Annotated in this window: 97 protein-coding genes and 3 tRNA genes (1 of these 100 running past the window's edge); 47 read left to right on the top strand and 53 right to left on the bottom strand. The window is 36.6% G+C overall.

Annotation, left to right across the window (positions count from 1 at the left end):
- Positions 1-535, bottom strand: partial view of a TlpA family protein disulfide reductase gene (locus tag QM481_RS19110; RefSeq protein ID WP_283382931.1) — the 5' end (the start) only. The gene continues 1,055 nt to the left of window position 1, outside the view; only the first 535 of its 1,590 coding nucleotides appear in the window; the start codon lies at positions 533-535; the stop codon falls past the left edge of the window.
- 132 nt (positions 536-667) lie between these two features.
- Entirely contained in the window at positions 668-2,128 is a 1,461-nt protein-coding gene (locus tag QM481_RS19105; RefSeq protein ID WP_283382930.1) for a TlpA family protein disulfide reductase, read from the bottom strand.
- 279 nt (positions 2,129-2,407) lie between these two features.
- Between QM481_RS19105 and QM481_RS19100 the strand changes: the two genes are divergently transcribed.
- A complete protein-coding gene (locus QM481_RS19100) occupies positions 2,408-4,216 on the top strand; it encodes an acyl-CoA dehydrogenase (RefSeq protein ID WP_283382929.1) in 1,809 nt (602 codons plus the stop codon).
- Positions 4,217-4,308: 92 nt separating this feature from the next.
- Here QM481_RS19100 and QM481_RS19095 read toward each other — a convergent pair whose 3' ends face one another.
- Complete coding sequence (locus QM481_RS19095) at positions 4,309-4,914, bottom strand: DUF1684 domain-containing protein (RefSeq protein WP_283382928.1); 606 nt, start codon at positions 4,912-4,914, stop codon at positions 4,309-4,311.
- A 181-nt stretch (positions 4,915-5,095) separates the two neighbouring features.
- On the opposite strand from QM481_RS19095, the gene QM481_RS19090 reads away from it, so the two are divergent.
- Positions 5,096-5,683, top strand: coding sequence for a riboflavin synthase (locus QM481_RS19090; protein ID WP_166550494.1), 588 nt, complete (start codon positions 5,096-5,098; stop codon positions 5,681-5,683).
- Positions 5,684-5,905: 222 nt separating this feature from the next.
- Positions 5,906-7,792: a beta-N-acetylhexosaminidase gene (locus QM481_RS19085; RefSeq protein WP_283382927.1), complete on the top strand. Its 1,887-nt coding sequence runs from the start codon at positions 5,906-5,908 to the stop codon at positions 7,790-7,792.
- A 71-nt stretch (positions 7,793-7,863) separates the two neighbouring features.
- Here the strand turns inward: QM481_RS19085 and QM481_RS19080 are convergent, their stop codons facing one another.
- Together QM481_RS19080 and QM481_RS19075 are read right to left on the bottom strand one after the other, a co-directional pair.
- Entirely contained in the window at positions 7,864-9,372 is a 1,509-nt protein-coding gene (locus QM481_RS19080; RefSeq protein WP_283382926.1) for a HAMP domain-containing sensor histidine kinase, read from the bottom strand.
- Between the two features lie 18 nt (positions 9,373-9,390).
- A complete protein-coding gene (locus tag QM481_RS19075; RefSeq protein WP_283382925.1) occupies positions 9,391-10,092 on the bottom strand; it encodes a response regulator transcription factor in 702 nt (233 codons plus the stop codon).
- A gap of 235 nt (positions 10,093-10,327) precedes the next feature.
- Here QM481_RS19075 and QM481_RS19070 point away from each other — a divergent pair, with 235 nt between their 5' ends.
- From QM481_RS19070 to QM481_RS19050, 5 genes are all read left to right on the top strand, one after another.
- Entirely contained in the window at positions 10,328-11,269 is a 942-nt protein-coding gene (locus QM481_RS19070; RefSeq protein ID WP_283382924.1) for a hypothetical protein, read from the top strand.
- Between the two features lies 1 nt (position 11,270).
- The gene (locus QM481_RS19065; RefSeq protein ID WP_283382923.1) at positions 11,271-11,630 is read left to right on the top strand and encodes a c-type cytochrome; all 360 of its coding nucleotides are present in this window, start codon (positions 11,271-11,273) and stop codon (positions 11,628-11,630) included.
- Positions 11,631-11,736: 106 nt separating this feature from the next.
- Positions 11,737-12,192 (top strand): OB-fold protein, encoded by a 456-nt coding sequence (locus tag QM481_RS19060; RefSeq protein WP_283382922.1) that lies wholly within the window; start codon positions 11,737-11,739, stop codon positions 12,190-12,192.
- A gap of 5 nt (positions 12,193-12,197) precedes the next feature.
- Positions 12,198-12,770 (top strand): YceI family protein, encoded by a 573-nt coding sequence (locus tag QM481_RS19055; protein WP_283382921.1) that lies wholly within the window; start codon positions 12,198-12,200, stop codon positions 12,768-12,770.
- Positions 12,771-12,814: 44 nt separating this feature from the next.
- Positions 12,815-13,711 carry a DUF5777 family beta-barrel protein gene (locus QM481_RS19050; RefSeq protein WP_283382920.1) on the top strand — a complete coding sequence of 299 codons (897 nt, stop codon included), beginning with the start codon at positions 12,815-12,817 and terminating at the stop codon, positions 13,709-13,711.
- Positions 13,712-13,862: 151 nt separating this feature from the next.
- Here QM481_RS19050 and QM481_RS19045 read toward each other — a convergent pair whose 3' ends face one another.
- The 7 genes from QM481_RS19045 to QM481_RS19015 all read right to left on the bottom strand — a co-directional run bounded on the left by QM481_RS19045 (position 13,863) and on the right by QM481_RS19015 (position 19,520).
- Positions 13,863-14,615, bottom strand: a complete 753-nt coding sequence (locus QM481_RS19045; protein WP_283382919.1) for a haloacid dehalogenase type II — start codon at positions 14,613-14,615, stop codon at positions 13,863-13,865.
- 112 nt (positions 14,616-14,727) lie between these two features.
- A complete protein-coding gene (locus QM481_RS19040) occupies positions 14,728-15,174 on the bottom strand; it encodes a DMT family transporter (protein WP_283382918.1) in 447 nt (148 codons plus the stop codon).
- 114 nt (positions 15,175-15,288) lie between these two features.
- Positions 15,289-16,164, bottom strand: a complete 876-nt coding sequence (locus tag QM481_RS19035) for an alpha/beta fold hydrolase (RefSeq protein WP_283382917.1) — start codon at positions 16,162-16,164, stop codon at positions 15,289-15,291.
- Between the two features lie 98 nt (positions 16,165-16,262).
- Positions 16,263-16,694 carry a DoxX family membrane protein gene (locus tag QM481_RS19030; protein ID WP_283382916.1) on the bottom strand — a complete coding sequence of 144 codons (432 nt, stop codon included), beginning with the start codon at positions 16,692-16,694 and terminating at the stop codon, positions 16,263-16,265.
- 80 nt (positions 16,695-16,774) lie between these two features.
- A complete protein-coding gene (locus tag QM481_RS19025) occupies positions 16,775-17,320 on the bottom strand; it encodes a TetR/AcrR family transcriptional regulator (RefSeq protein WP_283382915.1) in 546 nt (181 codons plus the stop codon).
- A 182-nt stretch (positions 17,321-17,502) separates the two neighbouring features.
- Positions 17,503-18,471, bottom strand: a complete 969-nt coding sequence (locus QM481_RS19020) for a YpdA family putative bacillithiol disulfide reductase (protein WP_283382914.1) — start codon at positions 18,469-18,471, stop codon at positions 17,503-17,505.
- The gene (locus QM481_RS19015) at positions 18,468-19,520 is read right to left on the bottom strand and encodes a transglutaminase domain-containing protein (protein WP_283382913.1); all 1,053 of its coding nucleotides are present in this window, start codon (positions 19,518-19,520) and stop codon (positions 18,468-18,470) included. The genes QM481_RS19020 and QM481_RS19015 overlap by 4 nt, the downstream gene beginning before the upstream one ends.
- Before the next feature lie 358 nt (positions 19,521-19,878).
- Here QM481_RS19015 and QM481_RS19010 point away from each other — a divergent pair, with 358 nt between their 5' ends.
- The gene (locus QM481_RS19010; RefSeq protein WP_166550498.1) at positions 19,879-20,343 is read left to right on the top strand and encodes a VOC family protein; all 465 of its coding nucleotides are present in this window, start codon (positions 19,879-19,881) and stop codon (positions 20,341-20,343) included.
- Positions 20,344-20,885: 542 nt separating this feature from the next.
- Here the strand turns inward: QM481_RS19010 and QM481_RS19005 are convergent.
- From QM481_RS19005 to QM481_RS18985, 5 genes are all read right to left on the bottom strand, one after another.
- Positions 20,886-21,596 carry a head GIN domain-containing protein gene (locus tag QM481_RS19005; RefSeq protein WP_166550499.1) on the bottom strand — a complete coding sequence of 237 codons (711 nt, stop codon included), beginning with the start codon at positions 21,594-21,596 and terminating at the stop codon, positions 20,886-20,888.
- A gap of 132 nt (positions 21,597-21,728) precedes the next feature.
- Positions 21,729-24,158, bottom strand: a complete 2,430-nt coding sequence (locus tag QM481_RS19000; RefSeq protein ID WP_283382912.1) for a PspC domain-containing protein — start codon at positions 24,156-24,158, stop codon at positions 21,729-21,731.
- 51 nt (positions 24,159-24,209) lie between these two features.
- Positions 24,210-24,587 (bottom strand): PadR family transcriptional regulator, encoded by a 378-nt coding sequence (locus tag QM481_RS18995; RefSeq protein ID WP_095161887.1) that lies wholly within the window; start codon positions 24,585-24,587, stop codon positions 24,210-24,212.
- A 366-nt stretch (positions 24,588-24,953) separates the two neighbouring features.
- Positions 24,954-25,886 (bottom strand): GNAT family N-acetyltransferase, encoded by a 933-nt coding sequence (locus tag QM481_RS18990; RefSeq protein ID WP_283382911.1) that lies wholly within the window; start codon positions 25,884-25,886, stop codon positions 24,954-24,956.
- A gap of 114 nt (positions 25,887-26,000) precedes the next feature.
- Entirely contained in the window at positions 26,001-28,346 is a 2,346-nt protein-coding gene (locus tag QM481_RS18985; protein ID WP_283382910.1) for a PAS domain-containing sensor histidine kinase, read from the bottom strand.
- A 292-nt stretch (positions 28,347-28,638) separates the two neighbouring features.
- On the opposite strand from QM481_RS18985, the gene porU2 reads away from it, so the two are divergent.
- The 3 genes from porU2 to QM481_RS18970 all read left to right on the top strand — a co-directional run bounded on the left by porU2 (position 28,639) and on the right by QM481_RS18970 (position 35,299).
- Positions 28,639-33,186, top strand: a complete 4,548-nt coding sequence (gene porU2 / locus QM481_RS18980; RefSeq protein WP_283382909.1) for a putative type IX secretion system sortase PorU2 — start codon at positions 28,639-28,641, stop codon at positions 33,184-33,186.
- A gap of 84 nt (positions 33,187-33,270) precedes the next feature.
- Positions 33,271-34,470 carry a sensor histidine kinase gene (locus QM481_RS18975; protein ID WP_283382908.1) on the top strand — a complete coding sequence of 400 codons (1,200 nt, stop codon included), beginning with the start codon at positions 33,271-33,273 and terminating at the stop codon, positions 34,468-34,470.
- 175 nt (positions 34,471-34,645) lie between these two features.
- The gene (locus QM481_RS18970) at positions 34,646-35,299 is read left to right on the top strand and encodes a MarR family winged helix-turn-helix transcriptional regulator (protein ID WP_283382907.1); all 654 of its coding nucleotides are present in this window, start codon (positions 34,646-34,648) and stop codon (positions 35,297-35,299) included.
- A gap of 67 nt (positions 35,300-35,366) precedes the next feature.
- Here QM481_RS18970 and QM481_RS18965 read toward each other — a convergent pair whose 3' ends face one another.
- The 6 genes from QM481_RS18965 to QM481_RS18940 all read right to left on the bottom strand — a co-directional run bounded on the left by QM481_RS18965 (position 35,367) and on the right by QM481_RS18940 (position 43,439).
- Positions 35,367-36,995, bottom strand: coding sequence for a hypothetical protein (locus QM481_RS18965; RefSeq protein WP_283382906.1), 1,629 nt, complete (start codon positions 36,993-36,995; stop codon positions 35,367-35,369).
- Positions 36,996-37,034: 39 nt separating this feature from the next.
- Entirely contained in the window at positions 37,035-37,742 is a 708-nt protein-coding gene (locus QM481_RS18960; protein ID WP_283382905.1) for a hypothetical protein, read from the bottom strand.
- A gap of 320 nt (positions 37,743-38,062) precedes the next feature.
- A complete protein-coding gene (guaA, locus tag QM481_RS18955; RefSeq protein WP_095161867.1) occupies positions 38,063-39,589 on the bottom strand; it encodes a glutamine-hydrolyzing GMP synthase in 1,527 nt (508 codons plus the stop codon).
- A 252-nt stretch (positions 39,590-39,841) separates the two neighbouring features.
- On the bottom strand, positions 39,842-41,317 hold the full coding sequence (locus QM481_RS18950) for an MBOAT family O-acyltransferase (RefSeq protein WP_283382904.1): 1,476 nt from the start codon (positions 41,315-41,317) through the stop codon (positions 39,842-39,844).
- Positions 41,318-41,346: 29 nt separating this feature from the next.
- Positions 41,347-42,375 (bottom strand): Rpn family recombination-promoting nuclease/putative transposase, encoded by a 1,029-nt coding sequence (locus QM481_RS18945; RefSeq protein WP_283382903.1) that lies wholly within the window; start codon positions 42,373-42,375, stop codon positions 41,347-41,349.
- A 92-nt stretch (positions 42,376-42,467) separates the two neighbouring features.
- Positions 42,468-43,439 carry a hypothetical protein gene (locus QM481_RS18940; protein WP_283382902.1) on the bottom strand — a complete coding sequence of 324 codons (972 nt, stop codon included), beginning with the start codon at positions 43,437-43,439 and terminating at the stop codon, positions 42,468-42,470.
- Positions 43,440-43,759: 320 nt separating this feature from the next.
- Here QM481_RS18940 and QM481_RS18935 point away from each other — a divergent pair, with 320 nt between their 5' ends.
- Positions 43,760-44,983, top strand: a complete 1,224-nt coding sequence (locus tag QM481_RS18935) for an ABC transporter permease (protein WP_283382901.1) — start codon at positions 43,760-43,762, stop codon at positions 44,981-44,983.
- Positions 44,984-45,079: 96 nt separating this feature from the next.
- A complete protein-coding gene (locus QM481_RS18930) occupies positions 45,080-45,790 on the top strand; it encodes a porin family protein (RefSeq protein WP_283382900.1) in 711 nt (236 codons plus the stop codon).
- Positions 45,791-45,829: 39 nt separating this feature from the next.
- Here QM481_RS18930 and QM481_RS18925 read toward each other — a convergent pair whose 3' ends face one another.
- The 6 genes from QM481_RS18925 to QM481_RS18900 form a co-directional block, all read right to left on the bottom strand.
- Positions 45,830-46,486 carry a pirin family protein gene (locus tag QM481_RS18925; protein WP_283382899.1) on the bottom strand — a complete coding sequence of 219 codons (657 nt, stop codon included), beginning with the start codon at positions 46,484-46,486 and terminating at the stop codon, positions 45,830-45,832.
- 5 nt (positions 46,487-46,491) lie between these two features.
- Complete coding sequence (locus tag QM481_RS18920; RefSeq protein WP_166550514.1) at positions 46,492-47,004, bottom strand: hypothetical protein; 513 nt, start codon at positions 47,002-47,004, stop codon at positions 46,492-46,494.
- A 167-nt stretch (positions 47,005-47,171) separates the two neighbouring features.
- The gene (locus tag QM481_RS18915; protein WP_166550515.1) at positions 47,172-47,900 is read right to left on the bottom strand and encodes a dioxygenase family protein; all 729 of its coding nucleotides are present in this window, start codon (positions 47,898-47,900) and stop codon (positions 47,172-47,174) included.
- A 178-nt stretch (positions 47,901-48,078) separates the two neighbouring features.
- Entirely contained in the window at positions 48,079-48,789 is a 711-nt protein-coding gene (locus tag QM481_RS18910) for a LytR/AlgR family response regulator transcription factor (RefSeq protein ID WP_283382898.1), read from the bottom strand.
- Positions 48,790-48,849: 60 nt separating this feature from the next.
- Positions 48,850-49,944 carry a sensor histidine kinase gene (locus tag QM481_RS18905; protein WP_283382897.1) on the bottom strand — a complete coding sequence of 365 codons (1,095 nt, stop codon included), beginning with the start codon at positions 49,942-49,944 and terminating at the stop codon, positions 48,850-48,852.
- A 39-nt stretch (positions 49,945-49,983) separates the two neighbouring features.
- Positions 49,984-51,213: an alkaline phosphatase family protein gene (locus QM481_RS18900; RefSeq protein ID WP_283382896.1), complete on the bottom strand. Its 1,230-nt coding sequence runs from the start codon at positions 51,211-51,213 to the stop codon at positions 49,984-49,986.
- Between the two features lie 459 nt (positions 51,214-51,672).
- Here QM481_RS18900 and upp point away from each other — a divergent pair, with 459 nt between their 5' ends.
- The gene (gene upp, locus QM481_RS18895) at positions 51,673-52,317 is read left to right on the top strand and encodes a uracil phosphoribosyltransferase (protein WP_283382895.1); all 645 of its coding nucleotides are present in this window, start codon (positions 51,673-51,675) and stop codon (positions 52,315-52,317) included.
- Between the two features lie 98 nt (positions 52,318-52,415).
- Here the strand turns inward: upp and QM481_RS18890 are convergent, their stop codons facing one another.
- On the bottom strand, positions 52,416-53,015 hold the full coding sequence (locus QM481_RS18890; RefSeq protein ID WP_283382894.1) for a 3-keto-disaccharide hydrolase: 600 nt from the start codon (positions 53,013-53,015) through the stop codon (positions 52,416-52,418).
- A 200-nt stretch (positions 53,016-53,215) separates the two neighbouring features.
- Positions 53,216-54,508 (bottom strand): M20/M25/M40 family metallo-hydrolase, encoded by a 1,293-nt coding sequence (locus QM481_RS18885; RefSeq protein ID WP_283382893.1) that lies wholly within the window; start codon positions 54,506-54,508, stop codon positions 53,216-53,218.
- A gap of 256 nt (positions 54,509-54,764) precedes the next feature.
- On the opposite strand from QM481_RS18885, the gene QM481_RS18880 reads away from it, so the two are divergent.
- From QM481_RS18880 to QM481_RS18865, 4 genes are all read left to right on the top strand, one after another.
- Positions 54,765-55,445, top strand: a complete 681-nt coding sequence (locus QM481_RS18880; protein WP_166550522.1) for a response regulator — start codon at positions 54,765-54,767, stop codon at positions 55,443-55,445.
- Positions 55,446-55,469: 24 nt separating this feature from the next.
- Positions 55,470-56,867, top strand: coding sequence for a HAMP domain-containing sensor histidine kinase (locus QM481_RS18875; RefSeq protein ID WP_283382892.1), 1,398 nt, complete (start codon positions 55,470-55,472; stop codon positions 56,865-56,867).
- A 442-nt stretch (positions 56,868-57,309) separates the two neighbouring features.
- On the top strand, positions 57,310-58,251 hold the full coding sequence (locus QM481_RS18870) for a DUF8428 domain-containing protein (protein WP_166550524.1): 942 nt from the start codon (positions 57,310-57,312) through the stop codon (positions 58,249-58,251).
- 113 nt (positions 58,252-58,364) lie between these two features.
- Positions 58,365-59,549, top strand: coding sequence for an endonuclease/exonuclease/phosphatase family protein (locus QM481_RS18865; RefSeq protein ID WP_283382891.1), 1,185 nt, complete (start codon positions 58,365-58,367; stop codon positions 59,547-59,549).
- Between the two features lie 192 nt (positions 59,550-59,741).
- Here the strand turns inward: QM481_RS18865 and QM481_RS18860 are convergent, their stop codons facing one another.
- Both QM481_RS18860 and dinB read right to left on the bottom strand, forming a co-directional pair.
- Complete coding sequence (locus QM481_RS18860; RefSeq protein ID WP_283382890.1) at positions 59,742-60,092, bottom strand: LytR/AlgR family response regulator transcription factor; 351 nt, start codon at positions 60,090-60,092, stop codon at positions 59,742-59,744.
- Positions 60,093-60,673: 581 nt separating this feature from the next.
- Positions 60,674-61,744, bottom strand: a complete 1,071-nt coding sequence (gene dinB / locus QM481_RS18855; protein ID WP_283382889.1) for a DNA polymerase IV — start codon at positions 61,742-61,744, stop codon at positions 60,674-60,676.
- 136 nt (positions 61,745-61,880) lie between these two features.
- On the opposite strand from dinB, the gene arfB reads away from it, so the two are divergent.
- From arfB to QM481_RS18825, 6 genes are all read left to right on the top strand, one after another.
- Positions 61,881-62,288 (top strand): alternative ribosome rescue aminoacyl-tRNA hydrolase ArfB, encoded by a 408-nt coding sequence (gene arfB, locus QM481_RS18850; protein ID WP_283382888.1) that lies wholly within the window; start codon positions 61,881-61,883, stop codon positions 62,286-62,288.
- Positions 62,289-62,450: 162 nt separating this feature from the next.
- Positions 62,451-63,488 carry an agmatine deiminase family protein gene (locus tag QM481_RS18845; RefSeq protein ID WP_283382887.1) on the top strand — a complete coding sequence of 346 codons (1,038 nt, stop codon included), beginning with the start codon at positions 62,451-62,453 and terminating at the stop codon, positions 63,486-63,488.
- 213 nt (positions 63,489-63,701) lie between these two features.
- Complete coding sequence (locus QM481_RS18840) at positions 63,702-64,454, top strand: hypothetical protein (protein ID WP_283382886.1); 753 nt, start codon at positions 63,702-63,704, stop codon at positions 64,452-64,454.
- Between the two features lie 139 nt (positions 64,455-64,593).
- Positions 64,594-66,864 (top strand): peptidylprolyl isomerase, encoded by a 2,271-nt coding sequence (locus QM481_RS18835; RefSeq protein WP_283382885.1) that lies wholly within the window; start codon positions 64,594-64,596, stop codon positions 66,862-66,864.
- Between the two features lie 276 nt (positions 66,865-67,140).
- Positions 67,141-68,487 carry a peptidylprolyl isomerase gene (locus tag QM481_RS18830; RefSeq protein ID WP_283382884.1) on the top strand — a complete coding sequence of 449 codons (1,347 nt, stop codon included), beginning with the start codon at positions 67,141-67,143 and terminating at the stop codon, positions 68,485-68,487.
- Between the two features lie 351 nt (positions 68,488-68,838).
- Positions 68,839-69,804, top strand: a complete 966-nt coding sequence (locus QM481_RS18825; RefSeq protein ID WP_166550533.1) for an AAA family ATPase — start codon at positions 68,839-68,841, stop codon at positions 69,802-69,804.
- Positions 69,805-70,185: 381 nt separating this feature from the next.
- Here the strand turns inward: QM481_RS18825 and QM481_RS18820 are convergent, their stop codons facing one another.
- Both QM481_RS18820 and QM481_RS18815 read right to left on the bottom strand, forming a co-directional pair.
- Positions 70,186-70,932 carry an ABC transporter ATP-binding protein gene (locus QM481_RS18820; RefSeq protein ID WP_095162019.1) on the bottom strand — a complete coding sequence of 249 codons (747 nt, stop codon included), beginning with the start codon at positions 70,930-70,932 and terminating at the stop codon, positions 70,186-70,188.
- A gap of 82 nt (positions 70,933-71,014) precedes the next feature.
- Positions 71,015-72,553 carry a cryptochrome/photolyase family protein gene (locus QM481_RS18815; protein WP_283382883.1) on the bottom strand — a complete coding sequence of 513 codons (1,539 nt, stop codon included), beginning with the start codon at positions 72,551-72,553 and terminating at the stop codon, positions 71,015-71,017.
- 803 nt (positions 72,554-73,356) lie between these two features.
- Between QM481_RS18815 and QM481_RS18810 the strand changes: the two genes are divergently transcribed.
- From QM481_RS18810 to QM481_RS18795, 4 genes are read left to right on the top strand one after another with little or no spacing between them, the layout of a single operon-like run.
- Complete coding sequence (locus QM481_RS18810) at positions 73,357-73,920, top strand: TIR domain-containing protein (RefSeq protein WP_283382882.1); 564 nt, start codon at positions 73,357-73,359, stop codon at positions 73,918-73,920.
- Between the two features lie 7 nt (positions 73,921-73,927).
- Complete coding sequence (locus tag QM481_RS18805) at positions 73,928-74,437, top strand: TIR domain-containing protein (protein ID WP_283382881.1); 510 nt, start codon at positions 73,928-73,930, stop codon at positions 74,435-74,437.
- Positions 74,434-75,651 carry a TRAFs-binding domain-containing protein gene (locus QM481_RS18800; protein ID WP_283382880.1) on the top strand — a complete coding sequence of 406 codons (1,218 nt, stop codon included), beginning with the start codon at positions 74,434-74,436 and terminating at the stop codon, positions 75,649-75,651. Before QM481_RS18805 ends, QM481_RS18800 begins: the two co-directional genes overlap by 4 nt.
- 6 nt (positions 75,652-75,657) lie before the next feature.
- Positions 75,658-76,071 carry a TIR domain-containing protein gene (locus QM481_RS18795; protein WP_283382879.1) on the top strand — a complete coding sequence of 138 codons (414 nt, stop codon included), beginning with the start codon at positions 75,658-75,660 and terminating at the stop codon, positions 76,069-76,071.
- 56 nt (positions 76,072-76,127) lie between these two features.
- On the opposite strand, the gene QM481_RS18790 is transcribed toward QM481_RS18795, so the two are convergent.
- From QM481_RS18790 to QM481_RS18775, 4 genes are all read right to left on the bottom strand, one after another.
- A complete protein-coding gene (locus QM481_RS18790) occupies positions 76,128-76,883 on the bottom strand; it encodes a succinate dehydrogenase/fumarate reductase iron-sulfur subunit (RefSeq protein ID WP_283382878.1) in 756 nt (251 codons plus the stop codon).
- Between the two features lie 59 nt (positions 76,884-76,942).
- Entirely contained in the window at positions 76,943-77,302 is a 360-nt protein-coding gene (locus tag QM481_RS18785) for a four helix bundle protein (RefSeq protein WP_166550536.1), read from the bottom strand.
- A gap of 84 nt (positions 77,303-77,386) precedes the next feature.
- On the bottom strand, positions 77,387-79,375 hold the full coding sequence (locus tag QM481_RS18780) for a fumarate reductase/succinate dehydrogenase flavoprotein subunit (protein WP_283382877.1): 1,989 nt from the start codon (positions 79,373-79,375) through the stop codon (positions 77,387-77,389).
- A 71-nt stretch (positions 79,376-79,446) separates the two neighbouring features.
- On the bottom strand, positions 79,447-80,115 hold the full coding sequence (locus QM481_RS18775; RefSeq protein WP_283370793.1) for a succinate dehydrogenase cytochrome b subunit: 669 nt from the start codon (positions 80,113-80,115) through the stop codon (positions 79,447-79,449).
- Between the two features lie 545 nt (positions 80,116-80,660).
- On the opposite strand from QM481_RS18775, the gene QM481_RS18770 reads away from it, so the two are divergent.
- From QM481_RS18770 to QM481_RS18715, 12 genes are all read left to right on the top strand, one after another.
- Positions 80,661-83,423 (top strand): T9SS type B sorting domain-containing protein, encoded by a 2,763-nt coding sequence (locus QM481_RS18770; RefSeq protein ID WP_283382876.1) that lies wholly within the window; start codon positions 80,661-80,663, stop codon positions 83,421-83,423.
- 85 nt (positions 83,424-83,508) lie between these two features.
- Positions 83,509-83,931 carry a thiol-disulfide oxidoreductase DCC family protein gene (locus QM481_RS18765; RefSeq protein WP_283382875.1) on the top strand — a complete coding sequence of 141 codons (423 nt, stop codon included), beginning with the start codon at positions 83,509-83,511 and terminating at the stop codon, positions 83,929-83,931.
- A 215-nt stretch (positions 83,932-84,146) separates the two neighbouring features.
- Positions 84,147-85,025, top strand: coding sequence for an ACP S-malonyltransferase (gene fabD, locus QM481_RS18760; RefSeq protein WP_166550541.1), 879 nt, complete (start codon positions 84,147-84,149; stop codon positions 85,023-85,025).
- Positions 85,026-85,186: 161 nt separating this feature from the next.
- Positions 85,187-85,257 (top strand) — tRNA-Gln (locus tag QM481_RS18755).
- A gap of 71 nt (positions 85,258-85,328) precedes the next feature.
- Positions 85,329-85,399 (top strand) — tRNA-Gln (locus tag QM481_RS18750).
- A 73-nt stretch (positions 85,400-85,472) separates the two neighbouring features.
- Positions 85,473-85,543 (top strand) — tRNA-Gln (locus QM481_RS18745).
- 286 nt (positions 85,544-85,829) lie between these two features.
- Positions 85,830-87,224 (top strand): phosphoglucosamine mutase, encoded by a 1,395-nt coding sequence (glmM, locus tag QM481_RS18740; protein ID WP_166550542.1) that lies wholly within the window; start codon positions 85,830-85,832, stop codon positions 87,222-87,224.
- A 334-nt stretch (positions 87,225-87,558) separates the two neighbouring features.
- Positions 87,559-88,707 (top strand): cysteine desulfurase family protein, encoded by a 1,149-nt coding sequence (locus QM481_RS18735; protein WP_283382874.1) that lies wholly within the window; start codon positions 87,559-87,561, stop codon positions 88,705-88,707.
- Positions 88,708-88,851: 144 nt separating this feature from the next.
- Positions 88,852-90,174: an ethanolamine permease gene (gene eat / locus QM481_RS18730; protein WP_283382873.1), complete on the top strand. Its 1,323-nt coding sequence runs from the start codon at positions 88,852-88,854 to the stop codon at positions 90,172-90,174.
- A 236-nt stretch (positions 90,175-90,410) separates the two neighbouring features.
- The gene (locus QM481_RS18725; protein ID WP_283382872.1) at positions 90,411-91,499 is read left to right on the top strand and encodes a hypothetical protein; all 1,089 of its coding nucleotides are present in this window, start codon (positions 90,411-90,413) and stop codon (positions 91,497-91,499) included.
- A gap of 12 nt (positions 91,500-91,511) precedes the next feature.
- Positions 91,512-92,906, top strand: coding sequence for a hypothetical protein (locus QM481_RS18720; protein ID WP_283382871.1), 1,395 nt, complete (start codon positions 91,512-91,514; stop codon positions 92,904-92,906).
- 176 nt (positions 92,907-93,082) lie between these two features.
- Positions 93,083-93,457: a PH domain-containing protein gene (locus tag QM481_RS18715; protein WP_166550546.1), complete on the top strand. Its 375-nt coding sequence runs from the start codon at positions 93,083-93,085 to the stop codon at positions 93,455-93,457.
- A gap of 92 nt (positions 93,458-93,549) precedes the next feature.
- Here the strand turns inward: QM481_RS18715 and QM481_RS18710 are convergent, their stop codons facing one another.
- Together QM481_RS18710 and QM481_RS18705 are read right to left on the bottom strand one after the other, a co-directional pair.
- Entirely contained in the window at positions 93,550-93,957 is a 408-nt protein-coding gene (locus QM481_RS18710) for a hypothetical protein (RefSeq protein WP_283382870.1), read from the bottom strand.
- Complete coding sequence (locus QM481_RS18705; RefSeq protein ID WP_283382869.1) at positions 93,947-94,624, bottom strand: DUF6973 domain-containing protein; 678 nt, start codon at positions 94,622-94,624, stop codon at positions 93,947-93,949. The genes QM481_RS18710 and QM481_RS18705 overlap by 11 nt, the downstream gene beginning before the upstream one ends.
- 322 nt (positions 94,625-94,946) lie before the next feature.
- On the opposite strand from QM481_RS18705, the gene QM481_RS18700 reads away from it, so the two are divergent.
- A complete protein-coding gene (locus tag QM481_RS18700; RefSeq protein WP_283382868.1) occupies positions 94,947-95,336 on the top strand; it encodes a helix-turn-helix domain-containing protein in 390 nt (129 codons plus the stop codon).
- A gap of 40 nt (positions 95,337-95,376) precedes the next feature.
- Here QM481_RS18700 and QM481_RS18695 read toward each other — a convergent pair whose 3' ends face one another.
- The 10 genes from QM481_RS18695 to dusB all read right to left on the bottom strand — a co-directional run bounded on the left by QM481_RS18695 (position 95,377) and on the right by dusB (position 106,817).
- Positions 95,377-95,790, bottom strand: a complete 414-nt coding sequence (locus tag QM481_RS18695) for a hypothetical protein (protein ID WP_283382867.1) — start codon at positions 95,788-95,790, stop codon at positions 95,377-95,379.
- 203 nt (positions 95,791-95,993) lie between these two features.
- Positions 95,994-96,707, bottom strand: coding sequence for a GntR family transcriptional regulator (locus QM481_RS18690; protein WP_166550552.1), 714 nt, complete (start codon positions 96,705-96,707; stop codon positions 95,994-95,996).
- 309 nt (positions 96,708-97,016) lie between these two features.
- Positions 97,017-100,607 carry a M1 family aminopeptidase gene (locus QM481_RS18685; RefSeq protein WP_283382866.1) on the bottom strand — a complete coding sequence of 1,197 codons (3,591 nt, stop codon included), beginning with the start codon at positions 100,605-100,607 and terminating at the stop codon, positions 97,017-97,019.
- 12 nt (positions 100,608-100,619) lie between these two features.
- Entirely contained in the window at positions 100,620-101,492 is an 873-nt protein-coding gene (locus QM481_RS18680) for an ABC transporter ATP-binding protein (RefSeq protein ID WP_283382865.1), read from the bottom strand.
- A gap of 329 nt (positions 101,493-101,821) precedes the next feature.
- On the bottom strand, positions 101,822-102,382 hold the full coding sequence (gene frr / locus QM481_RS18675; RefSeq protein ID WP_283382864.1) for a ribosome recycling factor: 561 nt from the start codon (positions 102,380-102,382) through the stop codon (positions 101,822-101,824).
- A gap of 114 nt (positions 102,383-102,496) precedes the next feature.
- Complete coding sequence (gene pyrH, locus QM481_RS18670) at positions 102,497-103,207, bottom strand: UMP kinase (protein ID WP_095162017.1); 711 nt, start codon at positions 103,205-103,207, stop codon at positions 102,497-102,499.
- A gap of 361 nt (positions 103,208-103,568) precedes the next feature.
- Complete coding sequence (locus QM481_RS18665; protein ID WP_283382863.1) at positions 103,569-104,066, bottom strand: acyl-CoA carboxylase biotin carboxyl carrier protein subunit; 498 nt, start codon at positions 104,064-104,066, stop codon at positions 103,569-103,571.
- A 21-nt stretch (positions 104,067-104,087) separates the two neighbouring features.
- A complete protein-coding gene (locus tag QM481_RS18660) occupies positions 104,088-104,975 on the bottom strand; it encodes a DMT family transporter (protein ID WP_283382862.1) in 888 nt (295 codons plus the stop codon).
- Positions 104,976-105,161: 186 nt separating this feature from the next.
- On the bottom strand, positions 105,162-105,719 hold the full coding sequence (locus QM481_RS18655; protein WP_166550558.1) for a hypothetical protein: 558 nt from the start codon (positions 105,717-105,719) through the stop codon (positions 105,162-105,164).
- Between the two features lie 99 nt (positions 105,720-105,818).
- Positions 105,819-106,817, bottom strand: a complete 999-nt coding sequence (dusB, locus tag QM481_RS18650; protein WP_166550559.1) for a tRNA dihydrouridine synthase DusB — start codon at positions 106,815-106,817, stop codon at positions 105,819-105,821.
- A 102-nt stretch (positions 106,818-106,919) separates the two neighbouring features.
- Between dusB and QM481_RS18645 the strand changes: the two genes are divergently transcribed.
- The 4 genes from QM481_RS18645 to QM481_RS18630 all read left to right on the top strand — a co-directional run bounded on the left by QM481_RS18645 (position 106,920) and on the right by QM481_RS18630 (position 110,714).
- On the top strand, positions 106,920-107,849 hold the full coding sequence (locus QM481_RS18645; protein ID WP_283382861.1) for a CPBP family intramembrane glutamic endopeptidase: 930 nt from the start codon (positions 106,920-106,922) through the stop codon (positions 107,847-107,849).
- 28 nt (positions 107,850-107,877) lie between these two features.
- A complete protein-coding gene (locus QM481_RS18640) occupies positions 107,878-108,099 on the top strand; it encodes a DUF2007 domain-containing protein (protein WP_141234719.1) in 222 nt (73 codons plus the stop codon).
- 708 nt (positions 108,100-108,807) lie between these two features.
- Positions 108,808-109,644: a phosphatidate cytidylyltransferase gene (locus QM481_RS18635; RefSeq protein WP_166550561.1), complete on the top strand. Its 837-nt coding sequence runs from the start codon at positions 108,808-108,810 to the stop codon at positions 109,642-109,644.
- A 335-nt stretch (positions 109,645-109,979) separates the two neighbouring features.
- The gene (locus tag QM481_RS18630) at positions 109,980-110,714 is read left to right on the top strand and encodes a carboxypeptidase-like regulatory domain-containing protein (RefSeq protein ID WP_166550562.1); all 735 of its coding nucleotides are present in this window, start codon (positions 109,980-109,982) and stop codon (positions 110,712-110,714) included.
- Between the two features lie 97 nt (positions 110,715-110,811).
- Here the strand turns inward: QM481_RS18630 and QM481_RS18625 are convergent, their stop codons facing one another.
- Both QM481_RS18625 and QM481_RS18620 read right to left on the bottom strand, forming a co-directional pair.
- Positions 110,812-113,685 carry a type I restriction endonuclease subunit R gene (locus QM481_RS18625; RefSeq protein WP_283382860.1) on the bottom strand — a complete coding sequence of 958 codons (2,874 nt, stop codon included), beginning with the start codon at positions 113,683-113,685 and terminating at the stop codon, positions 110,812-110,814.
- Between the two features lie 102 nt (positions 113,686-113,787).
- Positions 113,788-114,711, bottom strand: a complete 924-nt coding sequence (locus QM481_RS18620; protein WP_283382859.1) for a tyrosine-type recombinase/integrase — start codon at positions 114,709-114,711, stop codon at positions 113,788-113,790.
- A gap of 72 nt (positions 114,712-114,783) precedes the next feature.
- Between QM481_RS18620 and QM481_RS18615 the strand changes: the two genes are divergently transcribed.
- A partial coding sequence (locus tag QM481_RS18615) for a restriction endonuclease subunit S (RefSeq protein ID WP_283382858.1) occupies positions 114,784-115,343 on the top strand: 560 nt, incomplete at its 3' end.

The raw sequence follows: 115,343 nt of genomic DNA, 5'->3' as shown, positions 1-115,343 counted from the left end.
TCATTGCTACCATTCGGATATCGTCAGACTTACCCGTTATCAAATAGGCTTCGGTTTCCTTTTGATTGAGATGTTTTTCGACAGCAAAGTCCAAAGGTGTATAATTGAAATTTGAGTATTTTACGGTGATGGGTTTTGATTGATCAAAGTCAATCAAAAGAGAGTCCCCTTTATGGGCTAAGAAATCTTGAAACTCAAATGCACTCAAATATCTACGAACCATAACCCAATCTGATGTAGTGAAAAAGCTTGCTTCTTTTTTTTGAGCTATTTCATTGAAAAATATCCCCTCAACTTCTGAATCAGCACTGAAAACTAGATATTGGAGTCTCCCTAAATCACGGGTTTTTGTTTTCAAAACACTGTTAAAAACTGGCTTGCCTGCAAATTGTACATGAATTACCCCATTAGCTGATTTTTGGGAAGAAGAATCTTCGATAGGTAGCTTCAAGAAGTGGCGGGTAATGGAAGCCGAGGCATAGTTTTGAATGAATGAAAAGCATAAAATGAGGAAGGAGAGTGTAAGATGTTTCATAAGTGAGTGAGGTTATCGATGGTGATATGACCTATTGACAGTGAGTTTATTAGACAACTTTCAGAGTAAAATTTATATTGCTTATCTTTCAAAGAAAATATTTTTCGGCGTTTATTCTTGTAATCAACTGGTTCATTTCTTCAAAAACTCATCCAAAAAACTTCGTATATGTTGATTGGTCGGTCTGGGTGAATTGTCGCTGATCATTGTGCCATCGCGTCCTACGAGCATATAACGAGGAATGGAACTTACCTTAAACTTGTCAGCAAATGCGGATTTTTTCCCGTCGGGCATCAGATAGTGAGTCGACGAATCTAAACCTAATTCAGTAATAGCTTTTTGCCAAGCACTTATATTATCATCAATTGAAACATAAACAAACTTGATTCCTTTAGTAGAATATTCTTCTTTAAGTTGCTTTGAAGTAGGCATTTCTGCTCTACAGGGAGCGCACCACGAAGCCCAGAAATCTAGATAGATAAGTTTATGCTCGTCTGTACTCAATAGCTCTCTCCATGTATGTGCCTCCAAATCTTTGTTTGAAATAAGTTCGCTATCTAAAATGTCATTATTCACCCCTAATCGTTTAGCCAGTATTTGTGGTTGAAAACTCTTGATGACGTATTCTTTTAAAAAACTATCCGAAGCATATTGTAGGTATGCTTCCAGTGTCGTGTTTGTATTTTCTTGTCCTAATACCACCGCAGCACGGATTAAGTCATACATTGCCATTTCACGGATATTTCCTTTAAATGTTTCACTTGCAATGCTTATCAAGGTAGCTGCGTCGGTTGGTTGTTTTCTCTTAAGTGCCCAATGGTATAGAAATTGTTGAACGTAACTTCTTTGCTCGCTTGAATAGAAAAGAGCTTCATCTAATTTTACAGTGGTGCTTATTTCCTGCTCAATCAGCTCATGACTCTTTTTAAATGTTCCTCTATAAACAGAATAATAGCCAGACATCAAGCTTGAGAGTTTTCTGAATAGAAAAAGTGCTTGTAATTGTGAAATGAAAGAGGGACTTAATTCATGAATTTGCTGGTACTTACTCAAAAAACGCATACGACTCTCGAATTTCTCTCTAGCAAATGTGATTTCATCAATGGGAGTGGATTGGACAGGCATTAAATCGGCTCCGAAACCTTCAAATAAGCCCAGCTCCTTTTCCATTGCGACAAAAAAGTTGAGTTCATTTGTACGCACTTTATCCTTGGTACTAAAATGAGTGATGTTTTTCTCATCTTTTTCGACTAGGATTGTTTCATTGGGCTGGACTAAGAAGTTATTTACCGTAAATCTCCCATGAAACTTACTGTAAAGTGTTTTTCGAGTGGGAGTACTATCAGTTACAATCACCAAAATAGGATAGTCGAAGTGTAGCCTTAACAGGGTATCTTTCTGTATTTCGTATAAAACAGGACGTTCACCAAATATATCGTTATAGTAGAATTTGAACGGCTTCTCTTTTGAAGCCCGAATGTCTAATAACGTGGAATCAGTGGTACGAATATTTTCAGCATATAGAATAGCACTATGACTGTTAAATAGAAAGCCTATCCAGAAAAAAGAGAGAAGGCAATAGGTTTTGTACATGATTTTATGAGGTTTAGAAACAGGAGTGAAAAATTAATTCAGAAAAACTACTAAATTCTTAGTTATAACAAATTTTAGAAAACTTACTTAGATTTCCAAATCAAAAAAAGATAAAAATCACCTTTCTGAGCTGTAGGAGCGAGTCATGATAAAAATCAGACAAATTCTTACAGCTCAGTAATCTTATCATAAATGGTATGCTTGCATAATATTTTTATTTGTATTATTTTTACTTAAAATAGAATATAACTTTTAAAGAAATAAAATCCTATTTAATATATGGCACAACAATATTCTCGTCGAAATCTCGACTTTATGCTCAAGGAGGTACTCAAAGTGGGAGAACTTACGCAGTATCCTCATTTTCAGGATTACACGCCTGATATGTTTGATATGGTATTGGATACGGCTGAGGAAATTGCCGATAAAATCATGCGTCCTGCCTACGTGGAATCTGACCGTAAACAACCTGAGCTTACCAATGGTCAGGTAAAAGTGCATCCTGCCGTAAAGGATTATATGAAAGCGATGGGGGATTCTGGCATGATTAGCGCCACTTTCCACTATGAGCATGGTGGACAGCAATTGCCTTTATTGGTCAATGCCGCCAATGAGTTTATTCGTGGAGCTGCGCATAATTCATTTGTGATGTTTACGGGCTTGACTGCTGGTTCGGCACATTTGATTTATTCTTTTGGCTCTAAAGAATTACAAGAAAAATTTGCTGACCGTATGATTACTGCCGAGTGGACAGGTACAATGTGCTTGACTGAGCCTCAGGCAGGAAGTTCCTTGTCGGATGTCGTGACTACGGCCTCACCTCAGGCAGATGGAACCTATAAAATCAAAGGACAAAAAGTATTTATTTCTGCGGGCGATCATGATATTGCCGATAATATTATTCATTTGGTTTTGGCGAGAATCGAAGGCGCTCCGCTGGGTACCAAAGGTATTTCTTTGTTTGTGGTACCGAAGTTTAGAGCCGACGACGCTGGTAATTATACGATAGACAATGACGTAGTTTCGACAGGTATTTATCATAAAATGGGTCAAAAAGCTACGCCAGCGATGCACTTGACTTTTGGTGATAAGGATAATTCTGTGGGGTATTTGGTGGGAGAGGCCAATCGTGGTTTGCAATATATGTTCCAAATGATGAACGAAGCTCGTTTGGGCGTGGGTATGGGTGGTACTTATATTGCTTCGGCTGCTTATTATGCGGCTTTGGAGTATGCCCAAGAGCGTCCGCAAGGTCGTAGATTAACCAATAAGAATCTCGTTGACTCACAAACGTTCATTATCAATCACCCTGATGTGCGTCGTATGTTGACGTTCCAAAAGGCGATTGTTGAAGGTTGTATTGGTTTGTTGTTTCAATGTTACTGGTGGCAAGATATGATTCATGGCTTGGGTAGTGACAACGAGGAGGCAAAAGCTTATCAAACAATGCTAGATTTGATGACGACGGTTGCCAAAACGTATCCAGCCGAATATGGTATCAAAGCGGTAAATGAAGGTTTGCAAGTATTTGGAGGGTATGGATATACCGAAGATTTTCCGTTGGAGCAAATGGCGCGTGATGTAAGAATTATGTCGATTTATGAAGGTACTACGGGAATCCATTCTTTGAATTTACTGGGTAGAGGAGTTACTGCTAATGGTGGTAAAGCGCCTCAACTTCTTTTTGCAGAAGTGATGAAAACCGTCATAGAAGCCAAAAATCATGAAGTTTTGTTACCGTATGCTGAAAAGCTAGAAAAGGAATTAGGTCGTTTGCAAAAAGTGACTATGCACTTGCTTGGCTTAGCCGCCCAAGGAAACAATGAGGTATTTTTGGCAGATGCTACTTTGTATATGGAGTTGTTTGGTATTATCACCGTGGCTTGGCAATGGTTGAAACAAGGCGTTGTGGCACAAAATGCGATAGAGCAACAAGCGCCGACTGGCGATGAACTGGCGTTCTATCAAGATAAAATTCACACAATGAAATTCTATTTTCATTACGAATTAATCAAGACGTTGAGCCTTGCCGCAAGATTGTTGGATACAGAAGTACTGACGGTGTTACAAGAGGAGGTAGAAGCCTAACAGCTATCTATTTCGGATTTGGGATTTGAGATTTCGGAAATGAAGGAATATGCCTTACTTCCGAAATCTTATATCCCAAATCTCCAATCCAATTAGAGTTTTTCACCTGCTGTTACTGCCATTGGAATCAAGTTTTCTGCTGGTGGTAGCGGACAAGTAAAGGTATGGTTGTAGGCACAAAAAGGATGATAGGCTAAGTTAAAATCAATCTCAATTTGTGAATCTTTTTCATTCTTAGGATCAAGATCAATATATCTTCCTGCACCATAAGTTTCTTTACCAGAGGTCAAGTCTTTGAAAGGTAAGAACAACATTCCTTCACTATTGATAAATAGTTTCAACGAAACCTTTTTGCCATCTTTTTCAAAACTAATGTTCCCGTAAGGTTCATAGGTTTCTGTTTCGCCTCCCGTCATTTGAATTTCGAATTTCTGACCACTTTTTACTTTATCTATTTTTCCTAAAACCTTCCAAGTTGGATCTATTTCAAAATACGGTAATCCTTTGAAAGTAGCTTTGTCTTCGATAGGAGAATCTTTGTCTGTCTTGAGAGACTCATCCTTTTCTTTACGAGCCTTTTGGAGTTGTTGCGTGTAGGCAGCGTTATCCTGCTTCGGTGCCGATTCGCTTCCGTTGAATATTGTATAGCCAACAATGACTAAAATCACTAAACCGATAATCCATTTTAAATTTTTCATTTGCTTCTGAAATTCGCCTTTTGTTCGTTCTTTGTTTGCAAAGATAACAATAGAGGCAATCATTTGTTGGAGCTTGTTGTTAAAGAATACAAAGGTGCCAAGTTTTGAAGTGAAAGCGATTCCAATAAATCCTTAACTTTGCGCCTGCTAATGCAAATTTTCATTTTAATCTTTTACAACTATGTTTACAGGAATTGTTGAGGCTATCGGCGAGGTGGTGGATATTCATAAAGAAGGTACAAATATTACATTTACGCTCACTTGTCCGTTTACCAATGAGTTAAAAATCGACCAAAGTTTATCTCATAATGGGGTTTGTCTTACGGTGATTGCCATAGAAGGAAATCTATACTCAGTAACGGCGATTGATGAGACTTTGAAGAAAACCAATCTTGGGAAATTGGAGGTAGGCTCAAAAGTAAACCTTGAGCGTTGTATGCCTGCTAATGGTCGTTTTGATGGGCATATTGTACAAGGGCACGTCGACCAAATTGGTCGTGTAACAGCGATTACCCCACAAGATGGTTCATGGTTATATGACTTTGAATATGAACCAGAAGGACAAAATATTACGGTAGAAAAAGGCTCTATTTGTATTAACGGAACCAGTTTGACCGTTTTTAATTCAGGTACTAATACTTTCCGTGTGGCGATTATTCCTTACACGTATGAACATACAGTTTTTCATACTTTGAAAGTAGACGATATCGTCAATTTAGAATTTGATATTGTAGGAAAGTACATTCGTAAAATGATGAATTTAGGATAGATTTTGAACACTAAATAGCCTAAGGTCAAAAGCCATTTTAAGTAGGCAAAATCATATTTAATTTCTTGACACAAGGCAAATAGTTTAAAAAACTATTTGCCTTGTGCCTCTTGCCTAATAAATATTATTCTGTATGGTTGCTAAATGTAAAATGTTGACAGTTAGAAATTTATATTCACAATTCATCATTCAACAATCGTACTATAAAACCTCTTGTTAATAATGAAATTAGTAAAGTTCCTAGCCTTGGTATTGTGGAGTAGTCCTCTTGTTTTTTCCCAACAAATTATCCCAGAACCTGTAGCCCAACAAAAAGCACTTGGCGAGTTTGTCCTTACGGCCGATACGCGTATTCATATACCCAAAGGAAATGCAGAAGTACGAAAGATTGCCGAGTTTTTGGCAATGACTTTGGCTATTCCGACAGGGGTAAAACTACCTGTATTGGAGACACCCAAAATAGGGAAACATATCAATTTTAAGCTGGAAAGTACACCTTTCAAAGTCGTTGGACAGGAGGAGGGATATTCTTTGGATATAACGCCTAAACATATTGACATCAAAGCACAAACACCTGCGGGCTTATTTTATGGCGTTCAATCTTTGATTCAGCTTTTTCCTAAACAAGTTGAAGGTAAAAAGTACCAAAGAATGGTTTGGAAAATTCCTTCGAGTAGTGTCATCGATTACCCTCGTTATGCGTGGCGCGGCATTATGTTGGATGTAAGTCGCCATTTTTTCCCGAAGGAATATATCAAAAGTTTTATCGACCAACTGGCACGTTATAAGTTCAATACCTTTCATTGGCATTTGACCGACGATCAAGGCTGGCGAATCGAAATAAAATCTTATCCAAAACTCACCAGCGTAGGAGCTTGGCGAGTGCCACGTGTGGGTAATTGGTGGGAAAGAGAATTGCCTCAAGAAGGAGAAAAACCTACTTACGGAGGATTTTATACCCAAGAAGACATTAAGGAAATTGTGGCGTATGCCCAATCAAAATATATACAAATTTTGCCAGAAATCGATGTGCCAGGGCATAGTTTGGCAATTCTGACGGCGTATCCAGAATTGTCATGTGCAGGAGGTAATAAGTTTCAGGTGAATGCAGGATGGAAGTTTTACCGAGATGTCGAAAACTCACTTTGTCCATCAAACGAAAAGGTATATGAGTTTCTAGACAAAGTCTTTGGCGAAGTAACCGAGCTTTTTCCACACCCCTATATCCACATTGGCGGCGATGAATGTTATAAAGGATACTGGGAAAAAAGTGCCGAATGTCAAGCTTTGATGAAAAGAGAGGGCTTGAAAAATACGGTTGAATTACAAAGCTATTTTGTCAAAAGAGTCGAAAAAATCCTGTCGAGCAAAGGCAAGAAACTCATAGGCTGGGACGAAATTTTGGAAGGTGGCTTAGCGCCAGAAGCTACTGTAATGTCGTGGCGAGGCGATAAAGGTGGGATAGAGGCTGCCAAACAAAATCATGCCGTAGTAATGACGCCCAATACTTTTGCCTATTTGGATTTGTACCAAGGTGAGCCAACAGCAGAACCGATGACCTATGATTTATTACGCTTGAAAAGAGTGTATAATTTTGAGCCAACACCTGCTAGCGTGAGTTCTTCCTTGATTTTGGGTGGACAAGGGAATCTTTGGACGGAGTCTATTCCTAATTCTCGCCATGTTGAATATATGATGTATCCACGAGCATGGGCTTTGTCGGAGGTATTATGGAGTAAGAAAGAAAAGCGAAATTGGGACTATTTTATTACCAAAATGGAAAACCAATTTTTGAGAATGGACGAAGCCTCTATCAGCTATTCACGTAGCGTATATGACCCTTTGGTTAGAACTATGAAGGAAGGTACAAATCTCAAAATCGAGATGCTTTCTGAAATTAAAGGCTTGGATTTGTATTATACTTTTGATGGGACAAACCCCGATGCTTTTTCTCCAAAATATCAAAGCAAATTGGATATTCCTAAAAATGCTTCTTTCTTGAAAATTCAAAGCTATAGAGGAGGCAAACCTATTGGACAGCGACTTAGTATCCCTGTAAAGTCGTTATATGACCGTGCTGGGCGTTATAATGCTGATTTTGGATTTTAATAAAGGATGGGAGTTGATATTATAAGAGAGGGTGAGAAATTCTATTCTTGCCCTCTCTTATATCAATAGATTTATAGTAATTGAGTCCCAACATATAGGTTTGTTCTTGCAAAAGGTAGTTCAAACCAAAATGTTGTTCCCTTTCCAGGGGTACTTTTTACATATATGGCAACCTGGTGTAGGTCTAAAATCTTTTTTACAATAGCCAGCCCAACTCCCATTCCCATGCCTTTGTGGCTTGTACTATTCGAGTCGTCAAGCTGTTTGTAGCGTTCAAAGATAAAAACTTGTACTTCTTCTTCTATACCAATTCCTGTATCTGCAATTTGTATTTCTATACCCGAATGTTGGTTTCTTAATATTATACTAATTTCACCTCCTTTAGGTGTAAATTTAAGTGCGTTGTCTAAGAGATTTTGTATTACTCGTTCTGTTAAAGCAATATCAGCGAATACTAATGGGAGTTGATTGGGGATATCTAGTTTAAGTAAAATCTCTTTCTCCTTGGCAAGAATTTGGTATTTGAATACCAAATCAGAAATAAGTTCGCTCAATAAAAATGGTTCTTTTTCTGGTTGAATCTGATTGGCTTCTAGTTTTGAATACTCAAAAAGTTGTTCAATCAATTTTCCTAGTTTTAGCGAACTGTCCCAAACCACTGACAAATAGTGATCACGTAATGACTCATGAATAGAATTTTTCTTGATAATCAAAGTTTCGATATATCCTTGCATAATGGCTAAGGGCGTTCGTAAATCGTGCGAAACATTGGCAATCAATTCTTGACGTAAACGGTCAGTTGCAGTGATTTTTTTGATGTTATCCACAATGACATCGGCCATTTCATTGAAGGTATTTGCCAGTAGTTCAAGGTTGCCTCCGAGTTTGCCAGTTATTCTGGCAGAGTAGTCTCCTTCTTTAAATCGTAGGACAATTCCAGCGATTTCGCATACACTATCCGTAATTAAAAAGAAGGTAATAATCCCAACAATAAAAGTGATGACTAATGTGAGTAAAAATATGGAAGTCCCTAAGTTAAAGTACAAATGATGATTAGTTTGAGAAAGAATTACCTTCTGTTTTTCACTCGTTAAAACCACATAAACATAACCCAAAGTTTTACCTTTTTCTTGAATTGGGGCTGCTGAAAAAATACTTTTTTCATCTACCTGTTTGGGGTTATCTCCTTCTAATTGAATACTTTTTCCTGATATAAAAGTTTTGATTTGTGATAAATCAACTTGTTTACGTTTTACAGTTTTTTGCGGTACCACATAATCGATAATAGCTCCAGCTGTATCAAGAAGGTATATTTCGGCACTTGGATTAACTACCATCATTGAATGTATAATATCGTGGGTGACGAGAGTATCTGGTTTGCCATTTTTGAATGGATGCGTAGATTTGGCTAAATGACTGGCTATATCAGCATAAAGTTGCTGATGAACTTCATTAATATATCGATGCGATAGATGCGATGCAATACCAATATAAACTAGCCCTAATACGATAAGTAAAAATGTATATACACCAGATATTTTCCAAAAAAGAAGATTTCCTTTAACTGTTTTGAGAGACATTTTCTGAATATTTTAAATCTATAAATCCTCATTAAATCTATATCCAATACCCCAAGTTGTAAGTATAAATCTGGGGTTGGAAATATCTCGTTCTATTTTACCTCTAAGTCTATTGATGTGGGTGTTAACGGTATGTTCATAGCCCTCAAAATTGTATCCCCAAATAAGGTTCAATAGTTGCATACGACTATAACTTTTACCAGGGTTTGAAGCTAAAAGGGAAATTAAGTCAAATTCCTTTGGGGAAAGGTCTATGCGTTGGTTTTGGAGAGTGACTTTTCGTTTATCAATATCTATTTCCAAGTCGTCAAACTGGAGTAAATATTTATTGGGCTTATCGTGGAGAATACGCTCATTTTCTTTTCGACGGAAAATTACTTTGACGCGTGCTATGAATTCTCTAACACTAAAAGGCTTCGTTAGGTAGTCATCAGCTCCTGTTTCTAGTCCCAATACTTTATCTATTTCTTCGGCCTTGGCAGAAAGTATAAGAATAGGAGTAATATAATTAAATAGACGAATTTTACGGCAAATTTCCATGCCATTCATGCCAGGAAGCATAAGGTCCAATATAATTAAGTCAAAAGTATTGTTATGTACTAAATCTAAGGCCTCTTTTCCATTGCGTATCGTGCTTACTTCACACATCAAATCAACTAAGTGTATCGATAGCAACTCAATGATATTTTTATCATCTTCTATAATTAAAACTTTTTTCATAAGCGATATCGTAAATAAAGAAAATTGTCTTGAATGAAATTATAAATGCTTGATTATGTGTAGTTTTTAGGGTGTTTTTGTGCGCAGTGGATTTGTGTTAGCTCGTTTTCTAAGGTAAAATTCCGTAAAAAAAATTAGATAAAATAGACTGTTATACTTTTGTTATAATTCTGAAACGCCTTTGAGATACTTTCAAAATAGTTTTGTTGCATCAAATAATTAAAACAACAAATCAATGAAAACTCTCAATGTAAAACTTATGGCTCTTTTTGTTGGAGCTTTGGTATTTTTAAGTGCTTGTAGTAAGAAAGACGAAGATGTTACCCCTACACCTAAAGACCCTAATACTGCTGAAGAAGTATCTGTTGATAGATTTAGTACAACCGCAGGTCACTTACAAGTAAGAACAGCAGCCAACGGACTTCCTGCGGCAAATGCCCCTGTGAATTTTGACCAAGGACCATTTATTACAAAAGGGTTCACTCCTTCTGGGCAGACAGTAGAATATTATAATTTTGATGTTCAGCCAACCGCTCCTGCACCAATTTGGGTGTTGTTTAAACAAGGTGAAAGTAATCCAGTTTCAGGGCAACTTAATATCATCAATGTGATTCCTGGAGATGCTGGCTATAATGATTTTTGGCAAGTTTATAAGGTTATTGTACCCGCTAATTATGTGGCAAATACGGTAACAAGTTATGCTGACATCGTGGCAAAAGGTTATCAAATTTCAACAACAAGCGATATTGTAAACTGTCCAGTGGTTCCGAAAGGTTCTACTGCAACTAAAAGATTTTTAAGCTCTGAAGATGCTGGATTGACCAAAGGATGGTACAAAGGGAAAGTTGTTTATTACTTTAACTTTCTTGAAAAAAATCTAAAAGCTACTTCTACTGGTGCTGTGCCTTTGTCACCAATATATGTCACTTTTAATATAAACCCTGACCAAGCAAATGGAGGTCCAGGTTCTGGTTTCAAGACCGAAGCAGGAAGTAGTCAAACTCACAACGTAGTGGCAACTATTCCTTCAGATGCTGCTTACTCACCACTTTGGACAGTAAAAGTGTATGACAATGCGGCCTTTGGAAGTGTTCGAAACTTAACTACTGCAACTACGGCCTCTATCTTGGTTCAAGATGCAGGAAAAGTAAACTGTCCAATCGTTAAAATTCAATAAGATGAAGTGGACTTATGTAGTTGAAAGCTTGATTGTTGGTTTGATTTTGTTAGGAATGGGAGCTTGTACAAATAAAAAAGATGATATTCTCAATCCGAATGATTGTAGTGGAATAGAGGTCAAGTTCTCTACTAATATCAATCCAATTATCCAGTCGAGTTGTGCATTTAATAGCGGTTGTCATGGTGTAGGAAGTGTGAATGGTCCCGGTGCATTTACAGACTATGCCAAAATAAGTGCATCCGCAAATGCTATCAAAGATGCTGTGGTAAGTAAAAGAATGCCTTTAGGAGCAACTTTGAGTGATGCAGATATTCAAAAGATAAAGTGTTGGGTTTCCTCTGGAGCTCTTAATAATTAAGGAGGGTGGTGTAATGAGGGTTAGTAGTGATTCAGTTTTAAATCCTGACCTATTAGCCCTTCATTAAAGAGAATTAACTTTGACGTATATTTTAAAACGTTAAATTATGGAAAATCAAAAAGTAGAAAATGTAAAGAGTAAAATCAAAATAGCTTCTATCGTGCTCATGATACTGGTCTTAGCTGTTTGGTATGGCTTAAAGGAATATAACAGGAAAGCAGTGAATACTCAGGCGCTTGAGCCTGACTATATTTTCCTCGCTACCGATTTGAGTCAAACGTTTGAGGCTAACTGGGCTGAAAATGATAGCATTTTTAAAGAAAAGGTAATTCAAGTAGAAGGAAAAATTAAAAGTTTGAATATAGCAAATGGCGAAGTAATTCTTTATTTAGGAAATGAAAATACAAATACTTCTATCGTTTGCACCATGTCTGACTCTAAAAAAAGTGCAGGTCTGACCCAATCTAGTGAGGTAATCATTAAGGGGGTGTATTTAGGATACAATCAAGATGAATTATTAGGAAATGACATCGTTTTAAAAAGATGTATAATCGTCAATTAATAACAATGATATATCAACATAAAGGAAAGATTTTAGCTTTCACGATACTGTTTGTGCTGGTACAAATAAGTAAGTCTATTGCTCAAAAAAATTATACAAAGGCTGGCTATGTACGATTTTATTCTACTACACCAATTGAAAACATTGAGGCTATTAACAAAAGTGTAGTAGCAGTCCTAGATGCACAAACAGGAAATATTCAAGTTTCGGTTTTGATGAAAGGGTTTGAATTTGAAAAAGCTCTAATGCAGGAACATTTTAATGAAAACTATGTAGAAAGTAACAAATTCCCGAAGGCTGTTTTTACTGGAACTATCACAGATTTTAGTAAAGTAGTATATGCTAAAGATGGTATGTATAGCGTAAAAGTAAAAGGGAAATTGTCTATTCATGGTGTAGAACATGACATAGAAACTAGTGGTTTAATCAGTATAGCAAAGGGTATTCCACAAATAATGACCGAGTTTTCTGTCAGTTTAGCGGATTATAAAATTTCAATTCCATCCATTGTAGCCGAAAAAATAGCTAAACAAGTCAAAATAACGATGAAGGGTACTTTGGATAATGTACTCAAGTAACTCGCTTGTGTAGAATTACACTTCAACAATATATAATTTCAATTATGGTAAAAAAAATCTGCTTTTGGGTTTGTTGTTTAGGTTCTTCCCAATCAATAGCCCAATCTGATAATTTGCTCAACCTTGTTCAAGATACTGATTCCATCAAAACAGAATATGTAACAAATGCTTTTAAATCTTCACGGGTGATTAATAATCAGTCTATAGAAATGATAGGTAAAGGTGTTCTTGATTTTCGAATCTTACACCGTTTTGGTTTGCTAAATTCAGGAATTTCAAACTTTTATGGGTTTGATCAAGCTAGTTTTAGATTAGGCTTTGATTATGGTATCACCCAAAACTTAAGCATTGGAGTTGGCAGAAGCACCTATCAAAAAGAGTTGGATGGTAGTATTAAGTGGCGAATATTACAACAAACCCAAGGAAGAAAAGAACAGCCTTTTTCATTGGTCTGGGTAAGTGGTGTTACCTTAAATACTACTCCTGCACCATCAGGAGAGATTTCGGCGCCAGTATCAGACAGAAGTGGTTACTATCATGAACTTTTAATTGGGAGAAAATTTAATGAAAATTTTTCATTTCAACTTAACCCTATATTGGTTCATCGTAATCGGATTCAACCAACATCCAGCAAAGATGACAATAATGTGGTAGCTATTGGCTTTGGACTTCGAATGAAACTTAGTCGACGAATTGCCTTTGTAGCAGATTATGATTACGTAATATCAGGGCTCAATAAAGAAATTTTCGAAAACCCTCTAGCTATAGGATTTGATATCGAAACTGGTGGACACGTGTTTCAATTGCATTTTTCAAACACAGTAGGAATGAATGAAAATGCTTTTTTGACCAAAACAACAAATCAATGGGGAAAAGGTGCTGTTAACTTTGGGTTTAATTTATCTCGAGTTTTTAGTATAAGAAAAAAAAAAATTAGTTAAAAGTTGTTTGAACTAAAAAAAGTAAATGGTTGAAAATGAATTGGACAGTAGGAAATAATTGGTTATTTAAGTAAGCATGTGTTTTAGCTTACACTGGTGTGGGTAACTCTGTCAGGGCTTTGTCTTGACAGAGTTTTATTTTAAATGAACTTTAGAAATTATTTATAATATTTTCTAAATCTAAAAATCTTTTACAAATAAAGTCTGGTCGTACATCCAGTTGTTCAACTGGTAAATCATTTGCATTGATCCATACCGTTGGATAACCAAATAGTTTAGCACCCGCTTCGTCCCATCCACCAAACGCTACAAATAGTATTTCATCCTTTCTTAGTCGAAATGCGTTTACGCCAAGCTGATAAGCTTTAGGAGCAGGCTTGTAGTCCTTTATAATATCTGTACTCAGTATGAATTCAAATAATCCTTCACATTCGGAACGTTTTACACTGTTTTCTAATATCTTCTGTGTCACATTCGATAAGATGGCTAATCGCAAAGACTTGCTTTTCAGAAGCTGTAAGGTCGTTTTTACCTCTGGTAAAAATTTCATACTTCTAAACTCCTCTAAAATATCGTGTTTATGTTGTTCAGATAAGGGAAGTCCCAAAAATGCTGTCGCATATACTAGGGCGTCAGCTGTTACTTTTTCAAAATTCTCATAATGCTTAGTCATGCTCCTCAACCAAGTATATTCAAATTGACGAGTACGCCATATATTCATGATATCTTTACTTTTTTGAGGGTAAATTTCTTCAAGTACACGAGTTACGCTACTTGTGTCAAATAAAGTATATGCGTCAAAGGCAATAGCTTTAATTGTAGCAGTTTTGTTGGAAAAAAAAGGATAAACTGTTGTGCCTAAACTTGCCATAAGGAGAAAATCTTTTCGATTAATTTTTTGCATTTTGCTAAAAATAAAAGCCTATCAATGAAATCGATAGGCTGATTGGTTGAGTAATAAAATAAGGTTTTTTCGTCTCTTTACTTCAGATAAACTCATTTTGGCAAAGACTTCCTTAATATTTTTTCACTAAAATTACTCCAAGAACTAGCAATAAAATACCCAATACTCGTTGCCAGCTAATACTATGAATTGGAAATCTGAGTAATCCAAAATGTTCAGCAATAACAGATGAAATAATTTGTCCTGCTACAAATATTACAATCATGTTTGCAATACCAATTTTGCTTGGGGCTACTGTAAAAGTAATCAAATTGAGAATGACAATACAGCCTCCTGCCCATACCTTCCAATCTATTTCGTGAAATTGCTGCCAACTAGGAATAGTTTCTTTTGTTCCGATAATTAACGCAATCAATAGTAGTGAACCTAATTGAAATACAGCTAACGTTGCTACAAAAGGACTTCCTAATGAACGACCTAATATTCCATTGGACGAAGCCATAATCGGAAAACAAAACCCTACCAATAAGGTAAGAATAACATAAAGTATAGCTGACATACGATTATTGGGATTCATATTTAGTTAATAAGTAATATTTGAAAGTCAAATTGGAAGAAAGTTGTAAGCACTATACAGATATAGTGCCTACAATTTTAATGAGTTTTCATCAGGTTATTTAATCCCTCTTTGAACAAGAAACTCCTTAATTAGTTTTGCCGCCAATTCATGATGTTCAGCCAAAGCAAAATGTCCACCATTCAATAAACTAATTTGTGCATTGGGGTTATCTTTTTTAAATGCTTCGGCTCCTGGTGCAGTAAATAATTGGTCATTTTTGCCTGAGATAACCAAAGTAGCAGGATGATGCTCACGAAAATACTTTTGCCATACAGGATACAATGTCAAATTATTAGCGTAATCTCTGAATAATGCTAATTGAATTTGGTCATTACCTTTACGATCAAGATAATATTGGTCTAGGATATAGCTGTCAGGATTTACATTAGCAGGATTTTCAGCTCCATCTGTATATTGCCATTTTGTTGCGTCCAAGCTCAGCAATGCTCTTGCACCTTGTTCTGTGGTAGAGTTAGGGTTTTGCATATATTCAGCCAATGGTTTTAATGCTGCACCTAATCCTTCTGTATAAGCATTAGCATTTTGAACAATCAAAGCTTGAATGAGTTCAGGACGTTGAGAGGCAATTCGGAAACCAACAGGACCACCATAATCTTGAACGTACAGAGTTACTTTATTTAAACTAAGCTTGTCGATAAATTGGTTGGTAATACTTGTGAGTTTATCAAATGTATAAGTAAACTCCTGTGTTGTAGGTGCACTACTTTGACCAAAACCAGGGAAGTCAGGAGCCACCAAGTGATAATCCCCTGCCAAATTATTGATTAAATCACGGTACATGTGTGATGCTGACGGAAACCCATGCAAGAGTAATAATGTTGGTTTATTTTTATCGCCAGCCTCACGATAAAAAACGTCTAGCCCTTCTATCTTAATAGTCTGATAACTCACTTTTGTTGCGTTCATCATGTGTTTGTTTATTGGTTTGTTCTGTTTTTGATTGTTAGAATGTTGTGCCTCCATAGATAAACTGCTTACAAGAAGGCTTGTAATAAGGAATAACTTTTTCATAATACATTAATAAAACAGAAAAGTCTGTTTGTTTTGGGTAAAAAAATAAAATCAAAAGAAAATAAATTGAACTCTAAAAGGAAAAGTAGTAAGGCATAAATCAGTATGTAGATTTGTTGAAAACTTACAATTTGCCATTCGCTTTTCAATGACTTGCCAAATAACAATACAATCATAATCAACGCACCAGCTATGAGTACTGATTGTGTAAATAGCCCAATAGTTAGTAGTATTCCAACAATAGTCTCCAATAACGGTAATGAATATCCAAAAACGTTAACTGCAGTAGAAGGTAGTATCGTGCCTTCAAATTCTTCGGTGAGGCTATTACTAAACTTCTTTAAATTTGGAAGCCTTATTAATCCGTGAAATAAGATATTTAGCCCTAATCCCACTCTTAATATAGCAAATGCTAATTCTTTATTCATATTACATCAGTACAGACAAGTCTGTTTTTTGGAAGGTAAAATATTATTGAGAAAAGAGTAACGCTACTCTTAAAATTATGTTACTTAGCACAGTTTAATAATTTCTCTGCTACTTTTTTGGCTGATTGGGCTGGCCAACTACTTTTATAAACTTTACTAGAAATCATGGAAGCATCAAATAACAAATACAATTCGTCGGCAAGTGTTGTATCGTGATTTTCGTTTTCTAAAATATAAGAGAATACAAACCTTATATGGTTTTTTTGTTTAATAATCAATGCTGCTACTCGTTCATTTTCTTGAGGTATTTCGGAAATAATATTTAAAAAATTACATCCATTAAATTCTTTACTTTCTGCAAAAACAATCAAAAAATCAAATAAGCCCGTTACTTTTTCTGATGCGGTGCTATATTTTTCTAACCATTCATCAATAGCCTGATTAGTATTTTTTGACGCTTCATTCAAATACGCTACTAATAAATCGTCTTTTGATGGAAAATATTGATACAAACTTGATTTGGCAACGTTGGCCTCTTTAATCACTTGATTTATTCCTGTACTATTATATCCTTGAGAATAAAACAACCGTGAAGCGGTATCTATAATTCTTGATCTTACATCCATGTTTTTGTAGTATTATGTTTCAAAGGTATTACAATTTTTCAGAACAGACAAGTCTGTAGCTTATTTTTTAAAAAAATATTTTTGAGACGTGAAAATGGGCTATTTACCCAGTATCCAGAAATAAGAAAAAAAGTAGGTACTGAAAAATTCGGTACCTATTGTATTGTGTGAAGAATTGTTATTTACAGAAACCGCTTTTTCAAAGTATCCATAATATGTGTGGCGTGCACACGGGAATTTTCGATAAACAAAGAGTGGGTATTCATACCACCACAAATAACCCCAGCTAAGAACACGTTTGGCAAGTTGGTTTCTTGCGTTTTGTCATCATAAAATGGTTTACGAATCTCATCCTGAGAAAGCTCAATGCCCATTTTCTCCAAGAAAGTTAGATTAGGCTGATAGCCTGTCATGGCAATTACATAATCATTGGGAATCGTAACGATACCTTCAGGCGTTTTGATGTCTACCTCATGCTGACGAATTGCTGCCACTTCTGAGTTAAAAAATGCTTGAATAGAGCCTTCTTTGATGCGATTTTCAATATCAGGTTTTGCCCAGTATTTTACCCTTTCACCAATTCCTTCGCTTCTGACTACCATGGTAACATTGGCACCTTTACGCCATGTTTCTAATGCAGCATCAACGGCAGAGTTATTGGCACCTACCACGAGTACATTTTGCATAGAATAAAAATGCGGTTCTTCGTAATAGTGCGTTACTTTAGGCAAATCTTCGCCCTCAACCTCCATCAAATAAGGAATATCATAAAAACCTGTAGCAATAACAATGCTTTTGCACGAATACTGTGCCTTACTTGTAGTGATTTGATACAAGTTTTCTTGTGAAGTAACCGATTCAACGGTTTCAAATAAATGGATGGCTAGTTTACGATGTACCGCTACACGACGATAATACTCTAACGCTTCCGCACGCGTTGGTTTGGCATTGTTAGAAACAAAAGGAACATCTCCAATTTCTAGTCTTTCTGAAGTACTAAAAAAAGTCATGTTAGCGGGATAGTTGTAGAGAGAGTTGACCAAACATCCTTTTTCCAAAATCAAATAACTGAGACCCGCTTCTTGAGCTTCTAGTCCACAAGCTAATCCAATTGGGCCTGCACCAATAATAATTACATCGTAGTTGTTCATCGTTTGTTTCGACCTAAAATGGCAAAGTATCTGTTCATCATTTCTTTGTCCTTTCGAATTGCCTCTAAGTTGTTATAAATAGCATTTTTATTATCTAGAACACCTTTTATTTGAGCCAAAGGACCTATATGATTATAATAATCTAAGGACTTGTTTAGTTCCATTTCGGCTTTGTGGAGTAGTTCAAACATTTTGTTTTTATACTGTAAAGCCAAGGCCTGTTGTTCTTTGGGATTTTTATTATCCCTAATCAAGCGTGATATGACGGTGTACTCTTCCAGTGTTTTGGTGGAGCGAGTAGCATAAAAATACCCCAACATATTGTGGGCATTATCGTTTTTGGGGTCATGCGCAATGATTCGCTCTTGGGTTTCTAACACCTGAGTGGTAGAGTCCAGACTCTCGTATTGAGCCAAAATTCTTTCGTAATCAAATCTTTTTGTTTTCAAAAAAGGGCTTCCTTTGACAAATTCTTCATACGAAATAATTCTTTTTTGTAACTGCCATACGGGGTCGCTAGGGTAGTGGGTTAGTAAGAAAACCGCAGGAGAAATCATGTAAAACTCCCATGAACGACGTTGCTGGTAGGTGTTGTTGATCATCGCCCCCGAACTCCATGTGAGGTCGAGCAAATACCATTTTTCGTTGAGTTTTACGGCATTCCAAGCATGGCTTTCTATCCGAAAAGTAGAGTCGGAAGGATTGGATGAATTGCGAATTTTGCCCAAACCCTCAATCACTTGGGTTTTGATTCCTGCATATTTGCAGAGGTCATAAAAAAGATTAGAATAGCCACCACAAATTGCTTTTCGAGTATTGAGAACCACAGCACTGGATTGAGAATTACCCAAATCGAGGGTGGGAAGCCGTTGCTGAAAAGTCTCCAAATCGTATTGGATAGAGCCAGTAATCCACTCGAAAATAGCTGCTACTTTCAAGGAATCGTTTGGAGCAGATTGTGTTAGTTGTAAGGATAATTGTTTTACAGAGTTTTGGGCAAAAGAATTTACCGAAATACTCAGTAAGATTAAATATGTTATGTATTTCATTAAAAATCAGTCTAAAAAATGGTCCAGTCAGAATACACGTTCTCAAGTTTCACGCAAACCATATTAGCGAAATTCGCTCTATGCTTATACTAGAATATTGCTTGGGGCTGTAGGCGCCAAGCATTAGGCATACGAATTAGCAAAAATATCCATAGAATTGCTGCATCTTTCACGCAAACAGTCTATGATTGTGAGGATGTAAAATTTTACTACTATAAAAATATAAAGTTCGGGGCAAGTTTTTCAAATAAAATGAAGTCATTTGTTAGAAATATTTTTTCAAGATTTAATCTTTCCATTGATTACACATCTTACCATTGTATAAAATTTTGATAATCAACTAAATACCCTAATAACTATGAAATTGTCATATTTGCCTTTATTGGCGTTAGCTTTTGCTGGAATCGGTACCGAAAGTGCATTGGCACAAGATACACCCAAAGGAATTACCATTTTGTCATATAATCACGTTGGATTGGCGGTAAAAGACCTTAAAGTCAGTGCAGCTTTTTATCGAGAAATCATCGGTTTGTCACCCGTGACAGTGCCAGATAACTTAATTTCAATACGTAGATGGTTTCAGATAGCTCCAGGACAGGAGTTACATTTATTGCTTGGTCGCAAAGACCCTGTAAGTAATAATGATAGAAATGGAGCGCACTTTTCGCTGACTATTCCAAGTAATTCTGCTGATGGTATCGAGGCGTTTTTAAAGTCAAAAGAAGTTCCTTATCATCGTCAACAGCGATTTGATGGTGCTTACCAAATCTACGTAACCGACCCAGATGGCTATGTGATTGAATTGAATGAACCGAAAAGATAATTTGAAAATTTGGTGATTTGAAGATTTGAAAATGGTGGAATTTTCAGGATAATCATTTTCTCCCTCCGTAGAGACGTAATACTTTACGTCTCCAAACCAAGTTTGGGAATTTGAAAATGTGGTGATTAGAAGATTTGAAAATGGTGAAATTTTCGGGAGAATAATTTTCTCCCTCGTAGAGACGTAATGCTTACGTCTCCAAACTAAGTTTGAAATTTGAAAATGTGGCGATTTGAAGATTTGAAAATGGTAAAATTTTCAGGAGAATAATTTCCGCCCTCGTAGAGACGTAATGCTTACGTCTCCAAACCAAGTTTGAAATTTGAAAATTTGGTGATTTGAAGATTTGAAAATGGTAGAATTTTCGAGAGAATAATTTCTTCCCTCGTAGAGACGTAATGCTTACGTCTCCAAACCAAGTTTGGGAATTTGAAAATATTTTCACACAATATCCCATTACAAACGAGCAGTCCCATCTGAATTTTATTCCAGATGGGACTGCTCGTTTGTATCAAGAGTATTTAAAGAGGTTTACCAGCAACTTATTCACTTCTTACAGATGAGGCGCCAGACGCATCGCTACGTACCGAAGGAGTACCTCTGTAACGTACTGAAGATGCACCACTAGCTTCAACGTTCAATGTTTTTGAAGCATTTACACGTACACTTGTAGCACCTGAAACGTCCAAATCGGCGTCTTTTGCTACAAAATCAAGCGCGTTGAACTTACTAGCTCCTGAAGCATCAAGCTTCATAATGCTACCTTTTCCTCTAAGTGTTACGTTAGAAGCTCCTGAAATATCGAATAGTAATTTATCAACATTAACACTAATTTCTGAGCTAGAGGCACCCGAAAATTGTACTTTCAAATATTCTAAATCATTAAAACCAGAGATTTTTGATTTTGTTGCGCCTGAAAAATCTAACACTTTGATGTCTGGTACAACAATGGTAAAATGTACTCTTTTACGGTTTTTATTCCAGCCCCAGCTACCCTTGTCTTTGTAGCGGGCAATCAGACGTTTGCCTGATACTTTTACTTCTAAATCTTCTAAGTCTTCGCTTCTTTCAGCATCTGCATGTACTTTAAAAGTACTGCCCTGAGTTACATCAATCACAAATGCGCTTGACATCTCAATTTCGTTGAATCCTGAAAGATTAAAATCTTTTTGGCTTTGAGCTTGAGCCAAATTAGCTCCTAAAAATAAGGCACCAGCCATGATAGCTTGGCGAAAGTAGGTTTGAAGTTTCATATTAATTGATGATTATGATTTGTCGATAAGATGCAAAGAGGCTTAGGAAGGTTGCATGATGTAGAAAAAAAACAAAAGTATTTTAAAAATAGAGGCATAACGCGTTTGACATTATGCCTCTATTATGCTGATCTAATCTCTTTCAGGTTTGATTACACCATTATCTTTAATCGTTTTTTGAAGGTTTGGACTTCCTTTGTAACGAATTTGCGCAACGCCAGAAGCCTTAGCTTCCAGATTTTGATTTACATCAACTTCCACATGGGCATTTTCAGCAGCATTGATTTTAGCATTTTCTATATTTAGTTCAAAAGCTTCCAAATTAGTTAATCCAGCAAGTTCTGCAGTAAGATTACCCAGATGACCCGTAGCACGAATTTTATATTGTCCTTTGGTATCTAATTGGAAGTTGTCAGCCTGAATATCTTTGATTCTGACATTGCCAAAGCCTTTTTCAAGATTTAAGTATGAAAGGTTGGGTAGTGTAATATGCACCGTCAAGAAACCAGCTTGTTTACTTGGATTCTTTTGCGAAATAGTTAATTTTCTTTCTTTTACCTCTGCAACAATGTTTTCCACATCTTTTTGGTCTCCGCCAACTTCTACTTTGTAATTTTCTCCAAAATGAATATATACTTCAGAAGGAGTTTCTATAGCTGATTGGACTTTGTCGAAGTCTTTGAGCGGGAATTTTTGTACAAAGTCATTAGGTGCGAAATCAGTCTCATCATCAGAAGAGTTGCTATCGTTATCATAATTGTTTTCTACAGGGAAACGGTTTAAACATACAAGTTCGCCTTCACGAGTAAACTGCCACAAAGAGCCTTTGAATAAATCTTTTTCACCATCAAAGTAGCCTCCAGAGATTCTATTCTCAATGAACGAAGCAAATTCTCTGGTCATACTAAATGGTTTCTCGTATGGAATATACAATCTCAAACGAACACGTTGGGCACGGAAACGAGCATTTTCGGTAAACTCATACTCTTCGTCAAAAGATAAAACTGAATCAACTTTCGAATAGGTATAAAGTATTTCTGAAGCATTTTTTTCTGCATCTTTTTTATCAATACCTTTTGCATAATACTCCTTTTCAAGTTTGTATGCGTCTCCTTCATAGCCGATAATCTCGAGCGATGGCACAAATTCTACATGGTCAGAAACATGTTTGATTATGAATAAAGGCGTTTTTTTGCCAAAATCAAGGTTAGACGATTGTTGAATGCTGGCACTTCTTGAGAAGTTTTTGGCATAACTAATACCTGTGTACATAGACCCAAATAGACCTATTATAAAAATACCAAGTAAACTTTGCCAAACTACCGAGGTAAAGATATTACGACGAATAATTAAGGAAATTCCCGCAATACCAACCGCAATAGCAGGAGCAATAGCCGCTAAAAACCCAGCTATGAACATAAAAGGTGAAGCATCACGAGCCAAAAAGCCTAAAGGTAGGTTGTCGCCAATGTACACATTTGCTGTTTCGAGTGCTGTAAACCCAACGAACAATGAGAAAAATAAAGCTACTATTATTACTAGAGATGTGAAAATCATCATACCACCAGCAAAGAATCTAAATGAGATAATCGCAAAGTTTGCAATAGGACCAAGTGCTTTAAATACCTGCGAAATCATTCTGAATGGTAACAATAATACTTTGGTCAGGGTATCTTCGGGCTTGTTTTCGGTATTAAGCGTACGCTTGATATTGCTCTCGATATTCTCCAAAGTAATGGGCTCTCCTGTCATTTGCATTTTATCGGTAATGGTTTTAGCTTCTGGAGCAATTGCCCATAAAATCAAATAGATAACAATGCCCGAACCAAAAGCAAAAATCAAAAGAACAAATACAAAGCGTAACATTCCCAAATCAAAACCTGTGTAAGAAGATACGCCACTCACTACGCCACCTAGTACTTTATGGTCGGGGTTACGGTAAAACTTCTTCACTGTATCGTCTTCTTCCAAGAAAGCATTCGCAGGAAAGGCAATCCATGAGGCAATATACAAAACGAAGATTACCCCACTCAATGGCGATTCTGTTAACGGACTTAGACCTAAGAAAGTGATTAAGAAAATCAAACGCACCCAAAGCGCATCGATACCCAAATAATGTGCAAAGCCTGCACAAACGCCACCCAAAAGTTTACGCTGTGTGTCTCTATAAAGCTTTTTAGCAGTTTCAAATTTTGGATATTCGTATTGTTCAGAAGTAGTAGATTTTTGCTCAGATTGTGTTGATTGGGCAGTTTGTTGCGCTTTTTCTTCTGTCACCAAATCTTCTTCTTCTTGAATTGCTTCAAAATCAGAAACTGTTCCCATTGAAGCTATAAGAGAATCCACATCTTCTAAAGTGATTGCTTGTTTGGCATCACGTTTTTGTTTATCCCAAAATTTTTCTGCTATACGAGATTCAATATCTTCGGTAATTTCTTTTGAACCTTCATAAGAAGCAAAGTGCGATTGGATAGCTTTGAGATAAAGCCCCAATTTTTCGTATCCATCTTCCTCTATATGGAAAATAATACCTGCTATATTGATAGAAATGGTCTTTTTCATCGCAAAATTCAATTTATGCTCACGCTGTGTGAATATTGGTTTAAGGTTAAATTAGGCTTGTTCTTCCGTTTCGGTGTTGCTTGCCTCTTGCTTTTTGTGGTAGCTGTCTAGAATAATTTGAGCAACTGATTCTTGTAATTCTTTCCACGTAGTTTCGAGTTGTTCAAGAAATGTTTTACCATTGTCTGTCAAAACATAATACTTACGTGGAGGTCCTGACGACGATTCTACCCATTTATAATCTAACAAGCCAGAGTTTTTAAGGCGAGTCAACAAAGGATAAAGCGTTCCTTCTACGACCATAATCTTGGCAGAGGTTAGTTCTTCGAGCATATCCGAGGCATATACTTCGCCTCTCGATATGATTTGCAGAATGCAGAATTCCAAAATTCCCTTCCGCATCTGCACTTTGGCATTTTCCAAATCCATAGTTTCTAAATATTTTTTAGCCTAGACTGTTAGCAAAAAGCAGTAAAATACAGATTTCTTGCTCTGTCAGTCTACTGCGGTGATTAGTCGATTTACTTGGATAATACCCACTACTGGGTAATCCTTAGTTCAAAGATATAAAAAGGTACTATGTAATGCAAAGTACTATAGAGATTTTTTTTATCCAAGCTGGATAAATGGTTAGAAAAACGGTTGAATGGTAAAATTTTAACTTATCGAGAAATTAAGAAGTAAGGCCTTAGCAAAACGAGTTTGTAAAAAGATACAAAATCGCGAAGGGACAAAGTAGAGAGGTCTAGGTTTTACAAAAAAATAGTTAAAGAAGCTGTTTAAACGGCTTCAAAATCAACGATCCAATAGCTCAAACTTTCCAGTTGGTTTGGTGGTAGTGATGGCACCAAGATTTCTTTTGAATCGAAATAAATTTTCATTCAAAATACCATTGACTGATGAAATACCTAAGTCTAAGATTTGAAAATGATTTGCTTGAGCATACTCATATAAGTGTTTTATCAGCAAAATACTTGGACTGAAAGTATTATAAGCGATATCACTCGCAGGAAGAAAGTAGTATAAGATTTGTTGAGGAACAACCACTACAGCCGTACAAGTTGCAATAATTTGATGCTTATGGTATAAAGTAAAAGGGATGAAGCTTTCAGGAAATGTCTCAAAAAGAGACAAAAACCTTGTTTGGGAAATGGTCAATGGAATTCCTTTAGCGAATCGTGCTTTTTTAATAAAATCATATTGCTCATGAAGTTTTTGCAGATTAATGTCCAGCGTAAAGTCTTCTTTTTCACACTTAGCCAAACGTCGTTTAGCCGTAGGGTTTATGATTTTCGTAAAAGGTGTATCCGAAACAATCAAATGTTGATTGGTTTCGGAAATGATATTTGTAGAAAATAAAGCTAATACTTTTTGTAGTCTTGGATAATGGACTTGGTAGCAAACAGGAGCTTGAATGATTTGAACCGTATGAATTTGTTGCGTTTTCAACCAACAGAATACCTCATCAATAAAGGCAAAAAGCTGTTTGTCTGAAAGTTCATTATCAAAATCAAAACCTCCAAAACTAGCTGCTAAAGGACTCGTTGCCTGTTGATTTTCAAGCCAGAAATAGGCTAAAGCTTGCCATTTAGCATTGTTATTACTTTGCCACGCAAACCCTACAGCTTGCCTAGCAGACTGCCAACGTAAATGTTCTGGTTGAAAAAATAAAGAAAGTGTAAACGAACACTCTTCCTGAGTGGCGTAGTGATTTAATAAGTGTAGCATGTGAAAGTTTTGAGTGATGAGTTGTGAGTGATGAGTTGTAAGGTTAAGTTGTTGGTAATTAATAGTTTATGTTTTATTCAAAACTCACAACTCAAAACTCATCACTCAGAAGGCTTACATGATAGCAAACTTACTCAGAACACTTTTGAGTTGCACTGGCGTAAATGGTTTGCTGAGATAATCGGACATACCACATTCCAAAGCCTTGTCTTTTTGGGCGACTAAGGCGCTAGCAGTAAGTGCTACGATTGGCGTATTTTTATTAGGGTTTTCGGTATTGGTAATCTTGATAGTAGCTTCGTAGCCATCCATAATTGGCATTTGAATATCCATCAAAATCAAATCATATTTTTTATCGAGAACTTTCTGACAAGCTTCTGCGCCGTCAAACGCCATGTCATACTCTATTTTCCATTTTTTGAGTAAGGTCGTGGCGTATTTACGATTCAGTTCGTTGTCTTCTACCAACAATATTTTGAACCCTTCAAGCACTGAGCTAGGTTCAGAGGCTTTTTTGGTTTCGGTCAACGCCAAAGGTTCTTCTAGCGCTAGTCCGTTAGCCGAAACAGCTTTTGGCAAACGAAGTGTAAAGAAAAACTTAGTACCTTTTCCTTCAACGCTTTCGACCCAAATTTTACCACCTAAATATTCAATGATTTGTTTGCAAATAGATAGCCCTAAACCCGTACCAGGCGTTTTGATTTTATTTTTATCATGAATTTGGGTAAACTTATTAAAAATCAAATCAATCTTATCAGCAGGAATACCCATACCTGTGTCAAATACTTGGAACTCAAAAAGGGTATCTTCTTCGCTTCTTTCTACGATTTTTACTTTTAGTCCAATTTTACCTTTTTCAGTAAACTTATCGGCATTACCTAGCAAATTGAAAAGTACTTGATAGATAAGCGTTTCATCGCCATGATAAAATTGGTCCATACGCATATCTGCCATAAAGTCTACATCCAATCCTTTTGGTGTAACCTTCATTTGGAAGGTTTGCTGAATGGTTTTGAGCAGACCTTTTAAGTCAAAGTCCTTTGGATGTGCTGTGATTTTTCCAGCATCCATTTTCGCAAAATCCAATAAATCGGTAATCAAGTTGAGCAAAAACTGCGATGAGTTTTTCAAGATGTCAAAATACTCAACTTGCTGAGGATTAGGATGCGTATCGTACAACAAGTGCGTGATTCCAATGATAGCATTCAAAGGCGTACGAATCTCATGACTCATGGTCGACAAGAACTGTTTTTCGGCATTGCGCGCTTCTTCAAGTGCTTGTTCTGCTAGTCGACGGTGAGTAATATCTCGAATAATATCTCTCGATCCCTTAAACTCTCCATTTTCGATAATCGCAGTAGAGTTTACTTCCAAGTAACGAATTTCTCCATCACCTCGAACGACTCTTCCTACATAGTTTTTATAAAACCCTTCAGTCAATAATTTCTTTAAGTAACTATTTGAATGTTCTCGGTCGTCGGGATGTACCAGACGCCCCAAATCAAAGGTGGTCATTTCATCTCTATTGATGCCTAAAATTTGCAAAAAGGTATCATTTGCTTCTTTTACAACACCTTTTTCTGACAAAATAGCAACACCATCATTCATATTCATAAAGAGGTCTTGATAGCGCTCTTTTGATTCAAGAATTTGTTGTTTATATTCTGCAAAGCGCAATAACAATGCTTTAGTTTGATAGCCCAAAGCGTCGGTATTATCAAAGTCGAGTGCGTCGGTACTCACGCCCATTTCTTTACAAAGTACCTCCAAAATATCTTTTTGATTACGAATGGCTCGTTTCAACTGCACATTTTGCTCTTTGGTTTGATTCAATAAGAGTCTATTTTGAGCAAACTTTTCTAATTGTAATTTATAAATAATATCTCCAGCAAAGTATAGAGTAACACTCAGCCCAACCGCCACCAACATGGTGTCCAAAAGGATATGTTCTTTAGGGAAAATCGTAAGATAGCCCAAGAAGAAAAAGGCCAAACAGATAATATTGTAATAGAGCCTTTCTTTGGCATTGAGCATAAAAGAAAGGTTGAAATATGAAATCGCTAAGGCTATCATCGACAATTCTGCTCCATAATGTTTTGCCATAAAGGCAGTAACATATTGCATTACCGTCAAGGTGAGAACAGCCAAGGTAATCCACACCTTTAGGCTACTGATTTTTTGTGGCTGTGGAATTAACTTTACAATTTGAGCATGAGCAAGAATAAAAAGTAGTTCAATAGATGAGAGTCCAGCCAAATAGCCTGTCCAACCATTAGGCGTAAGAATATCTTTAAGTGCGATAATATCACTGATAGTCAGTAATGGCATCATAATAATGCCAATCTTCAAAGCAAAAACAATTGCTCGCGTTTGAAAAGACAAACGGTCTGCTTCAAACTCTTCTAAATCGGAAGGGTTTAAGGTATTAAATTGCCAGTTGGTATATTTTTTTAAAAACACTTTAGTTTAAAGTTTTAAATAATCGAATTTATCGGCAAAGATAATGAGTTACAAATGATTCGAAATTGTAATCAAAGAATCATTTCTGCATTTATAAACTTAAAATAACTATGATACAAAATCAAGTAGAGTGTATAGGAAGCTTAATAATTGTTAGGTAAAGCTTGTGATTTTTTTCGCTTTCTTGAGAACTTTTAAGTTTTTTTGTAAATTTCCATTCAAATAATTCTATACTAAATTCTAGTTTACGCCTACGTTTATGAAAAAAGTCATTTTTCTTAGTTTGCTTTTTATGAGCAAGGTACTGGGCTGTTTTGCTCAAGTAACTACTTATTATCCAGCGCTCAACGCTCCTGTTACTCAAAATGCGGTGTGTCAAATCAGATACGAAACGCTTCAGAATTTTTGGCCATACCTTATCGAGCACCAATATATCCATCTCTATCGGCAAGGACAAGAAGTTGCGCTAGAAATTCACAGCAAAAATGATTCCTATTTCGCATCAGGAGACTATCTATTGTTTTGGGGGAAATCCAATGATGGGACTACCGACTCTTCTTTGTACGAATCTGCACAAGCTCAAGCCAATCCTTCCTACAGTCTTTTTTCTGATACTGCTACTTATGTGTTGACATACGAGCCTTTGCAAAAATCGGTATTTAGAATACGAACTGAAAGGCAAAACTTGGCTGAAAACTATCCGTTGAGCTTGATAACACGGAAAAATCAGGTTCAAGTATTTTCTGATAATTATTTTGCAGGCTTGGTTTTAACACCTTTTGATAATGAACAAATTTGGGACTCCAATTATCAACAAGCAGAAGGCTGGATAAGCAAGAGTTTTACAGAAAACGCTCCCGCACGATTTATCTTCGACTCTCCTGAACTGATAGGAGATACACTCAATTTTAAAGTAAGACTCATAAGTCAAAAGCGCACAAAGCAGGTGCTTCAAATAACTCAAGATTCACAAGTGATCTCGACGTTCGAGATACAACCTGCTGAATGTAAGGATATAAGCGGTATGTTGTTGTTTAGTAAAGGGAATATTTTGGAGATAAAAGGCGCAGAGTCACTATTTGCTGTCGCAAGTTTCAACTATGATTATGCTTGCCCTTTTGTATCAAAAGAAGGGCAATATTTTTGGAAGTTGCCTTTTCCTAAAAAAATCCCAATGACTTCCTCAACGCTAAAAGTGTGGAATATTTCAGATGAATCTTTTCCTGAAAACATACCTCAAATTGGAGATACCCTTTTTACCAAAGCTACACAAATGGTTTTGTGGGAAAAGCTTGTAGAGGTAACAAAACTATCTCCAATTCGTAATTGGCAACCTGATACTACGGCTAATTTTTTAATTGTTACTCACGAAAATTTATGGAAAAGTGCCCAAAATTATGCTAGTTACCGAAGCTCCCAAGCTGGCGGAGCCTATCGTTGTGAAGTGGTAACTAGCCGTATGTTATATGACTATTTTAACCATGGAGACAAATCAACGCTGGCATTTTATCGATATTTTTCTCTTTTTCAAAGCCACTCCAAGTCTGTAACGATCTTGCTACTTGGTACTGCCGCCTATCCCCAAATGGCACGGAAGAGCCCATCAGCTTATGCTAGAGATTGGGTGCCAACCAATGGCTACCCTTGTTCGGATACGCCTTTTGTTATAGAGACAAATATGTCGATTGGTCGAATACCAGCCGAGACGAATACCGAAGTGGAAGCTTATCTAAATAAAGTAATTACTTTTGAAAAGGAGGAAAATACCTATTTGGGACGCAAACAGCTTTTGCATTTGAGTGGTGGTAGATATGGAATAGAGCAAACTTTATTTCGAAATTATTTGGATTCCTTGGCAGGTATCGCCCAAAAACAAGATTTGGTAGTTCATACGATTGGCAAACAAACCGATGCTTATGTGGAAGTGCGCAACGTGTCCGAAGAAGTGAATCAAGGCATTGGAATGATTACACTGTTTGGACATTCGGCAATTGGTCAACTCGACCTTGATATTGGCTATGCGAGCAATCCCGATTTGGGGTATCAAAACCAAGGGAAATATCCGTTTGTGCTAGTAAATGGTTGTGATGCAGGCGATTTTTTTACAGAAAAAAAGGCATTGAGTACCGATTGGTTATTGTCTCCCGATCGTGGTGCTATTGCGTTTATGGCTCATACCCATTTGGCATATCCAAATTCCTTGTATTCTTTTTCAAAGAACTTTTATCAGCAATTATTTCAAAGGGATTTATCTCAAACTTTAGGGAAAGTTCATGCACAGCTACTTCAAAATCAACCTATTGATCCTTATCTCAAAACTACCTTACAACAATTTACATTACAAGGTGACCCTGCCATTCGGCTATTCAAAGCGATAGGGTTGCCAGATGTGGCTTTTGTGAAAAATAGTCTGAGTGTTGACGTCCAGCAGGATTCATTAAAAGTGACTTTTTCGATGATAAACTATGGTAAAGCTTCCCAACTTCCATTTTCGATTCATCTATATGTCAACCTACAAGATGTTTTTCAAAAAATGTATGAAAAATCCTTGATCAATACTGAAGTTATCGCTTTGAAAATTCCATTAAATCCTATCTGGCAAAATGATACAATCAATCTTCGATTATTGCTTGACGAAGAGGGCGTTTTGAAAGAAGTGAATACGAAAAACAATGCTATTGAACTCAAAGATATTCATCTGAAAAAAGCCTTGGAACTATTTTATCCAAGCAATTGGGCGATTGTGTCAAATCCAGAAATTTGGTTAGAAGGCACCAAGAATATAGCGGGTTTGTTGAAATTGCAGGTTGCTGATCAGTCAAATTTCAAGTCTATTCTTTTGCAAAAAACGATTACCAACCAAGGTGTTTTTCGCCATTTATTCAAAAGTATTGCCAAGGATACAATGACTTATTATTGGCGGATGATTGTTGAGGATAGTGTCTTGCAACATGGAACGTTTACCTATATACCCAATAGTTCTTTGGGTTGGATTCAGCGAACATCTGAGCATTTTCAAACCATAAAAACTTCAGGAATTACATGGGATAAAAGTACGTGGAAATTACAACCTGATACGCTTAAAATAGCTTTGTATATACCTGGCGCAGATATTCCTCAAAGTAATTATTTGGGTTGGGCTAAAGTCAATGATCAACAATGGATGGGTAACGGCTTGTGCTATCCTTGGAGTAGCCTCAACGCCATTACGCTCGACGCACAATTAAAACCCTATCTTATTTTGCCCCAATTGAGCTGTGGAAATTCGCCTTATTGGATTCAAAATCTGAATGATAATCTATTGTTGGGCGAAAACACCTTGTTGACTTATCTTCAAAAACTCAAAACTGGAGATTGGATTATTCTATGGTCGCATGGGCGTGTAGATATGCAAAAGTGGTCCGCAGATATTTGGACTTCTTTTCAAAATTTAGGCTTTTCCATTCCCAAACTCAAAGCTTTGCCTTTGGGCGCTCCGTTTTTGTTAGCAGTACAAAAAGGTAAGAAAACCGTCATTGAAAAGTTTGGTACTAGTGCTATTGCTGCCATTGGTGATACGTTATATCTTTTGCCCGAAAGTCAAAATTGGGAAATGGTTCCTCCACAAGTAGGTGCTTTGGAAGATGTAGAACGAGCTTTTACAGATATTCAATCTTTAGAAAAAACTAAAAACTATGAGCTAAATATTAATAATAAAAGCTATTCTCTCCAAGAAAGTCTATCTTTTCAAACCTTATCGTCCCCAATATTTTCGAGTCCTATTCAAGTAAAATTTAGTGCAAAACAAGTTCAGCAGGCTAGTCAACTCCGTCGTTGGGGATTGTTGGGTAAACCGTATGCAGATTTAGCCATAGAGGCATCGACAGATACCCACGAAGTAGAGATTGGACAAATGTTAAATATCAGGCGGTACATTTATAATCTCTCCGATTCACCTTTGAGCGATACCACTAGTCTGCATTGGCAAATTGTAAGAAATGGCGAAATTTTAGAGGAACAAAAGGAGAAGCTCCCCTCTTTGATGGCACACGATTCTTTAACACTTACTACATTATCAAAGGAGTTTGAGCAGGCTGGTGACTATGTTTTACGTTTTGTGGTAAATGCTTCTCGTAAACATGAAGCTAATTTTAGTAATAATGCTGCTCAAATTTTGGTGAAAGTCAAGCAAGACAATATTGCCCCAACAATGCTTGTACAGGTGAATGGAAGAATTCCCCAAAACTATGAGCATTTTACCCCTAACCCTCCATTGAAAATAGAATTATGGGATAATAATCGGTTTGTTTTTTTGAAAAAAGAAAATGTAGAAGCATCCATAAAACAGTGTCAGACTTGTGATTGGGTTTCTGGCAGTCACTTAAGCATGACGTTTTTATCAGAAGAAAAAGGACAGCTAAAACTAATATATCAAGCAAAAGACTGGCTTAAAGATACCGTTTGGATAGCTATTAATGCTAGCGATGGAGTGGGAGGGAAGGTTGCTGCCAAAGCATATCAAATTCAGATTGTGATTGATGAAAAAATGACTCCTATCCAATTAAAAGTCTTTCCAAATCCATTACATACTTGGACGAGATGGAGATTTGACAATTTGCCAGAAAGAGAATATTGGGCAAATTGTCAAATTTTTGATATGTCTGGAAAAAAGCTTTATGAAGTCCAACAAACAGTAAATGCGACCGAAAAAGAAATATTTTGGGATGGAAGAAATCAAGAAGGTAATTTTTTGCCTAATGCGCTGTATTTTTACAAACTAACATTACAAAATAAAGAATCAAAGGATTCGTTGTCGATAGCAGATACCTTTACAGGCAAAATCGTATTGGAGAGAAAGTGAAAAATGATCTTTTTATTTCAGCTCAAACACGCTTTGTCAAAATCACTAAATCACCCATTCGCTAATTCGCTCAATAACTATTCTATGTTAACAGTCGATATTTATAGTAAAAATACTTGGTGGAAAATCGCCTTTCTATTCGTTTGCGTTATTATTGGGGCATTTTCCTTGTACTTCACTGACCGTATTGTTTCGAAATTGGAAGAACGAGAGAAAGATCAAATTCAGCTCTATGCTGAGTCGTTCAAGTTTATGATGACTAATGATTTGGATAAAGATGTGAATTTCTTTTTCGAAAAAATCAAAAAATCCAACGAGAACATTACGATTCCTGTCATTTTGAAGGACGGCTCAGGGTATTTGACAGCTTCAGAAAGTATCCAAATTCCGACAGGGCTAAATTCTAAAGAGCAGCAAGCTTTTTTAAGGGATAAATTGAATGAAATCATGCGAGATGATAATCCACCTATTGAGCTAGACATGGATTTTCATAAAGAATATGTCTATTATGGGAATTCCCATTTGTTGAATATGCTGAGGTTCTATCCTGTATTTCAGCTGATTGTGGTTTTGATTTTTGGTTTGGCAGCCTATTTGTTTTTTGATGCATCGCGCCGTTCTGAGCAAAATAGAGTATGGGTAGGTTTGGCCAAAGAAACCGCACATCAGCTAGGGACACCACTATCCTCATTAACAGCGTGGGTAGAATTTTTTAAATCAGATCCAGCTTTTGATCCAGAAATCGTAAAGGAATTAGAAAAGGATGTCCAGCGACTCGATGTAATTACGACACGTTTTTCTAACATAGGTTCGATACCTGTACTCAAAGAAGAAAATGTAGCAGAGACCGTTGAGGTATTTTTGAGCTATCTCAAACGAAGAATTTCTTCGAAAGTATCGCTTACCATTGAAAATCATCTAACGCATCCAACCGTTAAGATTAATAAATATTTGTTTGAATGGGTTATTGAAAATATATGTAAAAATGCGGTAGATGCTATGACAGGCGTTGGGGCATTGAAAGTAACCATGGAAAATGGGAAACATAATCAGATTATTATTGATATTTCGGACACAGGAAAAGGTATTAGTAAACAAAATCTGAGTAAAGTGTTTAATGCAGGTTTTAGCACCAAAAAACGAGGTTGGGGTTTGGGATTAACCTTAGCCAAGCGTATTGTTGAAAACTATCACAATGGAAAGCTATTTGTCAAGTATTCGGAAGTTGGGAAAGGCACCACATTCAGAATAATTATCGCAGGAATGACTGATGAAGTAGTTTAAATTGAAGGGCTTGAGATATATCTCAAGCCCTTCGATTTTTTCAAACAAAATTAGATAAGTGTTGTTACTAAAGAGTAGTATTAGCAAAGCTATTACTACTCTTTTATATTTGTAGTAAAGATGGAAAAAGATACTCCTTAAATTATAGATAGTTAGTAATAGCGTTGATGAATATATGAAAAAAGCAATTAATCCAGTAGTTGAATTAGTGAAGGCTTGGGAAGTGTTTGAGAATGAAAATCCAACAGGAAACTTAGAAGCGTTTTGTCAGGATTATTTGTGTAGAAAGCAATTGGCAAGATTTAAAAGTATAGATGAAGGATATATACATCACGCTGCTGGACGAGAAGCAAGACCATCGAATGGATTGGGGAAGGCGTTGGTGAGAGTCCAGAAATATCTTTATTTTTATATAAAAAAAACTATGCAAAATCTCCCAGTTGATAATATCGAAGATTTTGCCTATTTGTCGGACTTACATTTTATGGGCGCAATGCGTAAGAGTGAGCTTATTCATAGCAATATCTCCGAGTTTACTTCAGGAACTAATGTAATTAATCGATTGATAAAAAATGGTTTTGTCGAAGAGTTCAATGACCCTGACGATGCCCGTTCTAAACAAGTAAAAATTACACAGTCAGGGGTAAACTGGATTATGAGTTGTTTGCCTGCGATGATAAAAGTAGATTCCGTGTTATTTCAAGTACTCCAAGCAGATGAACGAGAGGTCTTATACCATGTATTGGCAAAACTTGATCGTTTTCATACGAGTGTTTATTCCGAAATGCGAGCATTAGAAATTGAGGATATTTTGAAAAAGGTAATCTAGTAAATAAAAAAGGGTCTATTTCCATCAGAAATAGACCCTTTTTTATTTGTCGTGTGCTTATCAATGACTATTTACACAAAACATCTGGCATTGAGCTGTTGATAGAATGAACGCTGCCTGTAGTTACTGTTTGATTATCGTAGTAAAACAAAATACCACCCACATCGAACATGAAATCATAAACACCACCTCTTTTCAAAATAGTAGAAGTAGCAGTGATGATATTTGAGGCATTTCTAGTTGCTTTACCGATGTAGAAATATCCACCACCAGCTTTTTTTGCATACATGTGAATATTGTCTGCATTAGACGTTTTATTGGCATCCTTACATTTTAAGTTAGCTTGCAACTCGATAAAGTTTGATGGAGCTGGCATGTTGATGGTTGCCGACGAACCACTTGGATATGGGTTATTGACTGTTGTTATTACTTCTCCTAATGAGTTTTTAACTACAATTTTAGTAATTGCATTTGGTGTAATAATAGAGTTATTTAATCTATCAGTCGTTTCAAATACAACAGCACCGTCGTTTACGTCTACAATAAATGTTTCGCTAGCATACTGTCCAACTGACCCCCCAAATGCTAAGGAATAAGATTTGATAGCCATAATCATAGCAGGTGTAACATTATCACCAAAGGCTGCTTTTGCGGCCGCAATATCTGCAGGATTGTTTGAGTTACCAGAAACAGTGATACCATTGTATGAAGCAAAAAATACAGAAGTTAAGTGATTGATGGTTCCTTTAGCTTCTAATTTACCATTGGCATTGGTCGTTAACTTTACACTTCCTTCATACTTAAATACTTTAGTATCTTCATCATAAGAAGCAATGGCAATCAAGTCTCCTGCTGCTAAAGGTTTGCCTGTAGTTGGGTCTGTAGCTCCAGTCGGAAACTCCGTTTGAACATCAATTTGTCCTGAGAATGATTTTACTTTTTGGTTTTTATCATTCGAAATCTCAATGTCCATGCCTACCACTGGCTTAAAGGTAAATGAAGGAATAGGCTGGTTATTTTTATCCAAAACTTTACTTACATCACTCAAGTCAATATTTACAGGCGTCTTGGTCGCATCAGTTTTAGTCACTACCACGTTTACACTACCTCCAACGGTTTGTCCGTCACCATCTTTCATCGTAACACCCGATGGAATATTTACAGTTGCTTTTTCTTGCACTGTTGATGTAGTCGAAGTAGCTGCGGTAATAGGTGCTGAAGTTGTACCTGATGCAGGAACAGTAGCAGGTTGTTGAACGACAGATACCCCTGTTGGTGGCGCTGCAATTTTGGTCAACTTAACAACTAAGTTCTGATCTTTTGTACTTGTGATTTCTACTGGAGTAATGCTACGCAAGTATCCGTCAGCTTCTGCTATGATAAAAAACTTGATTGGAGCATTTGCACTAGGAACGCTATTGGATTTGGCTGCTAGGGTCAAAACGTTTTGTTTTACTGCTAATGTTTTTCCACCAACGCTATTTACAACTTTGGCTGTATCTGCGCCACCAAGTGTGATTTTGATATTGCTAGGTAAGTCGCCCGCGCTAACATTGCTAGGTTGGAATTGAACTACCACATTTGAGTTGGCTAAGGCAACAGGAAGTTTAAGTGTTACCCCTTCTAGTGGAGGTGTACATGCGTACCACGCACCTGCTAGCATAAAAGCACCTAAAATATATATAAGCTTTTTCATAAGTATTCGTTTTTAATTAATTTTTACCTTGAAATTTCATTATTTACTCAGCTTGTAGGTAATGCTGAAAGTGATATTTGGTACAAATGAGTAGTTTTTGATGTTTTTCTCAATATCTGCGATATTTTGGTCTGTCAAAATCGACTCAATCATACCAGTACGAGGTACTGCCAATTTTGGAGAGCCTGTGTAATACGTGCCCAAATCAACCGAAAAACCTAATTTGTGCTTAGGAATAGCTCTACCAAAACCAAGTCCTAGGTAAGGACGTACTTTGTTACCTGAAACAATCAAACGAGCCGTTCCAAATTCTTCTGCATCCAACTCTACATCTTTCGCCAACTTAAAGCGTCCAGTTTTTTGAGCAGGCTCTACATCTACGTAAAAGTCTCCACTACCATAGGATACACCACCTACTAATTTGAAAGAACTTTTCTTGAAAGGATGCCAATCAACCTTTGCTCCCAAAAGCATAGAAGTAACTGTTGGATTGATCAAAACATCTGAAGCTCCGTCTCCTAGGTTTACTTTAATGGGGTTTTTTACGAAATTTTTACTGTCTAAAAATTCAGCTGAGATACGTAAATTAAACTTGCCAGGTTTTAGTTGTCTTGCTAAACCTGCACCAAAGCCAAAGCTGCCAAATTGGAGATTAATAGAATTTCCCAGAGCAGGTTTGTCACTCTGTGCAGTCGCAGCATTGCCCACCAAAAGAGCAGAGAGGATTAAAAGGTAAAACTTTTTCATACATGAGATTTTTAAAATGAGACTTAATAAAGCACGCTCAAATATCATTCTAAAAATTCTAAGGATGGTACTTAAAGGATACAAAACTGAATGGAAATTTATTTTTCGGAGGATAAAAACCAAATAGGTCAAAAAAATATCTTTTTAGTTATATTTTTTTGAAAATAAAATTGTTTAGAAAAAGAGGTGTTTGTATTGTATTGATAATGAGGGTATTATGATTTGGAGGAGGCTTTTCTACTCAATACTGAGTAGAAGATTACTAAAAAACTACAAAAATAAAAAAGTCCAGCCTTTCGACTGGACTTTCCTTTTTATGCTTATTCCCACTCAATTGTTGCTGGTGGTTTTGACGAAATATCATAAACAACACGGTTCACACCTTTTACTTTATTGATGATGTCGTTAGAGACTTCAGCCAAGAATTCATAAGGTAAATGACACCAGTCGGCAGTCATACCATCTACAGAGGTTACTGCACGAAGCGCTACTACTTTTTCGTATGTACGTTCATCGCCCATTACACCTACCGATTGAATTGGTAGTAAAATTGCACCCGCTTGCCATACTTGGTCGTATAGTCCTTTTTCTTTTAGTTTACCAATGAAAATAGCATCTACGTTTTGAAGAACATCTACTTTTTCTGGTGTAATATCTCCAAGAATACGAATAGCCAAACCTGGACCAGGGAAAGGATGACGACCCAAAATATTTGGATCAATTCCTAAAGTCTTACCAACCAAACGAACTTCATCTTTGAATAAAGTATTGAGAGGCTCAACAACTTTCAATTTCATGTAGTCAGGTAAACCACCTACATTGTGGTGAGATTTGATGGTAGCAGAAGGACCTTTTACTGAAACAGACTCAATTACGTCTGGATAAATAGTACCTTGCCCTAACCATTTTACATCCTCAATTAAATGAGCTTCTTGGTCAAAAACATCAATAAATGTTTTACCAATGGCTTTTCTTTTTGCTTCAGGATCCGACAAGCCTGCTAATGCTGTATAGAATTGTTCTTTGGCATCAACGCCTTTTACATTCAATCCCAAGTTTTTGTAAGATTCGAGTACCTCTTCAAATTCGTTTTTACGAAGTAATCCGTTATCTACAAAAATACAATATAAGTTTTTGCCAATAGCTTTGTGAATCAACACAGCTGCAACTGAACTATCAACGCCTCCTGAAAGCCCTAATACGACTTTATCATTACCTAATTTTTCTTTCAAATTAGCAACTGTCGAGTCTACAAATGAGTCCGAAGTCCAGTCTTGACTACAACCACAAATGCCAACAACGAAGTTTTTCAACATATCTTTTCCTTCCAAAGAGTGTGTTACCTCTGGGTGGAACTGAATACCATAGGTTGATTCATCCTTGATTTTGAAAGCAGCTACTTTCACTGAATCCGTAGAACCAATGATTTCGAAGTTTTCAGGAACTGACATGATTGTATCACCATGTGACATCCATACTTGAGAGTCTTCCGAAACGCCTTCCCAAAGTTCAGATGATTGAACTTTCGTCATTTTAGCACGACCATACTCACGGTGTCCTGAGTTAAATACTTCACCACCAGCAGTATGTGCCAAAAGTTGTGCTCCATAACAAATACCTAATAAAGGTAATTTTCCTCTGAAAAGAGACATATCCACTCGTGGAGAATCCTCTTCACGTACAGAACAAGGACTACCTGAGAAGATAACTCCTTTTACATCGTCACCAATTTCAGGGATATGATTGAATGGATGAATTTCGCAATAGACGCTTAGCTCGCGCACACGACGTGCAATCAATTGCGTTACTTGAGAACCAAAATCGAGGATTAATATTTTTTCGGTCATGATACTTTGGAATTAGGATATTGATAATTAGGGGTTTAGCCTATCAGCAAGTCCTACGTGTCTAAAAAGAAGGTGCAAATTTCGGAAAAAAATACATAGCTTATTCAAAAATGCTATAAAATATCTTCCTAAAAATGAAGGAATAGTGTCGTATGTCTCTAAAGTATGATGAATTGTACAAGGTTTTTCATTTTTAATATATTTAGTAACAAAAAACGGCATAAAGAATACTTTGTCTTTATGCCATTTTTGTTAAAACTGAAAGTAAATAAATTGCGCTGGCGCCTGATACATACCCATAAACAAGGTAGCAAAGATAATTCCGTAATATAGAAGCCAACGAAACCAGAGTGGTTTTTGGCTAAGTTTTTCTCTTATATGAATACCCCTTTGTGCCCAATGAACGCTTTCCATTATCACAAGTGCCAAGATGACCATGACAAAATTGAGTTCGCCTTTGTTGAGCATCACATTTTTGGCAAAAAACTCACTGTTGCTCAATTGGCTTATCTGTTGTGGTAAATCTGTAAACAAATGACTTACAATGTATGATGCTGTTTGTAAGTCTTTGGCACGGAAAAAAATCCAAGCAAAACTTGTTAGTCCAAAAATTGTCAATACCTGAAGAATATTGTATAATGTTGGCCATGTAGCTAATCCAAAAGAACGCACAATTTTATTACGAATATCTTTAGTTTGATTAGCAAAAATCAAGTAAATGCCATGAATAGCACCCCAAATTACAAAGTTCCAACTAGCACCATGCCAGATGCCACTTACTAGAAAAACGATAAATAAATTAAATTCTCGACGCCATTTGGACACCCTATTTCCACCTAAGGAAATATACAAATAGTCTCTAAACCAAGTAGATAGAGAGATATGCCAACGACGCCAAAACTCTGAGATTGTTTTTGAGAAATAAGGACGGTCAAAATTCTTCATTAATTCAAAGCCCATTACCTGTGCTGAGCCTAAAGCAATATCAGAATAACCAGAAAAATCACAGAATATTTGAATTGAGAACAAGCAAGTCGCAATAATTAATGGTAAGCCTGTATATCCTTGAGGTTGGTCATATACTTGTCCTACCATAGCGGCTAATCTATCAGCAATTACCACTTTTTTGAACATTCCCCAGGCCATTAATTTGAGCCCATCAGTTACATTTTTATAATCAAAATAATGTTCTTCATGAAATTGATGCAGTACATTTTGTGGGCGTTCGATAGGTCCAGCCACCAGTTGTGGATAGAACATCACGTAGAGTGAGTAAATACCAAAATGCCTCTCAGCTTTCTGATTGCCTCTGTAAACCTCTATGGTATAGCTCATTGCCTGAAAAGTATGGAATGATAAACCAATTGGTAGAAGTATTTCTAAATAAGGAATAGGATTTTGAAGAGCAAAACCTTTGAGTAGCCAAGTGATATTTTCGTTGATAAAATTATAATACTTAAAAACGGCCAAAACACCGATATTGGCAATAAGACTCATAACTAGAAACCACTTTCGTTGATTACCTTCGCTTTGTTCTATAAAGATACCCGCATAATAGTCAACGATAATGGTAAAGCCCAAAATAACCATATATATGGGCACAAATGCCATGTAGAAATAACATGATGCGATCAGTAGCCAAAGCCATCTGAATTTGTGAGGTAACAAGAAATAGCCAATCGTCACGATTGGGAAAAACACTAAAAATTCAATTGAGTTAAAAAGCATAATGTAAAAAATACCTGTAGGGGAGCCCCCTACAGGTTGTTGATTTCTTCTTCTGAGAGTCCAGTGAGTATTTTAATATTTTCAATACCGAGACCCATAACCTTTGCTTGACGAGCAATATGTCGTTGTTCTTCTTTTTTTCCTTCTAAAATACCTTCTTGGATACCCTTTTCTAATCCTTCTTGAATTCCTTTCTCCATGCCCTCTTGGATACCTTGTTCTAATCCTTTTTCAAGCCCCTCCTGAATTCCTTTTTGAATTCCTTTCTCCATACCCTCTTTCAAACCCTCCTTCAAACCCTCTTGCATACCTTTAAGGACTCCTTCTTCATGGGCAGTTTCCACGGCATAGTCGTATGTGGCTTTGTTATCCCTAAACACTTTGAGACTGTATTCGTACCTTTCCCAATCTTCTCTATCCATTTTGGCTAGTTCGGCTACTTCAAAGGCATGGGTAAATACTTCATCTTTAAATAACTCTGGTATGTTCTGAAAGTCTTCTAGGTTTTTGATGAAATACAACCACTTATCTAGTCTGGTAGCCAATTCATGTTCTTCTTTTTTAAAATTAGGCATTTCAAGATAGATATAAGTCAACTTATCATAAAAGACCTTTCCATGCTGATTTTTGAGATTGATGGTATGTACAACCTCTGATTTTTCAGGTTCAGATTCGTAATCATCAAAAGTGAAATCCAGCACGCCAATACAGTACACCGCTTTGAGATTGTAATTCCAGATACCTTTTTCGGCTTGCTCCCGAATGGGAAAAGTCGAGTAGTAAATAGTCCTTTCTCTGAAATAATTCTGTTTGGCTTTTTGTAACTCTACGATAAACTTTTCACCATTTTGATTTTCGCAATAGATGTCATAAATGGCTTTTCTGTCATAAGGCGTAAAGCCTAATTGTTCATTGTTTTTGAAGGTGAGTTCTACTATTTGGTCTCTTTCGGGCAAAAGGGAGTTTAGGAAGTCAATAAGTTGTGGCTTACTGGCTTCTTCACCAAAGATTTTTTTGAACCCGAAGTCCGTAAATGGATTAAGATATTTTGCTTTCATGTTTATAAAGGAGTAGTTCTAAAATTCAAAGTTAGATAATTTTTATGACTTACTCTTTATAATCATAGAAGCTTGATTTCCATCTGTTTGAGCTAGAAGTCAAAACTATCCAATAATTCTACAATCCGATAGGTCCAAATCTTGCGTCCTTCAGCATTAGGGTGATTTTGAGAATCAAAATATAAAGCATCGTCCATTACACCAGTTAGGCTATTCCCAATAATTGGGCAAAATAAGGTATTATTCAACACCGTTTCATACTGCTGAACAGCCTTTTGATTTTGTTCGAAATACCCCTCAGAACAACTGCCTATTACCCAAAACAGTTTTGCTTGTTTTTGGGTAGCGTATCTGTTAAAGCTATTTACTTCTTCGATTTGTTGATTCAGCGTGCTATCTACTACCAATGCGGGTAAAGAATTCTTGATATAAGGGGGCTGTCCCAAATGCGAAACTAAATCACCTTTTGTATCAAAACCCTGACTGGTATAAATATTACTAAAAGAGGATTCTTTAGAAATATGAGCCATATCCCATAAGCTTAAAAAAAAGGACTTTGAGATATACCAATAATAGGCTAAACGTCCATTCAAACGCTCTGAAAATGTAAATGAAGAACGCCAATCACGGGCCTCAGAGAGATAGTCGCCCGTAATTAATTGAGGAAGAAGATTCCCTTTTTGAGAAGTCTGGTAATCGACCACCAATAACACGATATCGTTTGGCTGAAGATGACCTTCGAGTTGTTTTAACATAAAACTACTTCCCAAATCAGAGTCAAGTGCCATGTTTACAACAGGCAAATTAAAATCATTATGTAAAATAGTGCTATTGATGCCAAAAGAAGCCGACGAGCTTCCCGTAATGATGATGCGAGGAGACGGTGTTTCTTCCAAAAGCTTTTGCTTTTGTAGAATGGCAGCATGATAACAGTTTTTTGAAGAAGGTATAAAATTGAGATAAGTAAACACAATTAACCATAGAAATACCAAAGCACCTACTAGGTACTTTATGATTTTGAGGATGCTTGGGTACAGGTTATATGCGTACTCTAAATACTTCACAGAGTCGATGTGTCAGAAAATATAATGTATTGATTTGACAAAAATAGCATAATATAACAGATGCCAACCTATTTCTTTTTAAAATAAAACCGAATGCCATGATATGCTTAAATTATATTAAATGAGTTGATGTTTGAGGATACGAAACATTTGTTTTTTATTTGTAGATTGAAAAGTAAACGTAATAAGTTTTAACCTTCATTATGATTTAGTAATCTGCTCATAAACTTTGTTTGTAGATTCGAATAAATTTGGGTGTTTTAGAAAATCTCAAAAAATACCCCTACGATATCAGCTTTCATGCTTGAAACACTTGAATTATGACTAATTTCCCTAGATATATCTCCAATCGTATTCAAAATACAGCATCTCAATCTTTTTCGGCCACAGTTACCAAAATCGGCATAGGCAGCATTGCTTTGGGATTGATGGTTATGATTATTGCCTTTGGTATATTGTTTGGTTTTAAGGATGCAATTCGACAAAAACTCTTTAGTATTACACCCCACATTCGTGTAGCCAAATTTTCGGCTAATGAATCTTATGAGGAATATCCTATTACGAAACAAACTGATTTGTATCGTCATTATAAAAATATTCCCGACATAAAGCATTTACAGGTATCAGCTCAGAAAGCAGGTATTTTAAAAACACCTGAGGAAATGTTAGGCGTGGTGATGAAAGGCATTAGCAGAGATTTTGATACAACCAATTTCCACTCTGTCATGATTGCGGGAAAGCCTATTCAATTTAACGATACCACTTATTCAAAAGATATTTTGATTAGTAAAATCATTGCAGACAAGCTAAAATTGGATGTTGGTGATAACGCAATTATTTACTTTTTGAACGCTCCAGATCGCCCTCGAAAATTGAATGTTTCTGGAATCTATGAAACAGGTTTGGAGGAATTTGATAAAACCTTGATTATCGGTGATTTAGGATTGATTCAAAAAATAAATGGTTGGGGCGCTGATTCCGTTGGGTCTTATGAGATATACTTGAAAGATTTCGACGCCATACAAGCTTCGTCGAAAGTAGTTCAGGATAAAATGCAACCTGATATGAAGCTCGAAAAGGTGACAGATAAATTTATGGGTTTGTTTGACTGGCTTGGAATGTTGGATCGAAATATGGTGATTTTTCTTACCCTAATCTTGTTTGTGGCTTGCTTCAACATGATTTCGATATTACTCGTGCTCATGATGGAACGTACTCCTATGATTGGACTTTTTAAAGCACTTGGTAGTTCCAACTGGCAAATTCGTAAGATATTCCTTTGGAGTGGCTTTTTGATGATTTTTAAAGGTATGGTTTACGGCAATATTATTGGTATTGGCTTTTGCCTTCTTCAACAATATTTTAAACTTATTCCACTTGATCCTGCCAACTACTACATGAACACCGTCCCAATAACCATGAATTGGGGTGTCATTTTGCTTCTTAATCTCGCAACAGTGTCATTAGTGTTGTTTGTTTTACTAATTCCGACCTTCGTTATTACAAGAATTCAACCTATTAAAGCCATTATTTTTAAGAAGTAAAAAAGATTGATTGTGACTTTTTCATGAATAGTCGTCAGATACAGTAGAAGGTACATATTCCTTCCTGCTATTATTGATCACTTAAACAGTATCCTCATGAAAAAGTTCTCTTTGGCTGTATTGGCTATTTTTATAGCCAACTGTTTTCCTATTGCCTCTATTTCACAAGCGCAAACTTCACCTTGGAGTATTGGTGTAAAAACTGGTTTTGGTTCTATTATCGGCGATGGACAGGCATTCACAGGTAGTTTGACCTATGGGATGTTTATCGAAAAAAGAATGACTGAAAAGTTTTCGTTAAATGCTAGTTTTGATTTCGGTTCTATAGCGACCAATGCTTATTCTGGATATACTTATACAGGTAAAACAAGCTTTTTCCAGACGGCAGTCTTAGCGAAATATCAACTTGGGAAAGGAGAGGGGAAAAAGCCTACATTCTCGCCATTTGTTGGTTTGGGCGTGATTGCATATAACCCACAGGTTAGTCAAAATGGCGCAGTCATTCGTTATGCTGATGGTACTGCAAGTAGCCCTGAAGGTGTAAATGACTTGATTATTCCATTTGGATTTGAGGTAGGGTTTAAACTTTCAGAAAAAGCAAAACTTTCGTTTGTAGCACAGTCAGGATTTGCTTTTACAGATCGCTTGAATGGCACTGTAGGGGTAAGTAACCCTTCGGCTAGTATGCCTGATGGTCATAAGTTTGTGGGCAAAATTAGCGATGTTTCAGGTGCTTCAAGTAATGATTTTACGAGTTTCTTTGGCCTTAAATTAGGGTTTTCTATTGGAGATAAAACTGATAAATAATTGATGTAGGATTACGTATAAGGGGATAGGGTGCTTACTTTATCCCCTTTTTGTATGTAATGCTAATTCAAAAATCAATAAAATGGCTTGGTTCGAAAGAGCTTCAAAGTCTACTACATCGACTGAATTTAGTAACAGCGCGTCCTCTGCGTGTAATAGCCTATCTTGAACCTCGAAAGCACCATCAACCACATACACTAAGATATCTTTATGGTTATTGCTTAAAGATACTTCGCCTTTTTGCCTTCCATCAAACTGTCCTATCCACGATGACGCAGGTATTGGTAGTAGTTCATTTTTACTCACCTGAATCGAAATATCTTTAAGTTCTTCTGCTAGTACATTGGAATATTTTGCAATAAAAAATGTGACCATTTCATCTTGATAAGGATTAAGTATCTCAGAATATAGGTTTGCTTGCAAAGAAAATGTTTGATGCTCTTCAATACATTTTTGTCCTATTCGGGTATTTTCTACATATAAATCACCAATGTAGGGAATAATCAAGATAGAGTGGACGGAAGAAACAGGTAGACTAAATGTGCAGTTTGGCAAAAGCAATACCTTTTCTACATATTCTAGCTCGTAGTTTTGTGTTTCACCTTTTTCCCAAATATGAGTCTTGTGAAAGGTTGGTGTTTGCGTATGTGGTTGCATATCGGACAGAATGATACGCCCTTCAGTTTGTGTAATCATAGCTGTCAAATAATGGTTGAAGTAGCTTTAAACGAACTAATATTGAGTAAGGGTTGTAAGGCAATCAAATCAGTCTCTTGCTCTTCTTGAATTTGAGCCGAATGACTTACCAAGAGTTGGTTTCCAATGGTATCTATCCATAAAAGTGGTTTGCTATAAAAATAGATAGCTACTCTGTGTTGTTGTTTGTCACTAATATGTGATTGAATAATTTCAAATCTGAAGTTTTCAAACGACAAACAAAGCTTGCCAAATGCGTTAGTGACTTCGGGAACAACTCCGTTAAGCTGCTGAATGTATCCAACAGCTGCAGTACTTACCAAAAAATGAAGCTTTTCTGCTTGCGGATTTTTCTCAAGAATTTCATGATAAGTTCTAAACTTGCCTTCTTGGTTATACAATTGTGCTTGCATAAAAAACTCTTGATGAGTATCATCAAACACATACTTGTCCCAAAGCTTGGTAGAGTTAGCGTCTATGATTTTACGATAACATAGTTGAATGATTCCTTTGGACATGGTTGTTTTCTAGGGATTAGGGGACAGGGTATAGTTGTTAGTTTATCAAAAAGTAGAAAAAAAAGTTCAACACCGAGTAGATAGGGTGTGTAGCAATTTTTTCTACTTGCCTCTTGCCTCTTGCCTCTTGCCTCTTGCCTCTTGCCTCTTGCCTCTTGCCTCTTGCCTTATGCTGAAACTACAATATTATGTGTTAAGACATAGCCGTCGGTGGTATTACCTGTAACAGTTGACATTTCGTAAGTTACACCATCTCCAAAAACGTTATCTTTTGCATTGGTAGTATCTGCTTGCCCATGGCTAGCATACACACCTTGTGCATATACAATTTTAGAAATATCTTCAGGAAATGCGATTTGTGTAACCAATAATGACGTTCCCGAACTGTTGTACACATGGACGTGAATATGTGTAGCTCTACCTGAATACCAACCAGGGTAGATACTCGTAAAAGTAACCAAACCTGTGCTATCTGTAACTTGGCGACCTCTCAGAAAGTGTACTGTTGTATAATTAGTAGCTTGCATGCCAGTACCACCATATTCTGAATAGTTGCCAGCTGCATCGCAATGCCAAATGTCTACAATAGCATTAGCTAAACCAGCACAACTTGCATTTTTATTTTGGATATTTATCTTAACCGTCAATTTGGTTCCAGTACGATCAGAAGTAATATTGTTTTGTACTAAAGACGAAGGTGTTTTAGTAGGAAAAGGTCCTTCTGTCTCAGATGGAGTACTTGTACAGCTTGTATTTGTCGAGCCACTAGTTGTCGTTGATGACGAGCTAGAGCTACTTGAGCTTGATGTAGGGTCTACACTTTCAGTTTTGCATGCTACGATTTGTGCTGTTACTAAACCCAAACCTGCTCTTTTCAAAAAATCAATTCTTTTCATAACACAGTTGTTTATTAGATTAGATACCTATTTCGAGATATGTCTTGTTACTTTACTTTCATGACCTAGTTTAAGCATGAAGCGTTACGAAAAGGCATATTTTTGAGGTGAAGAATAAAAATGTGTCGGTGAAAGATATGTTTTGAAAAGAAATAAACGGATGCCTACAAGAATATTTTTAATCTAAACCTTTTAATCTTGCCAGTAATACCTTTTCGTAAGTAGGACCGAGTGGAATTTCAAAATTGGGCAAATACACTACTTTATTCCGCAAGGCTTTAATTTTATTGAAAGAAATAATATAGGATTTATGTACCCTGATAAAGAGTTTTTCTGGCAATTTGAGTTGTAAATTTTTCAATGTCATACGAGCAACAATAGGTTTACCTGTTGTACAATGAATTTTTACATAATCATCAAGGGCTTCTACCAAAATAATATCTTCAAAAGCAATTTGATGTAAACTATAGTCGGCTCTGATTTGGAGGTATTCAGGTATATTTTCTTCTTCTTGGGTGCTCAATATTTTTTCATAATATAATAAGGCTTTTTGACAAGCTTGCTCAAAACGTTCGGGTGTGATGGGTTTTAGTAAATAATCAATCGCTTGAAGATTAAAACCTTCCAAAGCAAATTCGCTAAAAGCCGTTGTGAAAATGAGCATGATAGGTTGTGGAATACTTTTGAAGAAATCAATACCAGAAATGGTAGGCATATTGATATCTAAAAAAATTAAATCAACCGCGTGGTTCTGCAAAAAAGATGTGGCTTCGGAAGGTTTGGTAAAAGTTTGCACAAGGTTGATATTAGAGTTTCGCTTGCACAAGCTACCTAGTACCTTCAAAGCTGGTGGTTCATCGTCGAGGGCTATGGCTTTTAAAGTGGGCATTTCAAAAGGGATTAGCGGTATTGGGCATTAGTCCTTCGTAAATTACGAGTGTGGAATTCTTTATTTATTCAACTCCAACGATAAGGATGCCGAAAAAAGATATTGATTATGATTGATTACCAAACAATTTTTGTTGGGGTAATTTAGTTCTAATCGTTGCTTTGTGTTTTGCAAACCTACTCCAGTACTTTCTTTGGGTAGAATATTGGGGTGGATTTTATTTTCTACTAAAAGAGATAAAAGCCGTTCTTGAATACTCATATGTATCGTGATTGGAGAATCCTCTTCTGGTGAAATGCCATATTTAAAGGCGTTTTCAATAATCGAAATCAGTAATAAAGGCGCTATTTTTAAAGAGTGGCTATTTCCCTCTATTTTAAAATCAATTTGTGCGGTATCTCCCAATCTCAACTCTTGAAGAGCAACATAGTTTTTGATGTAAGTAAGCTCTTTCTCCAAATCAACCAAATCTGCATGGGCATCAGAAATCACATAGCGCATCATATTTGATAATTGTAATACTGCTTTACCCGATTGTGGCGCCTCTTCTTCAATACACATGGCATAAACACTATTGAGAGAATTGAATAGAAAATGTGGGTGAATTTGCGCTTTGAGATATTTTAACTCTGCATCGGTTTTGGCTTGTGTAAGCGCATATTGAAACTGACGAGTACGAAATAAGGTCGTAAAAAGAATACCCAACAAATATAAAATCATGGATTTTCCAAAATCAAAAATAATACCTGGGGGATTCATAGGACCATGATGACCCATATCTGGATGATTAGATGGTGGTGGAGTAAGGTGTATTAGATGTGGGGGAGGAGGTAAAATCCTATTTTGTGATTCACCAAGAATCATAGGCCAATTGATTTGGTTTGAAATAACATAAATAAAACCAAACAGCAATAGCAGTATCCCTAAAAACGAAAGATATTTCTCGGTGAGATATAGGCGAGGTGTAAACCAATAATAGTTGGCATAAAAGCAACCAAACATAAGGGTGTACGAAAAAAGATTGCTCAGTTCGTGTGGATTACGTTTGAGCATTTCCCAAGCTAGAAGGTCTTCGGGAGTAAATATATATATCAGTCCAATAAACGAAAGGACTGGAATACTTTGCAATAGAATGGTCGAAAGTCGCTGTTTCATATTGCAAAGTATTGATAATTTTTTAGATGCTCAAGAACCCTATTTCACTATCCAACGATTGAGGGTATTGTGTGGGCTTTCTAGTACAATTTTGTAGAAATTTGAAGCGGGAATATCTTTGATAATCAAATGCTCCTGCGTCAAATCTGTCGTTCCGATTAGTTGATATTGGTCTTCGCCACCTTCTTCAAAATGATTTGTTGTGCTCAACCAAATTTTCATTTTGCCTTGCTTTTCCAATGCTTTCCAAGATACTTCCAGCTGATTATCGAGTAGTTTTACTTCTGGCAAAATTGCCGAAACAGGTCTGTTGAGTGCTACGCCATCTATTTCAAAAGCTTGTTTTTGAGGAAATTTAATGTTCATAAAATGGGCAATACTCGGCATAATATCCACTACTGCTGGTTGGTATTCCTTAAAATAGGTATTAAGGTTTTGTGCATTTGTAGTCATCCATGTAGTACGCTCACGCTCAGATTGTCCTCCGTGGTTACGACCCGTTTGGGCATCACGTCCGTGGTCGGTTGTGATAAAGATTAACCATTTTTCTTTATGCTTTTTCTCTCTTTCTTGAATAGCACTCCACACTTTTCCTACTTGTTGATCTACATATTCGATGGCCTTTTGCATTTGTGGGCTATCGCCATATTTATGTCCCATATCATCCGAGTATTCCATATATAACCAAGTCATATCTGGAGCATTTTCAAGAATACCTTTTTGTGCATCATCGCTCACTTTTTCATCAATCTGATGAATATACCAACGTTCTTTGTCATGCTTATAAGTCGCAGTATCTAACTCATAACCATCAGAATGATAGTCAACTTTGAGTTGCTTGGTTTGTGCCAAACCATCGCCGACGAGCTTGGTACGATTGTCGAGCCAAGTAGAATATACCGCAATTTTTTTCTGAGGATACTGTTCTTTGAAGAATCTAAAAATGGTCCAATAATTATAATTAGGCGCTTTGATATCGTTGTTCCATACGTTATGTTTATTTACCCAAGTACCCGTCAAAAGGCTATTATAACCAACTGCGGAGATCGTTGGAGTTTGAGAATAAGTCCCTTTTTGACCACCCACATACGCACGTTTAAAACCGCCAACTTTAGCAATTGCCGAAAGGTTTGGAGTTTGTGCTTTTTCAATCACATCGGCAGGAATCCCATCTACAATGATAAATACCGCCTTCGGTGTTAATTTTTGAGCAAAAGAAAAAAGAGTATTTAAGAGAAAAAATGGAATGAGTAAACTGTATTTTTTCATAAAGGTAGTATCGTTATGGTAAGAAAATTGAGTAATGAAAAGTTTAAGCTACAAAATTGAGAAAGGAATGAGGTAATTTTCAAAAGGTTTGGATTAAGCTTAGATTAATTTAGTAGTTCCCTAATTTACAAAGTGTTTTTTATCTAGTAGATAAAGCCTAAATTTGGCTGATATAACGAATAACTTATCATTTAATCTTAGAGTTTTTTATTATATAATCTATTGAAAATGAAATATTTGTATTTGTTTTTCTGAAATCCTATTGTTTGAGCCGCAGGCGAGTTTAGGATTTCTTGACTTTCTTTTGCGGCCGCCGCGCGGTTACTTTTCTTGTGTCAAGACAAGAAAAGTAAAGAGTGTCAAATAGAAATTTTGTTTGTTTCAACAAATGTCAAATGAAATTTTAAACATATCTCTTCCCTGCTTATATCATCAAAATACTAAAAATCCCAGAGCCTCATGTTTATACTCAATGCCCAAAATTCGATAGCTAATCAATTTTTAGCAGAAATGCGAGACATCACTGTTCAAAACGACTCTATGCGATTCCGTAAGAATATGGAGCGTTTGGGTGAAATTTTGGCGTATGAAATCTCAAAAACCTTAGACTATCAGCCAGCAAAAGTACAAACACCACTGGCAGAAGCATCAACGGAATTATTAACAGAGCAGCCTGTTTTGGTAGCAATTCTTCGTGCAAGTTTACCCTTCTATCAAGGTTTTTTGAATCTATTTGATAAGTCAGAAAATGCCTTTATTGGAGCCTATCGTGGCAAACATCGAGCTGATGAAACTTTCGATATTCAGATGGATTATCTGGCTTGCCCTTCATTGGAAGGCAAAACAGTGATGTTGGTAGACCCTATGTTGGCAACTGGTAAGTCCTTAGTAAAATCCTATCAAGCACTTTTACAATATGGTAAACCCGCCAAATTGATTATTGCCGCTGCTATTGCTGCCCCTGAAGGGTTGGCTTATATTCAAGAACAGATACCAGAAGCATCACTATTTATAGGAGCCAAAGACGAACGCCTCAATGAGAAATTTTATATTATTCCTGGTCTTGGCGACGCTGGTGATTTGGCATACGGTGGGAAACTGTAAAGCCAAAAAACTGGGTAAAAGATAGAAAATTCCATCGGCAAGTACTCGTAGTTTGCTTGCTGATGGAATTTCAAAATCCTATTTCTGTATTGAAGCTTTTATAATTCTACAATATTAATTTTTCTCCATTTTACCCTGATTCCACCGCCAGAGTGAATTTGTAAAGCAATCGAGCCTGAGCGAGAGCCGATTTTTTCATCATCAAGTGTAATCATTTCCACGCCATTGAGCCATGTGGTTACTTTATTGCCTACTACCTTGATTTTCATGGTATTCCATTCGCCCATTTTCAGCGCTTTGTCTTTTTCCTCAGCTGGCTTTATCAACCAACCTCTGCCATAAGATTCGTAAATACCACCAGTTGAGTGCCCTGGAGGTGCTACTTCTGCTTGCCAACCGCTAATTTTGGTTCCTTCGATACTCGAATGAAAAAATACCCCGCTATTACCATCGGCTTCTTGCAAAAATTGAAGTGTCAATTCAAAATCCTTGAAGGTTTTATCTGTTGCCAGATAACCATATTCTTTGTCGGGACCACTTTCACAGATGAGCAACCCTTTTTCTACGTACCATTTTTCGGTTCCATAGATTTTCCAACCGCTAAGGTCTTTTTTGTTGAATAATGATTGTTTTTTTTGTGCAATACCAAAACTGGCGCACGCTACCCACATGAGTAGGAGGAGAGATACTTTTTTCATAGTTAAAATTGGGTATAAATTGAGTAAATGAGTTAAGCGACCAAGTAATGAAGCGCTGAAAATGTTCAATGGCTTACACGCAAAAGTGTCGCTTACTTGAAAGGAAAATTAAAAGATAGAACGTTATAGAATATCCTTTTCTGTGGTAGTATAAAAAAAGGCAAAGAGGAATATATCTCATCTTTGCCTTTTCTTCAAAATTATCTTGTCAATCTGTAAATCAATATAGCAGTGCGCTTGATTAAGGCAGGAAGCTCTTTGATATTGAGGGTTTCGCCAGGGGCATGTGCGCCTTTTCCCGATGCACCTAGTCCATCCAAACAAGCTACATATTCTGCCACATACGAAATATCACCTGCACCTCTCGAACCTGGGTCGCCAGCCTTTACTTCGCCATAGCCCAAATCTTTACTTACTTGATTGAGTTGTGCTAAAATTTGCTCGTTGGCCGCGGTTGGTTCCATCGCAGGAATACCATCTGAGAAACTAATCTCGGCTTTTGTTTCGGTAAGATTTTTGGCTACAATAGCCTTCATAACCTCACGTGCCTTATTTTTTTGGGTTTCGGTCAAAAAGCGTAAGTCGCCATTTACGACTGTTTCTGGTGAAATAATATTGGTTTTTCCTACTGCTGAACCATTGGCTTTTCCTTCGTTGTATTTGATTTCGGCACCGCCTAAAATCATGCCTGGGTTAAAAGTGAGATATTTTTCAGAACTCAATTGCTCTCTAAATTCATTTAGGATACGTGCTGCTTCATAAATTGAGCCATATCCCATTTCTGGACTAAATACTCTTGACGAATGCCCTGTTTTTCCGTAGGTTTTCAATGACCAACCACTTGCACCACGACGAGCTGTTGCCACGGTGTGTAAGCCCACAGCCGTTTCGAATGCCAATGCTACATCATGTGTTTTGGCTCGGTCAATAAAATCTTTACGACTCACAGAGGTTGGTTTGCCTGCGCTTTCCTCATCGCCCGTAAAGTATGCTGTGATGGTGGCATTATCGAGTAGCTTTTGAGCTTGTAATGCTTGAAGTGCGGCTATGACTACGACATCGCCTCCTTTCATGTCATTGACTCCTTGACCTGTGACAGTTGAGTCATTGATATAGGTATAGGGAGAAAAAGTCATTTCTTTTTCAAAAACGGTATCTAAGTGACCAATCAAAAAAAGCTTTTTACCTGCTTTTCCTTTTTTCTCAGCCACCAAATGCCCTGCTCGTTTGAGCGAATCAGGTAGATTGACCCAAGTGGTGGCAAAGCCTATTTTTTCAAATTCTTTTTTAAAAAGATCACCAACTTGTTTTACTCCAGCAGTGTTGAGTGTGCCACTATTGATATTTACAGCATCTTTCAATAATTGCTCGGTTTGAGCAAAATGAGCATCAATATACTGAGCAATTTTTTGTTCAGTCGGATTTAGTTTTTGTGCTTGTGTGCCAAAACTCAAGCCCAAAGCAAGGAGTGAGGGAAGTACGATTTTTTTCATCTAATTTAGAAAAGCGTTTGTTGGTTAAGAATTCAAATACCTAATATAGCTTATAATGGTATTTTTGACAATAAAATAGGTTTTTTCAACGCTTACTTTACTGGATATTTTATTAGAAATTGATTATAAAATGTGTTAAATTAACTCTGAGTAAGTACTTTCGTCCTCTTTTTACGTTTTCAAGCTCCAACACGTAACCATTGTTTCGTATCTGGACTAGAATTTCCTCCCCACTCACTGACTTAACTCAAGGCTTATGAGAATTTTATTAATAGAAGATGAGGTAAAAACGGTTAGAATTATCCAACAGGGTCTCGAAGAGCAACAATACGAAGTAGATGTTGCCTACGACGGTCCGATGGGTTTTCAGTTAGCCTCACGCCATCCTTACAGTTTGATTATTACTGATATTATTTTGCCAGGCTTCAATGGGCTCGAACTATGTAAAAAACTTCGGGAGGCTCAAATCGCCACGCCTGTCCTGATGCTTACGGCATTAGGTACTACCGATGACAAAATTGTGGGGCTCGATGCTGGAGCCGACGATTATCTTGCGAAACCCTTTGAATTTCGAGAGTTGGTTGCACGTATTCGAGCACTTACACGTCGTGGTAGTGCGCCTTTACAAACTACCAACGTACTCAAAATTGCCGACCTCGAAATGGATTTGGATATGAAGTCTGTAACAAGAGGTGGTAAGACGATTCCGTTGACAGCCAAGGAGTTTGGTCTGTTGGAATATTTTATTCGTCACCAAGGTCGAGTGATTTCGAAGGTAGAATTAGCTGAAAAAATTTGGGATGTAACTTTCGACACAGGTACTAATGTGATAGAAGTATATGTGAATTTTTTACGTAAAAAAATTGATAAAGACTTTACAGTCAAGCTACTTCATACGCACATAGGCATGGGATACGTACTAAAGGTGATAAATTAGGTAAATCCTTCAGCAATCCAATATATGAATATCCGTCTCAGACTTACATTTCAGTTTATAGCCCTTGTAACCGCCATTATGATTTTGTTTTCGGTAGGGGTGTATTTTTTTAGTAAACTCTATTTAGAAAAACGTTTTTATAAGCGTCTTCAAAATAGCGCTGTTACGACTGCTACCTTACTATTTGAGATTCAAGCGGCAGATACCACGGTACTGAAACTGGTTAATATTTCGGATAAAGAAATTTTGCACGATGAGTCGGTTTCGGTCTACAGCCAAGCAGAACATAAAATTGTATTTTCGACCAATCAGGGTAATACTATTGTGCATGAGCAAGTATTGCCTAAGGTAACAGCCACACAGGCAAGCTCCTATCTTGAGGCTGGCGCGTATCAAATATTTGGTATGTCTGTACAGTTCAAAGGCGTAAATTATTGGATTGTTGTGAGTGCCATAGATGAAGCAGGAAAAGAAGCTTTATCGGATTTAAGGAAAATTTTGATGGTCATGACACTGGTCGCTATTTTGCTGGTGGGGCTGAGTGGATGGATATTTGCCGATAAAGCGTTGGCGCCTATGTCAGCTATTACGCGACAGGTAAACTCTATTTTTCCTAAAAATATTGGAAAAAGAGTTGAGCACCCAGACCGAGAGGATGAAATCGGTTTGTTGGTAGATACCTTCAATCGGTTACTTGATAGGGTAGAACAAACCCTTTTGACACAAAAAATATTCATTGCAAACGTTTCGCATGAACTCAAAAATCCATTAACCAAAATTTTTTCCCAGCTTGAAATAACTCTGCTACAGCCACGTTCGGTGGAGGTATATCAAAAACTTTTATCGTCATTGAAAGATGATACGCGTACTCTTACACAGCTGACCAATACCTTATTAGATTTGGCAAATACAGCAATAGATTCTAATGCCATTGCCAAAACATCAGTACGCATGGATGAGTTGCTTTGGGATGCCAAAAGTCAAGTCCAAAAATGGCATGAAAATTATCAGGTTCATATTTCCTTCCATGATTTTCCTGAGGAGGAAGATGCTTTGGTCTTAAATGGCAATGAAGCAGCACTGAAAGTAGTATTGATGAATTTGATGGATAATGCTTGTAAATTTTCTGAAAACAATACCGTCAAAGTCGATTTCTCAACCAATGGTTATTGGATAAAACTATCATTCTTTAATGACGGTCCAGCAATTCCAGCCAAAGACCTTCCTAATATTTTTGAACCGTTTTACAGAAGCAACGCTACCGCACAATCGGTAAAAGGTCATGGAGTAGGGTTAACAATAGTACATCGAATTACCCAACTGCATAACGGACACATAGACGTAGAATCGTCTTCAGAGGGCACCACTTTCCGTGTAAGTTTCCCAAGTATTTTAATGCCAGTCCCATTGAGTGATTTGTGATTAAGTGTTTGAGTGATTGTTTTAAAAATGGTAAAGACATTATACTTTAGGTCTAAACAACCTAATAAAATCAAAAAGTGGTTAGGAAATCAATTTCTGACCACTTTTTGATTTTAATAGGTTAAACGACACATTTTGGTAAAATTTTGAAAGGTATTTTGGAATAATATCGTCAACTGTAAGAAAGCTGAAATAGATACTATGTTATAGACAATGAAGATGTTTTTATGAATTCCGAAATCAAAAATCTCTAGTCCACAATTTTTAAGGTCGATTTAAGGTTGATTTAACTCCTCTTTAAAAGCGTTACAGTTATTTTGCTCATGTAAAACGAACGAAAACAGGAACTTATAAATGATTGTGGTAACTAATTTTTTCCTTACTTTTTAAAATTGATTCTTAAAACAATCCCAACCATTCATTTTAAAGCAAATTAATAACTATGGAGAATAATAATAATCAGACCTTCTTTAAGGTAGCATTAGGAGTTACAGTAGGTGTTATCGCTTTGTTGAGTTATTTGTTCATCGGTGCTCGTAACGAAACATTCGAATTACAAAAAGCACTTACGACAAAAGTAGAACAGTTGTCGAGTACACAAATCAAATTAGATTCTATCTCAAAATCATTAGATGAAAAAATCAAGGAAGTTGAGATGTTGGGCGGTAATGTTGCCGAATTAGAAAAAGTAAAAGCTCAATTAGAATCGGATAAGAAGAAATTGAAATCAGATTTGAGTTTTTCTATCCAAAAATACGAAGCTAAAATTAAAGAATACGAAACATTTTTGGCTACCAAAGATGAGGAGTTGACCAAGCTAAGAGAAGAAAATGGTGATTTGATGGCTCGCAACAAAAACTTAGAGTCAGAAAAGCAAGCTGCATTGAGTGAAAACGCTGGTTTGAAATCAGATAAAGATAATTTGAGCAAAACGGTAGCTGATTATACCTCTCAAAATGAGGAATTGAAGCGTAAAGTAACCATTGCTTCGGCCATGAAAGCAACCAATGTTGAGGTATATGCCTTGGCGTCTAATGGTAAAGTGCGTGATGGTGGTCGTTACAAAGCTTCTAAAATTGACCGTTTGAAAATCTCTTTTGGCTTAGCTAGCAATCCTGTTGCTGAAAGAAACAACAAAGACATCTATATCCGTATTATGGACGCTACTGGTGCAGTTGTAAGTGCAGATGGTTCGTCAGGAACGATGCAATACGATGGAAAAGAGTTAGGGTTCACGGTGAAACAAAACGTGTTGTTTGAAAACAACGACCAAAAAGTAGATGTAGTTTACGCCAAAGGATCTGCTTACAAATCAGGAAAGTATTCAATCGAGTTATATTCGGAAGGATTCAAAATCGGTACAGGTACTTTTGAAGTAAAATAGTTTTTTGCCCTTTATTTACTGAGTATATCTAGAACGGTGTAGGCATGCTTACATCGTTCTTTTATTAAACCACTAATTGACCTCTTGAGGTCAATTTCTTAAACACAACACACATGAAGACGCTACACATCACATTTCCCAGACATATATCTATTCTTTATTGGATGATTCGTACTAGCGAAGCATTCGAGACGATGCAGGAATTCGTTAGCTTGTTGTGGACAGCCCTTCGTCGTTATCCTTTCTCATTTGTGGGCTTGAGTTATATGTTTTTGAGTATGGCATTTTGTTATTGGCCAATTTCAGGACATTGGTTTGCAGGATTTATGATGATGTCATTGCCTGTAGCGTTGATTTGGGGTGGTTTAGCATCTATTTTTTTATTGGTTAAAAAACAAAGAGTTGTTGCAACGGTAGGTTTAGTGTGGTGTTTGTTGGCGACGCCTTTAGCTCGTAGATTTATGGGTATTGGAAGCGAAAAACCAATGACCGCTTTGCAAGATGCGAATTCGCTCAAAGTGTTGAGTTTTAACAGTGCTAAGTTTGCGGATTTTCCAAGTGATTTTGCGCAATGGAATGAGCTAGATGCCGATATTGCGTGTTTTCAGGAATATTCGCCTAACGCAACCGTTGAGAAAAACTATGCCGAAAAAGCAGTACTATTAGCAGACGATTTGAATGAGGAGGTTGGCTTGGGACTTTTGTCTAAGTATCCAATTGTGAAGAAATACGGACGTATCTGGAATCGTGAAGGGCAGCCCAATATCAATGGTTACATTGTAGCAGATATAGCTTATAAAGGAGATACCGTACGTGTGGTAAATGTACATTTTTGGTCAATGGGAATTCGTATCAACCAAGCGTTTGATGCACTGAAAGAAGGTAAAATCGCAAGCTTTTTTAGAGAGCTAGGCGATAGTTTTGGAAGACTGAAATTTGGATTTGATTCGCGTTATCAACAAATCGATGAGGTGCAAGAATATGTGGCAGGAAGTCGCTACCCTGTAATTCTTTGTGGCGATTTTAATGAAACGCCTTTTGGTTATGCTTACGGAAAAATGAGTTTATTATACAAAAATGCTTTCGAAGAAGTAGGCAAAGGAATGGGTTTTACGCTAAATCGCCAGCCATATTTTGTAAGAATAGACCAACAATTTTATAGCCATCAATGGGAAATTCAAAGCTGTAAAACCGTTTCATCGGTAGGCTTTTCAGACCATTTTCCATTGATGGCACACTACAAACTCAATAAGCCTGTGGAGTTAAACTCACAAGTACTTGTTGCCAAAGTCGACTAAACAGACAAACTCTATATTAATATACTTTAGGTTGTAAGTCCTAGGCATTAGGCAAAAAAGTTTCTATTATTTCATGAGAAACACTTTTAACTCTTAGCCTATGGCATAAAGCCTAGAGCTTAAAGCTGGCAAAATTAATTTTGCCCACTTACTTACATAAATAAGGGATTAGGCAATTACGCCTAATCCCTTTTAATTTAATACCGATAGTTGCCTTTTCAATTGGCATTTGCGACGTCTTGACAAATTGGCTTTTAGGTTATTGCTCAAGACCAAAGATTCTGTTTTTGAGTCATACCCCAGTAAATGGTCGCAATTGATAATAAAGGTTTTATGAATGCGCTCAAAACTATAATCTTTGAGCATATCCTCAAATAGTTTGATTGTACGAGCGAATATAAATCGTTTGCCATCACTCAAATAAACATGAGTGTAATTGCTATCTGCTTGCAGCATGACAATGTCTTCGATAGCGATTTTAATTTTTTGGAATTTAAAGTCAAGGCTGCCTTGAGAGACGATGCAAAAATTTTCAAAACTCATAGCGAAATAATTTTAAGTGTGTTACAATAAGGACAGACTGTAGATAATGTGAGGTTTTTCTTGCTAAAGTTCAATTGGTAATTTTGGTTACAGGGTTAAAAATCACAGAGTTATATAAGTGTTGTTTGTTAGAAATAAGAGAAAAGTACAGTAACAAAGATAGAAGGCTGTATATTAATAAAATGTAAAATTGTGTGAATGTCGGTTTTTAGTATGTGAAAACCGCTTTAAAGTATGTCAAACGGGTTATTTGAAAGATTCGACAAATCCTGTGTGTAATGCTGTATATGGTGTCTGTGTTTCAAAGCTTGCGAAGATATTGATGTGCTTCGCAATACCTATATTGAGATATAAACTATCTCATTGATTAGCAAAAATGTAGCGCCAGATGCGGTTGTATAAAAGTCGTTGTTATTGAGCATAACAAGACTGTAAAATCTTATTGTTTGTGAACAAAACTGACAAAAACCGTGTGAGTTTTAGGGCGGTAAGAGTTTTTGTTATAAAAAGGTAATTGTTTAATTTCAGAAAAACAAGTTTTTTGCCCTTAATAAATTGAATGTAAGGTGATTAATGCTCTTCTAAAATTCTAATGTGAGTTGTTTCCCTTCCATCTCTTGCTCATTGCTAAGGTTTGAGAGCGAAACTCCTAAAAGTCGAATTCCTTTGCTGGGAGGCATGATTTGGTTTAAAAGTTCGTATGAAATTCTTTCAAATAAAGATACATCAAAAATAGGGGAGAGTGTCGTCCGACTACGAGTCACTATTTGAAAATCGTTGTATTTGACTTTCAGAGATACCGTTCTGCCAAATATCTCATGTTTAGTACAATATCGCCATACATCTTCGATTAAAGGTTCAAGCCCAAGCTGTATTTCGGCACGTGCTTCTAGGTCTTGCATAAAGGTATTTTCAGAACCTACCGACTTACGAATGCGTTCAGGATTTACGATTCTAGTATCAATACCTCTGGCAATTTGATAGTAGTAGCGTCCAATTTTTCCAAAATGTTTTATGAGAAAAGACTCTTCGTATTCTCGTAAATCTTTCCCCGTAAAAATGCCCATTTTGTGCATTTTTTGAGCTGTAACCTTTCCAATACCATGAAAGCGGTCAATGTCTAGGGTTTCTACAAACAAAGGTCCTTGGCTGGGTTTTATAATAAATAGACCATCTGGTTTGTTAAAGTCTGAAGCAATTTTGGCCAAAAATTTGTTATAAGAAACTCCAGCAGAAGCCGTTAGTTGAGTTTGCATCTTGATTTTTTCCTTTATCTCAATCGCAATTTGAGTAGCACTCGCTATACCTTTGAGGTTATTGGTTACGTCCAAATAGGCTTCGTCGAGTGAAAGTGGCTCTATTAAAGGTGTGTATTCTGCAAAAATTTCTCTAATTTGATGCGAAACAGCTCGGTAACTCTCAAAACGAGGTTTGACAAAAATCAAATGGGGGCATTTTTGAGCAGCTATCTTGGACGACATAGCCGAACGAACTCCGTACTTACGTGCTTCATAACTTGCTGCCGCCACAACACCACGCTCGCTCGAACCACCCACAGCCACAGGCTTGCCTTTCAGCGAGGGATTATCCCGTTGCTCGACCGACGCGTAAAAGGCATCCATATCAATATGTATGATTTTTCGAGTTTCCACGTTTGAAGTAACAGCCGCTATTTGAGTTAGTATCCTTCTGATGAGTGCCTTCAAATAACAGATATACCATTAACACATAACATCTTCTAACCAGTTTGAAAATACAGTATTAATTTTAATTCCAGAAAACGACTTTATGAATATTTTAGCAATAGATTTTTTACCCGAACTACAATTCCAAGCCTCACGCAGTAGTGGTGCTGGTGGACAAAATGTGAACAAAGTTTCTTCAAAAGTAGAACTTCGTTTTAATGTAGTAAATTCCCAATTACTCGATGAATCTCAGAAAGCTTTGATTTTACAAAAGTTAAAAAATCAAATAAACTCAGAGAATGAGCTCATTGTAGTATCTCAAGAAGATAGAAGTCAGCTTAAAAATAGAGTGCTTGTTATCAAGAAATTCAAGGCGCTATTGGCAAAGGCTTTGACAGTTGCCCCTAAAAGAAAACCTACTAAACCCACGGCCGCCATGATTGCAGAGCGCTTGAAGGACAAGAAGAAAAAATCTGAAAGAAAGACCCAACGAGGCAAAGTAGCGTATTGAGTGGAGAGGTTACAAAATTAACATCTTATTAAAAAACAAAGTGTAAGTATTTGATATTTAGTGAATTGTTTGTTTTGGCTTGCCCAAGCGAGATATGGCGCGCCGAAAACTCAGGTTACAAGGCAAGGTTTTTGTAACTTTGTGGTTTAAAATGAAGTAGACATGACTCCGAAGCAACAAGGATTTTTTTTCCCGCCTGAATGGCATCCACACGTAGCTACTTGGCTGACGTTCCCACATAATGAAGCATCTTGGCAAGGCAACAAACGCCACCTCATGTATTCACAGTATTTTGGTCTTATCAAAGCAATCTCTAAAGGTGAGAAAGTAGGCTTAAATGTCAATGATGAGACGTTGAAAAATTTCATTTTGGGCGAGTTACCAAAATATGAAATCGACCTTAATCAAATCGAAATTTTAGTAAATCCTACCAACGACGCTTGGTGTCGTGACCACGGTCCTGCCTTCTTGATTAATCCCGAAACCAAGGAGCGAATGATTGTCAATTGGGGCTATAATGCTTGGGGAGGAAAATACCCTCCATTCGACGACGACAATAATTTGCCTACAGCTATTGCCAAACATAGAGGTTTGAATTATGTAACGCCAGGTATTATTATGGAAGGTGGCTCGGTAGAATTTAATGGCGCTGGGACGATTCTTACTAGTCGCGAATGTTTGTTGAACGAAAACCGTAACCCACATTTAACTCAAGGACAAATCGAGCAGTATTTGTATGATTACTATGGTGCCGAACAAGTACTTTGGGTAAATGATGGAATTGTTGGTGATGATACCGACGGACATATTGATGATACAGTTCGTTTTGTCAATGAAGATACCGTAATTACGATGGTAGAGCCGAATAAGGCAGATGACAATCACGAAATTTTGGAAGAAAACCTTCAGTTACTCAAGCAAATGCGTTTGTTGAATGGCAAACAGTTGAATATTGTCGAAATTCCAATGCCAACTCCTGTAATGGTAGATGACTTCAGAACGCCTGCTTCTTACGCTAATTTCTTGATTTGTAATGCAGGAGTATTGGTTCCAACGTTCGATTGTAAAAACGATGACGTGGCTTTAGATATTCTTTCTCAGGTATTTACCGATCGTCCAGTAATTGGATTACCGTCTAATAAAATCATTTGGGGACAAGGTAGTTTTCACTGTCTCACACAGCAAGAACCTGCCGTGTAATTTCATAAGGTATCTCTACTTTAGTATTCGTGCAGAATTATATTTAAGTTTTGTGTGTTAGGCAACAGGCATAAGGCAAAGAGTGTTAAATTGTTTTTTAGTAACGATAGATATGTTTTTGCTGAATGCCCATAGCTGAAAGCTAAAAAATTAAATTTGATTTTGCGTACTTACTTTCGTAAAAATAGAGATACCTATAATTTTTTGCACACCATGAAAAAACAATTAGTGTATTTCGCTTCATTTGGACTTGTATGGGCGCTGGGTGCGTGCAAAACCGCCAAGCCTGTTTCTCAATCCACTTCGCAACAAAACACGCCAGTTGCCGAAACAATTGTGAAAACAGATTACCAAACCCGTATGCAAGTAAAGCAATTGAAAGCCGTAGATTTGGAAGAAGATTTATCCTTTGCCGATGAAATAGTGTTAAATTACACGCTCACGGCTGTTGATGACCAAGGGAAAATCGCTCAAGTCGTTACGGGGTCATTTGGGGTAGAGTCTGTCAAAGCAGGACAAATTCTCACTTCAGAGCGCTTCAAACCCATTGAATTGGTTGTTCCAGAAAATGGGAGATTATTGGTTTCGGTAGTGTTAAATGAAATCGACGATTATACCAAAGCTCAAGAGTTAGTCAAAAAAATCAATGAATTTGGAGGTATTGCCAAAATTCCTGCCGTCATGGTAAGTATTGCAGAGTATCAAACACCATTAGCCATCGTGTTTGGTAGTTTGCAAGCAGCAGGTTTAGGGCTCAAAGCCGCCGAACGTTTTGATAAAGACGACCTTTTAGGGCAAAATACTTTTCAATTGTCAACTCAGGAACTGAAATCAGGTAAAGCACTTTATACCATCCCGCTGGTATTTAAGGGAGAACACCTCAAAAACTCGTTCCATTATGAGCTAACGTATGACCTACAACTCAAACTAATCAAAACTAGTATGCAGAAATCATCTTCCAACTAAGTGGAGCATGATGGGTCACTGCCATGACTTAATCTCAATTTTATTGTTATTTTTGTTTTTTTTGTACAATATTCCACTGTGCTTGCCAGTTAAAATGAACAAGTCAGGAAAGTTTTTCTGATTTAGTATGAATGAAAGAATGAACAAGTTATTTAAAATATACACGGTCATAGCTGCCTCTTTTGCATTGGCGACTCATGAGCAAATGGCTCTGGCGCAAAGCGAAGTGCCTGCTATTACTATAGGATCAAAAACTATTAGTTCAAGAGACCTTGAGCTTACCTACAAAAAGCTTGTCCAGAATGACAGCGTCAAGAAAGAGAACTCTAGAGCATTTTTACAAGATTTTATCAATTACAAACTAAGTGTATTTGCTGCCGAAAAAGCTGGGTTAGATACATCCAGAGCATTTGTCGATGAGCTAGATACGTACCGTAAAGAATTAGCTTTGCCATATCTGACAGATAAAGCGATGCTTGAAAAGTTGATTCAAGAGGCGTATGAGCGTATGAAAGAGGAGGTGCGAGTAGCACAAATCTTTATTCCGATAAGTTCACATGCCACTCCCGCAGATACATTAGCAGCGTATGATGAAATCAAAAATCTTCGTGTTCGAATTTTAAGAGGCGAGGCTTTTGAACAAATTGCCAAAGATTATTCTAAAGATCTTAAATCTGCCCCTCGTGGAGGCGATTTGGGCTATTTGGCGGTGCTAGACAACAACTACGTTTTTGAATCTGCGGCTTATAATACGCCCAAAGGTGAGGTGTCTATGCCCTTTCGTACCGAAAAGGGCTATCATATTATCAAGGTTTTAGATCGTCGCTCTTTTAGAGGTAAGGTGCGTTTGGCGCATATCTTAGTTTCGGTGTCAGCAAGTATGTCTGAAGCTGAAAAAGCTGCTGCCAAAAAGCGTATCGATGATGCCTATGCTTATCTCAAAAAAAATGAGCCGTTTGAAGGTGTATGTCGTACATTTTCAGACGATGCCAGTACCAAATCGAGAGGTGGAGTACTTGGAAGATGGTATGAAGCAGGTACTTTGATTGATGAAAAAATTACCGATTTAGTATTTTCCCTAAAAGAAAAAGGTGATTATACAATTCCGATTCAAACTTCTTTGGGTTGGCATATCTTTAGATTAGTGGAGAAAAAGAGCTTATTGAAATTCGAAGAAATGACTCCTTATATCCGCCAAAAAATCAATGCTGATGCTTCAAGAGGCTCGTTGGCAAGAGGTACTTTGGTGAAAAAACTTTTGAGAGATAATAATTTTCTAGAATATATTTCGGTCAAACAAGATGCTTTTGACAAGTTTTATAAAGACCGTACAGGACAAGAAGATTATTTAGGAAAGACTCTCTTCTCGATTAATTCAAAACCTTACAAGACGAAGGATTTTTATGATTTTGTATTAAAACAACAACGTCAAATGTTGAAAGTGGGCGTTGTGGAAGACAAATCGGTGGAGGTTTGGTACAAACAATTTGTAGAACAAGCCAATATTGCTTTCGAAGAAGCTAATCTTGAAGTTAGATACCCAGAGTTTCGTTCAGTTGTACAGGAATACAGAGAGGGAATTTTACAAAAAGAAATGTATGAAAAGTATGTTTTGGCTCCTTCTTTAGATTCATTGGGTCAAGTGAGATATTTCCAACAAAATCCTGATCGTTATCAATATACCAATCGTGTTTTGGCGAAATTGATTACTACGGATAGAAAAGAAACATTGGAGCAGGCAAAGCAGGTATTACAGAAAGGTCCATATCCGATGAACCGTCGTTTCCCTGAAATTTATTTTGAAAAAGATAAAGCTGACTTTACCCCAGACGCTCAGAAAATGCTGTACGAATTGGCAGTTATCATGATTAAAAATCGTGATTATACGGTCGAAATTACAGGCAATTCTGATGCTGATGAGCCTGAAAATATTTCGGCAGAACGTGCTAGAAACATCGTGAATAGCTTAATCAATAAGGGTATTTCGGCTACGAGAGTTATTGAGAAAGATGATGGTAAATTTAAACCAGCCTCAAAAACTGACCATAGTAAAAATATGCGAGTGTCTATCAAGTTTTTCTCAACGTCGATGGACGATGTGGTAAAAAGATTTAATACTTTAAAACCAAATAGTCTTACCGCAGAAGAACGTTATTTCAAACGTAGTGAAAACGAATTTGTAGATATGGCGAATTGGGCAGTAGGAGAACAGACTTTTGAATCAAAAGGTCGTCAAGTTTGGATAGATATAAACAAAGTAGAATTGCCAAGAGCTAAGACTTTTCAAGAAGCACGAGGACAAATTATCAAAGATTACCAGAAGCAATTATATGATAATTGGATTTCGAAATTGAAAGAACGTTATCCTGTTTCAGTAAACGAAAACGAAGTCCGTCGTATCATTGAATAAAATGTTCGTCGTAAAATAGTGAAATTGTCAACGGAGTTTCTGACGACAGTTTCACTATTTTTTTGTCTTTCAAGTCAATAAATCGTTCCAAAAAAGCCAATTAACATTTTTTAACGGCATCGTCCACAGGTTTAGAGGATAAAAACGCTTAAATTTGTTAATTGAGAACCTAGAATTCTATTCTTTTCAGAATGAATGGCGGTTTTTGAAAGCGAACGAGGTTTGTGCCATGCGATTAAACCTAATTATAAGCATTACATAAGAAATCATATAACAATGAAGAAACCCTTTTATTTACTCTCATTGATGGGTCTGTTACTAGTGATGAGCTTTTCGATGCAAGCTCAATCTTTAGTAATTGATAAAATCATTGCAAAAGTTGACAATCACTATATTCTTAAGTCTGAACTTGAAGCACAGTATCAGCAATATTTGCAAAGCGGACAGGGAAATACGCCTACTCGTTGCCAATTGCTTGAGAGTTTGATTATTGGTAAAGTGATGTTGGCAAAAGCCGAAATCGACTCTGTACTTATCGATGATAAGAAAGTAGAAATGGAGTTGAGTTCTCGTATGGATCAAATGGAGCAACAATTTGGTTCTCAAAAGAACATTGTTGAAGCTTACGGCAAAACAATTGCCTCTTTGAAAGACGAGCTTCGTTCGGCTATTAAAGAACAGCTTACTACTCGCAAAATGCAGGAAAAAATCACAGGCGATGTAAAAGTTACTCCGAAAGAGGTTCGTAAATTTTTTGAATCTATTCCTAGAGACTCCTTGCCATATTTGCCTTCAGAAGTGGAAGTAGGTCATATTGTTCGTTTGGCTAAAGTGACCAAAAATCAAAAGGAGGAGCTTATCAAGAAATTGTTAGATTACAAGCGCCGAGTAGAAAACGGGGAAGACTTTGCAGAATTGGCTAAATTGCACTCTGAAGATTTAGGTTCTGGAAAACGTGGAGGAGATTTAGGTTTTGCTAAACGTGGTCAGATGGTAGCACCTTTTGAGGCTGCTGCCTTGAAATTGAAACCAAATCAGTTGTCGGATGTGGTAGAATCAGAATTTGGTTATCACTTGATTCAATTATTAGAAGTTCGTGGACAGGAATATCACGCACGCCATATTTTATTGCGTCCTGATTATCAGAAAATGGACTTAACAGAGCCAACTAGCTACTTGGATAGTATTAGAGTATTAGTACAACGTGATTCATTGAAGTTTGAAAAAGCTGCTCAATTACACTCTGAAGATAAAGGTACTCAAGATGCTGGTGGTATGTTGATTGACCCTAGTACACGTTCTATTAAAATGCCATTAGATGGTAGTATGGAATCTGGTTTGTATTTTACCTTGGACTCAATGACCGTAGGTACGCTTACCAAGCCTATTCAATATCGTACAGAGGATGGTCGTACAGCTGTCAGAGTATTATATTATAAAGCAAAACACCCACCTCACTTTGCTAACTTAGAAGATGACTTCCAAAAATTAGCAACAATTACGTTGAACAGAAAACGTAACAATGCTATCGAAGAGTGGTTTGCTAAAGCCAAAGGTGAAGTATTCATCTATATTTCGGACGAATATAAGGATTGTAACGTCATGAAAGGCACGGGGCAATAAAGCACTTACAGAGAATAGAATACAACCTAATAATATTTAGAACGGTCAGCTTTATGCTGACCGTTTTTGTTTTCTAAAAACTCGATGAACGACTCAATAACTTTGACATTAAAGACGTTAGCAGACTGATTGGTCGAAAGTTTTGAATAAACCCCACCGAATCACTACAAATTGGCAGGTTATTTGATTAACTTTACGGTACACGCTATTCAATTATACTCTTGCAACTCAAATGATTTATTTGAAGCAATACGTCTAAGAATTACCTCTGTATTCAGAAAATGCCTATTTTTAGGATAATATCATTGAGTAAAAGAGTTCAAAAATCTAAACATAGTTAATATCACAAGCATGGCGCAATACAAGTCGGATGTGGAAGCGGTAAACGCTTTGAAAGAATCTTATCAAAAACTTAGTTCAGAAATCGGTAAAGTTATTATTGGTCAGGAAGACACCGTTAGACTATTACTTACAGCTATTTTTTGTCAAGGACACTGTTTATTAGTTGGGGTTCCAGGATTGGCAAAAACTTTGTTGATTCAAACGATTGCTGAAGCCTTAGACCTCGATTTTAATCGTATCCAGTTTACCCCAGATTTGATGCCTTCGGATATTGTTGGTTCTGAAACGCTCGATAATGAACGTAATTTTAAGTTTGTAAAAGGACCAATTTTTGCCAATATCATTTTGGCGGATGAAATCAACCGTACTCCTCCCAAAACACAATCAGCTCTTTTGGAAGCTATGCAGGAATATGCAGTGACGGTATCTGGTAAAAAATACCCATTGAGCCGTCCATTCTTTGTATTGGCTACACAAAACCCTATCGAACAAGAAGGTACTTATCCATTACCAGAGGCTCAACTTGACCGTTTTATGTTTATGGTCAATTTGGATTATCCATCATACCGTGCTGAGGTTGAAATTGTGAAGAATACGACCAATGCGACTAAATACCAAGTTCAAAAGCAAGTTTCAGGAGAAGAAATCTTAGCTTTTCAAGAATTGATTAGAAAAGTCCCTGTAGCTGATAATGTAGTAGAATATGCGGTAAAATTAGTACACAAAACGCGCCCTAAATCAGAATTGAGCGATGCCGTGACCAACCAATATTTGGAATGGGGTGCTGGTCCGCGTGCTTCTCAAAACTTAATTTTGGCTGCTAAATGTAATGCTTTAATTAATGGAAAATATTCGCCAGATATTGAAGATGTGCAAGCGGTTGCATTGCCAATTTTACGCCACCGTATCGTACGTAACTTCAAAGCTGAGGCTGAAGGTGTTTCTGTAGAAGATATTATCAAGAAATTGGTATAGATTCACTAAATATGAGTTATCTCGAGTTGAGAGATTGAGTCATTTAGCGATTGAGTGATTATGTGAAAATATGGATTCCATCAGTAGAGACGCAATGATTGCGTCTTAAGCCAAATCATATCTAGTATAGTAGCATCAAAAAAGGGGTCGAAAAAATATTTTTCGACCCCTTTTTTGATAAAAACTTGGAGAATAATCCCAATCCTAAAAATTCAGGATAACTCATGTTTGATACAAATTTGTTATGTCTGGCTCGGCTTAAGACGCAAAGCATTGCGTCTCTACAGCTAGAATATCACTCAATCTCAATTCACTAAATTTAAAATGATTCTGTTTATTTGATTCAAATTTTCAAATCATCAGATTTTCAAATTATTAACGCTATTTTCTCAAATCCTGTAAAAGTTTACTCGAAAATAAGAATTCATTCAGTTCTGGTACTGTATTTTGAAGAATATTGGAGTTGTCGCCTTCCCACAATTTTTTGCCTTTATACAAAAACATAATACTTTCGCCAATACCCATTACCGAACTCATATCATGCGTAATTACCACCGTAGTGATTCCAAACTCATCAGTAATTTCTTTGATAAGCTCATCGATTCTGACAGAAGTCAAAGGATCGAGACCAGAGTTAGGTTCATCACAAAATAGATATTTGGGGTTCATCACAATAGCACGTGCGATGCCTACACGCTTTTTCATACCACCCGAAATTTCGGAAGGTGTACGTTGCCCTGCATTTTCCAAACCTACTCTCTGAAGGCAAAATTCAGCACGGTCGATTTTTTCCTTCTCCGACATATTGGTCAACATATCCAATGGGAATTTGACATTTTCTAAAACGGTTTTAGAGTCAAAAAGTGCCCCACCTTGAAATAGTACACCCATTTCACGACGAATATCCTTTTGTATCTCTTCTGAGGAATTATGAAAATCACGCCCATCGTACAAAATATGTCCCGACTCAGGTTTGATAATACCAATCATACATTTGAGCAGTACGCTTTTCCCCGTACCACTACCGCCAATAATCAAGGAAGTATCACCTGGCTTAAATTGTCCACTGATTCCTAATAATATATCTCGGCCATTGAAGGCTTTACAAACGTCTTTTATCTCTATCATACCCAAATTTAGTAGGCATTCAGAACTCAACAATATAGTTTTTAAGTTTTTTTTGGAATGGCAATAAACCTTGATAGTCGGTTTACAATTTTTCGATATGTTCCAAGTAAAAATCTGCTTGTTTCAGTAGCTCTTGTCTTTGAGTAGTAGACATTTTATTGAGTGTTATATAAGACATGCCTATTCTTGGATTCTTCTCTAAAAAAACACGATTTCTTTCAAAAAAATGCCAATAAAGACTGTTGAAAGGACAAGCCTTATCTCCTGTTTTTTTGTTTTTGTCGTAAAAGCAATTGCCACAATAATGACTCATTTTGTCGATATAATTGGCAGAACCCACATAAGGCTTCGACCCAATAATCCCACCATCAGCATACTGGCTCATTCCTCGTGTATTGGTAATCTCGACCCACTCAATGGCATCAATATAAATACCCAAATACCATGCGTCGGCATCATCAGGATGAATACCTGCCAATAGCATAAAGTTTCCTGTCAGCATTAATCTTTGGATATGGTGGGCATAGGCATAATCCAAACTTTGGATAATAGCATGGCGTAAACAAGCCATTTTTGTTTGACCACTCCAGAACCACGAAGGAAGTTTTCTGTCATGCCCGAAGAAATTCATAGTGGCAAATTCAGGCATTTTTGCCCAGTAAATTCCTCGCATGTATTCACGCCAGCCAAGAATTTGTCTGACAAAACCTTCAATTTGAGCAATCGTAATCGAATCCTGATTTTGTTCCCAATATTCTACGCTTTTCTGAATGACTTCTAGTGGATGTAATAATTTAAGATTAAGAGAAAAGGATAGCCGAGAATGATAAATAGACCAATAGGAGGGATGCATGGCATCTTCATAAGTGCCAAATTGCGCCAGACAGTTTTCAAGGAAAAAGTCCAATAAGGCTAAACTCTCTTGACGAGTGGTGGGCCACAAGAAATTTTTAGCATCGATGTTTCCAATAGATGATATGCCCGATTGGGAAAGTAGTTGAACGATATCTTCTACGTTTTTTGAAAAAATTAGCGGTTCGATTGGACGATGATTTTTGGGAAGTTTTTTGCGATTATCGGCATCATAATTCCATTGTCCCGAAGTAGGTTCATCTTCATCCATTAGTACCTTGTACTTTTTGCGCATCATGCGATAAAAGTTTTCCATGAGAAAGGTTTTCTTTCCTTTAAAAAAAGTAGCTAATTCCTCTCGCTGACTCAAAAAGTGTTCCGAGTCAATGGCTTTTGAAGGTATTGGAATATTTTGACAAAAGCCTTTAAGTTGTAAATCGAGACGATATTCGTCAGGCAATAGGTATTCAAATTGTTGAATATCTAATTCTTGAATAAGCCAATGAAGATTTTGAGGAAGTGATTGGGTATTTATTTCGTCGTCTAAGGTAATATAAACTACTTGATGCCCTTTTTGTTTTAGCTCTTCAGCAAACTGTCGCATAGCCACAAAAAAGCCCACAATTTTTTGGATATGGTGAGTGACATAGTCAGTCTCCTGACGCATTTCCATCATGACATAAATGACATCCTGATTTACAGATTCAAACCATGAATGTTGGCTATTGAGTTGGTCACCAAGAATAAGTCGAAGCGTTTTAATTTTCATGTAAACAAAACTGCTTTACGAGAGAGATTGTTTGTTTTTTTAATGATTTCAATATTCATGAAAAACTCTGGATAAGAGACCTTATGCAGCTAGTATGCAGATGCTTATGTTGAATAACATTTATGATACATACTATACATTATGAGACATCTTGTCATGCTTTATGTTTTTTCTTGTATGGAAAAAATGGCGTGTCACTGGCAAGTATATATATTTCTGCGACTATCCTCTTTTTTAATTGGAAGTTGTCAAAATGTCACAAAATTTATTTTGGCATCTAATTTGAATATCGATACATTGGGATTCCTATATCCCATAAAATATATACTATTTGGAAGAAAAAAAATATAAATACCAGAAGCTCAATAAATAAAAAAAATGCTCTCGCCGTCGCCAAACTTTGAAGAGCATTTTAATAAGATTTAAGCAGTTTAGCACTAGTAACGGGAGTTATTGACCCGTTCGTGCATGCCTTTTGTTATATAACGAAACAAAATTAAGAAATGTTCTACTCTTAACAAAATTGTAGTATTCTTCTTTTTCTTCTTTCGGCTTTTCTCACAAAATGCGTACCAGTTCATAAAACTGCACAAGTTTAATTATTTTATCAAATTCTAAATTGTACTTTTTATGGCTACCAATGGAGCAAATGGCAAGGTGCCGTTAGTGAACGTTCACAAATTCAAAAGACCTAAAAACTATGTTATTTAATAAAAGAGATACCATAGATCAATTTATAAATTTTAAGGTAACTGAAAGAAGACCCAAAGAGTAATTGTTTTAGCATTTTAAACTTAATAATTATGGATTTAATTACAACTGAATATCTAGATAGTATACCTATTTCAATTTCTGAAAATATCTTTTTTTTGACAAAGAGAGCTCTAATAGATGATGGCATAAGTATCAGCCAAAATAACCTCACAGCTTTCTTGTCACATAGTCATTCTGATAAAATGCGGATATTACCTATTGTTAAAATTTTAAATTCGGTTGGAGTGAATATCTATGTTGATTGGCTCGATAATGATATGCCAGCAATTACTAGTGGTAAGACAGCAGATATATTAAAGACTAAAATCAAACAAAATAGAAAATTTATTCTATTGGCATCTAATACCGCAATAAAGTCAAGTTGGGTTAATTGGGAGTTAGGTATTGGAGATGGGTTGAAATATATAGATAACATGATGATATTCCCTTTCAAAGAAAATAATCAAAATTGGACAAATAATGAATATTTCGAAATATATCCACATCTCCAGACTGAAAATAAGTATGATTACGAAACAGGGAATAATGTTACATACCATGTAATTTATCCTAATAAATCAAAAATAAAGTTACAAGATTGGTTAAAAAGATAATTAAGATATGTGGTTTTTAATTCCATTAGCACTTGGAGGAGGTTTGATTTTACATAATTTGAAGAAAAAGAAAATTGCATCTGATAAAGAAGATACAGTAGCAATAGAAAAAGAGGATATTAGAATTGAATATCGTAGAATTTATATATGTCACTCCTTTGATGATTCTTCGCTATATGAAAAGCTTGCTCGGAAATTGAAATTCACTGAAGAGTATAAGATTTTTAATCATTCTATTCCAAAGAATAAACGGAGGAATACTCAAAGTGACGAGGAGTTGAGAGTAATTTTTAGGCAACAAATGTCTGGTTGTACACATGTATTTGTCTTGGCATCTCCGGATATACCCAAGAAATCTTATGTAAAAATGGAACTAGAAGTTGCTCAAGAATTAGGAAAAGAAATTGTTGCAGTAACTGGAAGAAATCAATTTAAAATTCCTCCTTTTATTAGAAAAATGTCGAATGTATTAGTAACCAATGATACTAGAAATTTAAAAAAACAACTAAAGAAATGAGAAAGCCAGTTTGCTTTGTAATTATGGGTTTTGGAAAAAAAACAGATTATTCTATTTCTAAAACCTATGATTTAGATAAGACATATAAGAATATAATTAAGCCTGCTGCTATTTCAGCAGGATATGAATGTATAAGGGCTGATGAAATTATAGAGTCAGGATTAATAGACAGAAGTATGTATGCTCTATTAGTGAAAGCGGACTTAGTAATAGCCGATATTACAACTTATAATCCCAATGCAATTTATGAGTTAGGTATACGCCATGGAGTAAGACCATATTCTACCATTATATTGAAAGAACAAGAAGGTAAGAGAGAGTTTGATTTTAGTCATGACAGAATATTTTCATATAAGCATTTGGGAGAGGATATTGGTACTGATGAAGCTAGAGAGTGCCAAGAAAAACTCAAAAAATTGATTTTAACTGTCAAGGATAACCCTAAAAGTGATAGTCCACTTTATGAATTGATAAAAACCGCAATACCTACAACTTATGCAGATGAGGAATATAGCGATATAATAGGAGATTTAGCAAGGAGAGAAAAAGGATTATTTGCAATTATAGAAAAAGCAGAAGAAGAGATACAGAAAGGTCGTTATCTGGAGGCAAGTAATTTGTTTGGCAAAGCCAATCAAATTGCAATTGATGAAAGTTATTATATACAGCAACAAGCTCTTTACCGATATAAATCTAAGGAGCCAAGCGAAGTAGTAGCTTTGACGGAAGCATGGTCAATTATTAAAACTCTCAATCCTGATGAATCAGGAGATCCTGAAACCTTAGGTATTTCAGGTGCAATTTTTAAAAGGTTATATTTTATTAATAATGATGAAGAGAGTCTAAACAAAGCAATCGAGTACTACAGTAAGGGATTTAATATATACTCAAATTATTACACAGGAGAAAATTATGCTATCTGTTTAGATTTAAAATCTAAACTTTCTGTTGATTCAGAGGAAATAGGAGCACTTAAGTATATGGCAAAAGATGTCATGAAGAAAATAATTAAAAACTTAGAATCAATTCCAGAAGAAGAATTAAATGTACGTAATGATAGGATGTGGATTTATGCTACACTATCAAACTGTAATTTATTTTTGAATCAAACAGAAAAAGCTTCTTCTTTTGAAGATATGTTTATGAAGGAGAATCCTAAAATCTGGGAAATAGAAACATTTACTAGAACAAAAGAGCAATATTTAAATCAATAGAACATTATGTCGAGAGTATATAAAGTTTATGTCTGTCATTCTTGGAGCCATTTAGATGACTTAGAAAATTTAAGGAGGTTATTGAAAGAGAGGGGCTATTTTAATGTTGTATTTAAAGAACATTCACCTTATGAAGCGATTAATTCATCAAATGCAACATATATAAAACAAAGATTGAAGCAATCAATTTTAGAGTCCGATATCGTTTTAGGGTTAGCAGGAATATATTCATCTCACAGCGATTGGATTGATTGGGAGATACAAACTGCTTATGAAAATCAAATCCCAATAATTGGTGTTGTTCCTAGAGGGCAATCTCGAATCTCACAAACTATTTTAAAGCGCTCAAAAGATAATGTGAATTGGAGTACTGAAAGTATTGTTGAAGCGGTAAGGAAATATTCTAAATTAGGTCAATAATAAAAAGCCGCCTCAGACATCTAAGGCGGCTTTTAGTTTAAATATTTATATCTAAACTATTCGTGTTCTTTTGATGACAATACAGCACCAAAGTATTCACGGTTCATACGAGCGATGTTTTCCAATGAGATACCTTTTGGACATTCGGCTTCACAAGCACCTGTGTTTGTACAAGCACCGAAACCTTCGATATCCATTTGGGCAACCATTTTCTCAGCACGCATTTCACGTTCAGCTTGACCTTGTGGTAACAATGCTAATTGAGAAATTTTTGCTGAAGTAAACAACATGGCTGAAGCATTTTTACAAGCTGCTACACAAGCACCACAACCAATACAAGCTGCTGCTGCAAATGCTTCGTCAGCTTTATCTTTTGCGATTGGCAATGCGTTAGCATCTTGAGCGTTACCAGTATTTACTGACACGAAACCACCCGCAGAGATAATACGGTCGAATGACGAACGGTTTACAGTTAAGTCTTTGATTACAGGGAATGCAGATGCTCTCCAAGGTTCAACAGTAATTGTATCGCCAGATTTGAACGAACGCATGTGCAATTGACAAGTAGTTACACCACGGTTTGGACCGTGAGGACTACCGTTGATATACATTGAGCACATACCACAAATACCTTCACGGCAATCATGGTCGAAAGCGATTGGTTCTTGACCGTCGTTGATTAATCTTTCATTAAGAACGTCGAACATTTCAAGGAATGACATATCCTCAGAAATTCCTTTAACGTCATAATTTTCGAAGTTTCCTTCTGTATTGGTATTTTTTTGACGCCACACCTTAAGCGTCAAGTTCATATTTCCTTCCATTTTGATACAATTTGAAGATTTGAAAATTTGAAGATTTGAAAATAGATTCATTTAGAATCTACTTTAGAACTACTAATAATCTTCGAGATAATTCGGATTATTTGAGTTAATTCTTCAATGATAACTTTTTGGGGTTGTGGGTAAGTCTCGGATAGTTCACAAAGTTTTAACCAATAGCTAGTTTCATCAGCTTCTTTGGCTGCAATTTTCATTTTATGAATGAAATCTACCTTACTTTCTGCATTTTGAGCTTCCCAAACATTAGCTCCAATAGATGTGCCTGACCTCAACAATTGTTTGGCTATGACATATTTTTTTTGGAGTTCTAATTGCTCACTGAATTTGATGATTTCAATTGAAAATGAAAGCGTTTTTTCAACGATGAGATTCGCTTTTTGATTCTGCATATTACTTGTAGGTGAGAATTAATAGTTTCAAACCTACAAGTAATCTTTTTCATTTTCAAATTTTCAAATCATCAAATTTTCAAATTATTTATAGCTACGTTGTGCAATTTTGATGTTTTCGTACACTAGCTCTTCTTTGTGTAATTCGTAGTCAGAATCGCCTTTGTACTCCCATGCAGCTACGTAAGCGTAGTTTTCGTCATCACGTTTTGCTTCGCCTTCTTCAGTTTGATATTCTTCACGGAAGTGACCTCCACAAGACTCGTTACGGTTCAAGGCATCGATACACATCAATTCACCAAGTTCTAAGAAGTCAGCTACACGAGCAGCTTTTTCTAATTCTGGGTTAAATTCATTGGCATCACCTGGAATACGAACATTTGACCAGAATTCTTTGCGAAGCGCTTTGATTTCTTCGATAGCTTCTTTCAAACCAGCCTCGTTACGAGCCATACCACACTTATCCCACATGATTAAACCTAATTTCTTGTGGTAATAATCAACCGATTTAGTTCCTTTGATAGACATCAATTGGTCGATAGTATCTTGAACAGCTTTTTCTGCTGCCACAAACTCAGGAGCATCAGTTGGAATTGCTTTTGTACGGATATCTCCAGACAAATAAGCACCAATTGTGTATGGAATTACGAAATAACCATCAGCCAAACCTTGCATCAAGGCAGAAGCTCCCAAACGGTTTGCACCGTGATCTGAGAAGTTTGCTTCACCTAGAGCATAAAGACCTGGTACTGTAGTCATCAAGTTGTAGTCTACCCAAAGTCCACCCATTGTGTAGTGAACCGCAGGATAAATACGCATTGGCACTTCGTAAGGGTCTTCACCAGTAATTTGCTTGTACATGTCAAACAAGTTACCATATTTCTCTTTCACAACTTCTTTACCCATTACTTGTAGCTCTTCTGTACTAGCATTGTGCATACCTCTTTTGGTAGCCTCTCCACGTCCATAACGCAAGATAGCTGCTGCAAAATCAAGGTAAACGGCTTTTTTAGAAGCACCTACACCATAACCTTCATCACAACGCTCTTTAGCTGCACGAGAAGCAATATCACGAGGGACCAAGTTACCAAATGCAGGGTAACGACGCTCTAAGTAGTAATCACGTTCGTCTTCAGGAATTTGTGCTGCTGGACGGTTATCATCTTTCTTTTTAGGAACCCAGATACGACCATCGTTACGCAATGATTCTGACATCAATGTCAATTTCGATTGGTGATCACCAGATACTGGAATACAAGTAGGGTGAATCTGAGTGTAACAAGGGTTACCAAAGAATGCACCTTTTTTGTGTGCTTTCCAAGCAGCTGTTACGTTTGAGCCCATTGCGTTAGTTGACAAATAGAATACGTTTCCGTAACCACCTGTACACAACAATACCGCGTGACCAAAGTGACGTTCTAATTTACCAGAAATCAAATCACGAGCAATGATACCACGAGCTTTGCCGTCAACCATTACTACGTCCATCATTTCGTGGCGAGTAAACATTTCTACGTTACCTAAACCAACCTGACGTTGTAATGCCGAATAAGCACCCAACAACAATTGTTGACCAGTTTGACCCGCAGCATAGAACGTACGTTGTACTTGAGTACCCCCGAAAGAACGATTTGATAACAAACCACCGTACTCACGAGCAAAAGGTACACCTTGCGCTACGCATTGGTCAATAATGCTACCTGATACTTCAGATAAACGATGAACGTTTGCCTCTCTAGCACGGTAGTCACCACCTTTGATCGTATCATAAAAAAGACGATACACAGAGTCACCGTCATTTTGGTAGTTTTTAGCTGCGTTAACACCACCTTGTGCTGCAATTGAGTGAGCACGACGAGGAGAATCTTGAAAACAGAAAGCTTTTACTTTATATCCCATTTCGGCCAAAGAAGCCGCTGCCGAAGCACCCGCCAAACCTGTACCTACTACGATGATTTCGATATTCCGCTTGTTTGCGGGGTTTACTAATGGTACTGTCGAACGGAATTTAGTCCATTTATCAGACAGCTGTCCATCAGGGATTTTAGCATCTAATCTTGGTGAAGTTGCCATAACTTAAGAATTATGTAATGAAAAAAGTTTTTAGATATAGTGCTGTTAAAAATTTAACAAACAACTATGAACTATTTAATAAGTCCTAAATGCATTGCGATTGGCATTGCTGCAAACACAACTGGAATGATAATAGCAAACCAACATCCGAATGATTTTACAAACGGAGTGTATTTAGGGTGATTCCATCCAAGTGATTGGAATGCACTTTGAACACCATGCAATAAATGGTATGCCAAAGAAATACAACCAACAACATACACAATTACAGGTACTGGGCTAGCAAAAACCTCTTGCATTTCTTGGAAAAGTGTTTTTTGACCACCAGTAATTACGTCTGTAAAACGGCTTACTACCCAAAAATGCTTTAAGTGCATCACTAAGAAAAGTAATAATAATGTACCCAATAAACCCATTGAGCGAGAGTACCATGTGCTATTATCTTTTGATACAACAGCATATTGTACAGGGCGTTTTTTCTTGTTAGCCGACCACAACATCAAACCGTCTACAATGTGAGCAATTAAACCCACAAATAGTCCGATTTCAGCAGTACGGATGAAAAAGTTTTTAGCCATAAATTCTGCGGCTTCATTGAAGGTTTCACCTCCGTCATTCAAAAAAATGCACGCATTGATACCACAATGAACGAGAAGGAAGGCTACCAACGATAAGCCTGTTATCGCCATGATGAGCTTTCGGCCCAACGAACTTGATAATGTTTTTGTTACCCAAGACATTTTTTTATAAGTTATTGGTTGTTAATTAGTTAACAATTAATAGGGCTGGTTCTTAATCTATACACAGAAAACCTTGTATGGATTAATTGCTATTAACTATTAATTAGTTGAAAAATTGAACCCAAAACTACAATTGAATCACCTGTCAATCAAATAATCTATAAGATTTTAGCAATTATTTATAATCTTTCTACGTTTTTGTACTGTATTATTGGATTTAGCCAACGATTTAGGAAGTATACCAACCAATCGGTTTTACTATAATTAACGATACTTTGGAGGGTCTTTCATCGGATTTGTGTATTTAGTTCACTTTTCCAACTTTGTGTTTGATTTTTTTGTTTTGTTAGTTGTAAAAAAAATTATTCTCTAAATTGTGCCAGTAAAGTGTGTAGGTCAGTAATCAATACCTTATACCAAGGCTTTTGAAGAGGCTGTCCTCAAAACTTTTTATTCACTAACGTATGAGACCAAACTTTATCTACATTCTCATTTTTACCTTTTTTGTAGGCCTTTTTTCATTTCATTCCGCAAGGGCAACCCACATGAAAGGGGGCGAAATCACCGTGCGTCGTGTGTCGAGTACGGCTCTTACTTACGAATTTACCCTCACGATATATTGCGAAAATAACGTGGCTTGGCAGCAACAACGCGAAGTCCTTTTTTGCTTTGGGGATGGGCTCGGCTCTCAATGGGCTCCCCGTTCTAATGGTAATGGCTTAGGCGAAGATATTGGCAACGGCACCATGAAGGGTATCTATAAGGTTACTTACACCTACGCAGCGCCAAGTATTTATAAGGTAAACGTTGGTATCGAAAACCGTAATGCCAATGTTCGAAATATCCCTAATTCGGACATGGTGGGGTTTTATGTTGAAACCGTATTTAAAATAGATCCAGGTTTGGGGCTAAACTCAACTCCATTGTTGATGAACCCTGCCGTAGATCTTACAGCTGTAGTTGGACAAAAGTTTATTCATAACCCCAATGCAGTAGATATCGAAGGCGATAGCTTGGCTTACCGCCTAATTGACTGTCGTACAGGTTTACAAACCACTTGTACTGGACGTGGTAATGCTATAGCTGGTTTTCGCCAGCCTAATTTAGTAGCAGCTACTTCTTCTAGCTTTACCATTAATAGTCGAACAGGTGATTTGATTTGGAATGTCCCTCAAGAAACGGGTCTTTATAACTGTGCTTTTATCATTGAAGAATGGCGAAATGGTGTAAAAATTTCGGAGACGGTTCGTGATATGCAAATTGAGGTAAAAGATGCCGATAACAAGGCTCCTATTATCAAAGTACCAGACGATATTTGTGTGGAAGCAGGAACATTTATTCAGCAAAATGTTACTGCCGACGATACCCCTTCTAGTACCGGACGTAAAGACCAATTGAATTTGTACTCGACAGGGTCTGTTTACAAACCAACCGATGGAACAGCCTATTTTGCTCAGCCTTATGCGACTTTTACAGCCACCAATCCTTCAAATCCTATTGCTACAGGGGTATTTAGGTGGCAAACAAGCTGTGCACACATACGAGAGCAAACCTATGATATTCTCTTTAAGGTAGAGGACGTGCCACCAACGAGGGTAGGAAGTACCATACCTAAATTAGTAGATAGTAAAATCTGGAAAGTAAAAATTGTAGCTCCTAGAGTCAAAAACCTAAAAGCTACTGGCGATGCTGGTAATAAGGCTATCACTTTGACTTGGGACGCTTATTCGTGTCAAAATGCAGGAGCCGAATTAATCATTTATCGTAAACAAGGTTGTGATAATTTTGTGCCAGATGTTTGTCAAACGGGTATTCCTGCGGGCTTGGGCTATGTCGAAATTGGGAGAGTCCCTATCAACGCTACTACATACGTAGATAACAACGGTCTGAAACGTGATACTGATTATAGCTACCGTATAGTGGCGTCTTTTGCAGCTCCTTCGGGTGGTAAAAGTGTATCGTCAGATCAAATTTGTTTAAAACTGGAAGCTCAAGTACCTGTAATTACCAATGTGACAGTAGATAAAACATCTTCTACACAAGGGGAAATTACAGTAAAATGGACTCGTCCAATTGATTTTAAACCAGAGCAATTCAAAGGACCATATCAGTATCGTTTGTTCCGTGCTACTGGCTTGACGGGTACGTCTTTTGCTCAAGTTGGAGCAAACATTAATACAGATTTATCTGGAACAGTAGCCGATACGGTATTTGTTGATAAAAACCTCAATACACAAGACAATGCTTATCGTTATCGTGTGTTATTCTATTATACAAGCGCTACGGGTTTGACTTTATTGGATAGTACTGAGGCTGCGTCGAGCGTGCGTTTGACAACTACAGCAGATGTTCGTAAAGTAGTACTAACTTGGCAAGCCAATACTCCTTGGTCTAACGATAATCAAACGCACCGTGTGTATCGCGAAACTCGTCCAGGTTCTGGAGTATTTACCCGTATTGCCGATGTAACAGTACAAGGAGCATCTACTTATACCTTTACGGATGATGGACAAGATAAGATTGCTTCAGATGGTAGCTTCCCAGTGAAAATGTCGCCAGATTCATCGTATTGTTATAAGGTGGAAACTGTAGGTACGTACAATTCGACCAAAATCAAACCTAGTTTGCTGAATAACTTCTCTCAGATTAGTTGCGCAACGCCAAAAAGTGATTTGATTCCTTGTCCTCCAGTACTTAATATCGATCTTTTAGATTGTGATGCTTATACAAAAGACAATAGTAACTGTAATCAAACAACTTTTGAGAATAAGCTTACGTGGACGGATGCAACTGGAGCTAACTGTGATAAAGATATTGTAAAATATACTTTGTATTATGCGTCTGGACCAGATGGTGCATTTACGAAAATTGCAGATATTACCACGCCGAATCCTCCAGCACACAACTACACACATACCAAAACGGATTCGTATATGGGATGTTACTATGTGACTGCTACTAATAAGTATGGAACCGAAAGTGCGCGTAGTAATGTAGTTTGTAAAGATAATTGTCCAAGTTTCTCATTACCAAATGTCTTTACGCCAAACGGAGATGGCAAAAATGATATTTTCCAAGCATTAAAATGTCCACGTTTTGTTCAAGAAGTGACTATTTCGATTTATAATAGAAACGGACAAAAAGTGTATGACTACACAGGACCAAAATTGGAATGGGACGGTCGAGACAATTCTGGTAATGATTCTCCTTCGGGAACTTATTTCTATAATTGTTCAGTGAAATTCTTGACATTAGATACAGCCAAGAATAGTTTAACATTGAAGGGCTATATTGAACTAATAAAATAATTATCAAATAAGTATACAGAAAAGACGAGCTTGTGGAGTACATAAGCTCGTCTTTTTGTTAGTAAGGTATAAAGTTCCTAAAAAGATGAAAGAAGACGCTTCAAAACATCAATTATACGACCTAATCTTGTTTGATGGAGTGTGTAATTTTTGTAATTCCTCAATCAATTTTGTCATTGACCACGACACACAAAAACGGTTCAAATTTGCCTCTTTACAATCTGAGGTGGGACAACAATATTTGGCTCAGTTTTCTAGAAATAAAAAAGATTTTGATTCTGTTTTGTTGATAAAAAATGGACAATTATTTGAGAAATCCGATGCAGCTCTTCATATCGCTCAGCATTTAGATGGAGTTTGGCGGAGGTTGTATTTTTTGAAATGGATTCCACGAACGATAAGAGATATGATATACGATTTGATTGCAAAGAATAGATACCGAATTTTCGGTAAATCAGATGCTTGTCGTTTACCAAATCCAGAGCTTCGTGAAAGGTTTTTGGGCTAGAATTGGGAGATGTAGAGCTTGAAGTAGTATTTTTGCGGACTTCTTTGAAAACACCTTCGTAAAGAAGAACGATTCAGAGGCAGTTGTTTGAGAAATTTCTTAAGTGCTTTTTTTCAGACAATTGTGGAGATAATACAAAAAACTTGCTTTAATTTATTAAACAGAGTCTCTTGTTTCCACTAGTACTAAATCATATATCACAAAAATTCCTAAAAATGAAAGCATACGTTTTCCCAGGTCAAGGTTCTCAATTTATTGGTATGGGCAAAGACCTTTACGAAAAATCAGAATCAGCAAAGGCATTATTTGAAAAAGCTAACGAAATTTTAGGTTTTAGCATTACTGATGTTATGTTCAATGGAACTGACGAAGAGTTAAAACAAACGAAAGTAACGCAACCTGCTATTTTTCTTCACTCTGTAATTTTAGCCAAAGAAACACCAGATTTCCAGCCTGATATGGTTGCAGGTCACTCGCTAGGCGAATTCTCTGCATTGGTTGCTGCTGGAGCTTTGAGCTTTGAAGATGGCTTGGTATTAGTTTCTAAGCGTGCATTAGCCATGCAAAAAGCGTGTGAAGCTAATCCTTCAACTATGGCAGCCGTTTTGAACTTAGCAGATAATGTAATCGAAGATATTTGTGCTTCAGTTGACGATGTAGTAGTTGCTGCTAATTATAACTGCCCAGGACAAGTAGTAATTTCGGGAACCAACGAAGGCGTTGCTTTGGCTGGCGAAAAATTGAAAGAAGCTGGCGCAAAGCGTGTATTGCTTCTTCCTGTAGGTGGGGCATTCCACTCTCCATTGATGGAGCCTGCTCGTGAAGAATTGGCAGCAGCTATCGAAGCTACCAACTTCAATGCACCTGTTTGTCCAATTTACCAAAACGTAAATGCACAACCTTCAACGGATGTGGCTACTATCAAAGCTAATTTGATTGCTCAGTTGACTGGGGCAGTAAAATGGACACAGTCTGTGCAAAATATGGTAGCTGATGGCGCTACTAGCTTTGTTGAATGTGGTCCAGGTAAAGTATTACAAGGCTTAGTGAAAAAAATAGCACCTACTGCTGAAACTAGTGCTGTAGTGTTGTAAAAGGGATACCAGCACAAAAAAAATGATTTTTTTTTGTGCTGGTAAGCTTCAAATAGTCAGTGACTTAAAGTGGGTGTTATAAATTTTGTTCAATTTTTTTTGAAAAAGGACTTGACAAACAAAATAAAACACCCTAATTTTGCACCACAATTCAGTTGTACTGACCGATGGTGTAACGGTAACACTACGGTTTTTGGTACCGTCATTCATGGTTCGAATCCATGTCGGTTAACAAAACCTCTCTTTTTAATCCATTTAATTGGAGAGGTTTTATTTTCAAGTCAGCACAACAACGAATTAGATTGACCGATGGTGTAACGGTAACACTACGGTTTTTGGTACCGTCATTCATGGTTCGAATCCATGTCGGTTAACATTAAATTAGGAAATCATTCGTGATTCTTTGTTCAGCTAAAAGCTAACAGTTATTAATTTTAGAGTGTGTATTGACCCATAGTGTAAGGGTAGCACATCAGATTTTGGTTCTGCTAGTCTAGGTTCGAATCCTAGTGGGTTAACAAAAGCCTCTCAAGTTCGCTTGAGAGGCTTTTTCATTTTATAAGATATTTATCCAATTTGCCGAGGAAAATCTTTTGATTTTGGAACAAGTTTTGTGGTAAAATCTGTTCAACAAAATAAGTACGACCGAATACTATCTTTTCTGTAGAATCCGTTTTAACTTGGTCGCATTAAGGCAAAAGTTCTTCAAATTATGTTAGATTTGCATAGAATTTGCTCATGAATTAATAATTTTCTAACACACTCGACGTGTATTAATAATCCATTAAACCTCCCATCGCTAACGTGACATTAATTAAATCTATATCAGGAATTAGAGGAACTATCGGAGGAAAGGCAGGGGATGCCCTTACACCCTTAGATGTAGTGAAGTTTACGGCCGCTTATGGTACTTGGCTTAAACGTAAAAACCCTAACAATAAAAAAATTGTCTTGGGGCGTGATGCACGTTTGTCTGGCGATATGGTATCTAAGTTGGTGGTTGGTACTTTACAAGGACTTGGACTAGACGTCTTAGATTTAGGTCTTTCTACTACTCCGACAGTTGAAGTAGCAGTACCCGTAGAAAATGCGGCAGGAGGTATTATCCTTACAGCAAGTCATAATCCGATTCAATGGAACGCCTTGAAACTATTGAATGAAGTCGGAGAATTTATTTCAGGGGCTGATGGTGAAGCGCTACTGGCTATCGCAGAGGCAGAAGATTTTGATTTTGTAGATGTGAAAAAATTAGGTTCTTATGCCCAAGATGACACTTGGATTAAGAAACACATCGACATGATTTTGGCTTTACCTCTAGTGGATAAAGAAGCCATTAAAGAACGCAACTTTAAAATAATTGTAGATGCAGTAAACTCTACAGGTGGAATTGCGGTTCCGATGTTGCTTGAAGCTCTCGGCGTAACCCAAATTACAAAACTACACTGTGAGCCTACAGGTAATTTTGCTCACAATCCAGAGCCACTTCCTGAAAACTTAACCGATATTACTAAGGCTATCGAAAAAACGAAATATGACCTTGGTATTGTCGTAGATCCAGACGTTGACCGATTGTGTTTTTTCTGTGAAGATGCTTCTCCTTTTGGCGAAGAATACACGCTTGTAGCTGTGGCGGATTATATTCTTCAGCATACAAAAGGAAATACCGTTTCCAATCTATCGTCAACACGTGCTTTGCGTGATGTGACTGAAAAGCATGGAGGCAAATATTATGCTTCAGCGGTAGGAGAAGTTAATGTCGTGACATTGATGAAATCTTCAAAGGCTATCATTGGTGGCGAAGGCAATGGCGGTATTATTTATCCAGAATTACACTATGGCCGTGATGCTTTGGTAGGTATCGCACTATTCTTGACGCATTTGGCCAAATCTGGTAAAAAGATTTCGGTTATGCGTAAAGGATACCCAGAGTATTATATTTCGAAAAATAAAATCGAACTAACCCCAGAAATTAACGTTGATGAGGTTTTGGAGGCTGTTAAAAGAAAATATGCCAAAAATCCTATCAATGCAATTGATGGAGTTCGAATAGATTTTGATAAAGAATGGGTACATTTGCGTAAGTCAAATACAGAACCAATCATTCGTATCTACTCAGAGTCAGATTCAATGACGAAGGCTGAGAATTTAGCAAAAAAACTTATTAGTGATATCAAAGAGGTAGTAGCAGCAACGATGTAGTTATTTCTTTTGTTCTTACCGGTATAAATACAAAATGTCAGAAGTAGCCCTTCTGACATTTTGTATTTATAGCTTTTCCAAGTAAGCATAGAGAAATGGTAGAGTTTTTAGCGTTATATAGTGTTTGAAGAATTTCAAACTATTGAGGATTGGGGATTTTTGATTTCAGAAATATATCTCTTTTTACAAAATTGAATTTTAAAAAGTAGAATACACATCCGAAATCCAACATCCAATAGCTGAAATTTTAATAACCCATATTTATCAACAAATATTTTTAACCCTTTTATTTGAGTCATTGATTTGGCTCACACATTTCCCCAACCAAATTAATATGATACAACAACGTGTTTATTTGGACAATGCCGCTACCACACCGCTCGATAGAGCAGTGATTGAGGCAATGTTACCAATGATGGAGAAAAATTTCGGTAACCCATCATCGATTCATGCACATGGACGTGAAGTGCGCAACGCTATTGAACGTGCTCGTAAAACTGTTGCTGGTCTTTTGAATACTTCTCCTGCTGAGATTTTCTTTACTTCTGGTGGTACAGAAGCCGATAATACAGCGATTGCTTGCTCAATTGAAGAATATGGGATCAAACACGCTGTAACATCGTCGCTTGAGCACCATGCTGTGCTACATACCTTGGAACACTTGCAAAAGATTGGTAAAATTAAGCTGAGCTTAGTCAATGTAGATGAAAAAGGTCATATCGACTTGAATCACCTTGAAGAGTTATTGAAGGCAAATCCTAATACCTTGGTATCGTTGATGCACGGTAATAATGAGATTGGCAACTTGTTGGATATGGAAAAGGTAGGGGAGTTGTGTAAAGAGTATGGCGCTACTTTCCATTCTGATACTGTACAAACGATGGGGCACTACAAACATGATTTGCAACAACTCAATATTGATTTTATTGTAGGTGCAGGTCATAAATTTCATGGACCCAAAGGTGCTGGTTTTCTCTATATTAATGCTGATAAAAAAATCCATCCATTTATTCATGGTGGTTCACAAGAGCGTAATATGCGCGGAGGTACCGAAAATGTGTATGGTATTATTGGTTTGGCAAAAGCTTTGGAAGTTGCCTACAGCGATATGGACGGACACCGCAAGCATATCGAATCAGTAAAATCATATATGATTGAAAAGTTGAAGACCTCTTTTGACGATATTCAATTCAATGGGGATTCCGATAACTTAGAGAAAAGCTTATACACTGTGCTCAATGTAAGTTTTCCTCCTTCGGAAGAAGCAGATATGTTCTTGTTTAACTTGGACATTAACAAAATTTCAGCTTCTGGTGGTAGTGCTTGTACGAGCGGTTCAAATATTGGCTCACATGTATTAGGTGGTATTGGTGCAGATCCAAATCGACCATCGGTGAGATTCTCGTTTTCTAAGTATAATACAATTGAAGAAATTGATTATGTGATTGAAAAATTGAATCAGATTTTAAAAGTTGAAGTATAATTCTTTTAGTTAGGTTCTTTTTTCTTATCAGAAAGATTAATTCTTTGTAAAACCCTAGAGTTCAGGTTTGAATTCTAGGGTTTTTTTGTAAATTTTGTTTAATGCCCATTTTAAATCAACTTGGTATTTTTATAAAATTTATTCATGATGGAAGCAACAACTCCTAGTCAAACTTCACAACCTACACTCAAGAAAGCGATTAACGCTATTCAATTATGGAGTATCGCCGTTGGATTAGTTATTTCGGGTGAATACTTTGGCTGGAATTATGGCTGGCAAACTTCGGGAACAATAGGTTTCTTGGTTTCAACCTTGTTGGTGACTGTTATGTACATCACTTTTATATTTTCCTACACCGAGTTGACTACCTCTATTCCTCATGCGGGTGGGGCATTTGCTTATGCACGACGAGCTATGGGACCTTGGGGCGGATTTATCGCAGGTTATGCCACACTAGTAGATTTTTTGTTGGCACCGCCTGCCATCGCCTACGCATTGGGGAGTTATACCAATTTCCTTAATCCAGCGATTCCTGTTGTGCCAACGGCAATGGGTATGTATGTTATTTTTATCGCTATCAACTGGTTTGGAATCAAAGAATCTGCTCAGTTTTCATTGATTGTTACTATTCTTTCAGTACTCGAATTAGCGGTTTTTATGGTGGTGGTAGCTCCATATTTCAAATACGAAAACTTTGTCGCCAATAATCCCGAACATATTACGGCCGATGGAATCTTTGCAGGAATTCCTTTTGCTCTCTGGTTTTTTGTAGCCATAGAAGGCGTCGCAATGGTGGCTGAGGAGGTCAAAAATCCACATAAAACAATACCAATCGGTTATATCACGAGTATTTTGACATTGGCTATATTGGCTCTTGGTGTCATGATCTTGAGTGCTGGTGTAGGCGACTGGCGCAGATTGATTAGTCTCGATCACCCTATTCCAGAGGCTTTGTCAATGGCGTTGGGTGAAAAAAATGCTTTGTCAAAAATCTTCGCAAGTTTAGGGTTATTTGGCTTAATCGCTTCTTTTCACTGTAATACTATCAGCTATTCGCGCCAGATATATGCGCTTGCTCGTGAGGGATATTTACCAGAATTTTTATCTGCCGTTAATAAAAAGTATCAAACTCCACACTGGGCGCTTATTGCTGGTGGTTTAATTGGCTTTTTAGCTATTTTCACAGGAACTACCGATAAGATTATTATTATGTCAGGACTTGGAGCTGTAGTTATGTACGCTGTAAGTATGGTTAGCTTGTTTGTATTACGTATGCGTGAACCTGCGCTCGAAAAACCTTTTAAAGCTCCTTTATATCCTTGGTTTCCAATCATAGCCTTGGCGCTATCGTTGGTTTGTATGATTGCTATTATTTACTACAATCCTGAAATTACTTTACTATTTGTTGGTATCTTTTTGTTACTACTTCCAATTTTTCTTTGGCAGAAAAAAAGAAAGAAATGGTAGTGTTTAATTTGAAGAATGGTTGATTTGAAGATTTGATAATTTGAAAATTTGGTAGTTTGATAGTTTGAAAAATATGGCTTTGGGTTAAATGAGTGGAGGGCTAAATGATACTTACTCTTACCAATAAACTATTCGCTGATAGGCATCTTGATGCTCCGCTCTTCCTATTTTGTTGGGTAAAAAGGTTTTTTTTTATCATATTCGAATTGTTTTGATTTTTATAGAAAGGGAGTAGTATGTCGATTTTTGATAAAATAAAAAATGTTTTTGTAAAACAGCAGAAAGAAGAGATTGTAGCGCTAAGCGAGCAAATTGCTGAAGTACAGCCTCTTGAATCTTCTCCTGTTGTGGAGGTAATCCCTGTCTCGTCGTCTGAAAGAATGAAAGTTTCATCTATTAGCCAACCTGACTGGTTGATTAATGAGGATATTCTGCGTGATGAAGGGGTGATTTTTGGACTTTCTGGCTCAAACCCTGAAGAAAAAATTTCAATTATTCGAAGTTATTTTCATCAACAAACTGCCGATACCGAAAAGTTGATTGAGCACCGTGAGGAGAAGATAGGAGAACTCAATTACTGGATTAACGAAAAGGAAGGCTTAGTCAAAGAATTAGAGCGAAAAATAGAGCTTCTCAAAGAAAAAGAATTCACCGAGCAACATCATTTACCTAGAACCATCACAGGCTTGTCTTTGGCGATTGGCATTGCTGTGGGTAATTATTTTTTGATTGAAGAAGCACTTCGTGGACACTTTGAACAAAATAAATTGATTGCTTTGGGCGTATTTATGGCAGGGATGTTCAATTTGTTTGGTCGAATCTCATTTTTACACGACGATGCTAGACAAAGTAATTGGCGTAAAATCCTTGAAGAAATTGGTATGCCATTGGCCTCTGCGTTTTTTGTGTTTGCTCAGATTTATGCCTCTCAACCAGCTTTGAACGCTTGGGCATTGTTTGCCTTTATCTTTTTCTTGTTTATGTTTTCGGGTAAACTCCTGTTGGGCAATTTGGCGGTGTTAAAAGATGATTTAACCATTTTCCAAAAACGAAATCAATTACAACAAGATAAAGTCAAAAAAGTGGCTGAGTGGGAAAAGGAAATAGAACAACATAAAGCCGAAATCAAAGAGTATCGTGTTGAGAAACAATCAATTTTGCCAGAATTGAGCCGATATATTGCAGAACGTACGCGTATTAATGCTCAAAGAGATATGCTAATCAAAGTTTTTGAAAGTGAATATCACTTGGCTTTAAATTATCGAAGTCGTATCTCGCAGAAAGATATACAGTCGATGCTAGGAGAGGAGGAAGAGGAATTTTAATAGGGAAAACTGATGGAAGAAAATAAATCTCATGCCGAAAAATATGATTTCCAACACGGTTATACTAGTGGTTTGGAATCGGTAGATAAAAATAATTATGAAGGATATTTGTCTAGCCAGGTCAATTTTGAATGGCTAGATAAACAACTTCAAGAACAAAAACAGAAGCTAAATAAGCTAGAGGAAAAAATTACTCAAGCGAAATCTGCTTACAAATCAGCTTTTGATGCGCTTCAGGATAGAGTCTTGAAGGTGGGTTTGGCAGGTAAGAATAAAGAAAGATTAGAATCTGAACTTTTTGAAATAGATGAAAAAAAGCATCAACTCGAAAAGCGCCGTTTAACCGCTGTACACAAGTATTCACTTTTTGCGGGTATTATTTACTTTATTGCGGGTGTCTCGTTTGTGGCAGGTGACTTGATTATCTCGCATGAGATTGTGGCTTATGCGCTCAACATTCATAATACGGTAGAGGCTTGGTCTTTTGCGGTTGGTTTGGCGATGGTTTCTATTTTACTCAAACCTGCATACGAACGCTTGATTGAATCACCGTACTCGGATGGGGAAAGTGCAAAAGCTAAAAGAACTTATGCATGGTTTAAAGGCGTAACGGTGGTTTTTGCTGTAATTACACTCTTTGTGTTGGGTTGGTTTAGATACGAAGCGTACAAAACCGACAAAATGAAAGAGGGTATTAATAAGGCAATAAAAAATCTTAATAACCAAGTTTTTGACCCGCTCAATCCTACCGCACCACCGCCGCCAGCGGTTCAGGTACAGATTGAGGCCAAAATGCGCAGCTTTGACGCCCTTAATCAGGACTTGGTGAATAGCCCTTGGGCTTTAGCTTCATTTGTTTTGTCAGGTGTATTATTTGCTTTAGCAGGTGCGATCTGTTTGGGAATTGCCTTTCCTGTGTTGCAGTGTTATTGGTATCGTTGGCTTCAAATCGACCCACAACTTAAGCGTTTGAATAAACAAAGAAATAGTCTTCTTCCTCAAATTAAGGCAGAAGATGAAGCGTTGGCAGAGCATTTGATTCAGAAAAATATTCTCGAAAATGATTTACAGCTTGTAGATGATTTTCAAGCTTTAGAAAAAGAGAGAGCGAATCTTTCACAAGAAATCAAAGAAATCTACGAAGGAATGAGGTTGTCTGAGACCGATGCTCGAATTGCTTCGTACAACGATGGTTTTGGCAAAGGTTCGATGGTTCGTGACGCAATTAATGACGAAGAATTGTCGCAATTTGTTCGAGAAAGCTATTTTACAACTTCAAATCTCGCAAGTAAAGCCAAGTCTTCATCGCCAGAAAAAGCATTATTTAGTCGTAAACCACAATTACGTCCGCATCAGCAATTGCGCAAATTGATTTCGGAGGATTTTGATTCATCAGAGGAATTGTGAGTGGTGAATTACGAATTGTGGGTGCGATTTTTTGATAATCAATGTTCTGTTATGCTATTAGCCGTAGGCATTATGCTGTAAGCGAAAACAATACAATCATCAATACATTTTATCTAATGCCTACGGCTAATAGCCTAAAGCCTCAATATTTATTTACTCTAAAAACTAAGAAAATTATGGGATTATTTGATGCATTGATGGGAAACGCCTCGGAGGTTTCCTCTCACAAAGTTGCAGAGGAGTTTGCGCCGATTTTGATTCATGGTGAAGAAGTCGTAAAGTCATTTCGACTGATTCGAGATATGTTTGTATTTACCAACAAAAGATTGATTTTGGTAGATAAACAAGGTTTGACAGGTTCGAAGGTAGATTTTCATACCATTCCATACAAAAGCATTAACCATTTTTCGAAAAGAAGTAATGGTTTGCTAGATTTGGATGCAGAGCTAATTATTTGGGTAAAAGGAAGCGATGCGCCACTCATTAAAGAATTTAGAAAAGGCGAAAATATCAACGATGTTTATAAGGTTTTATCTACTTATGTTTTGTAAGAGATAACAACTTTATACTAAAACACAAAAGGTGCGATAGAATCCAAGTTTAGTTGGGTTTTATCGCACCTTTTTGTGTTATTTAGCTCTTTTTATTTTATAACTACAGTATCTTGAGAAGCAAACAATGAAATTATCTCACAATTGAGTATTCCGTACTTAGCATTTTTGTGTTTGTAAACCAAGTTATAGTCATCCTCATAAATTTCATTTTTTAAGACAGTATCTATTTTTCCTTTTGGTAATGCCACAAAGAATGGACCCATATCATGACCTATTGAAGTGAGACTAATATGTATCGAATCATCAATGTTACCTTGAATTTTTAAATAAATTCCTTTGGCAGGTTTAAATCCAAGGAGTCCTTCTACTTTGATTAGAGTATCTTTTTGGCAATTTTGAATAGTGAAGTTTTTGTGCAAAGGAGGCTTCTCTTTACAACTACTGAAATTACCTATAACAAAGAAACTTGCTATGAATAGGATGCTGTTAATTTTCATTTTGTCTTTTATTAGGAGGTAATGGAAGTTTATATCTTCCTAATGTATAATTAGTAGTTCCTTGTATTGGTTTTAAAGTCCATAAATTACCTTCATAAGCTAAATTAAACATTAAATCTTCTGTCCAATAATCTAATCCCAAACCAATATTATTGTTGAGTAAATCCATTTGAGAAAAAACATTATTCCCTTGTGTACTTTCGTGCGCATCCGTTAGACTTTTTGCTATGGAATATCCGAAAGCCTCTTTCAATTTAAATGCTAATCTTATGTGCACAAACGCATTACTAAATCCACCGTCTGGTAATTCACTAGCAAATACTCCAAACGGATTTCTTAACAATTTTCCATAAGTTAAAGCATCTGTATAAATGAAGAAAAATCTTATAATTTGCCTTGAGTTTAATTGTTGAAGTAATGCTAATTCTGCAGGATTAAATTTTTCTTCATCTCCTAGTTCAATTAACTTTTGCTTCATATACGCAATAACTTTTTCCTTGAATTCTTTGGTATTGATAATAGCTTCATCCATCGATATCCCATCGAATTGATTAAAAGTCACGGTCTGACGTTCTTCATTGTGAGTGGTACTATTATACCAACCTAGAATTACATCAAAATTATTTCCTCGCATAGAAATACCGTAAACTGTTACTTCACTTAGCATGACGTCTCCGTCACCTATACGGCTTGAATTAGCTCTTATAATTTTAGTCGGTGAAGATGGTTGTACATTGTCCTCCTTCTTATCGCAACTTACTAAAGATAATAATAAAGTTACGAATAAACTTGAAAATAATAGTTTTGCTTTTATTTTAATAGATTTTTAAATAAAAATTAAGATAAGTGATAGAATTTGGCGCCATTTTCTGTTGTAAAATTCAGCTTATTGATTTACTTTTACTATACTAAAAAGTTGTTTTACAAAACCTACATAGTTGTATTTTGAAACCTTAAATAGTTCTTAAACCGTTTATCCCTTAATTAATATGAGATTAGGAAACAAGATTAGAATGATCCGTGAATTGAAAGGAGTTTCACAAGAGGCAGTAGCTATTTACTTAGATATTTCTCCTCAAGCTTATGGAAAAATTGAACGTGAAGAAACAAAACTAGATTTTGACCGATTAGAAAATATAGCCAATTACCTAAGTTTATCTATCGAGCAAATTCTTGGTTTTAATGAAAATAAACTACTAGGTTCGAGGGATGAGTTAAAGGGGAAAATAGTTGCAGAAGCTCCAATGTTAAGTGAAAATGGTAAAATTATAGAGAGGCTTTTAATAACATTGGAGGCTAGATTTAATCGATACGATATTCTTCTAGAAAGAAACTTAGATATCATCGAAAGATTTGGGGAGCTAATCAACTCTAAATAAAAAGGGGGTGGATAAGTCAGACGACATATCCAACCCTTCTTTATTTAATAACTACAGTATCTTGTGAGGCTAACAATGAAATTATCTCACAATTAAGTATTCCAGACTTGGCATTTTTGTGTTTATAAACCAAGTTATAGTCATCCTCATAAATTTCATTTTTTAGAACAGTATCTATTTTTCCTTTTGATAATGCCACAAAGAATGGACCCATATCATGACCTATTGAAGTGAGACTAATATGTATCGAATCATCAATGTTACCTTGAATTTTTAAATAAATTGCTTTAGCAGGTTTAAATCCAAGGAGTCCTTCTACTTTGATTAGAGTATCTTTTTCACATTGAGTAATGGAATATTCATGGTAATTGGGTTCTCTGCTGGTGCAGGATAACAGGCTTGCTACGCCAAATGGAATAACAATACGAAGAAATGATCGTGTGTTTAAATGCATGGTGAAGAATTTTAAAGGTTGAAACTATTTATAAAATATTGATTTGAAGGTGAATGTAGTGTTATTTTAGACTTTACTTTTAGTGTGCGACTTAAGTCGCACACTAAAGGAAAGGGCTACAAAAGTCGTAACAGTAACTCCGAACTTATTGGAATAAAAATAGACTAAATTAATTTCTACAAGAAGCTCTAACTCTCCATTTTCTACACAATCAAACTACTCAACGAATACTGTTGCGTATTGCAAAAAGAAACGCTGTAGAAATAATATCCCATACGGTTGGTCGTATATCGGCGCCATACATATACGAGTGGACTCCCCACACTGACTTTCAAGAATTGTGCTTCTTGGGCTTTGGCCAATACACAGGATACTTCTTGTTCAACACCTGAGGCTTCTACGTGATAATTGACGCGTAATGATTCCATGATTGAATCATTGACAAAAGGCGTCATGATAAAACCTGGCAAATTGATATTCGGCAAATAATAGTATTCAAACATCACAGGCGTAGCTTGAGAATGGTGTAGATTCATCGCAACGATACAGCCTGCTTGTCGTTCAGCTTCTGAAATAGGGAAGAAAAAAGCAGGATCCCATGCTTGAATGGAGGGTCTACCAATGATTTTGGATTGTAGAGCAACCTCTTCGTTACTATTGAGCTGTTTGGGGTCTCTAAATGCCAGTAATCCTACCGTTTTGCGTCGAAGATTCACAAAACTTCCTTTCCCCTTTTGCTTGCGGATATAGCCATCCTTTACAAGCTCGTTGAGGGCTTGTCGAACGGTCATACGAGTGATTTGATGCAAATCGGCTAACTGATTTTCGGATGGTAATAAATCATCTTGCTGATAAATACCCGAAATAATCTGATGTCGAAGGCTCTCGTATAGTTGTCGATATTGTGGAATTTGCATACGCTCTGAGGAATTAGGGTGCAAAAATACAATTCTTCAGCAAGACTTCTGCACTCTTCAGAAAAGGTTTCTCTAATTTGATGATATTGTGTTTTGTAATCTATTGATAGATAGGTTTTTGTAAAAATATTAATGATAAAAATTAGTATTCAATAACTTATTACTGGACAAAATGAAAGTTCCTAGTACAAGACAAAGTCTTGTACTCACTTACTTAAACTGTTTAAGTAAGTGAGCAAAGTAATCTAAACAACTAAATGACTCTTTCGCGATTTGTCCAGTAATAAAACTACAGACTAATAACCTCTTTTACTCTATCGATACCTTTTTTACATTATCGATAATATGCTTATCGATTAATTTATGAATGGGATCTATACCAGCCTTGAGAGGCTCTTCTTTGAATGTAAGTTTGAGCGTTTGCTCCTTTTTATTGAATCGATGTTTTTTCAGGTAGATTAATTTATCATTTCCTTCTGCATCTTTTCCATAAACGCCCACATCAATCCAGTCATTCATACCAATCACCTTCTGGTTGCCAGATTTGTCTGCTCTACTTTTTTCAGAAGAAATCTTTAAAGTAACCTCGTATGTATTGTTCTTCAGCTTTTTGGCAGTAGCTATATCTGTTTTATTTTCATACAAAGTAATTGTTTCAAAAAGGTCAGTAATCAGATATTTGAGCGAATCTGGCGTTGCTTTTTTCAGATAACCCAATAAATCTTGGGTAGTTGGATAACGTTTTTGAGGACGATCTGGCCCTGCATATTTCCAATCTTTAGCATATTCGGATAAGGCTTGATTTACCTTATCTTCACCGATGTAATCTTGCAGTGCATACAAACATACAGAGCCTTTGTTGTAATGGATATATTGTTGATTTTCACATAAATATAATGGTTGCTCTTTCTTGCGCTCGGTGGCACGACCGTAAAGATATTCATCCAAATTATATTTCATGAACTTTTGCATGACCTCAGTTGATACGTGATTTTTGAGTACCATCAAAGCAGAATATTCAGATAAAGACTCCGAAAGCATGCCATTGCCTTTTACATTGGCTTCTATTACTTGATGTCCCCACCACTGATGACCAAGTTCGTGCGCAGTTACATAGAATGGAATATCTGGGTCATCTTTTTGAATATCCATCACAAAGCCCATGCTTTCAGAAAACGGAACCGTATTGGCAAAAGACTGTGCAAAAGAAGCATATCTAGGAAACTCCATGATGCGCATTTGTTTGTATTGAAAAGGGCTGAAGTTTTTCGAATAATATCCCAATGCCTTTTTCATGCCATTCATGATTCTGTCAAGATTTTTATCGTGTCCTTTGTGATAATAAATCTCCAGATTGATACCATTCCATTTTTCACGTTTTACCTCATACCTTGCCGAAACTATCGAGTAAAAATTAGCCATGGGCTGATCCATGCTATAACTAAAATAGCGACGATTATTGGCATTCCACGATTTTTGAAGATAACCTGGTGCTATAGCAATTTGGTCTGGCTCGGTACCAATGGTCATCGAGAATCGAATTAAATCTGCATCATCGCCAAAGAGGTTACTTGATAGCCCATGTGGGTCATTTTGATTTGGTAATCGGTCTTCTTTGGGTTTGAGTCCATTGTCTTCTCGGTCGTCTTTATCACTCAGTTCAGCATCTTCGATATATCCTAATTGTGGAAAATAGGAACTATTGTTAAAAAATGTTCCATTATACACAATGTTCGTGCCTGTAACACTTGACAAGAAACTTTTCGCACCGACTGCCAATTGAAAATCCATCTTGACCGAATCTTGTGGAGCAAGAGCTTTTTGCAAATGATAAATCGTAAACTGAAAATCTTTCCATTCTTTTTGCTTTGTAAAAGGTTGGTCAAACGTCAGTTTTTCGATATCTACATCGGCTGTAAATGAAATATAGATATCCTGAATAGGTTTATTGGTTTTATTCTTCAAATAATAAAAACCTTCAGTTTTCATTTTTCTTTCCGACGGGTACAATTCTACTTTGAGATTGGATTCTACGATTTTGGGCTGAGGAGCATTCTCATATTTTTTTAACGTTTTCTCAAAATCTGCTCGTAGTTTTTTCTCATTCTTTGAAGAACGATAGGTTTCTAAGAAATTGGTATTATAAAAAATATAGCTACCTGTGCCAATCAAGACTATCAGTGTAAGAATAGTTGCCGTGAGTAAGGGTTTACTAAAACGATGATTACTAGCAGCAATACGTGTTTCGAGCAATTCGTCGGCACCTCGTACGGAGAGAATCGTCGCACAGATAAACATGATCATGACAAAGGCAAGCCAGTAAGAACTCATCCATGAGAATGGTGTCACAAAATGCCCATAAATATTCATGTCAGAATATTGCCCCAAACTTTGTCCTCCAAATTGTAAAAGAGGATGTTCGACTCCCATCAGTGAAAGTACTGCCGTGAGAATCAAAAAACCGACCGAGATAGCAATACCCAAAAATTTATCATTGACTATCACCTGAATAAAAAAGAAGAATAGGAGAAACTGTATGATAGAAATTAGGGTAGAAGAAAACAAAGTACCAAAATACACCGATAGCTGAAAGTCAAAATATCCCTGAACAGCCTGAACTAGCACACTCAGCCCAATAAAAAAGACGAATAGCGTACAAAATACCAATAACAGCGATAAGAATTTGCTAAAAATCCCGATAAAATCAGGAATTGGCATCGAATCAAAAATAAGGTTGAATTTGACAGTACGCTCTTTCCATACTAGCTCGCCAGCATACGTAACTGCAATAGCCAAATAGAAAAACTCTAAAATCCCTAAAGCACCAAGCATATTGGCAGTAGTAGGTAGAGTTCCAACACCAAACCAACGTTGAGTATTACCGACCGTTGCAATGAACAAGGCAAAGCCCGAAATGATAATAGTTAAGAATGGGACTTCCTTAAAAATTGTTCGGTAATAGAAGGTAGTTAAGCTCCCAAACTGTCGCAGATAGGTATTGTTATTAAGTAATTGTTGGACTTGTGGAATAACAACATTTTCTGGTTTGATACGTACTTCTTCTTGTTTCTTAGATTTTTTCGGTTTAAAAAGTGAACTTTTGACAACATTAAAACTAAAACTCCAATACGTGATGGCTAAAATAATCAATCCCAATCCTGTGACAATAAGGCGATTGTAAAGAAATACTCCTGAAAGTGGAATCATCCACATGTTGCGTTCGGCAGGTGACCAATAACGAATGGTTGTATTAAGACTGATAATACCAAAAGGGTCTATATAGCTTGCTAGTTCACGGTTATCGATATTTGAAAGGAGCTGTTGGGCGATATTATAGACGACAAAAAGGATAATTCCTTGTGTGTAAATCATCACAGACTTGCGAGTGAGTGCACCTGCTGCAAAAAATAATGCCCCTGTGAAAAGTAAATTAGGTATTACCAAGACAAAAAATGGCTGAATAAAATGTAGTAAATTAAAGGGAAGCAAATTTTCAGCTTTGCGATTTGGCAAGAAGTCCCCGATTGCTAAACCCAGCCAAAAACCAGAGAAAATAAATAGCAGCACTAGAAATGAGCCAATAAAGCGCCCCATCAAGTAGTCGAACTTTCTGATAGGATTACTAAACATCAATGCTTCGGTATTGTACTCAAAATCTCTCAAAATTGCTACGCCCATGACTGCGGAGGTAATCATACAGAAAAAATAGGAGACAATTCCTTGTAAAAAAGCGATAATGAAGGGTGCATTTTCTTTAATTTGCTCACTTCTGGTTACAATGTCTTTTAGCTCTGTGGTAACAAATAGTATGGCAGTCACAAAGAGCAACAAAAAGTATATCCAAGTCGCAGGTCTTCGCTTGCGATAGTTAATTTCGAATCTAATAAATTCTAAAAGCATAGTTTGAATAGGTTAGGCGTTAGCAAATATTTTTCCGAAATATACGTCTTCCAAATCTGGATTTACCGCTACAAATCCAGCTTCTGGCTGAGTATCGGCTAGCACATTGATAACTGGCGTACCAGCAATCAAACGATCAGAAATTACCGTAAACTGCTCTTTGTAGGTGTTTAGTTCGGCTTTTGTAATACGTTTTTGCCATACTTTTCCTTCTAATTGAGCCATGGCATCAAAAGGATTTCCTTTGTATAATACCTGTCCTCGGTTGATAATCGCCATGTCGGAGCATAATTCTTTGACATCTTCAACGATATGTGTTGATAAAATGACGATGGTATTTTCGCCAAGCTCCGACAAGAGGTTCAGAAATCTATTGCGTTCGGCAGGGTCAAGACCAGCCGTTGGTTCGTCTACAATGATTAATTTTGGACTAGCAATAAGGGCTTGGGCTATGCCAAAACGTTGTTTCATACCTCCCGAATAGCCTCCTAAATTTTTGGTACGAGCTTCCCAAAGGTTGGTTTTTTGTAATAAAGATTCGACTAATTCTTTACGTTCGGCTTTATGGGTAATACCTTTCAATACGGCAAGATGGTCGAGTAGCGTTATGGCATCGATTTTAGGATAAACACCAAATTCCTGAGGTAGGTAGCCTAAGGTTTTACGAACATCATCTTTTTGAGTAAGCACATTGATTTCTCCCAACATAATACTACCAGAGTCGGCTTCTTGCAAAGTGGCAATGGTACGCATCAATGATGACTTTCCTGCACCGTTTGGTCCCAGCAAACCAAACATTCCTTGATTGATGGTTAGATTTACATTGTTGATGGCATGTACACCATTCGAGTAGGTTTTGTTGAGATTGGTAATTGTTAATTGCATGAGGTCAAAAGGTTTTTAGAAAAAAGAATAAAGGTAATATAGCAAAAAAGTGTAAAAAAGAAATAGAGAAAAGGATAAAGTACCCAAATAGTCATATAGGTTACAGAAGAACTTTGAGCTGATGATTAACATCGAGGATTTCAAAGATTGAATGCATTTATAATCTAGGTTGAGTTCAAAAGAGACGGCATATAAAAAACCTCCTGTTTTCTATATGCCTAGACATACAAAATAACGAGGAGGTTTTTAGCGTTCGAACATTCTAATGATGTGCAAACGGTCTTATAATCACGGATAGGATACCTTGAAAAAGTTTCAAAACATCACTATTATACCGACATAATATCTTTTTCTTTTTCTACAAAAATAGCTTCAACTTTAGCAATGTAGTTATCAGTCAATTTTTGAACGCGCTCTTCACCAGTTTTAACAGCATCTTCAGATACACCTTCGTTTTTCAATTTACGAATAGAATCATTCGCTTCTTGACGAACTTTTCTAACGTTCACCTTAGCTGTTTCGATTTCAACTCTTGCTTTTTTTACTAATTCTTTACGTCTTTCCTCAGTCATTGGGGGCAAGTTCAAACGAATTACCTCACCGTCGTTCATTGGAGAAAGTCCGATATTTGAGTTACGGATAGCCTTTTCGATTTCCGCAATCATTTTTTTCTCAAAAGGTTTTACTACGATTGAACGCGCATCAGGAATTGCAATAGACGCAGCACCTGTAAGAGGAGTCATCATACCATAGTATTCCACCTGAATCCCGTCGAGCATAGCGGGAGTTGCCTTTCCTGCACGAATCTTGGCTAACTCAATAGTTAGGTGCTTCATAGCGCCATCCATTGTTTCTGTGGCAGCATCAAGATAAAATTCTATTTCTTCCATTTGTTGTAATGAGTGGGTTGTGAAATTCAAATAGTTCGCTAGAGACTTTCAAAAAAAATCGGACAGCCCCAAGGTAAAACAACTTTGAGCTATCCGATATTTGAAGGTTATTTGTTAGCTAATAAAAGTTCCTACATCTTCACCTTGAACAAGCCTAGTAAGGTTGTCAGGTTTGTTCATATCGAATACGATAATAGGGAGTTTATTTTCTTGGCAAAGCGTAAACGCTGTTGCATCCATAATTTTCAGACCTTTACCTAAAGCCTCAGCAAATGAAAGCTGTGAATAACGTGTAGCAGTAGGGTCTTTTTCTGGATCAGCAGTATATACACCATCTACACGAGTTCCTTTTAGTACTACATCTGCCTCGATTTCGATAGCACGAAGTGCTGCCGCTGAGTCAGTTGTAAAATAAGGGTTACCAGTTCCGGCACTGAGGATAATAATTCTTCCTTTCTCTAGGTGACGAATAGCACGACGACGAATCATTGGTTCGCAAACAGCCTCGATTTTGACAGCAGTCATCAAACGAGTAAACATTCCGTGCTTCTCTAAAGAAGCCTGAATTGCCATACCGTTGATTACGGTAGCCAACATACCCATGTAATCACCTTGTACACGGTCGATACCAACTTTGGCAGCACTTGCGCCACGGAAGATATTACCGCCACCGATTACAATGGCAACTTCGACACCTAAATCGTGTATTTTCTTGATTTCTTGGGCATATTGCTCCAAAATTGAAGGTTCGAGAACTTCGCCATCTGAACTGAGGGCTTCACCTGAGAGCTTAAGAAGAATTCTTTTGTACTTGGGTTTGTCCATGAGAATTTTTTTTTTCGGTCGCAAAGATAAACAAAGTTTTTTAGTTTGGAATAGCCCCGATTTGAAGTTAAATGATTTTTATCTTTATTCCTGCACCTTAGTAAGTAACAGGAAAGCTTAAATGAAGCGTATATCTCTGGTTCACTTGGATAGTATTCCTATGATTATGAATGCAATCCAATAACTGATATACTAATAACAAATAACTTTTTCATTTATGGAACATAATCTGATAGCTTAGCGATTTGCGAACTCGCATGCACACAAAAATAGCCCAATTACGCAAAATATGTAATTGGGCTATTGAGTATTTATCAAAAGTGTTAGTAAATGGTTGAATCTAGGAATATTACGAATGATTTTATTCAAATTCAATCATTACTTGATTTTTCTCTACATTTTCACGTGCGGCTACTTTAATAGATTTTACTTTTCCGTCGCCAGTAGCTTTTAGTACATTTTCCATTTTCATGGCTTCCAAAATCAATAAAGTATCTCCTTTTTTGACAGCATCCCCAACCGCAACTTTAACGTCAACAACCAAGCCTGGCATTGGTGCTTTGAGGTCATTTACTTTTGAAGAGGCTGTATTGCTCATGCCCAGTTGGTCAAGCAAAATATCAAAACGGTCTTTTACGCCAACAGTGTAAACAGAATTATTGATTTTTAGGACAAAACTCTTACTTGCATAATCCGCCTCGATTACTTCGGCATTGAACGAACGGTTATTATACAAAATACTGAAATTGCCGTCCTGTGTCTTGGCAAAATCCCAACCAAAAGGTTCTCCATTAAGGATGGTTTCAGTAGCATTTTGTTGAATATCGAAAGTCTTATTATTTACACTTGCTTTTAACATGGCTCTTCTAATTTTGTTTTGTTACGAACTTTTATTGACCAAATATACACCAACTAAAATAATTGACATACCTAAATAGTGCTCAATAAGTATAGCTTCGTGGTCTAGTGCGCCCCAGATCATCGCTACAATCGGAATGAGATAGGTAACAGAGCTAGCCAAAACGGCTGAAGTCATCTGTATCAGTCTATTAAACAACACCATCGCAATAGCAGAACCCATTACCCCAAGCAAGACACCATAACCCAAAGCAGGCAAAGCTCCGTCTTGCGAAAGCCTGTCTACAAAGTCTGAACTAAATAAAACTACACCTGACACTGGACCAATAGTCATAAAAATACAACTGGTAATGACCAAGGAGTCGAGACCAATATTGGTAAGATATTTTTTGGTAAACTGTAGATTGATACCGTATAAGAGCGTCGCCAAAATCACCAATAAGGCATATAGGTTAATGGAGATTTTTTCTTTTCCTGCTAAAACCAACATTAAAGCGCCCACAAAGCCTAGAATAATGCCATAGAGTTGTCGTTTGGTAATACGATTATTGAAAAACAACCCACCAATGACTAGGGTAAATAGCGGCGTTGTTGAATTTAATGCTCCCGAAATAGCGCTATCTAGTTTTGTTCCTGCTAATGAGAAAAGAAAAGCAGGAAAGAGGTTTCCTAAACAACCTACAATCAAAAATTTATACCAATCCTTGAAAGGAATTTTTTTGAGGTTATACAAAAAAATGGGTACAAAAAAGCAAAATGCCGAAAAGATGCGCAATGAACCTACTTGTGACGCTTGAAATACATGAAGGCTTTTTTTGACAAGAATAAAAGAACTTCCCCAGACTAAGGCCAATAAGATTAACAAAAACCAAGCGATGGCAGAAGTAGATTTAGTAGTAGTGTTGCTCATAAGAAACAATGTTGAATGAAGCTTTGACCATACATGGTACAGCAAAACAGTTAGCAATGACAAGTTAATGCTTTTTTAACAACTAAAAATTGAAATAGAGTTTCAGAAACCTTGAAAAAGAAAGAAATACGAGAGAAGACGTCAAGAAAGGATAAGCAAGAACTACTGAAAAAGGGTCAATAAAACTTAAAACCTTGGGCAATCGGTGCCTTTGCGAGTACGAGTGGGAAGTTTGAGTCCACTTTTAAAACAACTAGTAATTCCCATTTGGAAGATTGTTCCGCTATTATGTGACGAAGAAGACGTTCCGATTTCGAAGTGAATACCAATAAATGAACGTACCATCACTCTGATACCCAAAAGGATACCAACGGTTGGTGCAAACTGTTTTTGATAATAATCGCCACCTAGCATTGCTCCAAAATAAGGGTCTATATTGGCTTCATCAGAATTGGTTAGCTCTCCAAAATGTTGGTAGCCTCTGAAACTAAATTGCTTAAAATCTGAAAATTCTGATGTGAATTGTGTATACTGAAGACCTAATCCATAGTACGGACTTTTGGTTATACGCTTTTCGAGTCCGATACAAAAGAGTTGCGGACTATTTTCGAGTATGCGAGTAGATTTATCCCTGTTTAGATCGGAGCCATGGGCAAAGTAAAGATAAATCGGGTGTAGTTTTTGTGCCTCAATTATATGGCTCAGCCCTATAAGAATAAGGGTTGATAGTATTAGCCTTTTCACAGCTTAAAATTTCTACTTAGGATGGATTCAATGTTAAAGAGAGTATGAATAATGTGGTCATACTCTCTAAATAACTATTCAGACAAAAACTATACCGAATTACTCAGCAACAAGCTCTCCTTGTGCATAGAATGCTTGTACATTAGCTAATATTTCTAAGATTTCATCATAACTAAAGGCAGTTACAAGACGCATTCTAAATTCTTTGAAATGAGGAATTCCCTTAAAGTAATTAGCATAATGACGGCGCATTTCGACGATACCTACATGGTTACCTTTCCAACGAATACTAAAGTCGAGGTGATGTTTACATACATCTATTCGGTCTTGAATGGTTGGTAGTGCTAAGTGCTCGCCCGTTTTTAGGAAATGTTTAATTTCGTTAAAAATCCAAGGATACCCAATAGAAGCACGACCAATCATGATGCCATCAACACCGTAACGATTTTTATATTCCAAGGCTTTTTCTGGAGAATCAATATCACCATTTCCGAAAATAGGAATTTTGATGCGAGGATTCTCTTTAATTTTTCCAATCAAAGTCCAATCTGCCTCTCCTTTGTACATCTGTACACGTGTACGTCCATGAATTGTCAAGGCTTCGATACCAATGTCTTGTAGTCTTTCGGCTACTTCTTGGATATTCTTGGTTGACTCATCCCAGCCCAAACGTGTTTTTACGGTTACAGGAAGGTGCGTTGACTCCACTACAGCCTTGGTCATGGCTACCATTTTAGGAATATCTTGCAACAAAGCCGCACCAGCACCTTTACAAGCCACTTGTTTTACAGGACATCCGTAGTTAATGTCAATCAAATCGGGACCTGCTTTGGTCGCAATCTCACCACAAGCTCTCATGGTTTCAATATCCGAGCCAAAAAGCTGAATACCAATTGGGCGCTCGTACTCAAAAATATCCAATTTTTGTACTGACTTTGCAGCATCACGAATCAAGCCCTCCGAGGAAATAAATTCAGTGTACATTAGGTCGGCTCCGTTGGCTTTGCAAACCGCTCTGAAGGGAGGGTCAGACACGTCTTCCATCGGGGCAAGCAAAAGTGGAAACTCGCCTAAATCTATATTTCTTATCTTTGCCATATTCAATTCTTGCCTGCATGTACTAGGTTTTGGTAAATTCCTATAACAAACAGTCTTTTAGAATTATCAAACTCACAATTTTGCTGTAAATTTACAACCAATATGGCACAATTTGATACTTTTTCGTCACAAACTGACAGACCCCTTTTCGCTAAAGTTTTGATTTTGTTTGGATTAACCCTTGTTTTTCTGGCGGTTGGTTCGGCAATTGGTCTAGCTGTTTTCTCCAATATGACTGGTGTGCCGATGGCGCAATTCGCTACTTTTCAGGCAAATCCAGATCATTACCCTGATGCATGGTATGCTATGATGCTTTTACAAGCCCTTAGTACGCCTATTCCATTCATACTTTCTGCTTTGATTTTTTGGAAATATGTCGAAAAAAGGGAAATTAATCAGTGGAGCCTACGTCAACCTACAGCGTTGGTTTGGGGTATGGTGCTCGTATTAGTTATAGGTTTTATGCCCTTCGACTCGTTGTTTATTGAATGGAATAAGTCAATTCAGCTTCCGAGTGCTTTGAAAGGATTGGAACAGTGGATGCAAGAAAGCGAAGAGGCTGCCAAGAAAATTACCTTGTATTTTACGGATTTTAAATCATTTCCTCAATTTGTAGTGGCGCTTGTCGTAGTGGCTGGAACGGCTGCTATCAGTGAGGAGTTACTGTTTAGAGGAGTTTTACAAAATATTTTACTCAAAAAATGGAATAACCCTCATTTGGCTATTTGGGTAGCTGCGTTTTGGTTTAGCTTTATCCATTTTCAGTTTTACGGATTAATTCCTCGCATGTTTCTTGGAGCCATGTTTGGATATTTATACTATTGGTCGGGGAGTTTGAGTTTGCCGATTTGGGCACATTTTGTCAATAATGGTTTTACGATTTTGATGAGCTATTTGTATAAAATTGGCGTTTTGGAGGTAAATATAGTAGAAACAGATTCTGTACCTTGGACGGCAGCATTAGCTTCGGCATTGGTATCGGTATTGATTTTTAGAAAAATCTATCAAGATACTGCACTGAAAATTGAATAGTGAGTCTATAAATCAGAAATTTGAAATAATGAACGATTGGCAGAAGATATATGTGTCTGATAGTCCTTTTAAAACAGATTTGGCAAAAGCTTATTTAGTCGAAGAACATCAGATAGAAGCAGTTGTGATTAACAAAAGAGATAGTTCGTATTTATTGGGTGTATGTGAGCTATATGTGCCAGCTAGTCGTGCTACCTTGGCGAGGTTTTTATTAGAAAATGAAGGCGGTTTTCAGGATTCGCTGCAATGAAAGGTCAAGTCATTGATATACGAAAAAATTACGTGCATTGTGAGGTAAGTAAGAAGTTTAATTATATTTCTATCAAAATAGCATTAACTTTTGAGCTACAGCATAATCATGCAATTTTATTTCGTACAATTATTTAAGTAGTAGTGCAGCATTAAAATAAACTAAGTGTATGTTTAAAAAAATTATTTGGTTCTCATAAGAAAAACGAAATTTCCATTCGCCGCTCCTTACTTTTCTTCACTAGGCGTGCCCGTCTAACACAAGAAAAGTAACCGCAGCGGCGGCCGCAAAAGAAAGTCAAGAAATCATAATCGGAGTGGCGAACCACCTCGCCTGCGGCTCAAACAATAGGATTTCATAAAAGCGAATACAAATTATTTCATTTTTAATAACTTAATAAAATTTAAACATACTCTAAATTATAATGAAACTGTTTAAACTTTCGTAAAACTGCTTGCGTCAGCAATGAATTTATACTGTTTGAGCGAAGCGAGTTTATAAATTCTTGATTTTTTTGTTACTTTTTGTATCAAGACAAAAAGTAAGATGAAGAATTAATCAATAAAATATGTCTTTTGAAAAGTTTAAACAGCTTCAATGTGAAATATTGATAATTATAATTTTGTATTCATAATTCATCACTCACAATTCAGCACTCATACTTATGAAGCTATTCTAAATGAAATTTTAAATTTATTAAAGAAAAGGATGAAGGAAAAATTACAGGGTATGTCCAATCTTCAGCAACGTGTGATTGCTGCAGTCATTGCAATTCCATTTTTATTGTTTTGTATCATTTATAGCGATTGGACTTTCTATGTCTTATTTGCTTTGATTTCGGTATTGGCGCAATTAGAATTTTACAAATTGCTAGGTTTGGATGGCAACGAGCCATTAACCTACTATGGCACTTTTTGTGGGTTTATTTTAGTCACAGTTACGTTTTTGATTGAGAAGGGCATTATTCCTTACGAAGATTACTATGTGTTATCTCCACTAATGGCGTTGATTTTCTTTATAAAGCTCTATAAATCAGAAGATGAAAAGCCATTTAAGAATATTGCTTATACTTTTTTAGGAGTAATTTATGTTGCTTTGCCTTTTGCTTTAATTATCATTTTGGCTTTCTTAACACCAGATTTTAGATTTAGCTGGCAACGTCCTCTAGGCTGTTTGTTCTTACTTTGGGCTAGTGATACAGGCGCTTATTTTGCAGGAACGAAATTTGGAAAAACTAAATTGTTCGAAAGAGTTTCGCCTAAAAAATCATGGGAGGGAAGTATCGGTGGTTTTGCAGCAGCTATGTTAGTTTCCTTTGTTCTAACTCAATATTTCGATGATTTACAAGATTGGCAATGGTATGTATGCGGCGCTATTATTGTGGTGGCTGGTACGTATGGCGACTTGGTAGAATCGCTTTTCAAAAGAAGTATTAAAATCAAAGATTCGGCCTCTACAATCCCAGGTCATGGAGGGTTTTTGGATAGATTCGACGGTTTGTTATTGTCAGTACCATTTATCATTACATTTTTGAAAATGTTTTAATTGCTGAAAACAATATAAAAAGCGCCAATGTTCTTCTTTATGAAACATTGGCGCTTTTGCTTTTATAGGGGTGAGTCATAATGATTTCTTGGTATTTGTGATAAAAGAGGATTTATGTAAAAGATTGAATCCTATTGAGATTAAATTGAACTTAGATCTGAAAAAGACGCTTTACTTTTGTGAGGTAATTCTGTATTTTAGTGTTGTAAATTAATATAGTGTTTTGGTAAAACGTTAAAAACTGTTAAACCAATACAGGACTACAAGGTCTAATCCTTTAAATTGTATAAGTTTGCGTATTCAATCCGTTGAAATTTCAAATTAAATATTATACCATGCGATTAGCATTTAGATATATTACCATATTAATACTCTTAGTGACAGGATTTTCTGTTAAGACTTTTGCTCAGGGGCAAGATAAGAGTGTTATTTTTTCGGGAAGGGTTGTAGCAGACCGTAGTTCTGAATTTTTACCAAGTGCTTATGTTTTTAACCCAAATTCAGGAAGAGGTACATTGACAGATAACTTAGGTAATTTTGCCTTGTATGTATATCCTGGCGATACAATTCAGTTTTCGTATGTGGGTTATAAAAAGCGCTATTATGTCATTCCTAGAGACATTGAGCAAACACACCAAGCTTATGTGCGTATGGCTGAAGAAACGAGAATGCTCGCCGAGGTAAGGGTATATCCATATAGTACAGAAGAAGATTTTAAAAAGGCTTTCCTAGAAATGCAGTTGGATAATCAGGCGGGTCGTAAGGCATTAGCAAAGAATTTGGAGCAATCGAAATTGAATGTGTTGGCGCTAAAAGCAGGTTTGAGTGGGGCTGGTAATTTCCGAAACTTCTCTGACCAAATGACTTACAGTATGGCCAATCGTAACTTTATTTCTAGTCCTTTGATGACCTTAACCAACCCATTTGCATGGGCACAGTTTATTCAGTCAATCAAGCGTGGTGATTTGAAAAAAGATGATTATAAAAAGGCCTACGAAGATGCCCCAAGTGAAGGTGTAAGTCGTCAGAAAATCATGAAAGAAATCAAGTCTGGTGGCGGAGGTCAGTAGGAGAGGAGGTAAATATTTTATTAATTTAAAAGCCTAGGAATCTATAGATTCCTAGGCTTTTAAATTTTAGAGTTTTAAGAAATAGATAATTTTAAAATTAATTCCCTGAAATACCATCAAAAAACGTTTCTATAAACCCTAAAATCCTATTTAATATTCGGTCACCAATTTCTTTAGATTTTAAGGCACTGGGTCTTCCCTCTTGACGGAGTTCTAATATTTCTTTTTTTAAGGGCTTACGTTCAGTGAAAAAATAGTTTTCTATTAAGTTTTTAGTTTTTTCTTCAGAAAGGTTTTCTATCTTAACCAATTCTTGTAATGCCTTTTCTTGCTCGACATTCCAGAACTTTTCGAATTCATCAGAAATGGTATCAGTATCTTTAATATATGGCAGGCTTTCTTGAATAAATTTCTCGATTAATTCCCTTTTACTTCTTAGAGATACTTCGGTGTTTAATAAGTTGAATATTTCTTTCTCAATACTTTCTCTATCTTTCGAACTGTGCTTTGATTGGAATTTAATCAGCAATTGAAGAATATAGGTAACATTAATAGTATCTCGTCTTATCAACTCTAGTTCAAAATCTATATCATTTAGAATAGACGTTTTTTCAGGGGAATTAACAGGGTTTATTCCATCTTTCAAATCCAAATATTTACTGGTATAGTCCGTAAAAAGCTGTTCTTCCATGGGTAAATCATCCCAAGTGAACTCGGTGTAATGGCTCATCTTTTTATGAAGACGCATTAAAGTACGAAATGACAAGATAAACTCTAATTTATCTTCTTCACTATATAATTTATCCACATCTTCTACTCTTGAAACTACTTCCAGTAACTTTTGAGTGGCTTCATTAAACTTTTCAACATAAACTTCATAAGGTTCTACGATAATTTCATCTATAGCTTCTTTGTTACTGAACAGAGCAATCGCTTCATCGGTTCTTTCTTTTAGATTACGAAAACACACAATGTTACCCTGTGTTTTGTTCTTATCTAAAATACGATTAGTTCTACTAAACGCCTGAATGAGACCATGGTATTGTAGGTTTTTATCAACATATAAGGTATTCAAAAACTTACTATCAAATCCTGTCAAAAACATATTGGCAACCAACAGAATATCCGCTTCGTTTTGCTTGGATTTTTTCGCCACAGCATTGTAATAATTATAATAACCTTCTGTGTCTTTGATATTTTGCTTTTCGCCAAATAAGCTATTGAAATCCTCTACATAATTTTCCAGTAATTCTCTGCGGTGAGGTTTATAGGCATATCCTATCTGAGGTTCTGCTGCTATGCTAAATTGAGGAATAATTAGGTCTCCTATTTCATCTTCGTTTTGAGCAAAGCTAAAGATTGTCGTTACTTTTAAATTGTGCTCCCCATTTTCTTTTTTACGCTTGAAAATTTCGTAGTACTGAATCACAGCATCTATATCCTGTACACACATCATTGCACAGAATTTCTTATTTTGAGTCTTCTGGTCGTGGTATTGAATAATATAATCAACAATAGCCTCTTTTCGCTCAGGGGCTTCAAATACTTCTGCTTCGTTGATTTTCTCCACTTCCAAGTCAATGATATGCTCTTTTTTCTTGAAGGTTTGTATGTATTCTACCGAAAACTTCAATACGTTTTCATCTCTAATAGCATCAGTTATGACGTACTTATGCAGACATTTACCAAAAAGATTTGCTGTTGTTTTTTCTCCATCAGCATTTTCTGCTAGAATCGGTGTACCTGTAAAACCAAACAATTGAATATTGGTAAAGTAACTAACAATATTTTTGTGTGTTTCTCCAAATTGTGAGCGATGACATTCATCAAAAATAAAGACCATTCTTTCATCTTGAATAGCCTTCATTTTAAACAAATTTCTACCCGAAATAGCATTGTTTAGCTTCTGAATGGTCGTTACAATAACCTTTGTATTTGGGTCATTGTCATTGAATTTTCTAATAAGGTCATCTGTATTAGTAGCCGAACTCACTGAGCCTTTACTGAATTTATCATATTCTTGGTTAGTTTGATAATCCAAGTCCTTTCTATCCACCACAAAAACTACCTTTTTGATAGTCGGAATCTTAGATAAAATTTGACTTGCTTTAAAACTGGTTAATGTTTTTCCACTTCCTGTTGTATGCCAGATATAACCATTTTTTTCGATGTTATATCCGTTCAAAATTTCATTGTCCTTTACCTTTTTGATAATACTTTCTACAGCATAGTACTGATAAGGACGAAGTACCATCAAGCGTTTATCTGTCTCGTTGAGCACAATGTATTTACATATCATTTTGCTAACGTGACAAGGCTCTAAAAATGCGTCTGTAAAACCATTTAGAATATTATTCAAAGGATTGTTTTGTTCGTCTGTCCAATGAAAAGTTTGGAGATACTCCTGTTTGTGCGTGCCGAAATTGCTGAAGTATTTGGTATTTACGCCATTACTAATAATGAACAATTGTACAAAGTGAAACAACCCTTGTCCTGCTCCGAAACTGTGCTTTTGGTAACGATTAATCTGGTTAAAGGCTTCTTTCATTTCCAAGCCTCTTCGCTTAAGTTCTATTTGAACCAAGGGCAAACCATTAATCAATAAGGTAACATCATAACGGTTTTCATACTTACCCACCTGCGTAATCTGATTGGTTACCTGATATTCATTCTGACACCAATGTTCCACATTTAGCAATTCAAAATATAAATTATCGCCATTGTCCTTGATTATATGATGCTTCTTTTCACGTAGTATTTTGGCTTTCTCAAATACAGACCCTTTATTGATAATGTTTATTACTTTCTCAAATTCACTGGCACTGAATTGAACATTATTATGCTTTTCTAATTGTGATTTTAGGTTTGCTAAAAGGGCTTTTTCATCAGCTATAGTAACATATTTATACCCCAATTTCTGTAACTGGGCAATAAGTTGTTCTTCTAAAAATTGTTCGGATTGCTTGCTCAAAATAAGTATGAATTAGGAGTTTTCGGTGTTTATTTTATCTATTTACAAATGTAATAAAATAAAATAATCTTGATATATACCTCCTAATTCATAATCCAAAACTTATTTCAGACCCTTAAACATCTGTTCTATAGCCTTCTTTTTTTGTTCCATATTAGGATGAACGTATAGGTTTAAGGTAGTACTAATATTGGAATGCCCTAGGAGTACACTTACCGTTTTGTAATCACAGTTACTTTCGATACATCTGGTAGCAAAACTATGTCTTAACCCGTGAAATTTAAGGTCAGGCATATTGAGTTCCTTCATCAGATTTTTATAGTAACTGCGGTAGGTTCTTGGTTCAGTGGGTTTTGTATCATTTGTTAAGACAAAGAATGAAGAGTTTACTATTTTTTTAAAGGGTTTGAGTATCCTCAATAAATCCTTACTTATAGGAATTTCACGAATAGAGTTCTTCGTTTTGGGCGTATCCAAAATAAGTTCTGTTTTTCTTTTCCCATCTTCTATAACATATATACGTTGGATTGTTCTGTTAACGCTAATAATACCATTATCGGTATCGATGTCTTCCCAAGTGAGGGCACATACTTCTCCAATACGCATACCTGCACTTAGACAGATGTAAACCCCTAAGTTTCTGAACGTGAAATGCTCTTGGATATAAGTCATTATTTTTTTCTGGTCAGCACGGCTTAAGACTTCTATTGAGTGATTTTCACGTTCGGTTGGAAACTGTATATCAAAAGGTGTATAATCTATCCATTTATTTTTAGCGCCAAACTTTAGAATCATCCTTAGCACGATTAAAACATCCTTGATTGTTTTCTGACTCAACCCTGTTTCTAGTTTTTGGAATACAAAGCTTTGTACATCAGCTTCTTCAATTGAATGCTTATCTCCAAAACTTGGGAGTAAGTGATTTTCAATTAAGAGCGTATAAGCTGAAAAGCTTGATTTTTTCACGTACTGTTTTTTGTCTATTTTCCATAGACCAATTACTTCTGAAAGCTGTTTTTTGTTCATTTTATCTTAATTAAAGTTTTAAAATGACAAAGGAAAACATTAAGGATAATTTATCCTCCAGATAGCTTTGGAGTGAATGTTCCTAATTTAAGATTTAAGGCGTTTCAGGGCGAGTGGGAAAGTAAGAAGTTGGGGGAATTATGTAGGATGCAGGCGGGTAAATTTATTAGTGCTTCTGAAATACTTGATAAACAAAATGGCAATTTATTTCCTTGCTATGGTGGAAATGGATTAAGAGGTTATACAAAATCATTTAATCAAGATGGGATATATTCTCTAATCGGTAGACAAGGTGCTCTATGCGGAAATGTAACACTTGCTGATGGAAAATTTCATGCTACTGAACACGCTGTTGTTGTTACACCTAGTGAAAATACTGATACAATTTGGATGTTCTATTTACTAACTTATCTAAATTTGAATCAATATGCAACAGGAATGGCTCAACCTGGCTTATCAGTTCAGAATTTAGAAAAAATTGAGACCATATTCCCAAAAGCAAAAGAAGAGCAGCAAAAAATAGCCTCATTTCTATCATTAATTGATGAGAGGATAACAACCCAAAACAAAATAATTGGAGAACTGAACGTACTAAAAACTACTCTTGCCAAAAAGATATTTTTACAACAACT

The sequence above is a fragment of the Flectobacillus rivi genome, assembly GCF_030056655.1.
GTDB lineage: Bacteria > Bacteroidota > Bacteroidia > Cytophagales > Spirosomataceae > Flectobacillus > Flectobacillus rivi.
The sequence above is the reverse complement of the archived record's forward strand: the minus strand, read 5'-3'. Positions and strand labels throughout refer to the sequence as shown.

What these genes read in the sequence shown, in the direction of transcription:
- QM481_RS19105 (WP_283382930.1), bottom strand. Translation starts at nt 2,128, where the DNA reads ATGTACAAAACCTATTGCCTTCTCTCTTTTTTCTGGATAGGCTTTCTA.
- QM481_RS19100 (WP_283382929.1), top strand. Translation starts at nt 2,408, where the DNA reads ATGGCACAACAATATTCTCGTCGAAATCTCGACTTTATGCTCAAGGAG.
- QM481_RS19095 (WP_283382928.1), bottom strand. Translation starts at nt 4,914, where the DNA reads ATGAAAAATTTAAAATGGATTATCGGTTTAGTGATTTTAGTCATTGTT.
- QM481_RS19090 (WP_166550494.1), top strand. Translation starts at nt 5,096, where the DNA reads ATGTTTACAGGAATTGTTGAGGCTATCGGCGAGGTGGTGGATATTCAT.
- QM481_RS19085 (WP_283382927.1), top strand. Translation starts at nt 5,906, where the DNA reads ATGAAATTAGTAAAGTTCCTAGCCTTGGTATTGTGGAGTAGTCCTCTT.
- QM481_RS19080 (WP_283382926.1), bottom strand. Translation starts at nt 9,372, where the DNA reads ATGTCTCTCAAAACAGTTAAAGGAAATCTTCTTTTTTGGAAAATATCT.
- QM481_RS19075 (WP_283382925.1), bottom strand. Translation starts at nt 10,092, where the DNA reads ATGAAAAAAGTTTTAATTATAGAAGATGATAAAAATATCATTGAGTTG.
- QM481_RS19070 (WP_283382924.1), top strand. Translation starts at nt 10,328, where the DNA reads ATGAAAACTCTCAATGTAAAACTTATGGCTCTTTTTGTTGGAGCTTTG.
- QM481_RS19065 (WP_283382923.1), top strand. Translation starts at nt 11,271, where the DNA reads ATGAAGTGGACTTATGTAGTTGAAAGCTTGATTGTTGGTTTGATTTTG.
- QM481_RS19060 (WP_283382922.1), top strand. Translation starts at nt 11,737, where the DNA reads ATGGAAAATCAAAAAGTAGAAAATGTAAAGAGTAAAATCAAAATAGCT.
- QM481_RS19055 (WP_283382921.1), top strand. Translation starts at nt 12,198, where the DNA reads ATGATATATCAACATAAAGGAAAGATTTTAGCTTTCACGATACTGTTT.
- QM481_RS19050 (WP_283382920.1), top strand. Translation starts at nt 12,815, where the DNA reads ATGGTAAAAAAAATCTGCTTTTGGGTTTGTTGTTTAGGTTCTTCCCAA.
- QM481_RS19045 (WP_283382919.1), bottom strand. Translation starts at nt 14,615, where the DNA reads ATGCAAAAAATTAATCGAAAAGATTTTCTCCTTATGGCAAGTTTAGGC.
- QM481_RS19040 (WP_283382918.1), bottom strand. Translation starts at nt 15,174, where the DNA reads ATGTCAGCTATACTTTATGTTATTCTTACCTTATTGGTAGGGTTTTGT.
- QM481_RS19035 (WP_283382917.1), bottom strand. Translation starts at nt 16,164, where the DNA reads ATGATGAACGCAACAAAAGTGAGTTATCAGACTATTAAGATAGAAGGG.
- QM481_RS19030 (WP_283382916.1), bottom strand. Translation starts at nt 16,694, where the DNA reads ATGAATAAAGAATTAGCATTTGCTATATTAAGAGTGGGATTAGGGCTA.
- QM481_RS19025 (WP_283382915.1), bottom strand. Translation starts at nt 17,320, where the DNA reads ATGGATGTAAGATCAAGAATTATAGATACCGCTTCACGGTTGTTTTAT.
- QM481_RS19020 (WP_283382914.1), bottom strand. Translation starts at nt 18,471, where the DNA reads ATGAACAACTACGATGTAATTATTATTGGTGCAGGCCCAATTGGATTA.
- QM481_RS19015 (WP_283382913.1), bottom strand. Translation starts at nt 19,520, where the DNA reads ATGAAATACATAACATATTTAATCTTACTGAGTATTTCGGTAAATTCT.
- QM481_RS19010 (WP_166550498.1), top strand. Translation starts at nt 19,879, where the DNA reads ATGAAATTGTCATATTTGCCTTTATTGGCGTTAGCTTTTGCTGGAATC.
- QM481_RS19005 (WP_166550499.1), bottom strand. Translation starts at nt 21,596, where the DNA reads ATGAAACTTCAAACCTACTTTCGCCAAGCTATCATGGCTGGTGCCTTA.
- QM481_RS19000 (WP_283382912.1), bottom strand. Translation starts at nt 24,158, where the DNA reads ATGAAAAAGACCATTTCTATCAATATAGCAGGTATTATTTTCCATATA.
- QM481_RS18995 (WP_095161887.1), bottom strand. Translation starts at nt 24,587, where the DNA reads ATGGATTTGGAAAATGCCAAAGTGCAGATGCGGAAGGGAATTTTGGAA.
- QM481_RS18990 (WP_283382911.1), bottom strand. Translation starts at nt 25,886, where the DNA reads ATGCTACACTTATTAAATCACTACGCCACTCAGGAAGAGTGTTCGTTT.
- porU2 (WP_283382909.1), top strand. Translation starts at nt 28,639, where the DNA reads ATGAGCAAGGTACTGGGCTGTTTTGCTCAAGTAACTACTTATTATCCA.
- QM481_RS18975 (WP_283382908.1), top strand. Translation starts at nt 33,271, where the DNA reads ATGTTAACAGTCGATATTTATAGTAAAAATACTTGGTGGAAAATCGCC.
- QM481_RS18970 (WP_283382907.1), top strand. Translation starts at nt 34,646, where the DNA reads ATGAAAAAAGCAATTAATCCAGTAGTTGAATTAGTGAAGGCTTGGGAA.
- QM481_RS18965 (WP_283382906.1), bottom strand. Translation starts at nt 36,995, where the DNA reads ATGAAAAAGCTTATATATATTTTAGGTGCTTTTATGCTAGCAGGTGCG.
- QM481_RS18960 (WP_283382905.1), bottom strand. Translation starts at nt 37,742, where the DNA reads ATGAAAAAGTTTTACCTTTTAATCCTCTCTGCTCTTTTGGTGGGCAAT.
- guaA (WP_095161867.1), bottom strand. Translation starts at nt 39,589, where the DNA reads ATGACCGAAAAAATATTAATCCTCGATTTTGGTTCTCAAGTAACGCAA.
- QM481_RS18950 (WP_283382904.1), bottom strand. Translation starts at nt 41,317, where the DNA reads ATGCTTTTTAACTCAATTGAATTTTTAGTGTTTTTCCCAATCGTGACG.
- QM481_RS18945 (WP_283382903.1), bottom strand. Translation starts at nt 42,375, where the DNA reads ATGAAAGCAAAATATCTTAATCCATTTACGGACTTCGGGTTCAAAAAA.
- QM481_RS18935 (WP_283382901.1), top strand. Translation starts at nt 43,760, where the DNA reads ATGACTAATTTCCCTAGATATATCTCCAATCGTATTCAAAATACAGCA.
- QM481_RS18930 (WP_283382900.1), top strand. Translation starts at nt 45,080, where the DNA reads ATGAAAAAGTTCTCTTTGGCTGTATTGGCTATTTTTATAGCCAACTGT.
- QM481_RS18925 (WP_283382899.1), bottom strand. Translation starts at nt 46,486, where the DNA reads ATGATTACACAAACTGAAGGGCGTATCATTCTGTCCGATATGCAACCA.
- QM481_RS18920 (WP_166550514.1), bottom strand. Translation starts at nt 47,004, where the DNA reads ATGTCCAAAGGAATCATTCAACTATGTTATCGTAAAATCATAGACGCT.
- QM481_RS18915 (WP_166550515.1), bottom strand. Translation starts at nt 47,900, where the DNA reads ATGAAAAGAATTGATTTTTTGAAAAGAGCAGGTTTGGGTTTAGTAACA.
- QM481_RS18910 (WP_283382898.1), bottom strand. Translation starts at nt 48,789, where the DNA reads ATGCCCACTTTAAAAGCCATAGCCCTCGACGATGAACCACCAGCTTTG.
- QM481_RS18905 (WP_283382897.1), bottom strand. Translation starts at nt 49,944, where the DNA reads ATGAAACAGCGACTTTCGACCATTCTATTGCAAAGTATTCCAGTCCTT.
- QM481_RS18900 (WP_283382896.1), bottom strand. Translation starts at nt 51,213, where the DNA reads ATGAAAAAATACAGTTTACTCATTCCATTTTTTCTCTTAAATACTCTT.
- upp (WP_283382895.1), top strand. Translation starts at nt 51,673, where the DNA reads ATGTTTATACTCAATGCCCAAAATTCGATAGCTAATCAATTTTTAGCA.
- QM481_RS18890 (WP_283382894.1), bottom strand. Translation starts at nt 53,015, where the DNA reads ATGAAAAAAGTATCTCTCCTCCTACTCATGTGGGTAGCGTGCGCCAGT.
- QM481_RS18885 (WP_283382893.1), bottom strand. Translation starts at nt 54,508, where the DNA reads ATGAAAAAAATCGTACTTCCCTCACTCCTTGCTTTGGGCTTGAGTTTT.
- QM481_RS18880 (WP_166550522.1), top strand. Translation starts at nt 54,765, where the DNA reads ATGAGAATTTTATTAATAGAAGATGAGGTAAAAACGGTTAGAATTATC.
- QM481_RS18875 (WP_283382892.1), top strand. Translation starts at nt 55,470, where the DNA reads ATGAATATCCGTCTCAGACTTACATTTCAGTTTATAGCCCTTGTAACC.
- QM481_RS18870 (WP_166550524.1), top strand. Translation starts at nt 57,310, where the DNA reads ATGGAGAATAATAATAATCAGACCTTCTTTAAGGTAGCATTAGGAGTT.
- QM481_RS18865 (WP_283382891.1), top strand. Translation starts at nt 58,365, where the DNA reads ATGAAGACGCTACACATCACATTTCCCAGACATATATCTATTCTTTAT.
- QM481_RS18860 (WP_283382890.1), bottom strand. Translation starts at nt 60,092, where the DNA reads ATGAGTTTTGAAAATTTTTGCATCGTCTCTCAAGGCAGCCTTGACTTT.
- arfB (WP_283382888.1), top strand. Translation starts at nt 61,881, where the DNA reads ATGAATATTTTAGCAATAGATTTTTTACCCGAACTACAATTCCAAGCC.
- QM481_RS18845 (WP_283382887.1), top strand. Translation starts at nt 62,451, where the DNA reads ATGACTCCGAAGCAACAAGGATTTTTTTTCCCGCCTGAATGGCATCCA.
- QM481_RS18840 (WP_283382886.1), top strand. Translation starts at nt 63,702, where the DNA reads ATGAAAAAACAATTAGTGTATTTCGCTTCATTTGGACTTGTATGGGCG.
- QM481_RS18835 (WP_283382885.1), top strand. Translation starts at nt 64,594, where the DNA reads ATGAACAAGTTATTTAAAATATACACGGTCATAGCTGCCTCTTTTGCA.
- QM481_RS18830 (WP_283382884.1), top strand. Translation starts at nt 67,141, where the DNA reads ATGAAGAAACCCTTTTATTTACTCTCATTGATGGGTCTGTTACTAGTG.
- QM481_RS18825 (WP_166550533.1), top strand. Translation starts at nt 68,839, where the DNA reads ATGGCGCAATACAAGTCGGATGTGGAAGCGGTAAACGCTTTGAAAGAA.
- QM481_RS18820 (WP_095162019.1), bottom strand. Translation starts at nt 70,932, where the DNA reads ATGATAGAGATAAAAGACGTTTGTAAAGCCTTCAATGGCCGAGATATA.
- QM481_RS18815 (WP_283382883.1), bottom strand. Translation starts at nt 72,553, where the DNA reads ATGAAAATTAAAACGCTTCGACTTATTCTTGGTGACCAACTCAATAGC.
- QM481_RS18810 (WP_283382882.1), top strand. Translation starts at nt 73,357, where the DNA reads ATGGATTTAATTACAACTGAATATCTAGATAGTATACCTATTTCAATT.
- QM481_RS18805 (WP_283382881.1), top strand. Translation starts at nt 73,928, where the DNA reads ATGTGGTTTTTAATTCCATTAGCACTTGGAGGAGGTTTGATTTTACAT.
- QM481_RS18800 (WP_283382880.1), top strand. Translation starts at nt 74,434, where the DNA reads ATGAGAAAGCCAGTTTGCTTTGTAATTATGGGTTTTGGAAAAAAAACA.
- QM481_RS18795 (WP_283382879.1), top strand. Translation starts at nt 75,658, where the DNA reads ATGTCGAGAGTATATAAAGTTTATGTCTGTCATTCTTGGAGCCATTTA.
- QM481_RS18790 (WP_283382878.1), bottom strand. Translation starts at nt 76,883, where the DNA reads ATGAACTTGACGCTTAAGGTGTGGCGTCAAAAAAATACCAATACAGAA.
- QM481_RS18785 (WP_166550536.1), bottom strand. Translation starts at nt 77,302, where the DNA reads ATGCAGAATCAAAAAGCGAATCTCATCGTTGAAAAAACGCTTTCATTT.
- QM481_RS18780 (WP_283382877.1), bottom strand. Translation starts at nt 79,375, where the DNA reads ATGGCAACTTCACCAAGATTAGATGCTAAAATCCCTGATGGACAGCTG.
- QM481_RS18775 (WP_283370793.1), bottom strand. Translation starts at nt 80,115, where the DNA reads ATGTCTTGGGTAACAAAAACATTATCAAGTTCGTTGGGCCGAAAGCTC.
- QM481_RS18770 (WP_283382876.1), top strand. Translation starts at nt 80,661, where the DNA reads ATGAAAGGGGGCGAAATCACCGTGCGTCGTGTGTCGAGTACGGCTCTT.
- QM481_RS18765 (WP_283382875.1), top strand. Translation starts at nt 83,509, where the DNA reads ATGAAAGAAGACGCTTCAAAACATCAATTATACGACCTAATCTTGTTT.
- fabD (WP_166550541.1), top strand. Translation starts at nt 84,147, where the DNA reads ATGAAAGCATACGTTTTCCCAGGTCAAGGTTCTCAATTTATTGGTATG.
- QM481_RS18735 (WP_283382874.1), top strand. Translation starts at nt 87,559, where the DNA reads ATGATACAACAACGTGTTTATTTGGACAATGCCGCTACCACACCGCTC.
- eat (WP_283382873.1), top strand. Translation starts at nt 88,852, where the DNA reads ATGATGGAAGCAACAACTCCTAGTCAAACTTCACAACCTACACTCAAG.
- QM481_RS18725 (WP_283382872.1), top strand. Translation starts at nt 90,411, where the DNA reads ATGTCGATTTTTGATAAAATAAAAAATGTTTTTGTAAAACAGCAGAAA.
- QM481_RS18720 (WP_283382871.1), top strand. Translation starts at nt 91,512, where the DNA reads ATGGAAGAAAATAAATCTCATGCCGAAAAATATGATTTCCAACACGGT.
- QM481_RS18715 (WP_166550546.1), top strand. Translation starts at nt 93,083, where the DNA reads ATGGGATTATTTGATGCATTGATGGGAAACGCCTCGGAGGTTTCCTCT.
- QM481_RS18710 (WP_283382870.1), bottom strand. Translation starts at nt 93,957, where the DNA reads ATGAAAATTAACAGCATCCTATTCATAGCAAGTTTCTTTGTTATAGGT.
- QM481_RS18705 (WP_283382869.1), bottom strand. Translation starts at nt 94,624, where the DNA reads ATGCTAAGTGAAGTAACAGTTTACGGTATTTCTATGCGAGGAAATAAT.
- QM481_RS18700 (WP_283382868.1), top strand. Translation starts at nt 94,947, where the DNA reads ATGAGATTAGGAAACAAGATTAGAATGATCCGTGAATTGAAAGGAGTT.
- QM481_RS18695 (WP_283382867.1), bottom strand. Translation starts at nt 95,790, where the DNA reads ATGCATTTAAACACACGATCATTTCTTCGTATTGTTATTCCATTTGGC.
- QM481_RS18690 (WP_166550552.1), bottom strand. Translation starts at nt 96,707, where the DNA reads ATGCAAATTCCACAATATCGACAACTATACGAGAGCCTTCGACATCAG.
- QM481_RS18685 (WP_283382866.1), bottom strand. Translation starts at nt 100,607, where the DNA reads ATGCTTTTAGAATTTATTAGATTCGAAATTAACTATCGCAAGCGAAGA.
- QM481_RS18680 (WP_283382865.1), bottom strand. Translation starts at nt 101,492, where the DNA reads ATGCAATTAACAATTACCAATCTCAACAAAACCTACTCGAATGGTGTA.
- frr (WP_283382864.1), bottom strand. Translation starts at nt 102,382, where the DNA reads ATGGAAGAAATAGAATTTTATCTTGATGCTGCCACAGAAACAATGGAT.
- pyrH (WP_095162017.1), bottom strand. Translation starts at nt 103,207, where the DNA reads ATGGACAAACCCAAGTACAAAAGAATTCTTCTTAAGCTCTCAGGTGAA.
- QM481_RS18665 (WP_283382863.1), bottom strand. Translation starts at nt 104,066, where the DNA reads ATGTTAAAAGCAAGTGTAAATAATAAGACTTTCGATATTCAACAAAAT.
- QM481_RS18660 (WP_283382862.1), bottom strand. Translation starts at nt 104,975, where the DNA reads ATGAGCAACACTACTACTAAATCTACTTCTGCCATCGCTTGGTTTTTG.
- dusB (WP_166550559.1), bottom strand. Translation starts at nt 106,817, where the DNA reads ATGGCAAAGATAAGAAATATAGATTTAGGCGAGTTTCCACTTTTGCTT.
- QM481_RS18645 (WP_283382861.1), top strand. Translation starts at nt 106,920, where the DNA reads ATGGCACAATTTGATACTTTTTCGTCACAAACTGACAGACCCCTTTTC.
- QM481_RS18640 (WP_141234719.1), top strand. Translation starts at nt 107,878, where the DNA reads ATGAACGATTGGCAGAAGATATATGTGTCTGATAGTCCTTTTAAAACA.
- QM481_RS18635 (WP_166550561.1), top strand. Translation starts at nt 108,808, where the DNA reads ATGAAGGAAAAATTACAGGGTATGTCCAATCTTCAGCAACGTGTGATT.
- QM481_RS18630 (WP_166550562.1), top strand. Translation starts at nt 109,980, where the DNA reads ATGCGATTAGCATTTAGATATATTACCATATTAATACTCTTAGTGACA.
- QM481_RS18620 (WP_283382859.1), bottom strand. Translation starts at nt 114,711, where the DNA reads ATGAACAAAAAACAGCTTTCAGAAGTAATTGGTCTATGGAAAATAGAC.